The organism is Lysobacter oryzae DSM 21044 (assembly GCF_059568595.1).
This window is the reverse complement of sequence record NZ_JCANTQ010000012.1, coordinates 225,422-336,472: the sequence shown is the minus strand read 5'-3', so window position 1 is coordinate 336,472 and position 111,051 is coordinate 225,422. Positions and strand designations below refer to the sequence as shown.

The 111,051-nt window shown below is 70.8% G+C and carries 108 protein-coding genes (1 of these 108 running past the window's edge); 39 read left to right on the top strand and 69 right to left on the bottom strand.

The window, feature by feature from the left end:
- From BP05_RS12035 to BP05_RS12005, 7 genes are all read right to left on the bottom strand, one after another.
- Window positions 1-1,040: the 5' portion of a YaiO family outer membrane beta-barrel protein gene (locus BP05_RS12035; RefSeq protein WP_496363742.1), read on the bottom strand. 253 nt of this gene lie to the left of the window's left edge; 1,040 of the gene's 1,293 nt are visible here — the first part of the coding sequence; the start codon lies at window positions 1,038-1,040; its stop codon lies off the left edge, out of view.
- A 38-nt stretch (window positions 1,041-1,078) separates the two neighbouring features.
- Window positions 1,079-2,593 carry a glycosyltransferase family 2 protein gene (locus tag BP05_RS12030; RefSeq protein ID WP_496363740.1) on the bottom strand — a complete coding sequence of 505 codons (1,515 nt, stop codon included), beginning with the start codon at window positions 2,591-2,593 and terminating at the stop codon, window positions 1,079-1,081.
- An 8-nt stretch (window positions 2,594-2,601) separates the two neighbouring features.
- Window positions 2,602-3,666: a HEAT repeat domain-containing protein gene (locus BP05_RS12025; RefSeq protein WP_496363738.1), complete on the bottom strand. Its 1,065-nt coding sequence runs from the start codon at window positions 3,664-3,666 to the stop codon at window positions 2,602-2,604.
- 49 nt (window positions 3,667-3,715) lie between these two features.
- Window positions 3,716-4,720: a tetratricopeptide repeat protein gene (locus BP05_RS12020; protein WP_496363736.1), complete on the bottom strand. Its 1,005-nt coding sequence runs from the start codon at window positions 4,718-4,720 to the stop codon at window positions 3,716-3,718.
- Between the two features lie 287 nt (window positions 4,721-5,007).
- Window positions 5,008-5,613, bottom strand: coding sequence for a lysophospholipid acyltransferase family protein (locus BP05_RS12015; protein WP_496363734.1), 606 nt, complete (start codon window positions 5,611-5,613; stop codon window positions 5,008-5,010).
- Window positions 5,614-5,650: 37 nt separating this feature from the next.
- On the bottom strand, window positions 5,651-6,070 hold the full coding sequence (arfB, locus tag BP05_RS12010; protein WP_496363732.1) for an alternative ribosome rescue aminoacyl-tRNA hydrolase ArfB: 420 nt from the start codon (window positions 6,068-6,070) through the stop codon (window positions 5,651-5,653).
- A 63-nt stretch (window positions 6,071-6,133) separates the two neighbouring features.
- Complete coding sequence (locus BP05_RS12005) at window positions 6,134-6,856, bottom strand: pseudouridine synthase (RefSeq protein ID WP_496363730.1); 723 nt, start codon at window positions 6,854-6,856, stop codon at window positions 6,134-6,136.
- Window positions 6,857-6,933: 77 nt separating this feature from the next.
- On the opposite strand from BP05_RS12005, the gene BP05_RS12000 reads away from it, so the two are divergent.
- Complete coding sequence (locus tag BP05_RS12000; protein WP_496363728.1) at window positions 6,934-9,765, top strand: M16 family metallopeptidase; 2,832 nt, start codon at window positions 6,934-6,936, stop codon at window positions 9,763-9,765.
- 19 nt (window positions 9,766-9,784) lie between these two features.
- On the opposite strand, the gene BP05_RS11995 is transcribed toward BP05_RS12000, so the two are convergent.
- The 7 genes from BP05_RS11995 to oleC form a co-directional block, all read right to left on the bottom strand.
- Complete coding sequence (locus BP05_RS11995) at window positions 9,785-11,182, bottom strand: diguanylate cyclase domain-containing protein (RefSeq protein WP_496363726.1); 1,398 nt, start codon at window positions 11,180-11,182, stop codon at window positions 9,785-9,787.
- Between the two features lie 100 nt (window positions 11,183-11,282).
- Entirely contained in the window at window positions 11,283-12,959 is a 1,677-nt protein-coding gene (ubiB, locus tag BP05_RS11990) for a ubiquinone biosynthesis regulatory protein kinase UbiB (RefSeq protein WP_496363724.1), read from the bottom strand.
- Window positions 12,956-13,603 (bottom strand): ubiquinone biosynthesis accessory factor UbiJ, encoded by a 648-nt coding sequence (locus BP05_RS11985; protein ID WP_496363722.1) that lies wholly within the window; start codon window positions 13,601-13,603, stop codon window positions 12,956-12,958. Before BP05_RS11985 ends, ubiB begins: the two co-directional genes overlap by 4 nt.
- A gap of 69 nt (window positions 13,604-13,672) precedes the next feature.
- Window positions 13,673-13,831 carry a DUF1328 domain-containing protein gene (locus tag BP05_RS11980; protein WP_496363720.1) on the bottom strand — a complete coding sequence of 53 codons (159 nt, stop codon included), beginning with the start codon at window positions 13,829-13,831 and terminating at the stop codon, window positions 13,673-13,675.
- A gap of 131 nt (window positions 13,832-13,962) precedes the next feature.
- Window positions 13,963-14,145, bottom strand: coding sequence for a hypothetical protein (locus BP05_RS11975; RefSeq protein WP_496363718.1), 183 nt, complete (start codon window positions 14,143-14,145; stop codon window positions 13,963-13,965).
- A 304-nt stretch (window positions 14,146-14,449) separates the two neighbouring features.
- Complete coding sequence (oleD, locus tag BP05_RS11970) at window positions 14,450-15,442, bottom strand: 2-alkyl-3-oxoalkanoate reductase (protein ID WP_496363716.1); 993 nt, start codon at window positions 15,440-15,442, stop codon at window positions 14,450-14,452.
- On the bottom strand, window positions 15,439-17,112 hold the full coding sequence (oleC, locus tag BP05_RS11965; RefSeq protein ID WP_496363714.1) for an olefin beta-lactone synthetase: 1,674 nt from the start codon (window positions 17,110-17,112) through the stop codon (window positions 15,439-15,441). Before oleC ends, oleD begins: the two co-directional genes overlap by 4 nt.
- Window positions 17,113-17,193: 81 nt before the next feature.
- Between oleC and BP05_RS11960 the strand changes: the two genes are divergently transcribed.
- Window positions 17,194-17,577, top strand: a complete 384-nt coding sequence (locus BP05_RS11960; RefSeq protein WP_496363712.1) for a YkgJ family cysteine cluster protein — start codon at window positions 17,194-17,196, stop codon at window positions 17,575-17,577.
- 22 nt (window positions 17,578-17,599) lie between these two features.
- Here BP05_RS11960 and BP05_RS11955 read toward each other — a convergent pair whose 3' ends face one another.
- Window positions 17,600-18,508, bottom strand: coding sequence for an alpha/beta fold hydrolase (locus BP05_RS11955; protein WP_496363710.1), 909 nt, complete (start codon window positions 18,506-18,508; stop codon window positions 17,600-17,602).
- 268 nt (window positions 18,509-18,776) lie between these two features.
- Between BP05_RS11955 and BP05_RS11950 the strand changes: the two genes are divergently transcribed.
- The gene (locus BP05_RS11950; RefSeq protein WP_496363708.1) at window positions 18,777-19,583 is read left to right on the top strand and encodes a DUF3050 domain-containing protein; all 807 of its coding nucleotides are present in this window, start codon (window positions 18,777-18,779) and stop codon (window positions 19,581-19,583) included.
- A gap of 68 nt (window positions 19,584-19,651) precedes the next feature.
- On the opposite strand, the gene BP05_RS11945 is transcribed toward BP05_RS11950, so the two are convergent.
- The 3 genes from BP05_RS11945 to BP05_RS11935 all read right to left on the bottom strand — a co-directional run bounded on the left by BP05_RS11945 (window position 19,652) and on the right by BP05_RS11935 (window position 24,214).
- Window positions 19,652-20,674 (bottom strand): 3-oxoacyl-ACP synthase III, encoded by a 1,023-nt coding sequence (locus BP05_RS11945; RefSeq protein ID WP_496363706.1) that lies wholly within the window; start codon window positions 20,672-20,674, stop codon window positions 19,652-19,654.
- Between the two features lie 194 nt (window positions 20,675-20,868).
- A complete protein-coding gene (locus BP05_RS11940; protein WP_496363704.1) occupies window positions 20,869-21,198 on the bottom strand; it encodes a DUF4156 domain-containing protein in 330 nt (109 codons plus the stop codon).
- 124 nt (window positions 21,199-21,322) lie between these two features.
- Complete coding sequence (locus tag BP05_RS11935; RefSeq protein WP_496363702.1) at window positions 21,323-24,214, bottom strand: M16 family metallopeptidase; 2,892 nt, start codon at window positions 24,212-24,214, stop codon at window positions 21,323-21,325.
- Between the two features lie 332 nt (window positions 24,215-24,546).
- Between BP05_RS11935 and BP05_RS11930 the strand changes: the two genes are divergently transcribed.
- From BP05_RS11930 to BP05_RS11905, 6 genes are all read left to right on the top strand, one after another.
- Entirely contained in the window at window positions 24,547-25,251 is a 705-nt protein-coding gene (locus tag BP05_RS11930; protein ID WP_496363700.1) for an SDR family oxidoreductase, read from the top strand.
- A gap of 55 nt (window positions 25,252-25,306) precedes the next feature.
- The gene (locus tag BP05_RS11925) at window positions 25,307-25,786 is read left to right on the top strand and encodes a tRNA (cytidine(34)-2'-O)-methyltransferase (protein WP_496363698.1); all 480 of its coding nucleotides are present in this window, start codon (window positions 25,307-25,309) and stop codon (window positions 25,784-25,786) included.
- Window positions 25,787-25,861: 75 nt separating this feature from the next.
- The gene (locus BP05_RS11920) at window positions 25,862-26,758 is read left to right on the top strand and encodes a helix-turn-helix domain-containing protein (RefSeq protein ID WP_496363696.1); all 897 of its coding nucleotides are present in this window, start codon (window positions 25,862-25,864) and stop codon (window positions 26,756-26,758) included.
- Window positions 26,759-26,824: 66 nt separating this feature from the next.
- Window positions 26,825-27,184 (top strand): VOC family protein, encoded by a 360-nt coding sequence (locus tag BP05_RS11915; protein WP_496363694.1) that lies wholly within the window; start codon window positions 26,825-26,827, stop codon window positions 27,182-27,184.
- 172 nt (window positions 27,185-27,356) lie between these two features.
- On the top strand, window positions 27,357-27,755 hold the full coding sequence (locus BP05_RS11910) for an ArsR/SmtB family transcription factor (protein ID WP_496363692.1): 399 nt from the start codon (window positions 27,357-27,359) through the stop codon (window positions 27,753-27,755).
- The gene (locus tag BP05_RS11905) at window positions 27,752-28,297 is read left to right on the top strand and encodes an SRPBCC family protein (RefSeq protein WP_496363690.1); all 546 of its coding nucleotides are present in this window, start codon (window positions 27,752-27,754) and stop codon (window positions 28,295-28,297) included. Before BP05_RS11910 ends, BP05_RS11905 begins: the two co-directional genes overlap by 4 nt.
- A gap of 122 nt (window positions 28,298-28,419) precedes the next feature.
- On the opposite strand, the gene BP05_RS11900 is transcribed toward BP05_RS11905, so the two are convergent.
- Entirely contained in the window at window positions 28,420-29,085 is a 666-nt protein-coding gene (locus BP05_RS11900; RefSeq protein ID WP_496363688.1) for a DUF4142 domain-containing protein, read from the bottom strand.
- A 209-nt stretch (window positions 29,086-29,294) separates the two neighbouring features.
- Between BP05_RS11900 and BP05_RS11895 the strand changes: the two genes are divergently transcribed.
- The 3 genes from BP05_RS11895 (at window position 29,295) to BP05_RS11885 (ending at window position 33,595) form a co-directional block, all read left to right on the top strand.
- A complete protein-coding gene (locus BP05_RS11895; RefSeq protein ID WP_496363686.1) occupies window positions 29,295-31,385 on the top strand; it encodes a TonB-dependent receptor family protein in 2,091 nt (696 codons plus the stop codon).
- A 96-nt stretch (window positions 31,386-31,481) separates the two neighbouring features.
- Window positions 31,482-32,810: a PQQ-dependent sugar dehydrogenase gene (locus BP05_RS11890; RefSeq protein WP_496363684.1), complete on the top strand. Its 1,329-nt coding sequence runs from the start codon at window positions 31,482-31,484 to the stop codon at window positions 32,808-32,810.
- Window positions 32,811-33,061: 251 nt separating this feature from the next.
- On the top strand, window positions 33,062-33,595 hold the full coding sequence (locus BP05_RS11885) for an outer membrane beta-barrel protein (protein ID WP_496363682.1): 534 nt from the start codon (window positions 33,062-33,064) through the stop codon (window positions 33,593-33,595).
- Between the two features lie 54 nt (window positions 33,596-33,649).
- Here the strand turns inward: BP05_RS11885 and BP05_RS11880 are convergent, their stop codons facing one another.
- Window positions 33,650-34,591 (bottom strand): rhodanese-like domain-containing protein, encoded by a 942-nt coding sequence (locus BP05_RS11880; RefSeq protein WP_496363680.1) that lies wholly within the window; start codon window positions 34,589-34,591, stop codon window positions 33,650-33,652.
- Between the two features lie 248 nt (window positions 34,592-34,839).
- Here BP05_RS11880 and BP05_RS11875 point away from each other — a divergent pair, with 248 nt between their 5' ends.
- Complete coding sequence (locus BP05_RS11875; RefSeq protein ID WP_496363678.1) at window positions 34,840-35,418, top strand: outer membrane beta-barrel protein; 579 nt, start codon at window positions 34,840-34,842, stop codon at window positions 35,416-35,418.
- A 386-nt stretch (window positions 35,419-35,804) separates the two neighbouring features.
- On the opposite strand, the gene BP05_RS11870 is transcribed toward BP05_RS11875, so the two are convergent.
- From BP05_RS11870 to BP05_RS11855, 4 genes are all read right to left on the bottom strand, one after another.
- Window positions 35,805-36,842, bottom strand: coding sequence for an NAD(P)H-dependent glycerol-3-phosphate dehydrogenase (locus BP05_RS11870; RefSeq protein ID WP_496363676.1), 1,038 nt, complete (start codon window positions 36,840-36,842; stop codon window positions 35,805-35,807).
- Between the two features lie 31 nt (window positions 36,843-36,873).
- Entirely contained in the window at window positions 36,874-37,386 is a 513-nt protein-coding gene (gene secB, locus BP05_RS11865) for a protein-export chaperone SecB (protein ID WP_496363674.1), read from the bottom strand.
- A gap of 176 nt (window positions 37,387-37,562) precedes the next feature.
- The gene (locus tag BP05_RS11860) at window positions 37,563-38,000 is read right to left on the bottom strand and encodes a rhodanese-like domain-containing protein (RefSeq protein ID WP_496363672.1); all 438 of its coding nucleotides are present in this window, start codon (window positions 37,998-38,000) and stop codon (window positions 37,563-37,565) included.
- 79 nt (window positions 38,001-38,079) lie between these two features.
- Window positions 38,080-39,939 carry a 3-hydroxybutyrate oligomer hydrolase family protein gene (locus tag BP05_RS11855; protein WP_496363670.1) on the bottom strand — a complete coding sequence of 620 codons (1,860 nt, stop codon included), beginning with the start codon at window positions 39,937-39,939 and terminating at the stop codon, window positions 38,080-38,082.
- Between the two features lie 110 nt (window positions 39,940-40,049).
- Between BP05_RS11855 and BP05_RS11850 the strand changes: the two genes are divergently transcribed.
- Window positions 40,050-40,814 carry a 3-hydroxybutyrate dehydrogenase gene (locus tag BP05_RS11850; protein ID WP_496363668.1) on the top strand — a complete coding sequence of 255 codons (765 nt, stop codon included), beginning with the start codon at window positions 40,050-40,052 and terminating at the stop codon, window positions 40,812-40,814.
- Between the two features lie 24 nt (window positions 40,815-40,838).
- The gene (locus BP05_RS11845) at window positions 40,839-41,504 is read left to right on the top strand and encodes a response regulator transcription factor (RefSeq protein WP_496363666.1); all 666 of its coding nucleotides are present in this window, start codon (window positions 40,839-40,841) and stop codon (window positions 41,502-41,504) included.
- Between the two features lie 13 nt (window positions 41,505-41,517).
- Here the strand turns inward: BP05_RS11845 and BP05_RS11840 are convergent, their stop codons facing one another.
- From BP05_RS11840 to BP05_RS11830, 3 genes are all read right to left on the bottom strand, one after another.
- Entirely contained in the window at window positions 41,518-44,445 is a 2,928-nt protein-coding gene (locus BP05_RS11840) for a putative bifunctional diguanylate cyclase/phosphodiesterase (RefSeq protein ID WP_496363664.1), read from the bottom strand.
- Window positions 44,446-44,654: 209 nt separating this feature from the next.
- The gene (locus tag BP05_RS11835; protein ID WP_496363662.1) at window positions 44,655-48,023 is read right to left on the bottom strand and encodes a hybrid sensor histidine kinase/response regulator; all 3,369 of its coding nucleotides are present in this window, start codon (window positions 48,021-48,023) and stop codon (window positions 44,655-44,657) included.
- Window positions 48,024-48,178: 155 nt separating this feature from the next.
- Entirely contained in the window at window positions 48,179-50,452 is a 2,274-nt protein-coding gene (locus BP05_RS11830) for a TonB-dependent receptor (protein WP_496363660.1), read from the bottom strand.
- A gap of 178 nt (window positions 50,453-50,630) precedes the next feature.
- On the opposite strand from BP05_RS11830, the gene BP05_RS11825 reads away from it, so the two are divergent.
- Entirely contained in the window at window positions 50,631-52,028 is a 1,398-nt protein-coding gene (locus BP05_RS11825; RefSeq protein WP_496363658.1) for a GntP family permease, read from the top strand.
- Here BP05_RS11825 and BP05_RS11820 read toward each other — a convergent pair.
- The 3 genes from BP05_RS11820 to BP05_RS11810 form a co-directional block, all read right to left on the bottom strand.
- Window positions 52,013-52,174: a hypothetical protein gene (locus BP05_RS11820; protein WP_496363656.1), complete on the bottom strand. Its 162-nt coding sequence runs from the start codon at window positions 52,172-52,174 to the stop codon at window positions 52,013-52,015. The two genes, BP05_RS11825 and BP05_RS11820, sit on opposite strands and share 16 nt — an antisense overlap.
- 31 nt (window positions 52,175-52,205) lie before the next feature.
- The gene (locus tag BP05_RS11815) at window positions 52,206-52,649 is read right to left on the bottom strand and encodes a hypothetical protein (RefSeq protein ID WP_496363654.1); all 444 of its coding nucleotides are present in this window, start codon (window positions 52,647-52,649) and stop codon (window positions 52,206-52,208) included.
- A gap of 140 nt (window positions 52,650-52,789) precedes the next feature.
- Complete coding sequence (locus BP05_RS11810) at window positions 52,790-53,248, bottom strand: YiiD C-terminal domain-containing protein (protein WP_496363652.1); 459 nt, start codon at window positions 53,246-53,248, stop codon at window positions 52,790-52,792.
- A 32-nt stretch (window positions 53,249-53,280) separates the two neighbouring features.
- Here BP05_RS11810 and BP05_RS11805 point away from each other — a divergent pair, with 32 nt between their 5' ends.
- The 3 genes from BP05_RS11805 to BP05_RS11795 are packed head-to-tail and all read left to right on the top strand — an operon-like array spanning window position 53,281 to window position 56,344.
- Window positions 53,281-54,045, top strand: a complete 765-nt coding sequence (locus tag BP05_RS11805; RefSeq protein WP_496363650.1) for a uroporphyrinogen-III synthase — start codon at window positions 53,281-53,283, stop codon at window positions 54,043-54,045.
- A gap of 19 nt (window positions 54,046-54,064) precedes the next feature.
- On the top strand, window positions 54,065-55,024 hold the full coding sequence (locus BP05_RS11800) for a uroporphyrinogen-III C-methyltransferase (protein WP_496363648.1): 960 nt from the start codon (window positions 54,065-54,067) through the stop codon (window positions 55,022-55,024).
- A gap of 57 nt (window positions 55,025-55,081) precedes the next feature.
- A complete protein-coding gene (locus BP05_RS11795; protein ID WP_496363646.1) occupies window positions 55,082-56,344 on the top strand; it encodes a heme biosynthesis HemY N-terminal domain-containing protein in 1,263 nt (420 codons plus the stop codon).
- A 61-nt stretch (window positions 56,345-56,405) separates the two neighbouring features.
- On the opposite strand, the gene BP05_RS11790 is transcribed toward BP05_RS11795, so the two are convergent.
- On the bottom strand, window positions 56,406-57,683 hold the full coding sequence (locus BP05_RS11790) for an acetyl-CoA C-acetyltransferase (RefSeq protein WP_496363644.1): 1,278 nt from the start codon (window positions 57,681-57,683) through the stop codon (window positions 56,406-56,408).
- 191 nt (window positions 57,684-57,874) lie between these two features.
- Here BP05_RS11790 and BP05_RS11785 point away from each other — a divergent pair, with 191 nt between their 5' ends.
- Window positions 57,875-58,819, top strand: a complete 945-nt coding sequence (locus tag BP05_RS11785) for a hypothetical protein (protein ID WP_496363642.1) — start codon at window positions 57,875-57,877, stop codon at window positions 58,817-58,819.
- Between the two features lie 28 nt (window positions 58,820-58,847).
- Here the strand turns inward: BP05_RS11785 and BP05_RS11780 are convergent, their stop codons facing one another.
- The 7 genes from BP05_RS11780 to glnA form a co-directional block, all read right to left on the bottom strand.
- Window positions 58,848-59,438, bottom strand: a complete 591-nt coding sequence (locus tag BP05_RS11780) for a superoxide dismutase family protein (RefSeq protein WP_496363640.1) — start codon at window positions 59,436-59,438, stop codon at window positions 58,848-58,850.
- 78 nt (window positions 59,439-59,516) lie between these two features.
- A complete protein-coding gene (ntrC, locus tag BP05_RS11775) occupies window positions 59,517-60,959 on the bottom strand; it encodes a nitrogen regulation protein NR(I) (protein ID WP_496363638.1) in 1,443 nt (480 codons plus the stop codon).
- A complete protein-coding gene (locus tag BP05_RS11770; protein ID WP_496363636.1) occupies window positions 60,949-62,022 on the bottom strand; it encodes a two-component system sensor histidine kinase NtrB in 1,074 nt (357 codons plus the stop codon). Before BP05_RS11770 ends, ntrC begins: the two co-directional genes overlap by 11 nt.
- A 117-nt stretch (window positions 62,023-62,139) precedes the next feature.
- Window positions 62,140-63,594: an ammonium transporter gene (locus BP05_RS11765; protein ID WP_496363634.1), complete on the bottom strand. Its 1,455-nt coding sequence runs from the start codon at window positions 63,592-63,594 to the stop codon at window positions 62,140-62,142.
- Window positions 63,595-63,610: 16 nt separating this feature from the next.
- Window positions 63,611-63,949: a P-II family nitrogen regulator gene (locus BP05_RS11760; RefSeq protein ID WP_496363632.1), complete on the bottom strand. Its 339-nt coding sequence runs from the start codon at window positions 63,947-63,949 to the stop codon at window positions 63,611-63,613.
- 57 nt (window positions 63,950-64,006) lie between these two features.
- Window positions 64,007-64,774 carry a TorF family putative porin gene (locus tag BP05_RS11755; protein ID WP_496363630.1) on the bottom strand — a complete coding sequence of 256 codons (768 nt, stop codon included), beginning with the start codon at window positions 64,772-64,774 and terminating at the stop codon, window positions 64,007-64,009.
- A gap of 422 nt (window positions 64,775-65,196) precedes the next feature.
- Entirely contained in the window at window positions 65,197-66,606 is a 1,410-nt protein-coding gene (glnA, locus tag BP05_RS11750; RefSeq protein WP_496363628.1) for a type I glutamate--ammonia ligase, read from the bottom strand.
- Window positions 66,607-66,874: 268 nt separating this feature from the next.
- Here glnA and BP05_RS11745 point away from each other — a divergent pair, with 268 nt between their 5' ends.
- Window positions 66,875-67,684, top strand: coding sequence for an undecaprenyl-diphosphate phosphatase (locus BP05_RS11745; protein ID WP_496363626.1), 810 nt, complete (start codon window positions 66,875-66,877; stop codon window positions 67,682-67,684).
- Between the two features lie 35 nt (window positions 67,685-67,719).
- On the opposite strand, the gene BP05_RS11740 is transcribed toward BP05_RS11745, so the two are convergent.
- From BP05_RS11740 to BP05_RS11705, 8 genes are all read right to left on the bottom strand, one after another.
- Window positions 67,720-68,331, bottom strand: coding sequence for a YbhB/YbcL family Raf kinase inhibitor-like protein (locus tag BP05_RS11740; RefSeq protein WP_496363624.1), 612 nt, complete (start codon window positions 68,329-68,331; stop codon window positions 67,720-67,722).
- A gap of 83 nt (window positions 68,332-68,414) precedes the next feature.
- Window positions 68,415-70,481: a tetratricopeptide repeat protein gene (locus BP05_RS11735; RefSeq protein ID WP_496363622.1), complete on the bottom strand. Its 2,067-nt coding sequence runs from the start codon at window positions 70,479-70,481 to the stop codon at window positions 68,415-68,417.
- Between the two features lie 83 nt (window positions 70,482-70,564).
- Window positions 70,565-71,575, bottom strand: coding sequence for a YheT family hydrolase (locus BP05_RS11730; RefSeq protein ID WP_496363620.1), 1,011 nt, complete (start codon window positions 71,573-71,575; stop codon window positions 70,565-70,567).
- Between the two features lie 55 nt (window positions 71,576-71,630).
- A complete protein-coding gene (locus BP05_RS11725) occupies window positions 71,631-72,473 on the bottom strand; it encodes a lysophospholipid acyltransferase family protein (protein WP_496363618.1) in 843 nt (280 codons plus the stop codon).
- A gap of 104 nt (window positions 72,474-72,577) precedes the next feature.
- A complete protein-coding gene (locus tag BP05_RS11720; protein WP_496363832.1) occupies window positions 72,578-72,937 on the bottom strand; it encodes a hotdog fold thioesterase in 360 nt (119 codons plus the stop codon).
- A 267-nt stretch (window positions 72,938-73,204) separates the two neighbouring features.
- Complete coding sequence (locus BP05_RS11715; RefSeq protein WP_496363616.1) at window positions 73,205-73,414, bottom strand: hypothetical protein; 210 nt, start codon at window positions 73,412-73,414, stop codon at window positions 73,205-73,207.
- A gap of 53 nt (window positions 73,415-73,467) precedes the next feature.
- The gene (locus BP05_RS11710) at window positions 73,468-73,656 is read right to left on the bottom strand and encodes a hypothetical protein (protein WP_496363614.1); all 189 of its coding nucleotides are present in this window, start codon (window positions 73,654-73,656) and stop codon (window positions 73,468-73,470) included.
- 220 nt (window positions 73,657-73,876) lie between these two features.
- Window positions 73,877-74,545 (bottom strand): glutathione S-transferase family protein, encoded by a 669-nt coding sequence (locus BP05_RS11705; RefSeq protein WP_496363612.1) that lies wholly within the window; start codon window positions 74,543-74,545, stop codon window positions 73,877-73,879.
- A gap of 103 nt (window positions 74,546-74,648) precedes the next feature.
- Here BP05_RS11705 and queF point away from each other — a divergent pair, with 103 nt between their 5' ends.
- The 3 genes from queF (at window position 74,649) to BP05_RS11690 (ending at window position 76,443) form a co-directional block, all read left to right on the top strand.
- Window positions 74,649-75,473 carry an NADPH-dependent 7-cyano-7-deazaguanine reductase QueF gene (queF, locus tag BP05_RS11700; protein ID WP_496363610.1) on the top strand — a complete coding sequence of 275 codons (825 nt, stop codon included), beginning with the start codon at window positions 74,649-74,651 and terminating at the stop codon, window positions 75,471-75,473.
- Window positions 75,474-75,572: 99 nt separating this feature from the next.
- Entirely contained in the window at window positions 75,573-75,896 is a 324-nt protein-coding gene (locus tag BP05_RS11695; protein ID WP_496363608.1) for a LysM peptidoglycan-binding domain-containing protein, read from the top strand.
- 46 nt (window positions 75,897-75,942) lie between these two features.
- Entirely contained in the window at window positions 75,943-76,443 is a 501-nt protein-coding gene (locus BP05_RS11690; RefSeq protein ID WP_496363606.1) for a hypothetical protein, read from the top strand.
- A gap of 91 nt (window positions 76,444-76,534) precedes the next feature.
- Here BP05_RS11690 and BP05_RS11685 read toward each other — a convergent pair whose 3' ends face one another.
- Window positions 76,535-76,933: a YchJ family protein gene (locus BP05_RS11685; protein WP_496363605.1), complete on the bottom strand. Its 399-nt coding sequence runs from the start codon at window positions 76,931-76,933 to the stop codon at window positions 76,535-76,537.
- Window positions 76,934-76,964: 31 nt separating this feature from the next.
- Window positions 76,965-77,504, bottom strand: coding sequence for a hypothetical protein (locus BP05_RS11680; RefSeq protein ID WP_496363603.1), 540 nt, complete (start codon window positions 77,502-77,504; stop codon window positions 76,965-76,967).
- Between the two features lie 142 nt (window positions 77,505-77,646).
- On the opposite strand from BP05_RS11680, the gene BP05_RS11675 reads away from it, so the two are divergent.
- Window positions 77,647-78,369 (top strand): UPF0149 family protein, encoded by a 723-nt coding sequence (locus BP05_RS11675; RefSeq protein WP_496363601.1) that lies wholly within the window; start codon window positions 77,647-77,649, stop codon window positions 78,367-78,369.
- A gap of 78 nt (window positions 78,370-78,447) precedes the next feature.
- Here BP05_RS11675 and BP05_RS11670 read toward each other — a convergent pair whose 3' ends face one another.
- Entirely contained in the window at window positions 78,448-79,551 is a 1,104-nt protein-coding gene (locus tag BP05_RS11670) for a COG3904 family protein (protein WP_496363599.1), read from the bottom strand.
- A gap of 369 nt (window positions 79,552-79,920) precedes the next feature.
- Between BP05_RS11670 and BP05_RS11665 the strand changes: the two genes are divergently transcribed.
- Together BP05_RS11665 and BP05_RS11660 are read left to right on the top strand one after the other, a co-directional pair.
- Window positions 79,921-82,158: an NADP-dependent isocitrate dehydrogenase gene (locus tag BP05_RS11665; protein WP_496363597.1), complete on the top strand. Its 2,238-nt coding sequence runs from the start codon at window positions 79,921-79,923 to the stop codon at window positions 82,156-82,158.
- Between the two features lie 179 nt (window positions 82,159-82,337).
- Window positions 82,338-83,855, top strand: coding sequence for a hypothetical protein (locus BP05_RS11660; RefSeq protein WP_496363595.1), 1,518 nt, complete (start codon window positions 82,338-82,340; stop codon window positions 83,853-83,855).
- 28 nt (window positions 83,856-83,883) lie between these two features.
- Here the strand turns inward: BP05_RS11660 and BP05_RS11655 are convergent, their stop codons facing one another.
- From BP05_RS11655 to BP05_RS11635, 5 genes are all read right to left on the bottom strand, one after another.
- The gene (locus tag BP05_RS11655) at window positions 83,884-84,381 is read right to left on the bottom strand and encodes a hypothetical protein (protein WP_496363593.1); all 498 of its coding nucleotides are present in this window, start codon (window positions 84,379-84,381) and stop codon (window positions 83,884-83,886) included.
- Window positions 84,371-85,405: a DUF4344 domain-containing metallopeptidase gene (locus BP05_RS11650; RefSeq protein WP_496363591.1), complete on the bottom strand. Its 1,035-nt coding sequence runs from the start codon at window positions 85,403-85,405 to the stop codon at window positions 84,371-84,373. The genes BP05_RS11655 and BP05_RS11650 overlap by 11 nt, the downstream gene beginning before the upstream one ends.
- Before the next feature lie 229 nt (window positions 85,406-85,634).
- Complete coding sequence (locus tag BP05_RS11645; protein WP_496363589.1) at window positions 85,635-85,847, bottom strand: hypothetical protein; 213 nt, start codon at window positions 85,845-85,847, stop codon at window positions 85,635-85,637.
- 125 nt (window positions 85,848-85,972) lie between these two features.
- Window positions 85,973-86,182 (bottom strand): hypothetical protein, encoded by a 210-nt coding sequence (locus BP05_RS11640; RefSeq protein ID WP_496363587.1) that lies wholly within the window; start codon window positions 86,180-86,182, stop codon window positions 85,973-85,975.
- A 24-nt stretch (window positions 86,183-86,206) separates the two neighbouring features.
- The gene (locus BP05_RS11635) at window positions 86,207-86,380 is read right to left on the bottom strand and encodes a hypothetical protein (RefSeq protein ID WP_496363585.1); all 174 of its coding nucleotides are present in this window, start codon (window positions 86,378-86,380) and stop codon (window positions 86,207-86,209) included.
- A 110-nt stretch (window positions 86,381-86,490) separates the two neighbouring features.
- Between BP05_RS11635 and BP05_RS11630 the strand changes: the two genes are divergently transcribed.
- The 4 genes from BP05_RS11630 to BP05_RS11615 all read left to right on the top strand — a co-directional run bounded on the left by BP05_RS11630 (window position 86,491) and on the right by BP05_RS11615 (window position 90,280).
- Window positions 86,491-87,459, top strand: coding sequence for a LysR substrate-binding domain-containing protein (locus BP05_RS11630; RefSeq protein ID WP_496363830.1), 969 nt, complete (start codon window positions 86,491-86,493; stop codon window positions 87,457-87,459).
- A gap of 91 nt (window positions 87,460-87,550) precedes the next feature.
- Window positions 87,551-88,426 (top strand): class I SAM-dependent methyltransferase, encoded by an 876-nt coding sequence (locus BP05_RS11625; RefSeq protein WP_496363583.1) that lies wholly within the window; start codon window positions 87,551-87,553, stop codon window positions 88,424-88,426.
- A 69-nt stretch (window positions 88,427-88,495) separates the two neighbouring features.
- Complete coding sequence (locus tag BP05_RS11620; RefSeq protein ID WP_496363581.1) at window positions 88,496-89,029, top strand: pseudouridine synthase; 534 nt, start codon at window positions 88,496-88,498, stop codon at window positions 89,027-89,029.
- A gap of 138 nt (window positions 89,030-89,167) precedes the next feature.
- On the top strand, window positions 89,168-90,280 hold the full coding sequence (locus tag BP05_RS11615) for a hybrid sensor histidine kinase/response regulator (RefSeq protein WP_496363579.1): 1,113 nt from the start codon (window positions 89,168-89,170) through the stop codon (window positions 90,278-90,280).
- A gap of 42 nt (window positions 90,281-90,322) precedes the next feature.
- Here the strand turns inward: BP05_RS11615 and BP05_RS11610 are convergent, their stop codons facing one another.
- Entirely contained in the window at window positions 90,323-90,697 is a 375-nt protein-coding gene (locus BP05_RS11610; RefSeq protein WP_496363577.1) for a hypothetical protein, read from the bottom strand.
- Window positions 90,698-90,823: 126 nt separating this feature from the next.
- Between BP05_RS11610 and BP05_RS11605 the strand changes: the two genes are divergently transcribed.
- Window positions 90,824-91,495, top strand: coding sequence for a Fe2+-dependent dioxygenase (locus BP05_RS11605; RefSeq protein WP_496363575.1), 672 nt, complete (start codon window positions 90,824-90,826; stop codon window positions 91,493-91,495).
- A 7-nt stretch (window positions 91,496-91,502) separates the two neighbouring features.
- Here the strand turns inward: BP05_RS11605 and BP05_RS11600 are convergent, their stop codons facing one another.
- A complete protein-coding gene (locus BP05_RS11600; protein WP_496363573.1) occupies window positions 91,503-92,516 on the bottom strand; it encodes a sulfotransferase in 1,014 nt (337 codons plus the stop codon).
- 142 nt (window positions 92,517-92,658) lie between these two features.
- The gene (gene hrpB / locus BP05_RS11595) at window positions 92,659-95,193 is read right to left on the bottom strand and encodes an ATP-dependent helicase HrpB (protein WP_496363571.1); all 2,535 of its coding nucleotides are present in this window, start codon (window positions 95,191-95,193) and stop codon (window positions 92,659-92,661) included.
- 208 nt (window positions 95,194-95,401) lie between these two features.
- Between hrpB and BP05_RS11590 the strand changes: the two genes are divergently transcribed.
- Window positions 95,402-96,211: a TatD family hydrolase gene (locus BP05_RS11590; protein WP_496363569.1), complete on the top strand. Its 810-nt coding sequence runs from the start codon at window positions 95,402-95,404 to the stop codon at window positions 96,209-96,211.
- On the opposite strand, the gene BP05_RS11585 is transcribed toward BP05_RS11590, so the two are convergent.
- From BP05_RS11585 to BP05_RS11555, 7 genes are all read right to left on the bottom strand, one after another.
- A complete protein-coding gene (locus BP05_RS11585; RefSeq protein WP_496363567.1) occupies window positions 96,197-96,544 on the bottom strand; it encodes a hypothetical protein in 348 nt (115 codons plus the stop codon). The genes BP05_RS11590 and BP05_RS11585 overlap by 15 nt on opposite strands.
- A 99-nt stretch (window positions 96,545-96,643) precedes the next feature.
- Window positions 96,644-96,964, bottom strand: a complete 321-nt coding sequence (locus BP05_RS11580; RefSeq protein ID WP_496363565.1) for a hypothetical protein — start codon at window positions 96,962-96,964, stop codon at window positions 96,644-96,646.
- A gap of 78 nt (window positions 96,965-97,042) precedes the next feature.
- A complete protein-coding gene (locus tag BP05_RS11575) occupies window positions 97,043-97,330 on the bottom strand; it encodes a hypothetical protein (RefSeq protein WP_496363563.1) in 288 nt (95 codons plus the stop codon).
- Window positions 97,331-97,432: 102 nt separating this feature from the next.
- The gene (locus BP05_RS11570; RefSeq protein ID WP_496363561.1) at window positions 97,433-98,341 is read right to left on the bottom strand and encodes a DUF2167 domain-containing protein; all 909 of its coding nucleotides are present in this window, start codon (window positions 98,339-98,341) and stop codon (window positions 97,433-97,435) included.
- Between the two features lie 88 nt (window positions 98,342-98,429).
- On the bottom strand, window positions 98,430-98,555 hold the full coding sequence (locus BP05_RS11565; RefSeq protein ID WP_496363559.1) for a hypothetical protein: 126 nt from the start codon (window positions 98,553-98,555) through the stop codon (window positions 98,430-98,432).
- An 8-nt stretch (window positions 98,556-98,563) separates the two neighbouring features.
- Window positions 98,564-99,367, bottom strand: a complete 804-nt coding sequence (locus tag BP05_RS11560) for an ABC transporter permease (protein ID WP_496363557.1) — start codon at window positions 99,365-99,367, stop codon at window positions 98,564-98,566.
- On the bottom strand, window positions 99,364-100,359 hold the full coding sequence (locus tag BP05_RS11555) for an ABC transporter ATP-binding protein (protein ID WP_496363555.1): 996 nt from the start codon (window positions 100,357-100,359) through the stop codon (window positions 99,364-99,366). Before BP05_RS11555 ends, BP05_RS11560 begins: the two co-directional genes overlap by 4 nt.
- Window positions 100,360-100,510: 151 nt before the next feature.
- Here BP05_RS11555 and BP05_RS11550 point away from each other — a divergent pair, with 151 nt between their 5' ends.
- The 6 genes from BP05_RS11550 (at window position 100,511) to BP05_RS11525 (ending at window position 105,818) form a co-directional block, all read left to right on the top strand.
- A complete protein-coding gene (locus BP05_RS11550) occupies window positions 100,511-101,278 on the top strand; it encodes a ferredoxin--NADP reductase (RefSeq protein ID WP_496363553.1) in 768 nt (255 codons plus the stop codon).
- Window positions 101,279-101,444: 166 nt separating this feature from the next.
- Window positions 101,445-102,032, top strand: coding sequence for a hypothetical protein (locus BP05_RS11545; protein WP_496363551.1), 588 nt, complete (start codon window positions 101,445-101,447; stop codon window positions 102,030-102,032).
- Window positions 102,029-102,226, top strand: a complete 198-nt coding sequence (locus BP05_RS11540; RefSeq protein ID WP_496363549.1) for a helix-turn-helix transcriptional regulator — start codon at window positions 102,029-102,031, stop codon at window positions 102,224-102,226. The genes BP05_RS11545 and BP05_RS11540 overlap by 4 nt, the downstream gene beginning before the upstream one ends.
- Before the next feature lie 52 nt (window positions 102,227-102,278).
- Window positions 102,279-103,844: an alpha/beta hydrolase gene (locus tag BP05_RS11535; protein WP_496363547.1), complete on the top strand. Its 1,566-nt coding sequence runs from the start codon at window positions 102,279-102,281 to the stop codon at window positions 103,842-103,844.
- A 28-nt stretch (window positions 103,845-103,872) separates the two neighbouring features.
- Window positions 103,873-104,619, top strand: coding sequence for an ABC transporter ATP-binding protein (locus BP05_RS11530; RefSeq protein WP_496363545.1), 747 nt, complete (start codon window positions 103,873-103,875; stop codon window positions 104,617-104,619).
- Window positions 104,616-105,818, top strand: coding sequence for an ABC transporter permease (locus BP05_RS11525; RefSeq protein ID WP_496363543.1), 1,203 nt, complete (start codon window positions 104,616-104,618; stop codon window positions 105,816-105,818). The genes BP05_RS11530 and BP05_RS11525 overlap by 4 nt, the downstream gene beginning before the upstream one ends.
- Before the next feature lie 218 nt (window positions 105,819-106,036).
- On the opposite strand, the gene BP05_RS11520 is transcribed toward BP05_RS11525, so the two are convergent.
- The 5 genes from BP05_RS11520 to rpmH form a co-directional block, all read right to left on the bottom strand.
- On the bottom strand, window positions 106,037-107,065 hold the full coding sequence (locus tag BP05_RS11520) for an energy transducer TonB (RefSeq protein WP_496363541.1): 1,029 nt from the start codon (window positions 107,063-107,065) through the stop codon (window positions 106,037-106,039).
- A 135-nt stretch (window positions 107,066-107,200) separates the two neighbouring features.
- Window positions 107,201-108,544 carry a tRNA uridine-5-carboxymethylaminomethyl(34) synthesis GTPase MnmE gene (gene mnmE / locus BP05_RS11515; RefSeq protein ID WP_496363539.1) on the bottom strand — a complete coding sequence of 448 codons (1,344 nt, stop codon included), beginning with the start codon at window positions 108,542-108,544 and terminating at the stop codon, window positions 107,201-107,203.
- Window positions 108,545-108,627: 83 nt separating this feature from the next.
- The gene (gene yidC, locus BP05_RS11510) at window positions 108,628-110,313 is read right to left on the bottom strand and encodes a membrane protein insertase YidC (protein ID WP_496363537.1); all 1,686 of its coding nucleotides are present in this window, start codon (window positions 110,311-110,313) and stop codon (window positions 108,628-108,630) included.
- 40 nt (window positions 110,314-110,353) lie between these two features.
- Window positions 110,354-110,806, bottom strand: coding sequence for a ribonuclease P protein component (gene rnpA / locus BP05_RS11505; RefSeq protein ID WP_496363535.1), 453 nt, complete (start codon window positions 110,804-110,806; stop codon window positions 110,354-110,356).
- A gap of 75 nt (window positions 110,807-110,881) precedes the next feature.
- Complete coding sequence (rpmH, locus tag BP05_RS11500) at window positions 110,882-111,022, bottom strand: 50S ribosomal protein L34 (protein WP_031374044.1); 141 nt, start codon at window positions 111,020-111,022, stop codon at window positions 110,882-110,884.
- Between the last annotated feature and the right edge of the window lie 29 nt (window positions 111,023-111,051).

The window sequence follows — 111,051 nt, the reverse complement described above, 5'->3', positions numbered from 1 at the left end:
CGGTGGTCGAGGCTGCCCGAGCCCACGCCCGGCACGTGCAGCAGGCGGTAGCGCGCGTAGAAGTTGCCGAAGTAGCGTCCGACGCCCACGCCGTACATGTCGGTGTCGGCGCCGCCGAATTCGAGGTGGTCGTAGCTGCCCGACAGCTCCCAGCCCTGGCCGACGCCCTGGAACAGCTCCATGCGCCACGCGTTGTCCGGAAACAGGCCGCCGTCGGGGCCGCGCTGGTAGCGCACGTTGGCGTAGGCGCGCTGCCACAGCGACGCGTAGCCATCCAGCGCCCAGGCGGTGTCATGCTCGCCGAAGCGCTGCGCGCGCAGCATCTCCAGCGCGAGCGAACCGCGGTCGAACTTGCGCCGCAGCGCGACTTCGTACTCGTTCCAGCTCTCGCGCGCGGACGGATCGAAGCTCGTGTGCGTACCACCGACGCGCAGCGCCCACCGGTAGCCGGCCGGCAGCACGGCGTCCGGTTCGACGATGCGCGGCTGCAGCGAGGCCAGGTAGTCGTCGACCTGCGCCGCGTCGGCGCCGCGCGTGCGTGCGGCTTCGAAGTCGCGCTGTGCCGCGGCCGCATCGCCCGCGGCGCGATGCGCGCGCCCCATGGCGATCGCCGCAGCCGGATCGGCGGGGCTCAGCTGCGACCAGCGCGCGTAGGCGTCGGCCGCCTGCTGCGGGCGATCGCTCCACAGGTACATGTCACCCAGCGCGGACCAGGCGTCGGCGTAATCCGGCGTCGCCGCGGTGACCGCGCGCAGGTCGGCCTCGGCTTGCGGCCAACGCTGCATCCACGCGTTGGTGCGGCCGCGCGCCAGCAGCACGTCGGCATTGCCCGGCGACTGCGCCAGCATCGCGGTGTAGAGCGCGATGGCTTCCTCACGCTGGCCGTTGCTGGCCAGGTCGCGCGCCCGCGCGAACTGCTGGTCGTAGCTCTCCGCACCGGTTGCGGCGCCGGCCTGCTGCGCGAACGCCGCCGGCGCCAGCGCGAGCGCGCAGGCCAGCACCAGGGCCGTGACGGTCAGGGGGGTGCGGCCACGACGCATGTTGCTCTCCATGGTTGATCAGGAAATCCGTTGCAGGTTCATCGGCTGCGGTCGGGCGAACCGGGCGGCCAGCTTCCGCCGGAGATGCCGGCGACGTGCGGCGCCGGCACGCTCTCCTCCGCCTCGCCCTCGTGCTGCCAGGACGGGTTGCGGTGCACGCGGCCCCAGCGCGAGCGTCCACGCAGGCGCATCAGCCAGCGCGCCAGCCCCATCAGGCGCCACACCGAGGTCAGCTGGCGGTAGCCGAAGTTCTCGAAGATGGCGACCAGGAACAGCTTGCCCTGCTGGCCCGGTCGCGGGTACAGGTGGAACGAGAGTTCCTCCAGCACCAGCGCGTTGGTCGACAGCAGCACGCCCAATCCGACCGAGGCGAACAGGAACACGAAGAACGCTTCCGGCGACAGCACCCCGGCCAAGCCGAGCACGATGATCGAGACGTAGCCGAGCACTTCGATCACCGGCCCGAGGCATTCGAAGAACAGCATGAACGGGAACGCGATCCAGCCGACCGCGCCACCGTTGCGCCGGAACATCAGGCGCCAGTTCGCGAACAGGCTTTCGGCCAGGCCCTGCTGCCAGCGCATGCGCTGGCGCCGCAGCGAGCCCAGGTCCTCCGGCGCCTCCGTCCAGCAGATCGGATCGGGCACGAAGGTGATGCGGTAATCGCGCTTCTCCTCGCGCAGCTGCTTGTGCAGGCGCACCACCAGTTCCATGTCCTCGCCGACGGTATCGCCGTGGTAGCCGCCGGCGGCGATCACCCGTTCCTTGTAGAACACGCCGAACGCGCCGGAGATGATCAGCAGCGCGTTCATCGGCGACCAGCCCAGGCGGCCGAACAGGAACGCGCGCAGGTATTCCACCGTCTGCACCAGCGGCAGCATCTTGCGCGGCAGGTCGACCTTGGTGAGGAAGCCGTCCTTCACCTGGCAGCCGTTGACCACGCGGATCACGCCGCCCGCCGCCACCGTGGTGGAATCCTCGAGGAACGGCTGCACCACGCGCGCCAGGCTGTCCTGCTGCAGGATGCAGTCGGCATCGACCACGCAGAACAGCGGATAGCGTGCGCAGTTGATGCCGGCGTTGAGCGCATCGGCCTTGCCACCGTTGACCTTGTCGACCAGGCGCACGTTCGGGTACGCCGGCGAAGCGAAGACGCGGTGGACGTCCCGGGTCTTGATGCGTTTGCGGTAGGCCTCGGGGAACTCGACCAGCGAGAACGCCTTGACCACCTCGGCCAGGGTGTTGTCGGTGGAACCGTCGTTGACCACCACGATCTCGAAGTTCGGGTAGCCCAGGCGCAGCAGCGAGCGCACCGAGGAGACGATGGTGCGCTCCTCGTTGAAGGCCGGAACCACGATGCTCACCGGCGGCTGGTAGGCGCGGAAGTTGTTCCACATGAACTTCGTGCCGTGCTCGTGCATGTGCCGCACGATGCCGAACATGGAGATGTAGTTGAGCGCCAGGTAAGTCACGTTGATGACGATGAAGTAGGCGAAGAACACCCACTGCAGCCATTCCAGCGCGCTCACCGCCCCCGGCGGCAGGGTCGTCACGGCGGCATTCATTGGTCCACCCCCATGTGGCGTTCTGCCATCACCTGGTCGAGCACGTCGCAGGCGAAGCGGTCGGTCTGGCCGGCGCGCAGGCGCAGCATCTCCTCGGCCTCGACGCCGGGCAGGCGGCTGATCGCCTGGGCGGCGCGGTAGCGCACCCACCATTGCGAGTCCGCCAGCAAGGGCAGCAGGGACCGCACGTCCTCCGCCCCGCCCAGCCGGCCCAGCGCGGAGGCGGCATGCATGCGCACGTGCCAGCGCTCGTGGGTGAGCAGCGAGCGGATCAGTTCGATGTCGCCGGCATCGCTCATCACCTGCAGGCAGGTGGAGATCAGGTGGTCGTCGGGATGCGAGGCGAGCACATTGCGGATCACCGGCGCGGCGGCGCTCGGACTCACGTCGGCCAGGAAGCGGACCAGCCGCGGCGCCACGTCCGCGTTGGCGCGCAGCGCGACCTCGCTCAGTTCCTTCGACACCAGCGACGGACTGGCGTCGTGCAGGATCTGGGCAACCCCGCCCTGCGGCCAGTCATGGCGCTCGACGATGTGCGGGACCAGCATCGTCACCGCGCGCGCGGGATCGATGTGCATCAGCGCACGCGCGGCGCTCAACGAGATGATCGTGCTGCGGTCGTCCAGGTAGCGGGCCAGCTTCTCGAACTGGTTGCGGCTGCGCAGGTAGCCCAGGGCGACGATCGACATCACGCGGTTGTGGAAACTGCCGTGGTCGATGGCGACGCTGAGGTGCTGCTCGAGCCCGATCTCGCGCGCCACGCGCTGCAGCCCGGAGTCGTCGTGTCCGCCCAGCGACTGGTGCACGTGGTTCCAGGCATCGACGAACCCCGGCACGTCGCCGCGCGGCAGCGACGGCGGCGAGGTCGCCAGCCCCTGCGCGGAGTCCAGCAGGATCTGGTGCCAGTGCGTCGCCGCGCGGATGCGGTTGCGCTCGCGGCGCATCACCACCTGGCGCATCACCAGGATGACCGCGAGCATCAGCAGCGCCATCGCGATGACGACGACGCCCAGCCAGAAGGCGAATACGACGCGCGGGTGGGCGGAGATCAGGAAGTCCACGACTGCACCTTCTTTTTCTTCAGGACAACGGCAACTGCAAACGCATTGGTCACGGTTTTGCGGACAACCTCGCGGACGCAGACGCAGACGCGGCCGCCCCGCTGCGCAGGCGCGCCAGCATCTGCTGCGTTTCCACGTTGGCGGGATTCAGTGCGGCGGCGCGCTCGAACAGCGTCCGCGCCTCGTCGGGCCGCGCCTGGCGATAGCGCACGTGGCCCAGGCCCTCGAGCGCGGCGACGTCGCCAGGCGTGGCGCTGAGGATCTGGGTGAAGGCGAGTTCGGCCTCGTCGAGGCGGTTCTCGGCCAGGCTGCTGTAGGCGAGGCCGGCGAGCGAATCCAGGTCGTCCGGGTACTCGTCGAGCACGCGCCGGAAGCGTGCGCGCGCCTCGCCGATGCGCAGCAGCCGGTAGTAGTTCCAGGCCTCCAGGCGCGCGGCGCGCAGGCCCTTGTGCTGGATCCTGGCCAGCGCGGCAAGGCTGCCCTGGTAGTCGAGGCGGTCGAACGCGGCCTGCGCCGCGTGCTCGTTGTCGAGGTCGGCCGCACTCGCGCTGGCGTTGGTGCCGGCGTAGTTGCTGGTGCGCACCTGCATGGCCAGGTAACCCTGCACGTTACGGGCGCGGTGCAGGCCCAGATAGCAGTGGATGTAGGCGAGGCCGTCGGCGTCGAGCGCGGCCTGCGCGGCGGCCTTGGAGTTGCGTACGTAATCGTCGCCGAACTTCTGCCCGAGGATGCTGCCCATCGGGAAGTTCTTCACGGTCATGCCGTAGCGCGCGGCGCGTTCGCGCTCCTGATCGAGCAGCACCTTCTCGTACGGGACGCTGGGTTCGAGCAGGCTGATGATGGTGGTGACGCCGCGCTGCCTGAGCGCGACGAAGTCGGCCTCGACCGGATACGGACCGAGCAGCACGTCGTCCACCGGGCTTGCGGTGCGCTGTGCGCGCCAGGGCTGCACGAAAATGCTGGCCGGGTGCAGGAGCACCCAGACGCCGAGCGCGCCCAGCAGCGCGCACAGTCCGAATCCGATCGCGAGGACCCGCCGGCTGGGCCTGTACATTCCCTTCCCCATTCCGTCCGGCGCCGCGCGGCGCAGAAGGCGTGCGAGCGGCGCGTTGACTGTCACGGCTGCCGGCCGCGGGCGCTGCGCCCGGATGCCGACTTCCGCCCCTGTCGGTCCCCCCGGAAGCCCTGCGGACCGTGCCGTATGTGACGCATAACTCGTGCCAGACCGGCCAAGGACGCCCGTGCGCGTCTCCCGCCGACGGAATCGCTGACCCATCGGGTCGCGCACGTGCGCAACGCGTCACATTTCGACGTCGCGCCCGCGGCGCCGCGCGGGCCCGCTCAAACGTCGTGCAACTTGCCCTTGGACACGCTGCGGTACCAGGCGCGGATGCGTTCGATGTCGGCGGCCATGTCCTCGCCCGGCTCGAACAGCGGGCCGATGCCGATCACCTTGTCGCCGTAGTGGAAGTACGCCGGCAGGATCGGCACCTCGGCGGCCTTGGCGATCTTCCAGAAGCCGGTCTTCCAGCGTTCGACCGGCTTGCGCGTGCCCTCGGGCGCCAGGCCGTACCAGAACCGCGCGGCGCGCCGGATCATCGCCGCCGACTGCGCGACCACCCCATGCGCCGCGCTGCGGTCCACCGGGATCACGCCCAGGCGGCGCAGCACGAAGCCCATCACCGGCACCTTGAAGAGCGAATCCTTGCCCAGGATCTTGATGTCCAGGCCCAGGGCGAGCTTGGCGGCCAGGCCCCAGATGCCGTCCCAGTTGGAGGAATGCGGGGCGCCGATCAGCACCAGCTTGGGGATGTCGGGAAACTCGCCGGCCATGCGCCAGCCCCCCAGCCGCAGCAGGGTGAGCCCGAGCCAGCGGCTCAGCGCGCCGCCCTTCATCCGCGGCGCATTCGGCGGCAGCGGCAACACCGTTGGCTTGTCGTCGCTCATCCGACTTCCGGTTTCCCCGCGCGACCGCGCCGCTGGGTCAATCCCAGTTCCGGCCGGTGCGCTGCTTCTTGATCGTACTGCGTTCGCGCTTGGCGTCGAGCCGGCGCTGCTTGGCGGCGCGGCTCGGCCTCGTCGCGATTCTAGGGGTCGGCGCGTGCAGGCCGGAAGCGACGAACGCCGCCAGGCGCTCGCGTGCGTCCTCGCGATTGCGCTCCTGGGTGCGGAACCGCTGCGCGTTGAGCACGAGCACGCCGGCATCGGTGACGCGCCGGTCGCGCTTGGCGAGCAGGCGCGCGCGCACCGCCTCGGGCAGCGAGGGCGAGTTGGCGATGTCGAAGCGCAACTCGACCGCGGTGGCGACCTTGTTGACGTTCTGTCCGCCGGGACCGGAGGAACGCACGAAGCGCTCGACCAGTTCCTCGTCGGGGATCGCCAGGTGTTCGGAGACCGGCAGCATTCGCGCATTGTATGGCGCGCGCCGCGATCAACAACGCGCCACGACCGAGTCGGCGCGAGGCCGTTACGCCTCGAACCCGAACAACGCCAGCGCCTTGGCGAACTCCGCGTCCACCGGCGCCTCCACCTCGATGCGTTCGCCGCTGCGTGGGTGCGCGAATGCGAGCCGGCGCGCGTGCAGGAGCATGCGATGCACCCCCAGCATGCGGAAGTTGCGGTTGTGGCGGCCGTCGCCGTGGCTGGTGTCGCCGACCAGGTGGTGGAACGCATGCTTGAGGTGGCGGCGGATCTGGCGGAAGCGGCCGGTCTCCGGCCGTGCCAGCAGCAGCGCGTAGCGCGAAGTGGCGAAATCCTGCGAGGGCATCGCCAGTTCGCACGTCGCCAGGCGGGTGAAGCGCGTCACGGCCGGCTTCTTCTGCGGCTTGCCGGGGCCGCCGTCGAGCGGATGGTCGATGACGAAATGCTCCGCCGGCCAGCCGCGGCAGACCGCCCAGTAATCCTTCTCGACCTCGCGCGACATCAGCACCCGGCCCAGCTGCGAGGCGGTGTCGCGATCGAATGCGAGCAGCAGGCAGCCGCTGGTGGCGCGATCGAGGCGGTGCACCAGGAAGATCGGCCGCCCCAGCTGTTCGCGCAGGCGATCGGCGAGGAAGTCGAGTTCGCCGCCGGCGAGCTTGCTGTCGTGGACCATCAGCCCGGCTGGCTTGTTCACGATCGCGAGCACGTCGTCGCAGTACAGCAGCGGCACCGTGGCGTCCGCGGTCGGCGTGGGTGGTGACTCGATCATGGAAATAACGGGCGGTGGCTACAATCCATTGTCGCCCACGCGACCCATCGCCACACGCGTCAGCAAGGAAGGCTTGCATGCCCCACCGTTTCCGCCCGCGCGCGTTCGCGCTGGCTTGCACCCTGGCGTTCGTCGCCGCGCATGCGCACGGCGCGGCGTCGATGGCGGCGCCGCCCACGAGTGCCGCCAACAGCGTGGCCGCGCTGCCGCGCAACGTGCGCGCCGGGCCCTGCCTGGAAGGGATCTGCGAATACACCCTGGGCAACGGCCTGCGCGTGTTGCTGTTCCCGGATGCGACCACGCCGACGGTGACGGTGAACCTCGCCTACGGCGTGGGCTCGGTGCACGAGAACTACGGCGAGACCGGCATGGCCCACCTGCTCGAGCACCTGCTGTTCAAGGGCACGCCGACGCACGCCGACATCGCCGCCGAACTGAAGAAGCGCGGCATCGCGGCCAACGCCACCACCTCGTTCGACCGCACCAACTATTACGGGTCGTTCCCGGCCAACGACGCCACCCTGGCCTGGCTGCTCGGGCTCGAAGCCGATCGCATGGTGCATTCGTTCGTCGCGCAGAAGGACCTCGACAGCGAGATGACCGTGGTGCGCAACGAGATGGAGCGCAACGAGAACAGTCCGGTTGGCGTGCTGATGCAGCGCGTGCGCTCCACCGCCTACCTCTGGCACAACTACGGCAACCCCACCATCGGGGCGCGCTCGGACGTGGAAGGCGTGCCGATCGCCAACCTGCAGGCGTTCTACCGCACTTGGTACCGGCCCGATAACGCCACCCTGGTGGTCGCCGGCCGCATCGATCCGGCCAGGACCCTGGCGCTGGCCAATGCCGCGTTCGCCCGGGTGCGGAAGCCGGCCACGCCGTTGCCCGTGGCCCACACCGTGGAGCCGAGCCAGGACGGCGAGCGCGAGGTCACCGTGCGCCGCAGCGGCGACATGCGCGTGCTGGTGGCGGCCTACCACGTGCCGTCGGTGAACCATGCCGACGGTCCGGCGCTGGCGGTGCTGGGCAACGTGCTCAGCGACATCCCCTCCGGGCGCCTGCACAAGGCGCTGGTGGAGACCAAGCTGGCCGCCGCGGCCAGCGCCGGCAGCGACAACCTGCGCGACGCCGGCCTGCTCAACCTCATCGCCGTGGTGCCGCCGGACGGCGACGTGGCGAAGGCGCAGGCCGAACTGCTGCGCCAGGTCGAAGGCATCGCCGCCCAGCCGGTCACCGCCGAGGAAGTCGCGCAGGCCCGGCAGCGCATCGCCAACGCCTGGGAACGCAACCTCACCGACGTCAATGCGGTCGCGATGGGGCTGACCAGCGCGGTCGCCGCCGGCGACTGGCGCCTGTATTTCCTCCGCCGCGACCAGATCGACCAGGTCACCGCCGCCGACGTCAACCGGGTCGCGCGTGCCTACGCCAAGCCGAGCAACCGCACGCTGGGACGCTTCATTCCGACCGACGCCGCCGACCGCGCGGAAATTCCCGCCGCGCCAGCGGTCGCGACGCAGCTGGCGGGCTACGCCGGCAAGGCCGCGGTGGCGGCCGGCGAGACCTTCGACCCGACCCCGGCCAACCTCGATGCGCGCACGCAGCGCTTCGTCCTCGGCGGTGGCCTCAAGGTCGCGCTGCTGCCCAAGGACACGCGCGGCGACACGGTCCAGGTCAGCGCCAATTTCCGCTTCGCCGATGTCGCCGCCCTCAAGCGCCATCCCGCGCCCGCCGCCAGCGTCGCCGGCGCGATGCTGATGCGGGGTTCGACGACGTTGAGCCGCGAGCAGATCGCGCAGCGGCTGGAGGCGCTCAAGACCACCGGCACTGTCGGCGGCGGCCTGCAGGGCGCCTACATCGGCTTCGACAGCCGCCGCGACACCCTGGCCGACGCCCTGGCGCTGGCCGCCGACCTGCTGCGGCACCCGGCGTTTCCGCCAGCCGAATTCGAGCAATTGCGGCTGCAGGCGATCACCGGCCTGGAAGCGGCGCGCAAGGAGCCCGGCACGGTGGTGTCGCAGGCCCTGGGCGCGCATTTCGACCCGTGGCCGGCCGACCATCCGCTCGCGTTCCGCTCGCTCGACCAGCAGCTCGCGCAGTGGAAGGCGCTCAAGCTCGCCGACGTGGCCGCATTCCATCGCGACTTCTACGGCACCGCGCAGGGCGAGATCGCGATCGTCGGCGACTTCGATCCGGTGGCGGTGAAGGCGCAGTTGCAGGCGCTGTTCGCCAACTGGAAATCGCCTGCGCCGTACGTCGCCATCGACACCCGCTACACCGAAGTCGCGCCCGAATCGCGGCGGATGGAAACGCCGGACAAGGCCAATGCGGTGGTGGCCGCGCGCGCCAACCTGGCGCTCAACGACACCGACCCCGATTACCCGGCGCTGATGGTGGCCAACCACGTACTCGGCAGCAGTACGCTGGCCTCGCGCCTGGGCACGCGCCTGCGCGAGCGCGAGGGCCTGACCTACGGCGTCTCCAGCAGCCTCAGTGCCGATGCCAGTCCGGATGGCAGGGACGACGCCGGCAGCCTCGACATCCAGGCGATCGCCGCACCGGAAAACGTCGAACGCCTGGTCGCAGGCATGCGCGAAGAACTGGCGAGGCTGGTCCGCGACGGCGTCACCGCCGGCGAGCTGCAGGACGCGGTCAGCGAGATGCTGACCCAGCGCGCGCAGGCGCGCGCGGACGACGACGTGGTTGCCGGCGTGCTGTCGCGCTACCTCTACCTGGGCCGCACCATGGCCTGGTCGGCGGACATCGATGCGCGACTGCGGGCACTGACCGTCGCGCAGGTCAACGCGGCGATCCGCCGCCACTTCAAACCGGAGACCGTGAGCGTGTACGCCGCGGGCGATTTCGCCAAGGCGGCGAAAGGACAAACGGCCGACAAGCGCGAGGGCCGCTAGCGCCGCGCGCGCGACCGGCTCAGCGCAGCGATTCCAGCGCGTCCGCCGCGCCGTTGGCGTTCTGGGTCTTGCAGCGGTAGAGCGCGCGATCGGCGCGGTCGAACACTTCGCTGCCGCGCTCGGGCGCATCCCCGGAGGGAAACACCGCCACGCCGGTGGACGCGCCCACGCTCACGCTGTGCCGGTCGGGCAGCACCACCGGCTGGCGGATCAGTTCGACCGCGCGTTCGACCTGGTGGAACAGCTCGCGGGTATGGCGCTTGCCCTGCAGCAGCATCGCGAACTCGTCCCCGCCCAGCCGATACACGGTGTCGTCGCCGTGCGTGACCTGCTGCAGCCGCTCGGCGACCTGCTGCAGGACCAGGTCGCCGGCGCGGTGGCCGTAGTTGTCGTTGACCGGCTTGAAACGGTCGAGGTCGATCAGCACCAGCGCGCAGCTGCGCGGTTCGGTCCGCTGCATCGCCTCGTCGAGCTGGAGGTCGAACGACTTGCGGTTGAGCAGGCCGGTAAGCGCGTCGTGGCCCGCGAGCATGCGGTCGCGGCCCTGGCTGGCCAGCATGCGGTAGGTCAGCCACCCCAGCAGCAGCGCCAGCAGGTGCAGCAGCACCCGGACCCACGCCGGCACGCGCACCGATGCCCAGCCTTCGGCCGGCACCGCGGCCAGCTCCCAGCGGCCGCCGCCGGGCAGCGGGTAGGACATGGTGACCGGCTCGGTGTTGAACACCGCCGGGTCGCCGAAGAACGTGGCCTCGCCCACCCCGGCGGCATCCGGGTGGCGCACCGCGATGGCGAGGTTGTTGCGTTCGGCGATGCGGCGGATGTCGACGAACAGCGGATCGACGTTGACCGCCAGCGAGACCAGGCCCCAGTAGCGGGTGTCGCGCCCGCCGGGGCCGCGCAGGAACACCGGCGTGCGGCTGACCAGGCCGGTGCCGCCCTGGATCAGCCGGATCGGGCCGGAGATCACCGTGCGCCGCGAGCGGATCGCCAGCTGCACCGCCTCGTACTGGGCGGGGACATCGACGTAACGCAGGCCGAGCACCGCTTCGTTGCCGCGCCGGGGATGGATCGCGGTGATCACTCCGCCCGGCGCCAGCGCGACGTTGCGGATCGACGGGTTCGCGCGCACCAGGCGCGAGGCGACGGCCTCGAAGGTGGCCTTGTCGATGCGCTCCTCCGCGGCGATCACCGCCGCCAGGGTCTCGGGCACGGCGAGTGCGGTTTCCAGGCGCCGGTCGATCTCGTCGCGCGCCTCGCCCAGCGCGCTGCGCACGCTGCCGGCCGCTTCCAGCCGCGCCTTGGCATCGACGTAATACAGCAGCAGGGTGACCAGCCCGGCCGCCGCCACCCACGCGAGCAGGCCTGCCAGGATCGGCAGGCGGGTGTTGCCGCGGGTTTGCGCGCGTCTGGTTGCCAAACGGATCGTCCCCAAGCGTTGCTCGCTCGGCCTGACCGGGGCCACTGATCCGATATTGGCACGGCCGTGTTTGCCGGCGCGAGTGCGTCCGGCAGGAGCGTCAGGAGCGCCGTGGCCACGCCGCGCGCACGGCCCACAGTCCGCCGATCGCCGCGATCCAGGCGAACGCCGGCACGCCGAGCAGGCGCGGGCCACCGGCCTCCAGCGCGTACAGCAACGCCGCCACCACCAGCAGCCCGGTGCCGAAGATGGCGGCGATGGTGCGGCGCTGCGCGCTCTGCAGCGCGCGGGTCAGCGCGCGCAGGTCGGACGACTGCATGCTCAGCGCGTGCTTGCCCTCGACCTGCTGCTGCAGCCACAGGTGCAGCAGGCGCGGCATTTCCGGCGCGTGGGTGACGAACTCCGGCAGGCGCTTGCGGAACTCGCTGGCCAGGCGCTGCGGGCTGTAGCGCTCGACCAGGATCTTCGACAGCACCGGCTGCGCGACCGCCCAGATGTCCAGCTTCGGATCGAGCAGGCGGCCGACGCCCTCGATGTTGAGCAGGGTCTTCTGCAGCAGGATCAGTTGCGGCTGCAGGGTCAGCTCGTAGCGCTGCGCGGTGCGGAACAGCTTGACCAGCACTTCGGCCAGCGAGATTTCCGAGAGCGGGCGGGTGAAGTACGGCTCGCACACCGCGCGCGCCGCGGCTTCCAGTTCGTCGATGCGGATGTGCGCGGGCATCCAGCCGGCCTGCACGTGCAGTTCGGCGATGCGGCGGTAGTCGCGGTTGAAGATCGCCATGAAGTTCTCGGCGAGGTAGTACTGATCCTCGTCGGAGAGCTGGCCCATGATGCCGAAGTCGAGCGCGATGAAGCGCGGGTTGGCCTTGCGCGCCGGGTCGCTGTCCACCCAGATGTTGCCGGCGTGCGCATCGGCGTGGAAGAAGTTGTCGCGGAACACCTGGGTGTAGAACACGCGCACGCCCTTGGCGGCGAGTGCATGGCGGTCGATGCCGGCGGCGTCGAGCGCGGCGATGTCGTCCGACGGGATGCCGCGCACGCGCTCGAGCGTGAGCACGCGCTCGGCGGTGTGCGACCAGATCACCTCCGGCACGTACAGGTCGTCGCTGTTCTGCCAGAAGCGGCGCAGCACGCTGGCGTTGCCGCCCTCGCGCTGCAGGTCCAGTTCGGCGGCCAGGGTGTTCTCGATCTCGGCGACGATCTCGCGCGGGCGGATCTTGTCGGCGGCCGGGTGGGTGCGTTCGACCACGCCGGCGACGGCCTTGAGCAGGGCGATATCGGCGGCGATCTTGCGCTCGATGTCCGGGCGCAGCACCTTGACCACGACCTCGCGCGGCGTCGCACCCGTGTCCGCATGCAGGGTTGCCGCGTGCACCTGCGCGATGGACGCCGAAGCCAGCGGCGTAGTGTCGAAGCTGGCGAAGGCCGCGTCGATGCGGCGCCCCAGCGCGGCTTCCACGATCGCGCGCGCGGCCTCGCCGTCGAACGGCGCGACCCGGTCCTGCAGCAGCGCGAGTTCCGCGGCGATGTCGGCGGGCACGAGGTCGCGGCGGGTCGACAGGATCTGCCCGAACTTGACGAAGATCGGACCGAGCTCCTGCAGCGCCAGGCGCAGGCGCGCGCCGGGCGATTGCGACGCGACTTCCGCCGGGGCGCGCGGCACGAACGGGCGCGCCAGCCGCAGCCAGCGCTCCGCGGGCGTGTCGTCGAGCAGTGCATCCAGGCGATAGCGCAGCAGTACGCGACCGATGCGCCAGGCGCGGAACACCGGCGTCATGCGCGCACGCCCCCGCCTGCGCGCAGGCGCGCCACCCGCACCGCGACGCGTTCGACGTCGTCGCGCAGGGTATCGACATCGTCGAAGAACGCATTCAACTCGTCGCGGCCGACGACGTCGCGCGACTCCTCGGTGACGTATTCGGCCGCATTCGCGGCGAAGGCGCCGCCCGCGTCGCGGGCGTGGCGCAACGCGGCGCGCACGGCGTTGGCGATCTGCACCCCGAGCACGTCGCCGAACACGGTGGCGAAGGGCTGCTGCCAGTCGGGATCGAAGCGTTCGGCCAGGCGCTGCAGGCGGCGCGCGAGGTCGGCGTCGCCCTCGATGCGCAGCTTGCCCACCGGCGGGGCATGGTCGTTGCGGAAGAACGGCAATTGCGCGATCAGTCCGCCCAGGGTGCTGCGCACGGACAGGTCCGGCTCGCTGGCCGCGGCCACCGGGCCGATCTGCAGGCGGTCGCCGGCGACGGTGACCTGCAGCGCGAGATTGGGCGAGGCGACGTGCAGGGCGACGCTGCGGCCGTCGAGCGCGCGCAGGCCGTCGCGGGTATCGGGATCAAGCGCCAGGGCGCGGTTGAGCGCCGCCTCGAGCGTGCGGCCGGCCAGGGGCTTGAGCGAATCGAAGGGCATGGCGCGTTCGGTCATGCCCGCATTGTAGCCCCCGCGCTTGCATCAGCCGCGGGGGCCCGGCGTGTCCGCTCGGACGCAGCGTTGTCAGACGCGGCGGCCGCGCAGCAGCGAAATCACACCCAGCACGAGGAAGATGACGAACAGGATCCACGCGATGTTGCTGGCGGCACCGGCGATGCCGGTGAAGCCGAGCACGGCGGCGATGACCGCGATGACGAAGAAGACAACGGCGTAGTGCAGCATGCGAGCCTCCAGAACGATGCGCCGACTGGCGCACGAACATGCTCGCCGCGCCGCAGTCGTCGGCCGGTGACGACCGCGGCGTTCGTCTAGGACGCCTTCAGCCGGATGACGCCGGTGTCAACGCCGCGCGCCTAGTGGCGGTGATGGTGGTCGTGGTGGTCGCCGTGCCAGCGCCACAGCGCCGACAGCGACAGGCCGAAGAAGACCGCGCACCAGAACCACGCGAGCGTGCCCGCGACGGAGGGCAGGCCACTGAGGCCGAAGGCCGCCGCGATCAGGGCGAGAGCGAGGAAGATGGCCGAGCCGTACAACATGGGAGCCTCCCGGCGGCGCGACCGCGCGGGTGTGGGTCGATGCTCGCCGATCGGGCCTTATCGATCGGTGACGACGCGCCGCGCCGGGAGCGCACCGCATGCGATGCCGTCGAGCGCGCCGCAGCGCACGGGAAGATGCGGACGCAGGCTGTTGCTGCAATTCCGGCCGCGCCATCGGTGCGATGCCGCGGACGGTCATCCACACCCGATGCCGTCGAGCGGGCCGCAACGCGCGGGGAGTGGCGGATGCGGGCGGTTGCGGCACTCACTGCCGGGCAGCCAGCATCGGCGCCCGGCCGTTCACTCAAGCACGCAGGGCCGCCGCCAACCGCGCCAGTCCCTCGTCGATCGTCACGCGCGGCACGTAACCGAAGTCCGCCCGCGCCGGTCCCATGTCGTACCAGTGCGTCGTGCTCAGCTGCTCGGCCAGGAAGCGCGTCATCGGCGGCTCGCCCTTGAGCGGCAGCACGTGCCACAGGCCTTCGCACACCGCGCCGACTGCGTAGGCCACGCCGAACGGAATGGTCTTGTCGACCGGCGGCGCGCCCGCGGCGAGCAGCAGGCCGTTGACGATCTCGCGCACGCTGCGCGGCTCGCCGTTGCTGATGAAGTAGGCGCGGCCGGCGCAGCGCGCGCCGGTGGCGAGATGGTCGAAGGCATCGAAGTGCGCCTGCGCGGCGTTGTCGACGTAGGTCGTGTCGATGCGGTTGTGGCCATCGCCGACGAAGCGCAGGCGCCCGGCCCTGGCGCGTTCGACCAGGCGCGGCAGCAGCTGGTTGTCGCCGACGCCCCAGATCAGGCGCGGCCGCAGCGCCACGGTCGCGAGCGCGTTGTCGTTGGCGGCCAGCACCAGCCGTTCGGCGATCAGCTTGGTCGCGGCGTACGGCGCCTTGAGATGCTCGCCGTACGGCACGGTGTCGGCGGTGCCGCCCTCGACCGGGTGGGTGGCGCGATGGGTGACGCTGGGCGTGGAGGTGTAGACGAGCTTGCCGATGCGGTGGATGCGGCAGGCTTCGATCACGTTCTGCGTGCCAGTCACGTTCGCGTCGAAGTAGCTGCGATAGCTGCCCCAGGCGCCGGCCTTGGCCGCGTTGTGGAACACCGCGTCGCAGCCCTGCGCGGCCGCGATCACCGCATCGCGCAGGGCGAGGTCGCCCTGCACCTGCTGCACGCCGATCGCGGCGAGGGCGGGATAGCGGCCGCGGTTGAAGCTGACCACCTCGTGCCCGCGCGCGCGCAGGCCGCGGCACAGCGCCTGGCCGAGGAAGCCGCCGCCGCCGGTGACGAGGATCTTCATGCGCTGGCTCCCTGCTGCTGCGCCCACGCCGCGAGCTTCTCGCGGCCGATCTTGGCGTTGTGGCGGATGTCGACCGGAAATTTGGGATGGCGCAGGAAGCGGCCGATGCGCGCGGTGTGCGGCCGGGCCTGGCCGAGCACGTGCAGTTCGCGCGCGATCCGCGGCCACTCGCCGCGGGCCACGCCGCCGGCCAGTTCCACGCAGAGCACCGGTTCCTGCGCCCCGTTCGCGCCGATCCCGACCAGCGCGGTGCGGCGCACGTCGGGGTGGGTGTTGAACACCGGTTCGACCTGCTCGGTGTACAGCGGGCCGCCGGCGGCTTCGACGCGGTGCGACTTGCGCCCGCAGAACCACAGGCGGCCTTCGCCGTCGACGTAGCCCACGTCGCCCATGCGATGGACGATGCGCTCGCTGCCGTCGGCCAGGGTCTCGCGGATCTTCGCCAGCCGCGTCTGCGCATCACGGTTGAAGTAGCTGTCGGTCGCGGTCGGGCCGGCGACGGTGATCTCGCCCACCTGGCCGGCGGACAGCACGTCCACCTCGGACCACGCGGCGATCGCGTCGTCGCGGATGCGGATGATGCGCACCTCGTTGGGCGCGACCGCGTGGCCGACGCAGGTGCCCGCGCCGGCTTCGGTCGCCGCGCGCGTGGCCTGCAGCTCGCGGCCTTCGATCACCGCGACCGGCAGGCATTCGGTCGCGCCGTACGGCGTCCAGAACTGCGCGTGCTCCGGCAGCAGCTCGCGCATGCGCGCGACCACGTCGGCCGGCACCGGCGCGCCCGCGGACGTGACCCGCTGCAGCGTCGGCAGCGGTTCGTCGTGGCGGGCGAGCACGCCCATCAATGCGGGCGAGCCGAACAGCTGGTCGACGCCGTAGCGCGCGATCGCGTCGTGCAGCCGGCGCGGATCGGCCTGCGCCGGCCTGGTCGGGTCCATGTCGGGAATGACCGAGGTCAGCCCCAGCGCCGGATCGAACAGGGCGAACGGCGGGAACGTCGGCAGGTCGACGCCACCCGCCGCGATGCCGAACGCGTCGCGCAGCAACGCGATCTGCGCGACGAAGTGGCGGTGCCGGTAGACCACCCCCTTGGGCACGCCGGTGGAGCCGCTGGTGAACAGGATTGCGGCGACCTCGTCCGGTTGCGTGTCGGCCAACTGCGGACCGGCTTGGGCGCCGTCGCGTTCGACCTGCGCCAGGGTGGCATCGGCGAACAGCGCGCGCCGGCCGGTGGTGATGCGGGTACGCGCCGACTTCGCCCAGCCCAGCAGCACGCGCGCGACCTGCGCCAGCGGAATGCCGATGAAGGCCTCCGGCTGCGCTTCGTCGAGGCACTGCTTCAAGGCGCGCTTGTCGATCCCCGGATCGACCAGCACCGGCACGGCGCCGGCCTTGAACAACGCGAACATCAGCAGGAAGAACTCCGGCGTCGGCCGCACCATCACCACGGCGCGGGTGCCGCGCACGACGCCGTGCTTCGCCAGGCCCGCGGCGATCGCGTCGCTGCGCGCATCGAGTTCGCGGTAGCTCAGCGTGGTGTCGTAGCGCGCCAGGCCGTCCGGCCCGCGCGCGCCCGGGCAACGCATGGCGATGCGATCGGGGAACTGCGCGGCCAGGCGCGGCAGCGAGGCGGCGATGTTGCAAGCGTCGGCACGGACGTCGGTAGGCATGCGGCTATTGTCGCCTGAAGCGGCGGAATCGCCGCCACGCCCCGGGTAAAATGCGGGCCCGGCTCGACCCGTGCAGTTCCCGTGACCCACCCCTGCCTCACCTGCGGCGCGTGCTGCGCCTACTTCCGCGTCAGCTTCCACTGGTCGGAGACCGACCCGGCGCTGGGCGGGCACGTGCCGTCGGAGCTGACCGAGCCGCTGCGCGCGCACGAACGCGCCATGCGCGGCACGTCGCAGGCGAACCCGCGCTGCATCGCGCTCGATGCCGACATCGGCCGCTACAGCCGCTGCAGCATCCACGACCGCCGGCCCTCGGTCTGCGCGCTGGTGCCGGCGTCGTACGAATTCGGCCAAGCCAGCGCGCAGTGCGACAAGGCGCGGCTCGCGCACGGCTTGCCGCTGCTGACGCCGCAGGATTGGGTCGGCGTCAGCGACGCCGAGCGCAACCCGTTGCCGGATTGCTGACGCCCGTTGCGCCCGCGCGCGATCAGGCGAGCGGGTGCGTGTCGAGGAAGCGGCGGATCGCCGGCACCAGCACGTCGGCCTTGTCTTCCAGCACGTAGTGGTTGGCGTCCGCGAACGCGTGCACTTCCGCGTCCGGCAGCGCGGCGCGGAAACCGTCGAGGAAGTGCCGGTCGAAGACGAAGTCCTTCAGGCCCCAGCCGATGAACGCCGGGCGGTCGGCGAATTCGGGCAGGCGCTGGCCGGCCTGCTCCAGCAACGGCCACGCCTGGTCGCCGGGGCCGAGCGGGATGTCCTGCATGAAGCGCACGGTGCTGATGCGGTTGGCCCAGGAGTCGTACGGCGCGACATAGGCGCGGCGCACGGCGGCCGGCATCTTCCTTTCCACGCCGATGTACGACGCGCCCGACGAGAACGCGTTGAACGCGCGGATCACCAGCGCGCCGACCTTCCAGTCGCGGCCGAACGCGATCTGCCAGGGCATCGGCTTGGCCGCCGGCAGCGGGAACGCGGCGGTGTTGGTGATCACCAGCCGCTTGACCTGCGCCGCGTGCGCGAGCGCCCAGCCAAAACCGATCATTCCACCCCAGTCGTGCACCGCCAGGGTCACCGGGCCGGTGATGCCCAGCTTCGCCAGCAGGGTTTCGACATCGTCGACGCGCGACTGCAGGGTGTAGGCGTAGCGATCGTCGCCGGGCTTGTCCGACAGGCCCATGCCGACGTGGTCGGGGACGATGCAGCGGTAGCGATCGCGCAGGCCCAGCACCAGCTTGCGCCAGTAGTAACTCCACGACGGGTTGCCGTGCAGCATCACCACGACCTCGCCGTCGCGCGGGCCTTCGTCGAGGTACGACATCGCGATGCCGGGGCGGATCTCGATCCGCTGCGGCGAAAACGGATAGTCGGGAAGGGAAGCCGGGAACGACGAAGCCATGCGGGTCTGCCAGGGAATCTGCCGAGGTGCGGGGCAGGACGGCCCAGCGAACAGGGGCGCCATTATGCCGTCCTAACCCCAGTCGCTGCCCGCGCCGATCCCCGGCGCCCGCCCGGTTTGCCGCGGGCGCGGCGGCGGTAAGAAACCGTGACGCAGGCACGCCAGGCCGTAACCGGAAACCTCCACTCTGGAAATGGACGCGGACGCGTCCTGGACACGCCTGCCCGGCCCGGCAGGCGCTTTTTTCGCCTATCCAAGGAGAACGGTAATGGCAGCAGTAATGGATCTGCATCAAACCGATCGCGCGGCCGCCGACGCGGCGACCCTCGCCGATCTGCACACCCGGCTCGAACTGCATCCGGTGTTCGCGGCGCTCGCCGACCTCGGCGACCTGCGCCAGTTCATGCGCGCGCACGTGTTCGCCGTGTGGGACTTCATGAGCCTGCTCAAGCGGCTGCAGCGCGACCTCACCTGCACGCAGGTGCCGTGGGTACCGCCGCGCGACCGGGTCGCCTCGCACCTGATCAACGAGATCGTGCTCGGCGAGGAGAGCGACCTGCGTCCCGATGGCGAACCGGCCAGCCACCTCGACATCTACCTCGACGCGATGCGCGAAGTGGGCGCCGACACGGCGCAGTTCGCACGCTTCCTGGAGCTGCTCGACGGCGGGATGGAACCGCTGGATGCGCTGCACACGGTCGGTGCGCCCGACCACGTGCGCGCCTTCGTCGGCCACACCCTGCGCGTGGCGCGCGAGGACAGCACGCTCGCGGTGATGACCAACTTCTTCCACGGCCGCGAGAGCGTGATCCCGCAGATGTTCGGCGCGCTGCTGGCGCGCTGGCACGTCGACGAGGGCGCGGCGCCGATGTTCGTGTTCTACCTCAAGCGCCACATCGAGGTGGACGGCGAATCGCATGGGCCGATGGCGCAGCAGATCATCGAACGCGCGATCGGCGACGATCCGGCGCGCAGGGCGCAGGTGCTGGAGGCGGCGGTGGACGCCGTGCGTGCGCGCATCGCGCTGTGGGACGGCGTGCTGGCGGCACTGCAGGCACAGCCGCAGGCCGCGTAGGCCGGCGCAAAACGACCGCGGGGTGCCAGTGGCACCCCGCGGTACTTCGCAAACGGTCTAGCCGCGGCTTACCAGACGACTTCGGCCATCGAGCAGTTCAGGCCCGAGCCGATGCCGAGCAGGGCAACGCGCGTGCCCTTCTTCAGCCGGCCCATCTCGCGCAGCTTGCTCAGCACGATCGGCACCGAGGCCGGACCGATGTTGCCGTGCTCGCCGAAGATGGTCATGACCTTCTTCGGATTGATACCGAAGGCCTTGAGGAAGGCCTGGGTGTGCGCCTTGCTGACCTGGTGGATCACGAACTCGTCGAGCTCGTCGACCACCCAGCCCAGCGCCTGGCGCGCGGCGGTGAAGGTCTTCTGGCCGAGCTTGACGCCCTCGATCATCAGCATGCGGCCGTCGGCGACCATGCGGTCGTGGTTGACGTCGCCGCGGCACAGGTGGTTCCACTCGGTGGCCGAGCGGGTGACGCTGCCGCGGTAACGCGGCGCGCCCGGCACCAGTTCGGCGCGCGCCAGCACCATCGCCGCGGCGCCGGAACCCAGCGTCAGCGTGGCCATCTCGTCGCGGAACTGTTCGGCGGTGACGCCGTCCTTGCTCAGCCGCTCCATGGTCTTCTCGTAGGCGAGGTTGGCGGTCTCGCCGTCGACCACCAGGGCGTAGTCGATCTCGCCGCGCTCGATCATGCGCCCGGCGATGTCCATGCCGTTGAGGAAGGCAAGACAGGCGTTGGCGATGTCGAAGTTCTGGCAGTTCTCGCCCAGGCGCAGGTTGCCGGACACGATCGAGGCCGTCGACGGCTCGAGGTAGTCGCGGCTCACCGAGGTGTTGACCAGCAGGCCGATGCGGTCGGCATCGATGCCGGCATCGGCCAGCGCCTTGACGCCGGCGAGCGTGGCCGCGTCGGAAGGCAGCATGTCGCCATCCCACAGGCGGCGCTCGTTCACGCCGGCGACGTCCTGCAGCACGTTGGTCTTGATGCCAAGACGGTCCATCGTCGGCTTGAGGCGGGCGTGGATCTCGTCGGAGGTCAGTCGACGCGGGGCGTCGATATGCGCCAGACCGGCAATGGCAACGTGTTGGAACAGCATGGGGAGGCAACCTGGCGAAAAAAGCGCGTCAGATTAACGCTTTGTCGACATGGTTGCACCGGCCGCAGGTCGCAAGTCCCTGGGGCGCCGGCGAAACTGCACGGTTCAGGCCGATTCCAGCGGGTCGCGCCAGGTCCGGGCGGTGGTGATGCCGTCCGGATACGGAATGGGCCCGGTTGGTACGGAGCGCCGGCTCAGCGCCGGCAGCGGTAGGCGGCGAAGCGCTGCTCGCCGTCGCGGGGCTCGGACAGCGGCTGCAGGGTGTCGGCCTGCAGGCCCGGGCCTTCGTTGCGGGCCAGGGTCTCCAGCTCCTCGCGCACGCGCAGCGGGTTGCGCTCGTAGAAGCCGATCTTGCCCTTCACCGACACGGCGATCTCGCCGCGCTGCTCGCAACCGGAAGGGGCGGCGCCGGCGGGCACCACGCGCACCGCGGAGGCGCCGGGGGCCATGTGCACCCAGGTGCAGCCGCCGACGGCGAGGACACTGGCGGCCAGTGCGAGGGCGAGGACGACGGTGGGACGCATGCGACATCTCCGGGGAGCGATGCGCGTCATTGTTGCCGCGATGGGTGAATCAGGCAAAAACCTGCGTCACGTCCGCATGAAAAAGGCCCGCCGAAGCGGGCCTCTTTCCGGCGCGGCCGGCGGCTTACTTCGCCGGCTTGCCCGTGCCGACCGGCTTGCCGTCGGCGTCGAGGATGGTGATCTCGCCGAAGTTCAGCGCGCGCACCTTGGCTTCCATCTGCTTGAGGTCGCCCACGACCACCCAGGTCAACGCGTTCGGATCGATCGCCTTGGCCGCGGTGTTGACCTGCGCCGCGTCCATGCCCTCGATCTCGGCCTTGCGCTTGAACACGTAGTCGTCCGGGCGCTGGTAGCGGACGATGCCGCCGATCGTGCCCATCACCGAGCCGGCGGTCTCGTACGCACCCGGCAGGCTGCGGATCTTGATCGCCTGGATGCGCGCGACTTCCGCCGGCGTGGCCGGCTTGCTGCCGTCGGTGTACTCGACGATCTCGCGGCGCATCTCGGCCATCGCGTCGGCGGCCTTGTCGATCTGCACCGGCGCCACCGCCAGCCACGGGCGCTGGCCGAGCGCATCGCGCAGCGACGAACGCGCGCCGTACGACCAGTGCTTGTCCTCGCGCAGGTTCATGTTGAGGCGCGCGGTGAAGTCGCCGCCGATCACGGTGTTGGCGATGTCGAGCTTGATCGCGCCCGGATCCTTGGTCGACGGCATCAGCTCGCCGGCGTAGATGTTGGCCTGCACCGAACCGGGCTGGTCGATCAGGAACACGCGCGGCTTGGTCGGACGCGCGACCGTCGGGATCTGCAGCGGCGCCGGCTTGGCGCCCTGCGCCTTCCAGTTGCCGAAGTGCTTCTCCAGCGCCGGCACGATGTCCTTCAGGGTGGTGTCGCCGACGACCACCAGGGTGGCGCCGTCCGGGCGCACCCACGCGCGGTGGTAGGCGAGCAGGTCGTCGCGGGTGAGCGCCTTGATCGTGGCCTCGGTGCCGGTGCCGCTGAGCGGCATCGCGTACGGGTGGCCCTCGCCGAACAGCAGCGGCGGCAGCACGCGCGTGGCCGCGCCGTTGGGTTCGGCCTTCTCCTGCGCGATCGACGCCAGCCACATGCCGCGCAGGCGCTCGATGTCCTTCGGGTCGAAGCGCGGGCGCTGCAGCATGTCGGCGAACAGCGCCAGCGACGGGTCGAGGTTTTCCTTCAGCGCCGACAGGTAGGCGTTGCCGCCGTCGAGCGAGGCGCCGGCGCCCAGGCTCGCGCCCAGCGATTCGGCGCGGTCGCCGAAGGCCAGCGCGTCATAGCTGCCCGCGCCTTCATCGAGCATGCCCAGGGTGAAGTTCGCGGTGCCCAGCTTCTGGCCCGCATCGGTGGCGTAACCGCCGTCGAACAGGTAGCTGAACTGCACCACCGGCACGTCGTGGCGTTCGGCCAGGATCACCTGGGTGCCGTTGCTCAGCGTGGCGCGCTGCAGCGCCGGGAACTTGAGCTCCGGGAAGTCCTTGGGCACCTGCACGCCGGCCTTGCGGTCGACGTCGACCTTGACCGTCCTGTACTTGCCATCGGCCTTGGGCAGCGTCAGCGGGCTCGGCGTCGCCGCCGGCTCTTCCGGCAGCGCGGTGCGCGCGCCGGGCTCGATCACCAGGGTGTGGTCGCCCTTGCCCAGCCACTTGCGGCCGGTGGCCTGCACGTCGGCGACCGAGGCGGTCTCGATCGTCTTCAGGCTGTCGCGGTAGCAGTCCGGCTTGCCGGTGTAGACCGCGCACTCGGCCAGCGTGTCGGCCTTGCCGCCGAAGCCGCCGATGCGCTCGACGCCGCGCACGAAGCCGGCTTTGAACACGGTGCGGGCCTGCGCCAGCTCGGCCGCGCCCGGGCCGTCGGCGAGCAGCTTCTTCAGCTCCTCGTCGATCACCGCTTCCACCTTCTTCGCGTCCACGCCCTGCTTGACGTCGGCGGTGATGAGGAAGGTGGAGCCCAGCTGCGACGCGTACGCGCCGGCCGAGACGTGGTCGACCAGCTTGTCCTGGTGCAGCAGGCGCTTGTCCAGGCGCGAGCTGCGGCTGCCGCCGAGCACCTGGGCGAACAGCTGCAGGCGGTCGAGGTCGGGCGCGCCGTACTCGGCGACATTCCAGGCGCGGTAGATGCGCGTCTGCGGCACCTTGTCCTGCATCACCGAACGCGTCGATTCGGCGCGCGGCGCGGGATCGACCTTCGGCTGCGCCATGCTCGGCGTCGCCGGGATGTCGCCGAAATACCTGGCGACCTTTTCCTTCGCGGTCTTCGCGTCGATGTCGCCGGCCAGCACCAGCACCGCGTTGTTCGGGCCGTACCAGGTGCGGAACCAGTTCTTCACGTCCTCCAGCGAGGCCGCGTTGAGGTCGTTCATCGAGCCGATGACGGTGTGGTGGTACGGATGGCCGGCCGGGTACATGACCTCGGTCAGCACGTCGAAGGCCTGGCCGTAGGGTTCGTTCTCGCCCTCGCGCTTCTCGTTCTGGACCACGCCGCGCTGCTCGTCGAGCGTCTTCTGGTCGATCGCGCCGAGCAGGTGGCCCATGCGGTCCGACTCCATCCACAGTGCCATGTCGAGCGCGGTGGTCGGCACGTTCTCGAAGTAGTTGGTGCGGTCGGTGTTGGTGGTGCCGTTCTGGTCGGTCACGCCGACCTGCTTGAAGGGCACGAAGTACTCGCCCGGGTGGTTCTCCGAGCCGTTGAACATCAGGTGCTCGAACAGGTGCGCAAAGCCGCTGCGGCCGAGCGGCTCGTCCTTGCTGCCCACGTGGTACCAGATGTTCACCGCGACGATCGGCGCCTTGCGGTCGGTGTGCACGATCACGCGCAGGCCGTTGGGCAGGGTGAACTCCTCGTAGGGGATGGCGACCTCGGCGGCGGGCGCCTTGGCGTAGGCGGCCTGCGGGGCGAAGGTCGCGCCGCCGACGGCAGTGGCCAGGGCGACGGCGAGGACGGCAGCGCGCGGGCCGTGATTGGCGAAGGCAGCGCGCTTGAGCGAAGCGAAGGACATGCGAACTCCTGTTCGGGAATAGGTCGGATCTGCGCCGGGGTGGCCCAACCACCGGACCGGCGGATGGTACGGCGCGGTCCGGCGCGCGGCATGGGTCACAAGTCCCGCCCCGCCCGCGAGCGCACCACTTGCGGTTCGCTCCGCGCGCGCGCGCGGGCGGGCTGGGGCATCCAGTTGCGAGTTTTGGGCGCCACGCGCGGAAACCCGACCGCGGCAATGCTGAACGCGCCGCAGCGCGCCACCTCCCGCGCGTGCCGCCGGTGCGCCGGCGGCGCTCCCCACGGCGCTCACCCCGTTTGGTCGATACTCGCGTCCTCTCCGGGAGCCCACCCATGCCCCAGTCACCCCGCCGCAGCCTCGTCACCGGCGCCAACCGCGGCCTCGGCCTGGAATTCGTGCGCCAGCTGCTGGCCCGCGGCGACCGCGTCGTCGCCGCCTGCCGCCAGCCCGGCCGGGCGACCGAGCTCAACCACCTCGCCGGCGAGCATCCCGGCCGCCTGCACGTGCTGCCGCTGGACGTGGCCGACGAGAAGTCGCGCACGGCCTTCGCCCACGAGCTGCCGCTGGTCGCCGACGGCATCGACCTGCTGATCAACAACGCCGGCGTGCTGCATTCGGGCGAACGCTGGGGCAGCGTGAGCGCGGCGACGCTCGAGGACAGCCTGCGCACCAACGCGGTCGGGCCGTTCCTGCTGACCCAGGCGCTGGCGTCGCAGCTCGTCGATGGCGCCACCGTCGCCAACCTGTCCTCGATGATGTCCTCGCTCGGCGACGACCCCGATTTCCACTCGCCCAGCTACCGCATCAGCAAGACCGCGCTGAACATGGCGACGAAGATGCTGGCCAAGGCGCTGGAGCCGCGCGGCATCAGCGTGATCGCGCTGTGCCCGGGCTGGGTGCTGACCGACATGGGCGGCAGCGGCGCACAGATCAGCGCGACCGATTCGGTCGCGGCGCTGCTGCGGACGATCGCGGCGGCGACGCCGGAGCGCAGCGGCGGGTTCTACGACCGCTTCGGCAAGGCGATGGCCTGGTAGTGGGCATGCCGGTGTAGGCGATACTCGCGCGCCGCGCGCCGCCCCTTTCGACACCATGTTCCACGTCATCCTGTTCCAGCCCGAGATCCCGCCCAACACCGGCAACGTGATCCGCCTGTGCGCCAACACCGGCGCGCGCCTGCACCTGGTGCGGCCGCTGGGCTTCACGCTGGAGGATGCGCAGCTGCGCCGCGCCGGGCTCGATTACCACGAGTACGCGACCCTGCAGGTGCACGACTCCCTGGCCGCGGCGCTCGCCGCGATCGAAGGCGAGACCGGAACGCCGCCGCGGGTGTTCGCATTGAGCACGCGCGGCACGGTGCGCTTCGACGGCGTCGCGTACCGGCCGGGCGACGCCTTCCTGTTCGGCCCGGAGACGCGCGGGCTGCCCGCCGACGTGCTCGACGGCGTGCCGGCGGCGCAGCGGCTGCGCCTGCCGATGCGCCCGGACAACCGCAGCCTCAATCTATCCAACACCGTGGCGGTGGTCGTGTTCGAGGCCTGGCGCCAGCACGGCTTCGACGGCGGCGCCTGATACGCGACGGCGCCGGAACGCACTCGCGCCAAGACTGCTAACGCGCACCGCCGACGCCAGGCGTAGGCTGGCGCCATGGCCGAGCCCACCTCACCACCCACGGCTTCGGAAGGCGCAATGCAGGTCGCGCACCTGCATCGCGGCGCGCTGTCGGTGCTCGATTTCCGCTGCCAGGCCGGTCCGCAGACGCCGGTCGCAATCGAACGCCACGACCTGACCTCGGTGTCGTACGTGCGCCGCGGCAGCTTCGGCTATCGCGCGCGCGGCGAGGACTTCGAGCTGGTCGCCGGCTCGGTGCTGGTCGGCCATTGCGGCGACGAGTTCGTCTGCACCCACGACCATCACCACGGCGGCGACGAATGCCTGTCGTTCAAGCTCGCCGCGGAACTGGTCGACGAGTTCGGCGCGAGTCCACGGCACTGGCGCACCGGCGGCCTGCCGCCGCTGCCGGAGCTGATGGTGCTGGGCGAACTCGCCCAGGCCGCTGTCGCCGGCGACAGCGATTTCGGCGTGGACGAAGCCGGCCTGCTGCTGGTCGGTCGCTACCTGGCGCTCGCCGGGCAGCGCCGGCGCCCGGCCCTGGCGGCGAGCACGCGCGACCGGCGCCGCGCCGTGGAAACCGCGCTGTGGCTGGACGAGCACGCCCACGAGGACGTCGACCTGCAGGCCACCGCGGCGCAGGCCGGCTTGAGCGCCTGGCACTTCCTGCGCCTGTTCGCGCGCGTGGTCGGGGTGACGCCGCACCAATACCTGTTGCGCGCGCGGCTGCGGCGGGCCGCGCAGCTGCTGGCCGGCGACGCGCGCCCGGTCACCGAAGTCGCGCTCGATGCCGGCTTCGCCGACCTGTCGAATTTCGTGCGCAGCTTCCATCGCGCCGCGGGCCTGCCGCCACGGCACTTCCGCCATGCCGCGCGCGGCGACCGCGAGCGCATCGCGGCGTTGGCACGACGCCTCGACCGCCGGCGCCACTAGCGCAATTTTCTCCAAGTACGCGCCCGCGGATCGCGCGACCCTGGCCGCCCCTCACGGAGAGCCGCCATGTACGACCACCTCGGATTGAAAGTGAAGAACCTCGACGCCAGCGTGCGCTTCTACGAGGCCGTGCTCGCGCCGCTGGGCCATGTGCTCGACTCGCGCTACGAAGGCGGCGCCGGTCTCGGCCCCAAGGACGCGGCGGTGCTGTGGCTGTACGAGGCCGCGAAGGCGGCTGGCGGCACCCACGTCGCGTTCACGGCGCCGGATCGCGCGGCGGTGGATGCGTTCCACGCGGCGGGCCTGGCCAACGGCGGGCGCGACAACGGCGCGCCCGGGCTGCGCCTGGATTACGCGCCGACGTATTACGCCGCGTTCCTGATCGATCCGGACGGAAACAACGTCGAGGCCGTCTGCATGACGTGAGTGCGCTGCGCCGCTTCCCACCTTCACCGGGTGCGGGAGACAGAGCCGACGCCTCCGCCGCTTGCTGGAGCCGGGCCTCGCCCGCTTGCAGGGCGAGGCCTCTTCGCGGTGCAAAAGAACATAGCTCAACCAAACGGTTGACAATGGAATCGGGCGGCGTATATTCAACCTTATGGTTGATAAATCCTCCACCCGCCTCGACGCCGTCTTCCGCGCCCTCGCCGACCCCACGCGCCGCGCCATGCTGCGCGATCTCGCCAAGGCGCCGCGCAGCATCGGCGAGCTCGCCGCGCCGTTCGAGATCTCGCTGGCCGGCGCGTCCAAGCACATCCAGATGCTGGAACGCGCGGGCCTGATCCAGCGCGAGGTGCAGGGGCGCGTCCACACCTGCCGGCTCGATGCGCGGCCGCTGCACGCCGGTGCCGAATGGATCCGCCATTACGAACGCTTCTGGAACCACAAGCTCGACGCCCTCGAAGCCCTGCTCAAGGCCGAGGACGCCGCCAAGCCCGCGCCGAAAGCGACTTCCAGGCGCACCCCCGCCCGCCGCTCCCCCAGGAGGAAACCATGAACCTCGCCCTGCCCGACGCCGACTACGGCGTCCGCACCGCTGCCGACACCGTGCGCGTGGAGCGCCTGCTGCCCGGGCCGATCGATCGCGTGTGGCAATACCTCACCGACGGCGCATTGCGCGCGCAGTGGCTGGCCGGTGGCGACATGGAGGCGCGCGCCGGCGGCCACGTCGAGCTGCAGTTCCACAATTCCGCGCTCACCGACAACGACGATCCGCCGCCGGCCAAGTACGCGAAGTACGACGACGCGCGCATGGGCGGCACGATCACCGAGTACGACCCGCCGCGACTGCTCGCCTACACCTGGGGCGAGGACGACGGCGCTTCGCATGTGCGCTTCGAGTTGAGCGCCCGCGGCGACCAGGTCGCGCTGGTGGTCACCCACAGCCGCCTGGCATCGCGCGACGGCATGCTCAGCGTCGCGGCCGGCTGGCACGCGCACCTCGACATCCTCCGCGACCGCTTGGACGGGCGCACGCCCGAGGGCCTGTGGCGCGCGCACACGCGCCTGGAAGCCGAGTACGCGCAACGGCTGCCCTGACGCACGGCTAGCGGACAGGCGGGAGGCGCCGCGGCTGGCGGCGCCTCCCGCTCGCGCCGGTGAGCGATCCGGCGCGTTGACACCCAACTCTGGCGCGGCGCCGCCGCTACTTCATCGTGGCCTTACTTCATCGTGGCCTGGAGTTCCTTGGCCTTGTCCAGGTGGCGCGCAACCGTGGCGCGCGTGGTGGTGAAGTGCTGGCGCACGTTGGCATCGGTAGCGGCCGGCAGCAGGGTGCTGTCGAACATCGCCAGCACGTCGGTGTGCCCGCGCACCATCGCGTCGACGTAGGCCTTCTCGTAGGCGGCACCGGCGTTGGCGTCGAGCGCGCGCAGGTCGGCCTCACCCTTCTGCTTCAGCGCCGTCACTGCCGCCGCGGTGGACGTGGCGGCGCCGAGCCGGGTGGTGTCGGTGAGATTCTTGCCGTGGTCGGTCTTCATCATCTGCGCGTAGTCGCGCACCTTGCCGGTGACGCTCTTGGCCAGGGCCTGGTCGGCGGCGGCGATCTCGTGCTCGTCCGCGGCGACCAGCCAGGCCAGGGCATCGGCCTGGGTGAGGGCGTTCGCCGCCGGGGCCGGCGTTGCGGTGTCGGCGGGTTCCGGCGTGACGGTCGCGACCGGGGCACTGGCCGCGCGATCGGCCTCGGCCGGCGTCGCCGTCGCGGCTGGCGTGCCCGGCTCCGCGGTGGACTGGCGGTCGTCCTCGACCGTGCGGCGGTCGCAACCGGACAACAGCAGCGGCAGCAGCAGCGCGATCGCAAGCGCTGCGCGGGATGTAATCGGTGTCATGTAGGTCTCCTCCGGCGCGGCCAGCGGCGCCTGCTTCGCGCGCAACGTAGGCCCGGCGCCGTGTAGGACGCGTGGCAGCGACCGTGCGCCTTCACTGCGTGCATACGCGGCCGCCGCGCGCCGTCGCCGGCGGCCGTTGTACGCTGCGGGCGGCTACGGACGAGGTGTACGTGCGGCTAACGGATCATCGTCGGATCGGATCGATCGCGTTGCTCATCGTTGCGCCGCTGCCCGCCGCGCGCGCGCAGGAGCACGTGCCCACGCTGCCGCGTGTGCAGGTTACGGCCACGCGAATCCCGCAGGCCGTGGACGCGGTCCCCGCGGCAGTCAGCGTGGTGCCGTTGCGGGCGGACCGCCGCGATGCGCTCGGCGCCGCCGTCGCCGAACGCCTGGTGGGCGTCCCCGGCGTGCTCGCGCGCTCGCGCCAGAACTTCGCCCAGGACGAGCAGCTGTCGATCCGCGGTTTCGGCACGCGCGCGAGCTTCGGCATCCGCGGCGTACGCCTGTATGTCGACGGCATTCCCGCCACCACGCCGGACGGCCAGGGCCAGCTCTCGCACTTCCCGCTGCTCGACGGCGCGCGCATCGAAGTGCTGCGTGGGCCGTTCTCGGCGCTGTACGGCAACGCCGCCGGCGGCGTGCTGCAACTGTTCACGGTCGATGGCGTGACACCGATGGAACTGGGATTGGAGAGCGCCGCCGGCAGCGACGGCGCGCGCCGCCTCGGCGTCGAACTGCGTGACCGGCGCGGCGACGTCGGCTACGTCGTCGGCCTCAACCGCTTCACGACGGACGGCTACCGCGACCACAGCCGCGCCGGGCGCACGCTGTTCAACGCCAAGCTCGGCGCCGCGCGCGGCGATTCCACCCTGACCCTGGTCGCCAATGGCCTGGCGGCGCCGGAAGCACTCGATCCGCTCGGCCTCGATCGTGCGTCGTTCGAAGCGAATCCGCGCCAGGCCGTCGATGCCGCGCACCGATTCAACACGCGCAAGTCGGTGGCGCAACGCCAGCTCGGCCTCACCTTCGCGCACGACGTCAGCGCCGGTGCGCAGCTGCGCCTGCTCGCCTACGCCGGCGAACGCGACATCACCCAGTACCTCGCCGTGCCCGTGGCGGCGCAGGCCAGCCCGCTCAGCGGCGGCGGCGTGATCGACCTGTCGTCGCCGTACGCGGGCATCGATGCTCGCTGGACCCGGACGACGACGCTGGCCGCTGCGCCGCTCGAACTGGTCGCGGGCGTGAGCCTGGATCGCCAGCAGCAGGACCGCCACGGTTACGAGAATTTCGTCGGCGCGCGCCTGGGCGTGCGTGGCGCTTTGCGCCTGTCGCAGGACGACGACGTGCGCGCGTTCGACCAGTACGCGCAAGCCACGTGGCATCCGGCGCCGGCGTGGACACTGATGGCGGGCATGCGCCACAGCGACCTGCGCTTCCGGTCGCACGACCGCTATGTCCGCACCGGCAATCCCGACGACAGCGGCACGGTGCGCTACCGCGCGACCTCGCCGGTGGCCGGCATCGGCTGGAAGCCGTCGCCCCATTGGCAGTGGTTCGCGGCGTGGGGGCGCGGTTTCGAGACACCCACCTTCAACGAGTTGGCCTACCGCAGCGACGGCGGCAGCGGTCCCAACTTCGGCCTGCGGCCGGCGCGCACGCGCAGCATGGAGGCCGGGATGAAATTCGCGCGCGGCGCCGCATCGGGCGAACTCGTGCTGTTCCGCGCCGATACCCGCGACGAACTCGCCGTCGCCACCAGCAGCGGCGGCCGCACCACGTTCCAGAACGCGGGCATGGCGCGGCGGCAGGGCATTGAATGGTCGGCGCAGGTGCCGTTGGGCACGCGCTGGCGTGGCGAGTTCGCTTTGACCTGGCTCGACGCGACGTTCCGCGACGGCTTCCTCGCCTGCGCAAGCACGCCCTGTCCCGTGGTCGCCACGCCGGTCGCCGCCGGCACGCGCATTCCCGGCACGCCGCGTGTAAATGCCTATGCCGCGCTGCAGTGGGGCGGCGACCAAGGTTGGCATTTGCGCGTGGATGCGCAGCATGTGGGCGCGGTGCCGGTGAATCCGTTCGACGACGAACGCGCTCCGGCCTATACCGTGCTCGGCGCCAGCGGCGGCTACGGCTTCGCTGCGCACGATGGCGAGGGCCGCGCGTTCCTCGCGGTGGGCAATCTTCTGGATCGTCGCTACGCCGGTTCGGTGATCGTCAACGAAGGCAACCGCCGCTATTACGAACCCGCGCCGGGCCGCACCATTACGGTGGGCCTGGAGTGGCGCTGGCACGCCGCGCGCTGACGCGCCTCCTTGGTCTCACACCGACTTCATAGCGCCGGGACCACGCTGCGTCCGCAGACGAGGCGCGCACTCGCCGCCTCGTGAAAGGAGGCCGCCATGCTTGGGATTCATCGGCTCGCGCGTTCGCTCGCGTTGTCCGTGTCCTTGCTCGGGATCGGTGCCTGCGGCGGTTCCGCCCGGCTCGCGGCGAAGGCCGACACCGGTCCGCACCCGGTATTGCCGGCGCCGGACAAGGCGCTCATCCCGACGGTGAAGGTGGCCCAGGCGATCGGCTGGCCCGCCGGCGTAACGCCGACCCCGGCCACGGGGCTGGCGGTGAATGCCTTCGCGAGCGGACTCGAGCACCCGCGCTGGCTGTACGTGCTGCCCAACGGCGACGTGCTCGTCGCCGAGACCAATCGTCCGCCCACGGAAGATCCGCCGTCGAATCCGATCCGCGGCGCCTTCATGAAACGGGCGTTCGCCAAGGCCGGCGCGGCGGTGCCGAGCCCGAACCGCATCACCCTGCTGCGCGACGGCGACGGCGATGGCGTGGCCGAGACGCGCAGCGTGTTCCTGCGAGGCCTGATGTCGCCGTTCGGAATGGCCCTGGTCGGCGACGACTTCTACGTCGCCAATGCCGATGCCGTGGTGCGGGTGCCGTACCAGCGCGGCGACATGCACATCGACGCGGCGCCGGTGAAGGTCGCGGACCTGCCGGGCGCGCCACGCAACCATCACTGGACCAAGAGCCTGCTCGCCAGCCGCGACGGCAGCAGGCTGTACGTCGGCGTGGGTTCCAACAGCAACGTCGCCGAGCACGGCATGGCGATAGAAGCCGGACGCGCTGCTATCCAGGAAATCGACCTGCGCAGCGGCAGCAGCCGCGTGTTCGCCAGCGGCCTGCGCAATCCGGTCGGCCTGGCCTGGCAACCGCAGACCGGCGTGTTGTGGACGGTGGTGAACGAACGCGACGAGCTCGGCAGCGACCTGGTGCCCGACTACCTCACCTCGGTGCGCGAGGGCGCGTTCTACGGCTGGCCGTACAGCTACTACGGCGCGCACGTCGACAGCCGCGTGCAGCCGCAGGATCCGGCGCTGGTCGCGCGCGCGATCGCGCCCGACTACGCGCTCGGCGCGCACGTGGCGTCGCTGGGCCTGGCGTTCTACGACGGCACGCTGCTGCCGGCGCGTTATGCCAACGGTGCGTTCATCGGCCTGCACGGCTCGTGGAATCGCCGGCCGCCCAGCGGCTACCGCGTGGTGTTCGTGCCGTTCGCCGACGGGCGACCGGCGGGGCCGATCGAGGACGTGCTGACCGGTTTCCTCGACGCGCAGGGCCGCGCGCGCGGGCGTCCGGTCGGCGTCGCCGTCGATGGGCGCGGCGCGCTGCTGGTGGCCGACGACGTCGGCAACACCGTCTGGCGCGTGGTGCCGGCGAAGTGAGTCGCACCAATTTGCGTCGCACCAACTTGAATCGCACCGACTTCAATCGCACCGTTTGATTCGCGGGGCGCGCGCGATCGTGCGCACGTTCGATCGTCCCAATACCGGGAAGCAGAATCCACGATTGGCGCGATTGTTCCGCGCGGGGCGGCCCATACAACGGTTCCGCTGCGATGGCAGCCCAGGCATCGGGCCGGGGCCCACGCGCCGGCGCGACGCGTGTCGTTGCCGGATCCAAGGAACCAAGAACCATGCGCAAGACCAAACTGCTTTCCACCCTGCTGCTGTCCGCCACCCTCGGCGCCGCCGCGTTCGGCGCCAGCGCGCAGGAGCACGGCTTCTACGCGGGCGCCGGCGTCGGCCAGGCGTTCGTCGACGAAGGCGCCTACGACGACGAGGACACCGCGTTCTCGGTGTTCGGCGGCTACCAGTTCAACAAGTACTTCGGCCTGGAAGCCGGTTATGCCGACTTCGGCAAGATCGAGCCGGACGGCGCCGGCCCGGCGCTGGAAGGCGACAGCGCCTACTTCACCGCGGTGGGCACGCTGCCGATCACCGAGCGCCTGTCCGCGTATGCCAAGGCCGGCCTGCATCGCTGGAACGTCGACACCTCGCTGCCCGGCCTGACCGGCAACGACGACGACAGCGGCACCGATCCGACCTACGGCGTGGGTGCGCAATACCGCTTCACCGACCGCGTCGCGTTGCGCGGCGAATACAGCCGCTTCGAAGTCGAGGACCTCGACGCCGACCTGGCGCAGCTGCAGGTCCGCTTCGATTTCTGATCGGCGGGAGGTCGCAAGGAAAAGCCGCCGGGCATACCGGCGGCTTTTTTTGTGTCAGGCCGCCGGCAGCTCGTCGCCGAAGTGCCGGCTGACCAACCGGCCCGATGCCCGCCACGCTTGGAAGCCGCCGGCCAGCGGGCGCACGCGACGGAAGCCGCGCTGCTGCAGTTCGCGCGCGAGCACCGCCGCCGACACTTCGTTGGGGCAATCGCAATAGACGACCACTTCGTCGCGCACCGGCAGCTCGTCATCGCCGGGGGCGAAGGCGAACACCGCGCCGGGGATCCAGCCGCTGGCCGCGCGCTGGTCGGGCGCACGCACGTCGACCACCAGTGGCGGCATCCCGCTCTCCATGAGTTGGTGCAGCTCGTCGACGGAGATGCGCGCCATCCTCAACTGCTGCAGGAAGTGGCGCCGGCGCAGCCATTTCCACGCCACGAACGCGGCCACCAGCGCGAGCAGCGCGGGGATCGCGTAATGCCCCAGCTGTTCGAGTTGGGCGAGCACGCGATCCACCGCGCGGTGGAACACCACGCCGAGTGCGACGGCGACGCCGGACCACAACAGCGCGCCGATGCCGTCGAACAGCAGGAAGCGCCGCGTGCTCGTGCCGGTCTCGCCGGCGAGTGTGGTCGCCACCGCGGCGAAGCCGGGCACGAACTTGGCCACCGCCAGCGAACCCACGCCCCAGCGCGCGTAGATGCCGCGCGTCGTGCGCACGCACGAGTCCGGCGATAGCGACAGCCGGCACATCAGCCGCACCAGCCGAGCGCCCAGGCGCCGGCCGCCGAGGAACCACACCCAGTCCGCCAGCACCGCCGCCAGCGTCGCCACCAGCAGCACCGGCCACCAGCTTTCGCCGGCATCCACGCTGATCGCGGTCGTCACGATGATCGGCGGATACGCGGGAAGCGGGATCCCGCCTTGGTCGAGCAGCACGCTGACGAAAACGACCAGCAGCCCGTACGTGGCGATGAGTTGCAGGAGCGTGTCCATGAAGCGGCAGGCGAGGCGGGAGCGGCGCCCATCTTAGGCAGCGGGCACGCGCGCGGCGTCGCCACCGGCAGCCCGCAGCGTTGCCGGGCGGACCACAACCAAGCTGGATGGTTCCTGTACTTAAAGGTTCGTTATTAAGGCGGGATTCGATCCCGGCTCGGATACTGGCCCACACCGGATCTGGCCCGTCCATGCGACAGATTCCCCAGTCAGCTCCGGCCCCAACAACACTGAAAGGCTGAGACCTTATGAAGAAGTCCTTGCTTGCCCTGACCCTGCTGGCCGCCCTCCCGTTCGCTGCTTCGGCGGCCGAGGGCCTGTCCTACAACTACGTCGAAGGCGGCTACGTCGCCACCAACGCCGACGGCGCCGATGCCGACGGCTGGGGCATCAATGGTTCCGGCGCCCTGACCGACAACTTCCATGTCTTCGGCGGCTACACCTTCCAGAAGACCGACGATGAAACCATCGGCGGCGTGCGCTTCGACGGCGTCGACGTCGACCAGTGGCGCGTCGGCCTCGGCTACAACCACCCGATCGCCACCAACACCGACCTGCTCGCCCGCGTCGCTTACGAGAACTACAAGGTCGAAGGCTTCGACCGCCTCGATGGCTACAGCGCCGAAGTCGGCGTGCGCAGCGCGCTGATGCCGAACCTGGAAGGTTACGCGCTGGCCGGCTACGAGGATGGCGACCAGTTCGACGGCGACTTCTACGGTCGCGTCGGCGCGCAGGTGAAGTTCAACCAGAACTGGGGCGTCACTGGCGACGTGAAGTTCGCCGATGGCGACACCCAGTACTTCGTCGGCCCGCGCCTCACGTTCTAAGGCACCGGCAACGGGCCGGTATTCCCCGACCGGCCCGTTCTCACCAGTGCTAGACGCGACACTTCTCTCTCTCCCCCGAAACTGTCGCGGATTGAAGCCCGGTCCTTCCGGGCTTCTTTTTGCCTGCGCGTCGCGATCCACCGACGCGCCGCCGGTCACCCCCGACCCGGCTCGCATGTGTCCGCCGCGGTGCGGCCTCGCCGTTGGCATGGACAGGGGGTGGAGCAATGGATCGCAGGGAATTCAGGACGTCGCGGATGCGCAACTGGCTCGCGTTGTTGCTGATGGCGGTCGCGGCGATGGCCGCGGGACATTCACGCGCGATGACCACGCCTTCCACGATCGCCGCGGTTCACGCCGCGGAGTGACGTCACAGGCGCGCCGGGTCAGCCGAACAGGCCGACCGGGTATTCGGGTTTCTGCTCGCGCGCGAGCAGCTGCCGCAGCGCGTCGGCCGGAGTCAGCTCTCCGTGCAGCACGCGCTGCACGCCGCTGGAGATCGGCAGTTCGATGCCGTGCTTGTCCGCCTGGCGCATCACTTCGTCGGCGGTCTGCACCGACTCGACCACCTGGCCGATCTCGCGCACCGCGTCGGCGATCGACTGGCCGCGACCCAGCGCGAGGCCGAGGCGGCGATTGCGCGAGAGGTCGCCGGTGCAGGTCAGCACCAGGTCGCCGAGGCCGGCCAGGCCCATCAGCGTTTCCGCCTTGCCGCCGATCGCCTGGTTGAGGCGCAGCATCTCGTTGAGGCCGCGCGTGATCAGGCCGGCGCGCGCATTGAGGCCGAGCTGCATGCCGTCGGCGACGCCGGTGGCCACCGCCAGCACGTTCTTCATCGCTCCGCCGAGTTCGGCGCCGAGCATGTCGTCGCCGGTGTAGGCGCGGAACGCCGGTCCGTGCAGCACGTCGGCGACCGCCTGCGCGAACGCGGCGGTGTCCGAATGCACGGTCAGCGCGGTGGGCAGGCCGATCGCGACTTCCTTGGCGAAGGAGGGTCCGGTCACCACCGCCAACGGCACGTCGTCGCCGCGCCCGCGGTTGCCCAGGATGTCCGCGGCGACTTCATGCAGGAAGCGGCCGCTGCCCGGCTCGAAACCCTTGGTCGCCCAGGCCACGCCCGCGTGCGCCGGCCGGTGCGGCGTGAGCGCGCGCAGGGTCTCGGCGAAGGCATGCGAGGGCACCACTACCAGCACCAGGTCGGCGGCGCCGACGCAGGTGGCGAGATCGGTGGTGGCGGTCAGGCTGTCCGGCAGCGCGATCCCCGGCAGGTAGCGCGGGTTCTCGTGGCGGGCGTTGATGGCCGCGATGCACGCGGCATCGCGGCCCCACAGCACGGTCTGGCAACCGTGCCGGGCGATCAGGGCCGCAAGCGCGGTGCCCCAGGAGCCGGCACCGACGACCGCGACGCTTGCAGGCGCTTGCACTGTCACGCGGAAGCCGGTGCGGCCGGGTCGATCAGGCGTTGCCGGCGGTTTCGGCGCCGGCGAGGTCCGCACCGTCGGCCGCCTGCTGGGCGGCGCGCTGGCGCAGGCCTTCGGCGTACAGCGCTTCGAAATTGATCGGCTGCAGGAAGAACGGCGGGAAGCCGCCGGCCTGGATCAGGTCGCTGATCAGCTGGCGGGCGTACGGATACAGCACGGTCGGGCAGTGCACGCCGAGCATGCCATCGAGGGTGGCGGCGTCGAAGCCGGCCAAGCCGAACACGCCGGCCTGCTTCACTTCGGCGACGTAGATGGCCTTGTCGCCGACGGCGCAGGTCAGGTTGATGCCGAGGACGACCTCGTAGGCGTTCTCGTTGAGGCGCTGCACGGCCTGCTGCAGGTTCATCTGCAGCTGCGGCTGGGTCTGCTCGTTGAACACGGCGGGCGCGCCCGGGACTTCGAACGACACGTCCTTGGCGTAGATCTTCTCGACCGAGAACACCGGTCCGGTGGCTTCGGTGGTGCCGTTGGCGATTTCTTCGGACATCGGTGCTACTCCAGCAGGAATTTCGGAAAAGACGGCGATTATGGCATGGCCGGTTGGGGCGGCCGGGCCGGCAAACTGGCGGCCCGCAAGGCAACGGCTAGCGGGTGACGCCCGCCGGATGTCGCGGCTCCGCTACCCGACGTGGGGCGGCCGCGGACGCTTCGCAAGGCCAGCGGTCAGTGCCGGCCCTTGACCAGCGGGAGGTCGGCCTGCTGCCAGGCGGCGATGCCGCCGTCGAGCCAATGGACGTGCTCGAAGCCGGCCTTCTTCAGCCGCTTGGCGGCGTCGGCCGAGGCCTGGCCGGTGCGGCATACGACCACCACCGGCAGGGACTTCGCGCCGGCGAGCAGCTTGTTCTCGGGATCGAACTGGCTGGGTTGCACCGACTTGCTCCCGGCGATATGGCCCTTCTCGAAATCGTTGCTCGCCGACAGGTCGACCACCAGCGCGTTGTCGCGATTGATCAGGGCGGTGAGTTCGGCCGGACGCAGGGCCCTGAAGCCGCGGAACAGGCGCGCGACCTCGGTGTAGACCAGCGCCACGGTGAGTGCCACCAAGCCGAGCGAGAGCAGCGAATGGCGTTCGGCGAAGGCGAGCAGTGCTTGGAAGTCCACGGATACGGCAGCCGGGTGTAAGGGGCGGCGATTGTCGCCCACGCCGTGCGGGGGCGCAAAAGCGCCCCGGCTCAGGGCGCTAGCGCGGGATCGCCAGCTGCGCGGCGGTGAGCGGTGCGGCGGCCGGCGCGGTTTCGATCACGGCATCGGCCGGCAGCGGCCGCGCGGGATCGTCCAGGTGCGCGGTGACCCGGTCCAGCGCCGCATACACGTACGGCAGCAGCGGGACGTAGCGCGCGCGGTAATCCGGCAACGCCAGGAACGCGTCGAAGTGCTGGGCATGCCGCACCTGCCAGTAGCGCACGGCGCTACCCGCGGCCTGCGCCTGGGCCACCCACGGCCGGCTGCTGAAGGCGACCGGGACCAGGCCGTCGTCGCTGCCATGGATCACCACCGTGGGCAGGTCCTTGCGCGGTACGCCGGCGCGCAGTTCCGCGACGCCCTGCCGCACGCGCGCGGCGTCCGCGCCGTCGCCGGTCCACAACCCGCGCAGGCAGTTCACGCCGGCATAGGTGAAATCGGGCGCGGCGAGCTTCGCATCGACGATGCCCACGCCCGCGCCCGGCGGGATGCCGCTACCGTCGGCCCACCACGCGGCGCGTTCGTTGTCCGTCGCCGCGCGCGCGCTGAAATCGGCGTTCTGCGCGGCGAAGCCGTAGCCGCAGGGGTGCGCGCCCGGCACGAAGCGGCCGTAGGCGGAGGCATAGGTCACGGCGACCGCGCGCCAGAGGTCGAAGTCGACCGACAGCGCGCCCGCGCGCAGCGCCTCCTCGCTCCAGCCGGAGGTGCGCAGGGCGTCGTAGGCGGCCCGCGCCTGCGCCTTCACCTCGCCATTGGGCAGCACGCCGGCCGCGGCCAGCGACGCGCAGCGCGCCGGCGCGAGCGCGCGGGCCTGCGCCGACAACGGCGACGCCGGCACGCCCTCCACCGCGAGCAATGCGCACGGCATCAGCAGCGCGGCTTCGGTGGTGTAGTCATAGAGCGGACGCGCGCCGGCGACGCTGACGTTGGGTTCGCCGGCGACGACCGCGTCGAGCCAGCCGTCGTGGTCGAGTTCGGCCGCGCGCAGCACCGCGCCGCCGCCGTTGGAGATGCCGACCGCGATCACCCGCGTGTTGGCGAAGGTGAAGCCACGGCGCGGATACGCCTCGTTGAGCGCGAGCAGGGCGAACTGGGCCGCCTGCTGCACGTGACGGCCCCAGTCGGCCTCGGGGTTGTCCTGCGAGTGCGCGTGCTTGACCGCGATCCCGCGCGCGCCGTTCGCGCTCGGCTTGAACGCCAGCGTCGCCCCGGCATCGGCGACGGTGCCATCAGGCGCCACCCCGCGGCCCGCGTCGAGGTCGAAGTAGTCGGTGCCCGCGCCCTTGTCGGTGTACGCAACCGCGCAGCCCTTCGGCAGCGCCCAGGCGCCGGCCACGGCAATCGCGCCGTAGACGCCGCGCGAGCCCGACGACGCGGCGACCACCACGCACGGGCGCTCGGCATCGAACGCATCGGGCAGCTGCAGCAACACGCGGTGCGGCTGCGTCGCGCCCGGCACGGTGGCGAGCGCGGCGAATTCGCGCCCCGGCACCGCCGCCGTGCTGCCGTACCACTCGCCGTAACCGCCGCCGGGGGCGAGGTCGGCAATGCCGCGCCAGTTGGCCCAGATCACGCGCCGGCGCAATTCTTCCGGGGTCGGATGCGCGGCGTCGGCGAACGCGGGCGGCGCGAGCGCGCGCAGGCCGGCGAGGCCCAGGCCCGCGGTGAGCAGGTCGTCGCTACCACGATGCTCGCTCACGCGCAGCGGGGAACTCAGGGTCGCGGTGGTCAGCATGGGGGCGGAGTCCCGATGGTCCGGTGCGGAAGCGCAGCCGGCCAGCAGCGCACCGATGGCCAGGCCGGAAACGAGGGCGCGCGTCGACGAACGCGCAGGCGACGCGGAGGGCAGTTTGTCCATGCCGCGACCCTAGCAAGCCGCACCCGCGCCGGCATCGTACTTTCGTACCAAGTGGCGGCAATGCGTGCCTGCTAGGCTGGAGTCCTCCCAAGCTGCGCGCACCAACACCCATGGCTTCCCGCTGCATCCTCATCACCGGTGCCGGCAGCGGCATCGGCGCCGGCATCGCCGCCGAACTGGCCAGCGCCGGCCACCACCTGGTCGTGACCGACGTCAATCGCGACGCCGCCGAATCCGTCGCGCAGTCGCTGCGCGATGCCGGGGGCTCGGCCGAAGCGCTCGCGCTCGACGTCACCTCCGACCACAGCATCGAAGCCGCGCTGGCGGCGGTGTCACGCCCGGTCGAGGTGCTCGTCAACAACGCCGGCCTGCAGCACGTGGCGCCGCTGGAGGAATTCCCGATGCAGAAGTGGGAGTTCCTGGTCGACGTGATGCTGGTCGGCGTCGCCCGCCTCACCCGCGCGTTGCTGCCGGGCATGCGCGCGCGCGGCTTCGGCCGCATCGTCAACATCGGCTCGATCCACTCGCTGGTCGCCTCGCCGTACAAGAGCGCCTACGTCGCCGCCAAGCACGGCCTGCTCGGCTTCTCCAAGGTGATCGCGCTGGAGACGGCCGACAACGACATCACCATCAACACCATCTGCCCGACCTACGTGAAGACCCCGCTGGTCGACAAGCAGATCGCCGACCAGGCGCGCACGCGCGGCATCCCCGAATCGCAGGTGGTGAGCGAGGTGATGCTCAAGCCGATGCCGAAGGGGGTGTTCATCAGCTTCGAGGAACTCGGCGGGATCACCGCGTTCCTGATGTCCGCGCACGCGCGCAACATCACGGGCCACACCATCGACGTGGACGGCGGCTGGACGGTGCAGTAACCGCCGCGCGCACGCCCACACGCCATGCCGTCCCTGCTCGTCGCCGACGACCACCCGCTGTTCCGCGCCGCGTTGCGCGGGGCCGCCGCGGAGGCGGTCGCCGACCTGCGCGTGCGCGAGGCCGATTCGCTCGACGGCGTGCTCGCCGCGCTGGAGGCCGAACCCGACATCGACCTGGTCCTGCTCGACCTGCACATGCCGGGCAACCACGGCCTGGCCGGGCTGGCGGCGATCCGCGCGCAGCACCCGGGCGTGGCGGTGGTGGTGGTGTCGGCGAACGACGACCCGCGGGTGATCCGCCGCGCGCTCGACCACGGCGCCGCCGGCTACCTGCCCAAGAGTTCCGGCCTGGACGAACTGCGCGAGGCGATCCGCAGCGTGCTCGCCTGCGAGCAGTGGCTGCCGAGCGCGCTGCGCGCGCCGGTCTCGCGTGCACGCTCGTCCGCGCACGACGCCGACCTCGCCGCGCGCCTGGCTAGTCTGTCGCCGCAGCAGTTCCGCGTGCTGGTGCTGGTCGCGCAGGGCCTGCTCAACAAGCAGATCGCCGACCGCCTCGACGTGCAGGAACGCACGGTGAAGGCGCACCTCACCGCGATCTTCGACCGCCTCGGCGTGCGCAACCGCACCCAGGCGGGCGTGGTCCTGCGCGAACTGGAACTGAGCGACCCGGCGCGCCAGCTCGAAGGCTGACGCGCACCCGGGGTTACGCGGGCAGGCGCGCCGCGCCGTCGCGCCGCGCCAGCCAATGCCGCGCCGGCTCCGGCCGCGCGAACAGGAAGCCCTGGCCGTACACGCAGCCCATCCCCTGCAGCACGTCGCGCTGGTACTGCGTCTCGATGCCCTCGGCGACGATCTCCGCGCCGAGCGCGTTGCCCAAGGCGAGGATCGCCTCGATCACCGCGGAACTGCGCGGGGCGACGCCCGCCGCGAACGGGGTGATGAAGCTGCGGTCGATCTTGATCATCTTCAGCGGGAAGTGATGGACGTGGCCGAGCGAGGAGTAGCCCGTGCCGAAATCGTCCAGCGCGGATTCGATGTTGGCGTCGCGCAGGCGCTGCAGCATCGCCGCGACCGCCTCGGGATCGCCCAGCAGCGTGCCTTCGGTGACTTCCAGGCGCAGGCGCCGGCCGTCGAAGCCGACCTCGTGGATCAGCGCCAGCAGCTTGCGGTCGAAGTCGTTGTGCTGGAACAGCCGCGGCGAGACGTTGAGGGTGATGAAGCTGCCGTCGCGCACCAGCTCGCGGCCGGCCTCGAGGGCGAGCCGGAACAGGCACCAGTCGATGTCCTCGATCAGGCCGCTGTCCTCGGCCACCTTGAGGAACTGCGCGGGCGCGAGCACCCCGCGCAGCGGGTGGTGCCAGCGCAGCAGCGCCTCGTAGCCGACGATGCGCTCGTCGTCCAGGCGCACCAGCGGCTGGAAGTACGGTTCGAACTCGCGGCATGCGAGCGCGCGCCGCAGCGCCTGTTCCATGTCGAGCACGACCATGGCGGTCTCGTGCATGGCGTCGTCGAACAGGACGAAGCGGTTGCGGCCCATGCTCTTGGCGCGGTACAGCGCCGAGTCCGCGTCGTGCAGGATGCGGTCGGCCGATTCGCAGCCGGCGTCGGCCAGGGCGATGCCGATGCTCGCCGACACGCGCAGTTCGCGGCCGGCTACCTGCATCGGCGCCTGCAGCGCCTCCAGCACACGCTGGGCGACCTTGCACGCCATCTCCGGCTGCAGCACGTGCTCGAGCAGCAGCACGAACTCGTCGCCGGCCAGGCGCGCGACCGTGTCGGGTTCGCGCACGCAGTAGGCGAGGCGGCGCGCGACTTCGCGCAGCATCTCGTCGCCGGCGGCGTGGCCGAGGCTGTCGTTGACGACCTTGAAGCGGTCGACGTCGATGTAGAGCACGCCGAAGCCGTCGCCGGTGCGGCGCACGCGTGCGATCGCGCGATCGATGCGGTCGCGCAGGTACACGCGGTTCGGCAGCCGGGTCAGCGCGTCGTGCATCACCTGGTGCTGCAGCTGCGCCTCGATCTGCTCGCGCACCGTGATCTGTTCGCGCAGCTCGAGCGTGCGCGCCTCGACCCGCTGCTCGAGCTCGGCGTTGGCCTGCTGCAGCAGTTCGGCCGCATGCCGGCGCTGCAGGCTGTTGGCGATCTGGTAGGACACGAAGGTGAGCAGTTCGGCGTCGCGCTCGTCGTAGGCGCTGGCGCCCTCGTAGCTCTGCACCGCCACCACGCCGATCACCCCTTCCACGCCGAGCAGCGGCGCGCCCAGCCACACCAGGGTCGGGCCATCCAGCATGGCGGGATCGATCTCGCCGGCGTCGGCCAGCGCCTGCGCGCGTTCGCGGTCGACCAGCTGCGGGCGGCCGGTGCGCAGCACGTATTCGGTCAGCCCGCGGCCGGAACTGCGCGGCGACCACTCGCGTTCGTACTGGTCGGCGGCATACGGGAACGACACGCTGGCGCCGTCGGCCGAGCGCAGCGCGATGTAGAAATTGCGCGCATCGATCAGCTCGCCGACGATCGCGTGCACGTGGCGGTAGAACGAGGCGCTGCTCTCGTCGAAGCTGGCCAGGGCCGCGATGCGGTACAGCGCGGCCTGCAGGCGTTCGCCGCGTTCGCGCTCGCCGACCTCGCGACGCAGCTCGTGGTTGGCGGTCTCCAGCTGCTGGGTGCGTTCGACCACGCGCTGCTCGAGTTCGGCGCGGCCGCGCTTGCGCTCCAGCGCGGTGAGGATGTGCTCGGCGACGAACGCCAGCAGCGACATCTCCGCGGTGGTGTAGTGGCGCTTTCCGGTGTAGCTCTGCACCACGACCACGCCCTGCACCGCACCTTCGCGCATCATCGGCACGCCCAGCCAGTCGCTGCTGTCGGCGCCATGCAGGCGCATCTGCCCGGACACCTGCAGGCGCAGCTCGTTGGTGCTGCCCATCAGCGGGCGCTTGTCGCGCACGAGGTACCAGGTCAGGCCGCGCTCGATGCGTGCGAGCGGGATCTCGTTGGCTTCCACCAGCGGCTGCGGATCCTCGACGTCCTCGAAGTACAGGAAGCGCAGGCTGTCGCGCTCGCGGTCGTACAGCGCGATGTAGAAATTGTCGGCGTACATCAGGTCGGCGACGATCCGATGCAGGCCGCGCAGCATGTCCGGCATGTCCAGGTCGGAACCGGCCATGTCGGCGATGGCGTACAGCGAGCGCTGGAGCTTTTCGGCTTCCTCCAGCCGCACCACGCTTTCCTGCATGCGCTGGATGCGCAGCAGTTCGCCCATGCGGATGCGGGCGGTCTCGGCCACGTCCGGGCAATCCGGCGGGCAGTGCAGGACGGCCACGCTGCAATCGCCGTCGTCGTGGAGCATGCGCATCGAGCCGAAGCTGCCGCCGGCGCGGGTCTCGTGCAGGAAATCGGTGGCGCGGGCGGCGAGCACGCCGGTGTCGCGGCGCTCCGGATGGCTGGCGATGTTGTACGGCCAGCGCGTCGACCACTGCACGCAGACGTCGCGCTGGTGCGCCCAGGGCAGTTCGTCGCAGATGATCGCGGCCAGTTCGGCGGGCGTGCCGGCACCCAGCAGCCGGGCGGTCAGGTCCGCTTGGTGCTGGCTGTCGTCGCTGCTGCGGATGTTGCCGACCCGTCCCGCGGGCATCGTGTAGTCCCCTGTGGTTGCCGGGCCGGCGACCATGCCGTTCCGGCACGCTTTACCGCAGCGATCTCCACGCTGGCGCGGCCCCGGCGCAAAGGGTAGGAACGCCGGGAAAACGGTTTCGTGACAGGTGTCACCCTCCCACAGCGGCGTGATGCCCAGCTTCTGAACCGTTTACGGATGTATATGCGGCGAGCGCCGCGGCGCCCCATTCAGTGCACGCGTCGCGCGGCCAGCAAGCGATCGAGCACCGACTTCAGCGCCAGCGGCTTGAGCGGCTTGAGCAGCAGCGGCAGCCCGGCGTCCTGCACCGCGCGGCGCACGCCTTCGCCCGGATCGGCGGTGAGGATCACCGCGGGGCGCGCGCCGAAGTCGCGGGCGAGGCGGCCGTGCAGGGCCACCCCGGTGTCGTCGTCGAGGTGGAAATCGAACAGCCACGCATCGGCGGGATCGGTCGCGATCGCGGCCTGCGCGCCGGGGCCGTGGCCGGCCACGCTCACCCGGCAGCCCCAGCCTTCCAGCACCTGGCGCAACGCGTTGCCGGCGAGCGGCTCGTTGTCGACCACCAGCACGTGCAGCCCGGGCAATTGCGGATGTCCGACCGGCGGCGGCAGCGGTTCGCGCGCCTGCGCCGGTGCACCCGCGACGGTGACGCCGAAGACGGTGCCGCGCCCGCGTTCGCTGCGCAGCGTGAGCGGCGCGTGCAGCAGGCCGGCGATGCGGTCCGCGATCGCCAGGCCCAGGCCGAGGCCCTGCCCCGGCGCATCGCCGCCGCGACGGAACTCCTCGAAAATCATGCGCTGGTGTTCGCGCGCGATCCCCGGTCCGGTGTCGTGCACCTCGATGCGCACGCCGCCGCCGACGCGGCGCACGCCGAGCAATACGCTGCCGCGGGTGGTGTAGCGCACCGCATTGGCGAGGAAGTTCTGCAGCACGCGGCGCAGCAGCTGCGGATCGGTGTCGACCCAGCGCGCGCTGGGCACGTAGCGGAAGCCCAGGCCGCGCTCCGCCGCGAGCGCGCGGAACTCGGACACCAGCGGCTCGAGCACTTCCGCCAGCGGCATCGCGCGCGGCTCCGGCACCAGTCCGCCGGCCTCCAGCCGCGACATGTCGAGCAAGCCGGTGAGCAGGCCCGTGGTGGAGTCCAGCGCGCCGCGCACCTGCGCGAGCGTGTCATGGGCGAGCGTGTCGGGGGCGCGCGCGTCGTGGGCACGCGCGTCGAGCTGCTGCGCCAGCGCGTCGGTGAACAGGTGCGCGGCGTGCAGCGGCTGCAGCAGGTCGTGGCCGATCGCGGCGAGGAAGCGGCTCTTGGCGTCGTTGGCGGTTTCGGCTTCGCGCTTGGCCTGCTCGAGCAGGGTGGTGCGCTCGCCCACGCGCTGCTCCAGGGTCTCGTTGGCCTGCAGCAGCTCGGTTTCGGCGCGACGGAACGCGGTGACGTCGGTGAAGGTGGCGACGAAGCCGCCACCGGGCATGGGATTGCCGCGGATCTCGACGATGCTGCCATCGGGGAACACGCGTTCGGACAGGTGCGCCGAGCCCGCGCGCATGAACGCCAGGCGCCGCGCCAGCGCCTGCGCCGGCGAACCCTTGTGCGGCATGCGCTGCAGCGTCCACGCCGACAGTTCCGCGATCGGCGTGCCCACGCGCAGCAGCGACGCGGGGAAGCCGAACAGTTCGGCGTAGCGCCGGTTCCAGGCGACCAGGCGCAGTTGCGAGTCGACCACGCTGATGCCCTGGCTCATGTTGTGCAGCGCGGCCTCGAGCACGCGCTGGTTGAAGCGCAGGTCCTGCGCCGCGGTGTCGACGATCGCGGCGACGGTGTCGAGGTCGTGGCCGTTGCCGCCCTCGCGGCGCGCGGCGTCGAGCAGCACGCGCGCCGACGCCGAGCCCAGCACCGCGGCGAGTTCGTGCTCCATCGCCGCTTCGACTTCGTGCGGCACCGGGCCGGCCGCGGGCGCCGCCGCCAGCAGTTCGGCGACCCGCTCGCGCGGCAGGAAACGGCGGCCCGCGCTGCGCAGCGTCGCCGCGCCGAGGCCACGCGATTCGCGCCGCGCCGGCGCGCTGCGCCAGACCGCGACCAGCGCCGTGGTCGCGGTGCCGACGAACAGGCTCGCCCCGACCGCGCGGCCGAGCCGGCTCCAGCCGGTCAAGCCGAACAGCGCATCGGGCGCCAGCCACTGCACGCCGAACGGGCCGCTGCCGATCCATTCCGGCGCCACCCCATGCGAACTGGCCAGCACCGGCAACAGCAGGCACCAGGCCCAAGTCGCGAAGCCGGCCGCGATCCCCGCGATCGCCGCGCGCGGCGGCGTGTGCGGGCGCCACACCGCGAACGCGAGCGCCGGCGCCAGCGTCGCCAGCGCCGAGAAACTCACCGCGCCGACGTCGGCCAGCGCCGCGCTGCCGGCGACGGCGCGTCCGTACATCCACGCCAGCAGCATGATCGCGACGATGCCGACGCGGCGCTGCAGCCGCACCGCGCCGCGCAGGTCGCCGCTGCCGTCGGGCGTCCACGTGCGGCGCAGCAGCCCGGGCGCGAGCCAGTGGTTGCCGATCATCAGGCTCAGCGTGAGCGTGCTGACCACGACCATGCCGGTGGCCGCGCTGAGGCCGCCGAGGAACGCGAACAGCCCGAGCCCGGCATGGCCCTGCGACAACGGCAGGGCGAGCACGTACATGTCGGACGACACCCCGCTGCCGCCCAGCAGCGCCTGCCCGGCGCGCGCCAGCGGTAGCACCGGCAGTGCGATCAGCACCAGGTACAGCGGGAACAGCCAGCGCGCGGTGCGCACGTCCTGCTCGTCGCGGCATTCCACCACCGCGATGTGGAACTGGTGCGGCAGAATGAACATCGCGAACGCGCCCAGCAGCACCAGCGGCACGAAGCCGCCGTCGGCCGCCACCACCGGCGGCGGTGGCGCGGCCGGCAACTCGCCCAGCCCCCACCACACGAACGCGCCCAGCGCGAGCATCGCCGCCAGCTTCAGCAGCGACTCGAACGCCATCGCCAGCACCAGCCCGCGGTTGTGCTCGGCCGCGCTGACCCGGCGCGTGCCGAACAGCATCGCGAACAGCGCCATCGCCAGGGCCACGTACAACGCGACGTCCTGCCATGGCGGCACCGCCGCGCCGTTGCCGCCGCGGCCACTGAGCACGGCGAAGCTCATCGCCATCGCCTTGAGCTGCAGCGCGATGTATGGCACCAGGCCGAGCGCGGCGACCAGCGTCACCGTCGCCGCCAGCCAGGTGTCCTTCCCCAGGCGGGTCGCGATCAGGTCGGCGATCGAGGTGGCGTTGGTCTCGCGCGCCAGCCGCACCAGCCGCAGCATCACCGCGGCGGCGAGCAGGTAGAGCAGGATCGCGCCGAGGAAGGTCGGCGGCAGCGGCCAGCCGTAGCGCGCCGCCTGGGTCACGGTGCCGTAGAACGTCCACGAGGTGCAGTGGACCGCGAGCGACAGCGCGTAGACGTGCTGCCAGCGCGCGGCGAAGGCCTGCGGATGGCGTTCGCCGTAGATGCCGGCCGCGAACAGCAGGCCCAGCCACAGCAGCGCGGCGCAGACGATCAGGCCGGGATGGAGCATGGCGGGGCGCGGGTCGGGTCGGCGGGCAGTGGGGTCACGTCACGAGCATAGCGGTCCGCCGCGGCCGCGGCGCCGGGTGGACCGAAGCGGCAAAGAAAAGCGCGGCGTGGATTCGCATCCAGCGCCGCGCAGCCCACCGCAGAGAGGTCGATCGGTCAGAAGTCGAAACGCGCGGTCAGCGAGTACTGGCGCGGCGCGCCGTAGAACCCGGTGTACACGCCCAGCGCCTGGTTGAGGTTGTAGCCGGTGGTGCGGTACTCCTCGTCGGCGAGGTTGCTGCCGTTGAGCGAGAACGACCAGGCATCGTTCATGCGCCAGGTCACGCCGGCGTTGATCAGCCCGTAGCCGTCCTGGGTGATCGGCGGGCGCCCGAACGGGGCGATCGGCGGGGTGACGGTGCGGATGATCTCGGTGGTCGCGGTCACCTCGCTCTGGTAGCTGTAGCTGATGCGCGCGGACAGCTCGCCGCCGCTGGCCAGGCCGGTGCGCCATTCCAGGTTCAACGCGCCGGAGAACTCGGGGGCGTTGGTGAATTCCTGTTCGTCCGCGATGTCGATGGTGCTCGCGGTCAGCGGGTTGAAGAACTTGAACTCGTCGTACTTGGCGTCCAGCCAGGCCAGGTTGCCGCTGATGCGCCAGTGGTCGCCCGGCAGCCACTGGTATTCGAGCTCGACGCCGTTGACGGTGCCTTCGCCGGCGTTGGTGAAGTCGCCGAAGAAGCCGCCGGTCGGCAGCGCGGTGAATACCGACAGCTGGATGTCCTTGTACTTGTTGTGGAACGCGGCCAGGTTGAGGAACAGCGTGCTGTCGAGGAAGGCCATCTTGCTGCCGACCTCGAAGCTGTCCACCTGCTCGTCGTCGAACGGCTCGGCCGAACGCGGCACCGTCGTCGCCTGCGCGCGGATGTTGTAGCCGCCGGACTTGAAGCCGCGCGAGGCCAGCCCGTAGACCATGATGTCCGGGGTAACCTGGTAGTCGAGCGAGATCTTCGGCGAGAGGTTCTTGAAGTTGATGCTCTTGTCGAAGTTCGCCGCCGCCGGGTCGTCGGACGGGTTGGCCGGCGTGCAGTCGCGCTGGGTGGCGAAGGTGGCGCTGGTGTAGCAGCGGTTGAGCACCGTCGCGCGCTTGTCCTCGTCGGTGTAACGCGCGCCGACGTCGAGCTTGAGCTTCTCGGTCAGGTCGAAGGTCCAGTCGGCGTAGAAGGCGACGCTTTCGGTGCGGACGATGCCCTGGGTATCGCCGAAGGACAGGTTGAAGAAGTTGTTCAGCACCTGGCCGCCGGCGTCGCCGGTGAAGGCGTAGATGCCCATCACGCCGCGCGCGCGGCCGCCGGCATCGTAGTTCGCCTGCACTTCATGGCTGACCTGCTGGTCGCTGTAGAACGCCTTGACGTCGGCGATCTTGGCCTGGGTGGTGTCGAAGTCGATGTTGGTCTCGGTGTCCGACTCGCGCTTGGCGAGCACGTACTTGAACGACCAGTCGTCGCTGGCGCGCCAGTTCGCCGTCAGCGACGCCCCCTTCATGGTGGTGTCGTTGACGTTGGGCATGCCGTTGCGCACGTCGTAGCGCGAGTCCATCGGCAGCACGCCGGGGACGAAGCGGTTGGCCTCCAGCATCTGCGCGCCGCGCACGCCGGACTGGTCGTCCATCCAGTCGAACGCGAACTGCACGTCGAAGTTGTCGCCGGCGTACGCGCCGAGCTGGCCGCGCAGGGCGAGGATTTCCTTGTCGCTGACGTCCTGGTGGGTGACCGTGTTCTCGCCGAAGCCGTCGCGGTTGAGGCTGGCCACGGCGATGCGGCCGCGCAGGCCGCTGTCGGCGCCGCCGATCGGGCCGCCGACGGCGGCCTTCACGTCGAGCTGGTTGTAGTTGCCCACGGTGATCGAGGCGTTGCCGTCGAACTGCCGCGGCAGGCCGCGCGAGATGTACTTGATCGCGCCGCCGATGGTGTTCTTGCCGTACAGCGTGCCCTGCGGGCCGCGCAGCACCTCGACCCGGTCGACGTCGAACACGTCGAGCAGCGCGCCCTGCGGTCGGGCGATGTACACGTCGTCCATGTAGATGCCCACGCCCGGATCCACGCCCCACAGCGGATCGGACTGGCCGACGCCGCGGATGTAGGCGGTGACCGTGCTGCTGGAACCGCGCGCGGCGTAGATGGTCAGGTTGGGCACCTGCGCATCCAGGTCGGAAATGTCCTCGACGTTGAGCTTGTCCAGCGCGTCGGCGGTGAAGGCGGTGACGGCGACCGGCACTTCCTGCAGCGTCTCCTCGCGCTTGCGCGCGGTCACGGTGACGGCGCCCAGGTTGGTCGCCTTCGCCTGCGGCGTGGTGTCCGCGGGCGCGGCGTCCTGCGCCCATGCCACCGGTGCGGCCAATGCCGATACCAGCACCGAACCGATCGCCAGACTCAAAACCTTGCGCTTCATCGCGTCCCCTCCTGCGGGTCGTGCGTATGCATACGGCGGACCCCTGCCACCGTTTGCGCAAGGCTAGGGCCGGCCCCGCAGGGGCGGCATCGTACCTTCGGACAATGGGCCGTCCACGGCCGCGCCGGGACACTCGCGGCCAGTAGGCGCACCGGTCGCGGCGCGCATGGAGTCGTGGATGTCCTTTCTGATCGTGCTGGCCGCGCTGTGCTTCCTGATGTACGTGGCCTACCGCGGCCACAGCGTCATCCTGTTCGCGCCGGTCGCGGCGCTGGGCGCGGTGCTGCTGACCGATCCCACGCTGGTCGCGCCGATGTTCACCGGCCTGTTCATGGACAAGATGGTCGGCTTCCTCAAGCTGTACTTCCCGGTGTTCGTGCTCGGCGCGCTGTTCGGCAAGCTGATCGAACTGTCGGGTTTCTCGCGCTCGATCGTGAGTGCGACCATCCGGGTGTTCGGCGCCGGCCGCGCGATGCTCTCGATCGTGGCGGTGTGCGCGCTGCTGACCTACGGCGGGGTGTCGCTGTTCGTGGTGGTGTTCGCGGTGTATCCGTTCGCCGCAGAACTATTTCGCCAGGGCGACATCCCCAAGCGCCTGATCCCCGGCACGATCGCGCTGGGCGCGTTCACCTTCACCATGGACGCGCTGCCGGGCACGCCGCAGATCCAGAACATCATCCCGACCTCGTTCTTCGGCACCGATTCGTGGGCCGCGCCGCTGCTGGGCATCACCGGCTCGGTGTTCATCCTCGGCGCCGGCCTGTCGTACCTGGAATGGCGCCGCCGCGCCGCGCTGAAGCGCGGCGAGGGCTACGGCGATGCGGCCACGCTGGTGAACGAGCCGGCGGCGTTCGGCGGCGCCGCGCTCGCGCATCCGCTGGTCGCGATCCTGCCGCTGGTGCTGGTCGGCGTGAGCAACAAGCTGTTCACCGTGCTGATCCCGCGCGCGTATGGCGCCAGCCACGAGTTCGTGCCGGCGGTGATGGGCAAGGCCGCGCCGGTGGTGCAGGAAGTCTCCAAGGTCGCCGCGATCTGGGCGGTGGAAGGCGCGCTGCTGGTCGGCATCGCGACCGTGCTGGTGTTTGCGTGGAAGCCGGTGCGCGAGCGTTTCGCCGAAGGCAGCAAGCACGCAATCGGCGGCGCGCTGCTGGCCTCGATGAACACCGCCTCCGAGTACGGCTTCGGCGCGGTGATCGCCGCCCTGCCCGGCTTCCTCGTCGTCGCCAACGCGCTGGCCGCGATCCCCAACCCGCTGGTCAACGAGGCCGTGACCGTGACCGCGCTCGCCGGCATCACCGGCTCGGCCTCCGGCGGCATGAGCATCGCGCTGGCGGCGATGGCCGACAGCTTCATCGCCAACGCGCAGGCCGCGGGCATCCCGATGGAGGTGCTGCACCGGATCGCGGCGATGGCCTCGGGCGGCATGGACACGTTGCCGCACAACGGCGCGGTGATCACCCTGCTCGCGGTCACCGGACTCAGCCATCGCCAGTCCTACAAGGACATCTTCGCGATCACCGTGATCAAGACCCTGGCGGTGTTCGTCGCGATCGCGACGTACTACGCGCTGGCGTAGGGCGCTACGCGGCTTTCCGGGTGCAGGCGCTGCAATGCCGCGGGACGGATCGTCGCCGGCAGCGCGCGCCCAGCGAACGCGACGCCGCCGGTGTGCAGGTGCGCGAGCGGGGCGCCGTCGACGTCGTACAGCGCGAGGTCGGTCATGCGCAGCGGCGTACCTGGCCGCGTCGCGGCGTCATTGCCCGTCCCAGAAATCCGGCAGTGCGCTGGTGATCCACCACGCCTTGGCGTCGGCGTCCCAGCGCCAGGTCTCGCGGTAGCGCACGGTGCGCTCGGCCATGGTGTGGCGGTTGATCACACCGATCTCGATGTCGCGCACGGCGGTGCCGGCGTCGAGGTTGGAGTCCGCGCCCATGTCGCGATACCCCGAGATCTGCACCTGCTTGTAGCGCTCCAGCTGCAGCGGGGTGAGTTCCAGCTTCTCGCGCACCTTGGGATCGATCAGGTTCACCGCGCCTTCGAAGTCGCCCCAGCGGATCGCGGCCGACCAGGCGTACTGCGCCTGCTCCAGCTTGGTGCCTTGCGTGCCGCTGGAGGCGCACGCGGTGAGCAGGGCGAATGCGAATGCGCCCAGCAGGGCGAAGGCCGGCGTGCGAAGGGCTTTGTACAGACGCGTCATGCGGGCAGTCCCGTGATCGGATGCGGCATCCTAGCGCGGCGCGGGCGGCTTCGACTGCGTTGCCGCCCGGCAAATGCAAGAGCCCGGGGATGCGTTGCCCCGGCGCGCCGCGGCAGGTTCATCCACTTCTCGCCCAACGATCAGGCCCGCGCGATCGCCACGTACCGCGCGGTGAAATCGGTGGCCAGGCCGCCGTCGGGCAGGCGCGTGCGCGCGACCAGGCCGATGCGGGCGCGGCCGCGCGTGCGCAGGGTGTCGATGAAGTCCGCGGGATCGGCGTCGTGCGCGGGCTCGGCGATGACGTCGAGGTCGGCGAACAGCGGCGCGAGGTAGCGGATCTGGCTGTCGGCGACGTAGATGTCCGCGTGCAGGCCGGCGCGTTCGACCAGCAGCGCCACCACGCCCCACGAGGCCAGCGTCATCATCGAGGCGAGGCTGCCGCCGAACGCGCAGCCCTTGTCGTTGACATGCACCGCCAGCGGCGCATGCAGTTGCAGGCGGTGGCCGTCGTAGCCGGCGATGCTCAGCTGCATCAGCGCGACCGGCGGCATCGATTGGTAGTGGGCGTTGAGGCGCTCGAGGTCGGCGGCGTGGGGCATCGCTGCGGCAAGGTCCTTGTAAGCTGCGCGCCATGAACCGGCGCGGCACCCCGTCATGGTATGTGATCTCGCTGCGGCCCCGCGGCGAGCACGCCGCGATGCGGCGCGCGGCGGCGCGCCACGGTGCCGGATTGATCGCACTGTCGCCGTGGCGGCTGGTCGCGCACGACGACAGCCGCACGCGCACCGACCTCGACGCCGCACTGGCGGCGCCGCGCGTCGTGTTCACCAGCCCCGCCGCGGTGCGCGCCGCCCGCCGCCTGCAGCCGTTCGCGCCGGCGCGCGGCCAGCACTGGTGCGCGGTGGGCGCGGGCACGGCCGCGGCCCTGCGTCGCGCCGGCGTGCACGAGGTGCAGGCGCCCGCGCGCATGGACAGCGAAGGCCTGCTGGCGCTGCCGGCGCTGCAGGACATCGCCGGCCTAGACGTCGGCCTGGTCACCGCGCCCGGCGGCCGCGGCGAGATCGCACCGGCCCTGCAGGCGCGCGGCGCGCGCATCCGCCGTGCCGACGTGTACGGGCGCGACCCGGTGCCGCTGCAGCCACGCGGCCTGACGCAACTGCGCGAGGCGCGCGCGCCGCTGGTGCTGGCGCTGAGCAGCGGCGAAGCGCTGCAACGCGTGCTCGCCGCACTGCCGCCGGAACTCGCCGCGACCCTGCGCCGCGCGCGCGTGGTCGCCGCGAGCGAACGCCTGCGCACGCTGGCGCGCGCGCACGGCTTCGACGAGGTCGCCGTGGCCGCGGGCCCGCGCCCCGCCGACCTGGTGGCCGCGGCGGCATCCGGTAGCATGAGACCCTGATCACATTCCGGGTCGCGCCGTGTCCACTCCTCCCGACGACACACCTGCCCCGCGCCCCCCGCGCCGCTGGCCGTGGCTGGTGCTGCTGGCCCTGCTCGCGGTCGGCGCCTACGCCGGCTGGCGCCAGTGGCGGACGCACGAGCGCGACGACGTGGCCGTGCTGCAACAGCAGGTCGACGCGTTGTCCGCGCGCCTCAACGCGATGCGCACCGAGCAGCGCGCGCACGCCCGCCGCCTGCAGCAGGCCGATTCGCTCAACCGCGTCCTGCGCGACGAGCTCGACGGCATCACCCAGCGCGCGGGCCTGCTCGAAGCCAGCGTGGAGAAGCTCGCCGATCCCGATCGCCATGGCGCGCAGGCGCTGCGCCTGGACGAGGCCGAGATGCTGCTCACGCTCGGCAGCCAGCGCCTGCAGATCGCCGGCGACCTCGATGGCGCGCGGCGCGCCTACGCGCTCGCCGCCGGCGTGCTCGAGGGCATCGACGATCCGGCCTACCTGAGCCTGCGCCAGACCCTGCTACAGGAACGCAGCGCGCTGGATGCACTGGGCGTGGATCCGCGGGTGCGCGCTGTCGCGCAGCTCGAGGCGTTCGCGCAGAACGTGACCGCGCCGGTGCAGCGCGCGGTGGACGCCCGCGAAGCACTCAAGCCGTGGTGGCAGCGCGCGTTCGGCAACCTGATCCAGGTGCAGCCCACCGATCGCGCGGTTGCCGTGCAGGCGGCCGACCGCGCGGCCGCCCTGGCCGGGTTGCAGCTGGAAGTCTCGCTGGCGCGCGCCGCGGCCGAACGCCGAGATGCCGCCGGCTACCGCGATGCGCTGCGCCGCGCCGACAGCTGGCTACAGCGGCTGGCGCCGGACTCGGCCGCGCTCACCCGGCAGCGCGCCAAATTGCAGGCGCTGTCGGCCTTGCCCCTTTCACTCGCCGTTCCCACGCTCGGCAGCACGCTGCAGCAGCTGCGGCAGTTGCGCGCCCGCTAGCGCAGCGACGCCGTTCCTTCCCTCGACGTCGTTCCTTTCCCCGACGAGCGCACGGCCATGAACCTGTTCCGCAACCTGCTGTTCTGGATCGCCCTCGCCCTGCTCGGCGCGCTGCTGGCGCAGCTGTTCGTGCAGGATCCGGGCTACGTGCTGATCCGCTACGGCGGGCAGCAGGTGGAGATGAAGCTGGTCGGCGCGCTGCTGGCGCTGCTGGCGACGGTGGTCGTGCTGTGGCTGGCGTGGAAGGTGCTGAGCCTGCCCTTCGTCGCCTTCCGCCGCCATCGCAAGAAGCAGGCGCGCGCGCGCCTCACCGACGGCCTGCTGGCCGCGGAACAGGGCCACTGGTCGCGCGCGGAGAAATCGCTGGTGCAGGCCGCGCAGAGCGAGGACGTCGCCGCCATCGCGCAGCTCGCCGCCGCGCGCGCGGCGCAACGCCGCGGCGATCTCGCCCAGGCGCGGCAGTACGTCGAGCCGCTCGCCGCCACGCAGCCGGCCGCGCATGCAGTCGCCATGGCCAGGCTGGCGCGGGCCGAGGGCCGCGATGCCGACGCCCTGGCCTTGCTCGATGCGCCGGCCGCGCAGCCGCTGCCGCCCATCGGCGTGCTGCTGCGCGCGGAAACCCTGGCCGCCCTCGGTCGCGGCGGCGAGGCCTACGGGTTGCTGGGTGCGCTGCGCCAGCAGCAGGTGCTTTCCGCCGAACGCCTTGGCGCGCTGGAAGCGCAGTGGGCCGAAGCCGGCCTGCGCGAGGCGGCCGACGCCAACGTCCTCGCCGACCGCTGGGAGGCCCTGCCCAAGCCGCTGAAATGCGACGCGCGCACCGTCGCTGCCTACGCCGAGCGCGCCGCGGCGCTGCGCTGGGACGATGCGGCCGCGAACAGCATCGAGTCCGCGCTGGAGGCGCGGTGGGACGAGTCATTGGCCGCGTTGTACGGCCGCCTGCCGGTGCCGCAGGACCGCGCGCGCCTGGACGCGCGCCGCGCCCACGCCGAACGCTGGCTGCAGGCGCGCCCGATGAGTCCGGCGCTGCTGGTGACGCTGGCGCGCATCGCACTGGCGCAGGGCCAGTGGCCGCAGGCCGAGGGCTACCTGCATCGGGCCCTCGCCCAAGGCGCGGGGTCGGATGCGTGGGAGGAACTCGGCCACGGCTTCGCCGCGAGCGGCGACGAACCGCGCGCGCGCCAGAGTTACGTCAACGCGTTGCGCGCCACCCGTGGCGAGGCGGTGGAAGAACTGCCTGGCCGCGACCTGCGGCAGAAAATCTTCGACCAGGCCGCCGTCGAGGAACGCGACGAGCACGGCGTGCCACGGCTGCGCGAGTAACCCCGCCACGAACGCAGAAGGGCGCCGCGCGGCGCCCTTCTCGCTTTCGGCCCGGAAGCGCTCAGCGTTCGAGGATCGCGACCACGCCCATGCCGCCGGCGGTGCAGATCGACACCAGCGCGCGGCCGCCGCCGCGTTCCTTGAGCTGCTTGGCGGCGGTGGCGACGATGCGCGCGCCGGTCGCGGCGAACGGATGGCCGGCCGCGAGCGAGGAGCCGACCGGGTTGATCCGGGCCGGATCGATGCGGCCCAGCGGCGCGTCCAGGCCGAGGCGGTTGCGGCAGTAGTCCTCGCTCTCCCACGCACGCAGCGTGCACAGCACCTGCGCGGCGAAGGCCTCGTGGATCTCGTAGATGTCGAAGTCCTGCAGGGTCAGGCCGTTGCGCCGGAGCATTTCCGGCACCGCGATGGTCGGCGCCATCAGCAGCCCTTCGCCATGGACGAAGTCGACCGCGGCGACGTGCGCGTCACGCAGGTGGCACAGCACTTCATGACCGTGCGCGGCGGCCCACTCTTCCGAGGCGAGCAGGCATGCGGCGGCGCCGTCGGTGAGCGGGGTCGAGTTGGCGGCGGTGAGCGTGCCGCGGCCGGAGGTCTTGTCGAACGCCGGCTTCAGCGAGGCCAGCTTCTCCAGGGTCGAATCGGCGCGCAGGATGTTGTCGCGCGAGACGCCGCGGAAGCTCACCACCAGGTCGTCGAAGAAGCCGCGCTCGTAGGCGGCCGCGAGTTTCTTGTGCGAGGACAGCGCCCACTCGTCCTGCGAGTCGCGCGAGATGTTCCACTCCTTGGCCATGTCCTCGCAGTGGTCGCCCATCGACTTGCCGGTGCGCGGCTCGGCGACGCCGGGGAAATCCGGCTTGAGTTCGCGGAAGCTGAAACCCTTGAACGCGCGCAGCTTGTCGCCGTTGGTCTTGCCCATCGCCGCGTCGAGCAGGCGCCGGCGCAGCTGCTTGCCGTACACGATCGGCACGTCGGAAGTGGTGTCGGAGCCGCCGCCGACGCCGACCTCGATCTGGCCGGTGGCGATCTTGTTGGCGATGGCGACGATGGTGTCGAGCGAGGTGCCGCAGGCGCGCTGCATGGTGATGCCCGGCGTCAGCGGCGACAGCCCCGAGGACAGCGTGGCTTCGCGGCCGAGGTTCCAGTCGCTGCTGTGCTTGATCACCGCGCCCAGCGCGACCTCGCCCAGCTGCTGCCCGTGGAGGCCGAACTTCTCGACCAGCGCGCCCAGGGTGCGCACCGACATGCCCAGGTTGCCGACGTCCGCGTAGGCGGTGTTCTGGCGGCAGAACGGGATACGGACGCCGCCGAGCACGGCAACGGGACGGATGGGTCGCATCGGGCACCTTCGATGTTGGGGACGCCGCCGCGCAGGCGGCGTGAGCCTGAACTGGCGTCGTCGGGACGTGCACCGTCCGCCATACTCTTGCGGACGGTGATAATGGCCGCGAGTGTAGCGCCGCCTTAGGGCGCGACCAACCGCAGGCGCCGGCTTTCACGACCGCCTGCCGATATCGAGAACGTTCCCGCATGCCCCCTGCCGCCGACGACGCCTCCCGCCGCCACGATTCCGCGCCGCCGCTGCACGTGCTCGGCGCGCTGGCGCTGGAGTTGCGCGGCGACGCGCCAGTGGCGCGCACGACGCTGGCCCAGGCCGAAGCCGGTGAGCTCGGCGCGCACATGGCCCGCGACCTCGCCACGTTCGCGCCCGACGCCGCGCAACTGCAGCTGGTGACGGTGGGCGCGCACTACGACCCGGTGGAACTGCTGCGCCCGGGCTGGGCGCTGCACCGCGAGCTCGACCAGTTGTCGGCGCGCGCCCCGGGCGACGCGAGCGGCCGCATCATCGCCTTCGGCGCGCCCCCCAAGGGGACTTCCTCCGGCGCGCACGACGGGCAGTTGCCCGGCGCGTTGGCGCCGTCGCCGGACCATCTCGGCGGTCCCTTCCGGCTGGTGCCGTTCGTGCTCGGCGGCGACGCCGCGATCGTGGCGCGGGTCGGCGACCGCTTCGAGCGCGAACTGATCGAGCGCGGCATGGCCGGCGCCGCCACCGCGCTCGCCGCGCAGGCGGCCTTCGGCATCGAGATCGAGCACGCGCGCTACCTCACCGCGCACGACCTCGCCGCGATGACCGCGCTGCAGTACGAGCACGCCGGCCTCGCGCCGTTGTGGCCGGTGCTGGAAACCGCCTTGCTCGATCCCGATGGCGAAGCCTGGCTGGATGCGCCGCCGGAACCGCTGCTGCATTACGCCGGTGGCGAGGCGCGCATCGCGTTGTTCGAACCGCGGGCGTGGAAGCAGCGCTACGCCACCGACGCGCCCTGCGACACCACCGAAGGCCGGGCCCGGCTGGAGCGCCAGCACGAGCATTTCCTCGCCCGGCAGCGGCAGATCGCCGCGGTGCTGGGCGCGCACGGCGTGCCGGTCAACTTCGTGCATTGCACCGAAGGCGACGACGTCGGCGTGCTGGACTGAGCCGGCACGGGCCGCCGCCCCGCGGCGGTCATGGCAACAGCGTGATCACCCCGCAGGCGACCCGCGCGCCGGCATTGCCCGCCGGTTGCGTTGCGTAGTCGTCGGGCGCCGCGTGCACGACCACGGCGCGGCCGCCGATGTCGGTCGCGCCGCCACCGAGGCTGACCCCGAGTGCCCGCACGTCGACGTGGGCGACGCCGCTGCTGTCGGCGACGATGTTGTCCATGTCGCCGCCGTGGTGCGGGCCGCTGCCGGCGCGGCCGTGCGGCTGCTGCGCCGGATTGAAGTGGCCACCCGCACTGGTCGCGTCGGCCGCGCTGCAATCGCCCTTCTCGTGGATGTGGATCGCGTGCGTGCTGCCGCGCGCCAGGCCGCCGATCTCGCCGGTGATGCGCACGCCGCCGGCGATCGGCGCGGCGACGAGCTTGCCGCTGACCAGGCTGCCCGAAGCGGGCGTGAGCATGATGGTGGCCCCGCGCGCGGTCGAAACCGCGGGCGGTGCGGTGCGCGCGGCGCGCGCTCCCGACGGCGTCGTCGGCGTTGTCGGCGTGGTGCTGCATGCGGCCAGGACCACCGCGGTGGCGGCGGCGAGGGTGCAGCGCAGGAATGCGGTGGGCATCGGGCTCCTCCCGGGACACAGGAGCCCCGAATCTAGCCCAAGCCCGCGTTGCCGCGCGTGTGCGCCCGCGGCGCGGTGTCAGCGCCGCTTGCGCCCGGCGCCGAGCTTGCGCGTCAGGGTGTTGCGCCCCAGCCCCAGCCGGGCCGCGGCCTCGGCGCGACGGCCGCCGGTGTGTTCGAGCGCGGCTTCGAGCAGGGCGCGATCGAAGCGTTCGCGCGCCTGGGCGTGGATGTCGTCGCGGCCCGCGGCCAGCTGCGCGCGCGCCCACTGCGCCAGCGCGGCATCCCAGTCGGCATGGTTCGCGGTCGTCGCCGCGACCGTCACGGGCAATGCGGCTTCGACCTCGGCCACGCCGATGCTCTCGCCCGGCGCGAGCGCGGCCAGGCGCCAGCACAGGTTTTCCAGTTCGCGCACGTTGCCGGGCCAGTCGTAGGCGAGCAGGCGTTCGAGCGCCGGCTTGCCCAACCGCTTGGGCGGCGTGTCGAAGCGGCGCGCGGCCGCGGCGAGGAAGCGCGTGGCCAGCAGCGCGATGTCGTCGCGGCGCTCGCGCAGCGGCGGCAGGCGCAGGCGCACGACGTCGAGGCGATGCAGCAGGTCGGCGCGGAATTTTCCGTCGCTGACGAGCCGCTCCAGGTCCTGGTGGGTAGCCGCGATCACGCGCACGTCGACACGGATCAGCTCGCGGCCGCCGACGCGGAAGAACTCGCCTTCGGCCAGCACGCGCAGCAACCGCGTCTGCAGGGGCAGTGGCATGTCGCCGATTTCGTCGAGGAACAGGGTGCCGCCGTTGGCCTGCTCGAAGCGGCCGGGATGGCGGCGCGTCGCGCCGGTGAAGGCGCCGGCCTCGTGCCCGAACAATTCGCTTTCCAGCAACTCGGCCGGGATGGCCGCGGTGTTGAGGGCGACGAAGGGTTTGTTGGCGCGTGGCGATTCGCGATGCAGGGCGCGGGCGACGAGTTCCTTGCCGGTGCCGGTTTCGCCGGTGATCAGCACCGACAGCGGCGCCTGGGCGAGGCGGCCGATGGCGCGGAATAGCGCGCGCATCGCCGGCGTGGTGCCGACCAGTTGCGATTCGGTGGCGTGCGGGTCCGGGCTGGCGGCGCCGTCGGATCCCATGCCCGCACTTCCGTGTGCAGGCAACGGATCAATACGCAATGGCAAGGCGCGACCGGCCAACGCGACTGCGTCGTCGAGATCGAATGGCTTGGACAGGAACTCGTGCGCGCCGCCGCGGAATGCGCCCGCGGTGCTGGCGACATCGGTGTACGCACTCATGACGATCACCGGCAGGGCGGGATGCGCGGCCTTGAGCTTGTCCAGCAGCACCAGGCCGTCGTCGCCGGGCATGCGCACGTCGGTGAAGAGCAGGTCCGGCGCCGCGCGCGTGCGCAACGCCGCCAGCGCATCGGCCGCATTCTCGAAGCCGTCGACCTCGTAGCCTTCGTCGCGCAGCGCCGTGGCGAGGACAAAGCGCACGCTGCGGTCGTCGTCGACGATCCAGATGCGGGCCTCACGCGCCATGGTGGTTTGCCTCGGGGTCGATGGTCATCGGCAGCAGCAGGGTGAACACGGTGTGCCCCGGCCGCGAGCGGTACACCAGCGAGCCGCGGTGTTCGCGCGCCACCTGCTGCGCCAGGGCCAGGCCGAGTCCGGTGCCTTCGGCGCGTCCGGTCACCAGCGGCAGGAACAGGCGCTCGGCCAGTTCCTCCGGCACGCCGCGGCCGTCGTCGCTGATTTCCAGGCGCAGGGCCAGTGCATGCGGTTCGTCGCCGATGCGCGCGCCGTGTTCGGCGCGGGTGCGCAGGGTGACGTTGGCGGCGCCGGCCTCGATCGCGTTGCGCACCAGGTTCCATACCGCCTGGGTCAGGCGGTCGGCGTCGCCGGTGAGTTCGGGCAGGCTCGGGTCGTAGTCGCGGGCGAGCTTCACCGCCCAGCCGGCGTCGGCTTCGGCCAGGCGCAGCACGCGTTCGAGCACGGCGTGGATGTTGAGCGGTTCGTGCGCTCGCGCGGGCGTGGGCGCGAGCAGGCGGTCGAGCAGCGCGGTTAGGCGCGCCACCTCGGCCTCGATCAGCGCGACCAGTTCGCGCGAGTCGCGGTCGTCCTCGCTGCTGCTGGCGATGCGCCGGGCGAGCAGTTGTGCCGCGCCCTTCAGCCCGGCGAGCGGGTTGCGCAGTTCGTGCGCGAGTCCCTTCAGCGCCGCGGACAATGCGGAAGGCAGGGCGAGCGCGGGATCCTCGCCGGGAAACTCCTCGACCGGATGCGCTTCGAACAGCCAACCGCCCTCGGTGCGCGACAGGCTGACATCGGCGAAGCGCGTGTCGTCGTGGCCGGGAAACGCGAACGCCAGGCGCCGCAGGCGGGCGAAGTCGCGCGGCGTGGCCGCGGCCGTGGCCGCATCGGCCAGTACCCGCGCCAGCGTCTCGCCGTCGACTTCCAGCGCCGGCAGGGGCACGCCCGGCAGGCGGCGGCCGCTGACGCCGAGCCAGCGCGCCATCGCCACGTTGCCGCCGAGCAGCGTCCCGGCGGCATCGGTCCAGGCGACCGGCGTGGCGAGGTGGTCGAGTTCGGGAGCGGGCTGGGACATTGCACCAATATAGTGCAGGGCAGCGGCGTCCGGGACCCGCCCTGGCTGATGCGCGCCCCCCGGCGTGTTGTGGGCCTGGAACGCGTGAGGACCGGCCACTGGCCCTCCCGCTGCCGTTCAATGCTCGTACGCGGTTTCGCCGTGCGAGCTGATGTCGAGGCCTTCGCGCTCGGCCTCCTCGGGCACGCGCAGGCCGACGGTGTACTTCACGACCAGGAAGCTGACCAGCGCGACCCCGCCCGAGAGCGCTACCGTCACCCCGACGCCCTGCAGCTGGATCCACACCTGCGCCGCGATGTCGTAGTCCGGCAACGCGGTTTCGGTGACGTAATCCCAGATGCCCGCGCCGCCCAGCGACGGCGCCGCGAATACGCCGGTCAGCAGCGCGCCGAGGATGCCGCCGATGCCGTGCACGCCGAACACGTCGAGCGCATCGTCGGCGCCGAGCAGGCGCTTCAGCCCGCTCACGCCCCACAGGCACACCACGCCCGCCGCGGCGCCGATGATCAGTGCGCCGCACAGGCCGACGAAGCCCGCCGCCGGCGTGATCGCCACCAGCCCGGCGACCGCGCCCGAGGCCGCGCCGAGCATCGACGGCTTGCCCTTGCCGATCCATTCCACCGTGGTCCAGCCCAGCACCGCCGCGGCGGTGGCGAGGAAGGTGTTGGCGAAGGCCTGCGCGGCCACGGCATTGGCTTCCAGCGCGGAACCGGCGTTGAAGCCGAACCAGCCCACCCACAGGATCGAGGCGCCGACCATGGTCTGGGTGAGGTTGTGCGGCTTGATCGCCTCGCGCCCGTAGCCGATGCGCTTGCCGGTGAGGTACGCGCCGACCAGGCCCGCCACGGCGGCGTTGATGTGCACCACCGTGCCGCCGGCGAAATCCAGCGCGCCCCGGGCGAACAGGAAGCCCGAGCGCGCGAGCACATCCGGCACAGCCTCGTTGCTGGTGAAGGCATCCGGTCCGGGGAAGAACCACACCATGTGCGCCATCGGCGTGTAGGCGAAGGTGAACCACAGCACGGTGAACACCATGACGCCGGCAAACTTCACCCGTTCGGCGAACGCGCCGACGATCAGCGCGCAGGTGATGCAGGCGAACGCGCCCTGGAACACGAAGAACACCAGCTCCGGGATGACCACGCCCTTGCTGAAGGTCGCCGCCATCGCGCTGGCGGTAAGGCCGCTGGCGAACAGCCTGTCGCCGCCGCCGATGAAGGCATTGCCGCCGGTGAACGCGAGCGAATAGCCGTACAGCACCCACAGCACCGCCACCAATGAGAACACCAGCAGGCACTGCATCAGTACCGACAGCACGTTCTTGCTGCGCACCAGGCCACCGTAGAACAGGGCGAGGCCCGGCAGGGTCATGAAGATCACCAGCGCCGAGCACAGCAGCAGCCAGGCGATGTCGCCCTTGTTGGCCACCGGCGCTGCCGCCTGCGCCGCCGCGGCGGCGTCCTGGGCGAACGCGGCCGGTGTCGCCGCCAGCACCAGCAGCGCGGGCAGTGCGACCTGGCCGCTCCGCCGTGCCCATCCCGTCATGCGGGGTTCGATCGTTGCAGTGTTCATATCGGCCTCGCGTGGATTAAAGGGCGTCGTCGTCGAGCTCGCCGGTGCGGATGCGCACCGTGCGTTCGAGCGCCTGTACGAAGATCTTGCCGTCGCCGACCTTGCCGGTCCGCGCGGCGTTGGCGAGCGCTTCCAGCGCCGCTTCCAGCACGTCTTCAGAGACCGCGCATTCCACCTTCAGCTTGGGCAGGAAATCGACGACGTACTCGGCGCCGCGGTACAGCTCGGTATGGCCCTTCTGCCGTCCGAAGCCTTTCACTTCGGTGACGGTGATGCCCGATACGCCGACTTCGGTAAGCGCTTCGCGCACCTCGTCGAGCTTGAACGGGCGGATGATCGCGGTGATCAGTTTCATCGCTCGGCTCCCATGGTTTGCCTGCAACGTGCATTGGCTGGTGGTGTTTGCCTGGACTCAGAACGCCCTGGCCACGGTCAGCACCACCGTGTCCTCGCCGAGGAAGCGGCCGTGGGCGTTGGTGTAGAACGCCTCGTCGGCATCGGTGTCCGAGTACGCGAGCGCGGCGGAAAAACCGTTGGGGAAGGCCTTGGTCACGCCGAGTTTCCAGTCGGCGTATTCGGCGATGGCGTTGTGCTCGACCCATTGCTTGCCGCCGCGGGCGTTGAGCGTCCAGCCCGGCACGAATTCCCAGTTCGCGCAGAGCTCGAGGTAACCGCTGCCGTCCGAATCGGCGTAGCCGAACAGGTCGGTGACGGCGTACGAGTATTTCGCACCGAACGTGGTGCCGGCCACGGCCGCGACGGTGATGCCGGCATAGAGTTCGCCGGTGTCGGGACGGTTGAAGCCGGACGGATAGTCGCCGGGATACCGGTAATACAGCGCGCCGAGATCAAAGCTCAGCTTGTCGCCGAGCTTGCCGCGATGGCCGCCGTACACGTCGAGTTCGAGGCTGCTCGACACCGGCACGCCGGCGGCGCCGAGATCGGACAACCAGCTGATGTTGCTGCCCCAGCTGCCGGCGTAGAAGCCACGCGCCGACGCGTATTCCAGCCCGGCCTGCAGCGCGGGGTCCTGGCCGTTCTGCGAGATGCCGCGGAACACGTAGTCGCTGGTGAGCGCGATGGAACCGCTGGTGCCCGCGCGCGCGTCGCCCGCCGGCGCGAGGACGAGGAGCACGGCGGCAGCGGTGATTGCGGCAACGGCGTTGAAACGATGCGTCATGACACTCGGCCCCTCATGGGATTGGCCCCTCCCCGGTCAGGTGCTTCGTCGTACGTGGTACGTGGTGCGTGCGAGGCGATGTGCGCGTGCGCGGCTCTCGCCAATCGCGGGCACGCAAGGCCCGCGCCGTCTTCGCGGCGTGTCGATCGATGGCGGAGGCATTGCGAACGCGACGGCGTGGCCGTCGTGGTACCCGCAGGGCGTGCCGCGGAAACCGTGGGATGCGCTCGCAGGGTCGAGCCGCGAGGCGGTGTGGCGCTCGCGATCGACGCGAGGCGGATGCTGACCGGCGCGCGGGGAAGGCCGCGGGCCGGCGTCAGGACACGTTGCGCAGGGAGGGCCGCGTCAACGCGGTTGCTGCAGGGAATCCCTTCGGCGGAACAGCCCCTCTCCGTGCGGAGAGGGGCTTTGAAGCTGCGTGCTTAGATCGTGTAGTACATCTGGTACTCGAGCGGATGCGTCGCCGCGCGGAAGCGGGTGACTTCCTGCATCTTCAGCGCGATGTAGCTGTCGATGAAGTCGTCGGTGAACACGCCGCCGGCCTTGAGGAACTCGCGGTCCTTGTCCAGCGCTTCCAGCGCCTGGTCGAGCGAGTGGCACACGGTCGGGATGTTCTTCTCTTCTTCCGGCGGCAGGTCGTACAGGTCCTTGTCGCTCGGCGCGCCCGGGTCGATCTGGTTCTTGATGCCGTCCAGGCCGGCCATCATCAGCGCGGCGAAGATCAGGTAGCCGGAGTTCATCGGATCGGGGAAGCGGATCTCGATGCGGCGCGCCTTCGGGTTGGCCACGTACGGAATGCGGCACGACGCCGAGCGGTTGCGCGCCGAGTAGGCCAGCATCACCGGCGCCTCGAAGCCCGGGACCAGGCGCTTGTACGAGTTGGTGGTCGAGTTGGCGAACGCGTTGATCGCGCGCGCGTGCTTGAAGATGCCGCCGATGTACCACAGCGCCATCTGCGACAGGCCGCCGTAGCCGTCGCCGGAGAACAGGTTCTTGCCGTCCTTCGCCAGCGACTGGTGCACGTGCATGCCGCTGCCGTTGTCGCCGACGATCGGCTTGGGCATGAAGGTCGCGGTCTTGCCGTTGCGGTGGGCGACGTTCTTGATGACGTACTTCATCGTCAGCAGTTCGTCGGCCTTCTTCACCAGCGAGTTGAACTTGGTGCCGATCTCGCACTGGCCGGCGTTGGCTACTTCGTGGTGGTGCACTTCGACTTCGATGCCGACCTGTTCCAGCGTCTTGCACATCTCGGCGCGGATGTCGTGCAGCGAGTCGAGCGGAGCGACCGGGAAGTAACCGCCCTTCACCATCGGCCGGTAGCCGGTGTTGCCGCCTTCGTATTCGCGGCCCGAGTTCCAGTGCGCTTCTTCCGAATCGATGTGGAAGAAGGTGTGGCCCATTTCATTGGCGAAACGGACGCTGTCGAAGATGAAGAATTCCGGCTCCGGGCCGAAGAACGCCTGGTCGGCGACGCCGCTGGACTTGAGGTAGGCCTCGGCGCGCTTGGCGATGCCACGCGGGTCGCGCGAGTACGCCTGCATGGTCGCCGGGTCGAGGATGTCGCAGGTCAGCACCAGGGTCGGATCGGCGGTGAACGGATCCAGGAACGCGGTGGACGCGTCGGGGAGCAGGACCATGTCCGATTCCTGGATGCCCTTCCAGCCCGAGATCGAGGAACCGTCGAACATCTTGCCGTCCTCGAACAGCGAAGGTTCGACGATCGACTTGGGGAAGGTCACGTGGTGCTGCACGCCGCGCATGTCGGCGAAGCGCAGGTCGACGAATTCGACCTTGTGATCCTTGATGAGTTTTTCGACGTGTTCGAGGGACATGACGGCTCCGGGACGGGGTTCTGGGACGGGCCGATGCCCGCTGCGGTTATCCGAAGCAAGCGCCGTGCCAATGTCGTGGCGCACGCTAACCCGTTGATCGGAAAGAGGACGGTCCCGTGTCGCCGGAGCCGTCGCACCACGAAGGTGCGGGGAATTGTGATTCGCACCAACTTGGTTCCAAGCGCGCCTGGGCTATGCTGCGCCACTGTTTGGCGGCCCGGCCCCGAACCCCAGCCACCGTCCACCCCCGCCGCAGTTCCGCCCGCCCATGACCGATCTTCTCGCCGCGCTGCTGCTCGGCATCATCGAAGGCATCACCGAATTCCTGCCGATCTCCAGCACCGGCCATCTGCTGATCGCCGAGCGCTGGCTCGGCCATCGCAGCGACCTGTTCAACGTCGCGATCCAGGCCGGGGCCATCCTCGCCGTCGTGCTGATCTACCGGCAGCGGCTGTGGCAGCTGGCCACGCAGTTCTTCACCGGGCACGAGAGCCGCGCCTACGCCGGCAAGCTCGCGACCGCTTTCGGCGTGACCGCGGTGCTGGGCCTGCTGCTGAAGAAGCTGGGCTACCAGCTGCCGGCGACGGTCACCCCGATCGCGGCCGCGCTGGTGGTCGGCGCGCTGTGGATGATGGCCGCCGAGCATTTCGCGGCGAAGCGTGCCGCCGCGCTGGGCGAGCGCACGGCGATCACCTGGACGGTGGCGATCCTGGTCGGCCTGGCGCAGGTCGTCGCCGGTGCCTTTCCGGGGACCTCGCGCTCGGCGGCGACGATCTTCGTCGCCCTCCTCGCCGGCACCACCAGCCGGGCCGCGGCCACGGAGTTCGCGTTCCTGCTGGGCATCCCGACCATGTTCGCCGCCACCGGCTACGAACTGCTCGAGGTGGTCGGCAGCGGCCAGGCCGCGCACGAGGACTGGTCGGCCCTGGGCGTGGCCTTCGTCGCCTCGGCGCTGACCGCCTTCGTCGCGGTGAAGTGGCTGCTGCACTACATCCAGAACCACCGTTTCACGGTGTTCGCGCTGTATCGCGTGGCGCTGGGCATCGCCTTGCTGCTGCTGGTGCCCGCGGGGCAGTGAGTCGGCGCAGGTGCGGGCGTTGCGCCCGCGCGCACTCAGTCCTTGACGCTGGGATTCAGCGAATAGGTGCCGTAGATCGACGCCTCGCCGAGCACGTGGCCCTGCATCGCCTGCAGCACGTCGCCGGCGGTGAAGCGGTCGGGCAGGTCCAGCTTCGCCACGTCGAGGGCGAACACCCGGAAGAAATAGCGGTGCAGGCGCAGGTCGTGCGGCGGCGGGAACGGGCCGTCGTAGCCGCGCCAGTCGCCACGCATGGCGGGATCGTTGGCGAACCAGCCGGTGTAGTCGTTGAGGCCCTGGCGGCTGCCGGGCGGTCCGTCCGGCTCGGCCTTGCCGTGCGCGACCACGCCCTCGCTGCAACTGCCGGCCGCGATTTCCTGCACCTCCGCCGGGATGTCGACCAGCGCCCAGTGGGTGAAGTCGGTACGCGGCTGCTCGACCGGAATCTGCGCCGGGCTCGCATCGGTGGGCACGTCCGGGTCGATGCACAGCAGCGCGAACGAGCGCGTGCCTGCGGGCGCGTCGCCCCAGGCCAGGTGGGGATTGCGGTTCGGCGCGAAGCCATAACCGTCCGCGGCCGGCTGGCCCGCGGCGAATTCGGCCGGGATGCGCTGGCGGTGGGCGAAGCTGTCGCTGTGGATCTTCATGGTGCGCGCTCCCTGGTCCTTGCAGACGAAGGCCGCCCCGCGTTGCGTGCGGCGGGACGGCCTGGTGGCGGCATGGCGCCGCCTCAGTTCTCCGGATAACCCAACCGTACCGCGACCGGCGTGAGCGCCGCGAACGCCTCGGCCAGCGGCTGCGCATACGCGCGCCAATGGCCCGGGGCGAAGTGGCGGATGCCCAGGCTCGGCAGCGGCTGCAGCGTGATCTCCAGCGCGTCGCCCACCGCCGCGGCCAGGGCCGCGGGGTCGTAGGCGATGTCGTCGAGCTTGAGCAGGCGGTGCGGGAACAGGTCGCGCTCGTGCAGGTCGGCCACCTGCGCCAGCGAGGCCGCCAGCCATTGCGCGGCATGGGTCGGCGACGGCAGCGAGAAGCGCTGCGGGGCATCGAACGCGAGCCACTCCAGCAGCATGTCGCGCGGATCGCGCACGGCGATCATCGCCATCGCTTCGGGCAGGTGCGGGCGCAACGCATGCAGCAGCGCGTTGTCCCACCACAGCAGCCAGTCGAAGACCTGGCCGTCCTGGATCCCGCGCGCGGGCAGGGCGGCACGCCACTGGCTGACGAGGAAGTTGCCGTCCAGGCGTCCGGTCAGCAGCTCCTGCGGCGTGCGATAGCGCTGCAGCGGATCGGCCGGCGGCTGCGGTCCGAAGCGGTCGACCCGGACCGGCGCGCCGGCGTAATCGAAGTTCAGGGCGATGCGGTCGACGAGCGAGCCAGGCGCGCCCCACAGCAGCAGCACGCCCGGCGCCGGATCGGGCAGCGGCGCGAGCGGCGGCAGTTCGCCAAGGTCGCTCGTGACCTCGGGCAGCGGCAGGCGCTGTTCGACGACTTCCGCGTGCAGCGCGGCCCACTCGGCTGCGGCCTGCGCGGTATCGCCGGCGACGTCGAGGCAGCGGCCGAGCAGCTGGCGCAGCATGCGCGTGGCTTCCGGCACCTGCGCGCGTTCGAGCAGGCCGCGCACGCGGGCGACGGCGGCATTGGGATCGTTCTGCAGGAGGCGGTCGACGATGCGCAGTTCGGCCTGGGTGTGGCCGGGCTCGATCGCGACGATCTGGTAGGCGATCGCGTCGGCCGCTTCGGTTTCGCCGAAGTGGTCGTGGATCACCGCGCGCGCCTGCAGCGCGGGGATGTAGTCCGGCGCCGTGTCCATCCAGCGTTCCACGACCGCGAGCGCTTCCGGTCCGGCGAACGGTTCCACCAGCAGGCGCGCGCGCCACAGGTTGTCTTCCTGCGGGTGCGCGGCGAGCGCCTGCTCGAGGGTGTCGCGGGCGTCGGCGATGTCGCCGGTGCGGCGCCACGCTTCGAGCAGCGCTTCCAGGGTGCGGCGGTCGCGCGGCATCGCGGCAAACGCGGCCTTCAGCGGCGCCAGCGCGCGTTCGGTGCGGCCCGCCTGCAGTTCCAGTTCGCCTGCCACGCGCTGCAGCCCCGGCGAGGCGTTGCCGTCCTGGAGCAGCGCGGCGGCTTCGTCGGCCGCTTCGGCGACGCGGCCCTGGCGGCGCACCAGGTCGGCGATCAGCGCGCGCAGCGGGGTCGAGTCGGGCTGGGCTTCCAGCTGCTTGCGGAAGCACTGCTCGGCGAAGGCGAAATGGCCCTTGGCGATGTATGCGAAGCCGAGCGCATTGCGCAGGGTCGGCTCGTCCGCGCCACGCTGCGACGCCTGCGACAGGATCGCCAGCGCGCGATCGGCATCGCCGCGGCGCAGCGCCACCATGCCTTCGATCGCCGCCACCTGCGGATGCTCGGGGGCGATGCGTCCGGCGAGCTTGGCCAGGCGCTCGGCCTCGTCGAGGTCGGCGCGCGTCAGCGCCAGCTGGCCCTGGATGATGTAGGCCGGGAACTGGTTCGGATCGAGGCCGACCGCCTTCGCCAGCGCCACCTGGGCGTCGTCGAGCTGGCGCGCGCGCAGCAGCAGTCCGGCGCGTTCCACGTGCAGGCCGGCGTCGTCGGGGGTCAGCGCGAGCGCGGCATCCACGGCGTCCAGGGCCGCGGCGGCATCGCCGTCCAGGTGCAGGGCGGCGCCGAGCAGGCGGTGGGCGGTCGCGTCCTGCGGGTTGGCGGCGACCGCGTCGCGCGCGGCGGACAGCGCTTCGGCGGCGGCGCCGCGGCGCAGCGCGTCGAGAATGGGCTCGTACATGGAAGGTTTCGTCGGAATTGCAGGAAGTCGGCGATTGTAAGCCGCCCTGCGGGCCTAACGCCGCTGGTCGCGGCCGCTGCGGCTCAGGCCGGCTCGGCCAGCGGGCGGGACACCCCGAGCGCCAGCTGCTGCGCCACCCAGCGTTCGGCGAACCCGCCCAAGCGGGCATTCTCGAGGAAGCCGCAGTGGCCGCCCCACGGGGCGATCTCCAGCCGCGCGTCGCCGGGGAGCTGGAGGTGGCGGAAATCGTCGACCGGAATGACCGGATCGTCCGCGGCCATGAGGATGCTCGCGGGCACGCGCAGGCCGGCCAGGCGCGCGCCGGCGATCGAATAGCCGTCGAAATAGCGGTCGAGGGTGCCGAATTCGGTGTGCCGCTCGACCAGCCACTGGGTCAGCGGGCGCATGCGCAGGCTCAACACCTGGTTGTCGAACGCGTGCAGCTCCGGGAACAGCGCGCGTTTGCGCGCCAGCGAGCCGCGCCATTTGCGTTCGAAGTACCACATGTACACGGGCAGGCCATGTTCCATCGATTCCATGGTCCGCGCCGGATCGAGCACCGGACACACCGCCGCCACGTGGGCGACGTCCAGCCCCGCCGCGGGTGCGCGCAGGGCCAGCCGCAGGGCGAAGTTGCCGCCGAGCGAATACCCGGCCAGCACCAGCGGCCGGCACGGGAAGCGGCTGGCGACGTCGCGCGCCGCATGCACCACTTCGTCGATGCGGTTGGAGTGGAACAGGCCTTCGTTGAGGTGGTGGGTGTTGCCGTGGTCGCGGAAGTTGAGCCGGAACACCTCGAACCCGCGCTGCAGCAGCTGCGCCGCGGTCAGGCGCATGTAGCTGGAATCGACGCTGCCTTCCCAGCCGTGCAGCAGCAGCGCGAGCCCGCGCGCGGGGGCGCCCGGGACCACGCTGTGCAGGCCGTGCAGGCGCACGCCGTCGCCGCCGTCGATCAGGTGTTCGGTGGTGATCGCGCCGCAGTCGCGCAGCGCGCGCTCGCCATGCCAGCGCCGCAACGCGCTCGTGCCGAGCAGCGACTGCATGTGCGCGTTGCGCAGCCAGCGCGGCGGACGGTAGTCGGCGGCGGTGAGCATGGGCTGACGATAATCCGCCGGATTCGAGTCGGCACTCGACCGCGGCAGGCCCACGTCAGCCGCCCGTCATCGCATCGACGATGCGGCTGCGCGCCAGGTCGGCGATGCGGCGGCGGCCATCGGTCTCGCCCGGCGCGATCGGCGCCAGGAAGTGCACCTCCGCCACGCGCGGCGGTTCGCCGAGCAGGCGCAGGAAATTGGCGAAGAAGCTCTCGCGCGGCTGGAAGGCGACCACGCGCTGGGCGCTGCCACCCTCGCCGTAGCGCAGTGCCACCGGTTGCACGGGCACCCCGGCTTCGACCGCGGCGAGGAAGATGCGCGCATGGAACGGGCCGATCTCGCGGCCGCCGCGCGTGCCGCCTTCCGGGAACACGCCGACGCTGCGGCCTTCGCGCAGGCGCGAGAGCATTTCGTGCAGGACGCCGCCGAGCGATTCGGTGCTGCCGCGCGCGTGGAAGATGGTTTCGCCGCGCTGCGCGAGCCAGCCGACCACCGGCCAGCTCTGGATCTCGCGCTTGGCGACGAAGCCCATCATGCGCTGGCTGTGCAGGGTCTCGATGTCGATCCAGCTGACGTGGTTGGCGACGAACATGGTCGCGCCGGGCAGCGGCGCGCCGAAGCGGCGCAGGCGGAAGCCGAAGATGCGCATCAAACCCGCCGACCAGGCGCGGATCACGCGGTGCTCGAGCGATTCCTCGCCCCAGCGCAGGCGCTCGGTGAGCGGCGTGGTCATCAGCATCGCCAGCGGCAGATGCACCAGGATGTGCCACAGCAGCAGCGGGACGCGATACAGGTAACGCAAGGCGCGCGCCACACGCGCTTCGGGCGCGTCGGCGCCGATGATGGGGGACGGCGCGGTCATGGGCGGCACGATACCGGCCCGCGACCACATTTGCATGCGATTGCATGCGTGCCGCGCTTGCGGCGTTCGCAATGCGATGCCTCCGCGCAGCAGTGGACTGCACACCGCACGACGGCGTACGGACGCTCCGTCCCGCCGGTTCAAGCGCGACTGATCACCGCGAGCGTCAGGCGCGAGATGCACACCAGGCGCCCGGCGTCGTCCTCGATGCGGATTTCCCACACCTGCGTGCTCGCGCCGACGTGCAGCGGGCGCGCGGTGCCGGTGACATTGCCGTCGCGCACGCCGCGCAGGTGGTTGGCGTTGATTTCGATGCCGACCACGCCCTTGTCCGCCGGCACGCACAGGCCGGCGGCGGTGCTGCCCAGGGTTTCGGCGAGCAGTACCGAGGCGCCGCCGTGCAGCAACCCGTACGGCTGCTTGGTGCGCGCATCCACCGGCATGGTGCCGCGCACGTAGTCGGGACCGATTTCGGTGAAGTGGATGCCCAGCGGGACCATGGCCGTGCCGGTGGACAGTGCGTTGAGGTCGGCGAGCGTGGTGTCGCCGCGGAACAGCGCGCGCGGCGCGCGCGCGGCGGGGGCGGAGTCGGTCATCGCGCGACGATACACGCGTCGCCTGGCCCGCGAGGCATGGCTGCCCGGTTCAGGCGTGACCGGCCAGCGCGCAGGGAGAGGGAGGAGAACCTGCGCGCCGGCCGGGGCCGCACCCACGGGGAAGGGAGAGGTGCCGTCGCGTCGGGTGGGGTGCGGCGGCAGCGAATCGGGTCAGGCGCAACGGAACAGCGGGGCGAATCCGTTGCTGGTGTAGCGGCGCTCGCGGCCATAGCCGCTGCTGTTGCCATAGCCGACGCCGAAATCGCGCTCGCGGTGCTGATGGCGGGTGGGAGTGGCCTGCGCGGCGCCGAGGGCTGCCACGGCGACGGGGGCCTGATTGGTGGGGGCGTTGGTGCGGACTTCGGCAAGACGGGCGTTCATGACGGTCTCCTCGGGGCTGCCTGGGGGCGTACAGCCACCGGAGCGGGTGCGCGTTACGCGCAGCGGAACAGGGGCTGGAAGCCGCTGCTGGAATAGCGGCGGTTGCTGGCGTAGCCGCTGCTGTTGCCGTAGCCGACGCCGAAATCGCGCTCGCGATGCAGGTGGCGGACCGGGGCAGGCTGGGGGACCGGGGCGGACTTGGGGGTGTCCTGGCGGCGGGCTTCGAAGGTGCGGACGTTCATGGCGGATTCCTCGGGGGCGGGTGGGGTGTGGCTTGGTGTGTTGGTAAAGTACAACACCACTCCGATCGATCACCTGTGCCGGAAGTCACCCCACCGACGGACTATTTCGGGCGGTGGCGGCCCAAGTGACGGAACTCCCTGATTCAGATGCCTTTTCACCCCAACCCGTTGCCATGACTGATGACCTAGGGCCGCCCCGCTCCCCCATCCGGGGGAGGTTTCAGGCCGGTTGCGGTGCCGGCGCAGCCCCACCCAGCTCCCGGCTGGAGTGCGGGTCGATCGAATACGGGTGCATTTCGGCGAGGAACCCCGGCTGCGCGCGCACCCGGGCGATCCACGCCCGCAGGCGCGGGTACCGCGCGAGCTCGAATCCGGCCTCGTCGGCCCGGCTGGTGTAGGCGAACAGGGCGATGTCGGCGATCCCGTAGCGGTCGCCGGCGATGAAGTCGCGGGTGGCCAGTTCGCGTTCGAGGATCGCCAGCGCGCTACTGCCGGCGCTGCGCTTGAGCTCGACCAGCACCGCGGGCCGGCGCGCCAGCTTGCCGGTCAGGGTCCAGTGCCGCAGCGCGCCGATTTGGCTCTCGATGCGTTCCTGCTCGAAGCACAGCCATTGCCACACCTTCGCCTGTGCGAACGCATCGTCCGGCAGGTACGGCGTGTCCTTGGCGAGGAACATCAGGATCGCGTTGGATTCGGCCAGGGCGCGCCCGTCCTCGAGCACGATCGCGGGGACCGTGCCGGTCGGGCTGATCGCGCGGTACGCCTCGGTGCCGCCCGCGCCTTCGAAGATGCTGACCAGCCGCGTGCGATGCGGCTGTTGCAGGTGGGCGAGCAGCTGGCGCACCTTCCAGGCGTTCTGCGAGGGCAGGTAGTCGTAGAGCGTGAGCATGGGCGGAGTTCCGTGCAGGAGGGGAGCCGGCAGTGTCCGCGGCTCGCGCACGCGGCGATATCCGATTCCTGCGGGTCGTGCATGCGCCCGCTAAAATCGCCGCATGACTCCGCAAGACCTGCCGCTCGGCCGCCACGTCGACTACCCGCGCGAATACGACGCCGCGCTCCTGTTCCCGATCCCGCGCGCGCTCGGCCGCAGCCATATCGGCATCGACGACGGCGCCCTGCCCTTCATCGGCGTGGATCGCTGGCATGCGTACGAACTGAGCTGGCTCGACGCGCAGGGCAAGCCGCGCGTGGCGACGGCCACGTTCGAGGTGCCGGCGCAGTCGCCGCACCTGGTCGAATCCAAGTCGCTCAAGCTCTACCTCAACTCCTTCAACGCCACCCGTTTCGCCGACGACGAGGCCATGCGTGCGCGCATTGCCGACGACCTGTCGCGCGCCGCCGGCGCCGCGGTCACGGTGCGCTTCGGCCTGCCGCCGATCGACGCGCGCGACCACGCGCATGCCGGCGGCGAATCGATCGATGCATTGCCGGTGGCGATCGATCGCTACGGCCCGCCCGACGCCAGCCTGCTCGCCGCGGATGCCGACAACGTCGTCGAGGAAACGCTGAGCAGCGCGCTGCTCAAGTCCAACTGCCCGGTCACCGGCCAGCCCGACTGGGCGCGCATCCTCATCGCCTACCGCGGCCCGCGCCTGGATCGCGCGGCGCTGCTGCGCTACCTGGTGTCGTTCCGCGACCACGCGGAGTTCCACGAGCAGTGCGTCGAACGCATCTTCGGCGACCTTCTCGCGCACGCCCGTCCGCAGGCGCTCTCGGTGGAAGCGCGCTACACCCGCCGCGGCGGCCTCGACATCAATCCCTGGCGCGCCACGCCAGGCACGCCGCGCCCCTCGCCGGGCCGCGACGAACGGCAGTGAGAGCCCGGCCCGGGTTTCCCTGAACCCGCGATATTTCCTTAACAACCCGCGTGCCACCGTGGCTTGCGTCGAACCCGACGCCGGGGAGGAGACCCTGCAATGAGCAACGACAAGAAGCCGGATTTTTCCAACGTGCAAAGCGGCTCGAGCAGCACCGAGTCGGGCCGTCCTGATTTCTCCAACGTGCGTTCGGGCGCAACGTCGACCGAACAGATCACCGGCGGCAGTGGCGGCACCGGAGGCGCCGGCGAAACCACCTACACCGTGGTCAAGGGTGACACCCTCTCGCACATCGCCAAGGAGCACTACGGCAAGGCGAGCAAGTGGCAGATGATCTTCGAGGCCAATCGCGACCAGCTCGATGACCCGGACAAGATCTTTCCCGGCCAGGTGCTGAAGATTCCCGCGCTCGACGGCGAGTGATCCGCCGCGCTCCCGCTACCAATCCCAAAGACAAGGAAACACACGCATGAATCGCCATCGCATTCCGTATGCCGTGCTGGTCGCGCTGCTCGGTGCCGTCGCCCTGGTCGGCTGCAAGAAGAAGGAAGAACCCGCGCCGGTCGCCAGCACGCCGCCGCCGGCCAGCATGCCGGCGCCGTCAACCGCACCGGCGCCGATGCCCGCCACGGCCTCGGTCACCAGCGTCGACCTCGGCAATGCCATCGGCACCGACATGAAGGTCACCACACCGGCGACCACCTTCGCGCCGAAGGACACCATCTATGCCGCCATCGGCACCGCCACCAGTGATCCGGCCGCGAGCGTGCCGGGCAAGCTGGGGGTGAAGTGGACCCACGTCGACAGCAACCAGACCGTCAACGAGGAAACCCGCGACGTGAACCTCACCGGCGCCGGCACCACCGAGTTCCACATCGCCAAGCCCGATGGCTGGCCGAAGGGCAAGTACAAGCTCGAGGTCTCGCTCAATGGCAACGTGGTGCAGTCGCGCGACTTCGAGGTCAAGTAACCGTCTCTCTCCGCCCCGCTTCTTGGCGGGGTTGGGCAAGCCCGGGCGTGATGCGAATCACGCCCTTTTTTTGTCCGCGCATCGCGGGTACTCAGCGCGGCGGAAACGCGCCGTCGAGGTAATACCAGCGTCCGTCCTCGCGCACGAAGCGGCTGATCTCGTGCAGGCGCACCGCCGGCGCGCCGCCGACCCGGTAACGCGCCACGAATTCGACGACGGCGTGGTCGGCGTCCGGCTGCTGGTGGCGCTTGACCTCCAGGCCGAGCCAGCGCGTGGCGGCGGCCTCGGCGAACTCCAGCGCCGGCGGCCGCGTCGATGCGTGCCAGGTCGCCAGCAGGTACTCGGCATCGGCGCGCACGTAAGCGCAGTAGCGCGAACGCATCAGCGCCTCGGCGCTCCCGGCCGGCGCCTCGCCGCGGTGCAAGGGCGCGCAGCACTGGGCGTAGGCGCGGCCGGACTGGCAGGGGCAGAGGGTGTCGGTCCTCGTCATCGCCATATTGTCGGCGATGGCGCAGCGCGAGCTACGGCACCGCCGCACCGCGGCGGCGATAGTGGCCGCGAAAACTTGTCTGCCAGGTCGCACCGGCGTCGTCGGATGTTTCCCAGTGCTGGATCACGCCGCCATCGGGCGTGGGCGTCCAGCTGATGCGCTGCAGCTGCGTGCCGCCCTTCGCGGCGGGAAGTTCGCCGCGCAACACCATCGCCGCGCCCTCGCGTCCGCCCGTCAGGCGCAGGACCACGCCATCGCCGCCGACCCAGAACTGCCGCCAGACGCGGTGCTGGGCATCCCAGGCATTGGTGCTGGTGCCGTCGTTGCCGCTCGCACCGTGCCAGCGTTCGACCAGCCAGCAGCCGTTCTCGCTGCGCTCGATGCGGTTGCTGCCGACCAGCCGGTCGCCCTGCGGCCCACCGTAGACGTCCCATTCGCCCAGCCAGAAATCGAACTGGCGATGCTCGGCGCCCTCGCAGCGCAGCGCCGTTGGTGGCGGCGCTGCCACGGCGCCCATGCTGGCGAGGCCGCCCAGCCCGGCCACAAGCGCCCGCAGGTACTGACGACGCATGCTGCGCTCCGTGGTCCGCGGCGTTGCGCACACGGTAGCCGTTGCGGGCGCGCGCCGGCGCCGGTGCGCGCATCGAGCCAACAAATGCCATGCGCGGCGCGAACGACTACCCTGTGCACCCCACGTCCGTCCCGCTGCCGCCATGAAAGCCCCCAACTACCTCGACGACGCGCAGATCGAGCGTCTCTCCGACCTCCTCGACCAGCGTGCGGTGCCGTTCAAGGGCTTCAACCTGGAAGCACTCGACGGCTACCTGTCCGCGCTGGCCGTGGCGCCCGAAGAGGTGCCCGCCGGGGAATGGCAGCCGCCGGTGTGGGGCAAGCCGCCGCGCTGGGCCGACGAGGCCGAACGCGCTGAAGTCGAGGCGCTGCTGCAGGGCCACTGGAACATGGCCAGCCAGCGCGTCCGCTTCGACGACGACGACCTGCCCGAACACCTCGCGCCGCTACTGTGGTTGCCGGAAGAGGCCGAAGCCGAGCATCCCGACGAACTCGACGTCGGCCGCGACTGGGCCTTCGGCTTCTTCCGCGGCGTCGAATTGCGCGAAGCGGCGTGGGAAAAGTGGCTCGACGCGAACGACTGGATGGACGACATCTTCGCGCGCCTGGACCAGCTGGCCAGCGGCGAGGTCCTGGGCGAGGACCCGGAAGCGCCCGGCACGCCGATCGGCTACCGCGAGCGCCTGGAGATCATCGCCTCGCTGCCCGGCATGCTCGCCGACCTGCACCATCACCGCATCGATGCGTTGACCCCGCGCGAGCCGATCCGCAAGGCGGCGACGCCCGACCGCAACGCGCCCTGCCCGTGCGGCAGCGGCAAGAAGTACAAGAAGTGCTGCGGTGGTGCCGCGGCGGACGCCGGATAACGCTGGCCCCGCGCGCCGTCGCGCGGCAACGGCGGCCCGCGATCTACGCAGGTCACCTACGCAGGCGACCCGCGCGCGTTACTTCTTCGCCACGTCGCCCGAGGTCTTGCCGGACTCGAGCTTGAGCGGCGGCAGCAGCTGGGCCCGCGCCGCGGCGCCCGTGGGCAGGCCACGACGGTCGGCGGTCGGGTTGTCGGACGGACACTTCGCATCGGGGAACCCGAAGCGCGGTTCCAGCGCGCGCCCGCACTGGTCCAGCGTCTCGAACGCCTTGCCCGGCTCCAGGCATTCGTTCTCGAACGCGCGCAGCCACGAATCGCGGCGGCGGGCGAAGTCCTCGCCGCAGCGGCGGGTCAGGCGGATGCGGTCGAGGTCGTCCTGCACCGCATTGCTGCCCGACAGCCCGTACTCGTGCAGCTCCGCTTCGCTGAGCAGGCGCAGGCGGCGGTTGGCGACGGTCATCATCAGGTCGGCGATGCGCACGTCGGCGCCGTTGCGCATCAGGTAATCGCGCACCTGCCCGCTCACGTCCTTGAGCTCGGCGCTGAGTTCCGCGCGCGAGGTGGCCTTGGACTGGTCGCGGAACAGGCGGTGGATGCCGACATCGCCGGCGATCGAGCGGGTGTCGCCACCGGCCAGGATCAGCACGCACGAGCTGTGGCAGTACGAGCCTTCGCGGACCCAGATCGCCCAGCGCTGCTCGGCCATGCTGTCGCCGGCGCGGATGGCTTCCTCGACGTGGCCGCCGGAGGAGTTGATGTCGAGGATGCGCACGGGGATTTCCATGCGGTCGGCGACCGCGGCCACGCGCTGCACCAGCGCGGTGAAGCCGGCATTGATCTTGCCGTCGTAGCGCAGGCGCACGACGCCCTGCGGCTGGCACGGCGTGAGCGCGTCGACCACGGCGAAGAAGGTCAGCGCGTCGAGCTGCTCGCCGTCGCCGTCCTGGAGGTAGTCGTAGCCGCAGCTGATGTAGGCATCGCCGGAATCGAGTTCGGCGTTCGGCCAGTACGTGGTCTTCAGGTAATCGCCCGGCGCCATCGCCGGCAGCGGCTGCGACACCACCGGCCGGCTCGGTCCGCTGCTGGCATCGTCGCCCAGCGTGACCGGCGCCTGCGTGGGCGCCTTGGGCTGGCACGCGGCCAGCAGCAACAACGACGACAGCAACCAGTTCTTCAGCATGACCGTACCACCGGAACGCGCGGTGCCCACCCTGCTACCGCCAGGCCAGTACAGCGCGCTCCCAGCGCCGCGGCAAGGCATTTGTTGAACATTTGTGAAAGCGGTATCCATGAACGCGCCTTCGAGTGTCGCGGCCCACGCATGAATGCGCTTTGACCTTCCGCGCCATCCCCCTGTTCAAGCAAACGCAGGCGCACAGCCGACGCGGACGGGCTCTCCGCGTACGCGCCCGTGCGGTCGCCGCGGCTTTGCCCCCGCCGAGCTGAACCGCGACAATGGCGGGTCTCCTGCCCGCGGCCCGCGCCGCCGGCGCGCGGCCCCGATGCCGCCCCCTTCTTCCGTATACCGACGAGCCAGCGAGCCCCACTCATGTCCGACACCGCGAACCGCGCCCCGAAGATCCTCTACACCCTGACCGACGAGGCGCCGTTCCTGGCCACCGCGTCGCTGCTGCCGATCATCGAGGCCTACACCGGCACCGCCGGGGTCGCCGTGGAAACCCGCGACATCTCGCTCGCCGGGCGGATCCTGTCGCAGTTCCCCGAGTTCCTGCGCGACGAGCAGAAGATCGCCGACGACCTCGCCGAACTCGGCCAGCTGGCGACCACGCCGGACGCCAACATCATCAAGCTGCCCAACATCAGCGCCTCGGTGCCGCAGCTGCTGGCGGCGATCAAGGAACTGCAGGCGCAGGGCTACGCGCTGCCGGATTACCCGGAAGAACCGCGCGGCGAGCGCGACAACGAGATCAAGGCCCGCTACGACCGGATCAAGGGCAGCGCGGTGAACCCGGTGCTGCGCGAAGGCAACTCCGACCGCCGCGCGCCGGCGTCGGTGAAGGCGTACGCGCGCAAGCATCCGCACAAGATGGGCGCGTGGCGCAGCGATTCGAAGTCGCATGTCGCGCACATGGCCGACGGCGACTTCTATGGCAGCGAACAGTCCGCGGTGATCGGTGACGCGACCACGCTGAAGATCGAGTTCGTCGGCAGCGACGGCCGCAGCCAGATGCTCAAGACCGGGCTGAAGGTGAAGGCCGGCGAAGTGGTCGACGCCGCGGTGATGAGCACCACGGCGCTGGGCGAGTTCGTCGACGCGCAGATCGCCGACGCGCAGGCGCGCGGCGTGCTGTTCTCGCTGCACCTGAAGGCGACGATGATGAAGGTCTCCGACCCGATCATGTTCGGCGTGGCGGTCAGGCGCTTCTACGCACCGGTGCTGGACAAGCATGCCCGCGCGCTGGAACAGGTCGGCTTCGACGCCAACAACGGCATCGGCGATCTGTACGCGCGCCTGCCCTCGCTGCCGGAAGCCGAACGCGCGGCGATCGAGGCCGACATCGCCGCGCTGTACGCGCAGCGCCCGGGCGTGGCGATGGTCAATTCCGACAAGGGCATCACCAACCTGCACGTGCCCAGCGACGTGATCGTCGACGCCTCGATGCCGGCGATGCTGCGCGACTCGGGCTGCATGTGGAACGCGCAGGGCAAGCTGCAGGACACCAAGGCGGTCATCCCCGACCGCTGCTACGCCGGCATCTACCAGGCGGTGATCGAGGACTGCAAGGCCAACGGCGCGTTCGATCCGGCGACGATGGGCTCGGTGCCCAACGTCGGCCTGATGGCGCAGAAGGCCGAGGAATACGGCAGCCACGACAAGACCTTCCAGCTGGAGGTCGACGGCGTGGTCCGGGTCAGCGACGACGCCGGCCAGGTGCTGATGGAACACAAGGTCGCCGCCGGCGACATCTGGCGCATGTGCCAGACCAAGGACGCGCCGATCCAGGACTGGGTCAAGCTGGCGGTGAACCGCGCGCGCCTGTCGCACACGCCGGCGGTGTTCTGGCTCGATGGCGCGCGCGCCCACGACCGCAACGTGATCGCCAAGGTCCAGCGCTACCTCAAGGACCACGACACCAGCGGCCTGGAAATCCACATCATGTCGCCGGTGGACGCGATGAAGTTCTCGCTGCAGCGCATCCGCGCCGGCCAGGACACGATCTCGTGCACCGGCAACGTGCTGCGCGACTACCTCACCGACCTGTTCCCGATCATGGAGCTGGGCACCAGCGCCAAGATGCTGTCGATCGTGCCGCTGATGGCCGGCGGCGGCCTGTTCGAGACCGGCGCCGGCGGCAGCGCGCCCAAGCACGTGCAGCAGTTCGTGCAGGAGGACTACCTGCGCTGGGATTCGCTCGGCGAGTTCCTCGCGCTGGCCGCCTCGCTCGAGCACCTGGCCAACCACACCGGCAACCCGCGCGCGCAGGTGCTCGCCGACGCACTCGACGCGGCCAACGCCAAGTTCCTCGACAACGACAAGTCGCCGGGCCGCAAGCTCGGAACGATCGACAACCGCGGCAGCCACTTCTACCTGGCGATGTACTGGGCGCAGGCGCTGGCGGAACAAACGGCCGACGCCGAACTGCAGGCGAAGTTCGCGCCGCTGGCGCAGGCGCTGACGCAGAACGAAGCGAAGATCGTCGAGGAACTGATCGCGGTGCAGGGCAAGCCGGTCGAGATCGGCGGCTACTACAAGCCGGACATGGGCAAGCTGGCCACGGCGATGCGGCCCAGCGCGACGTTCAACGCGGCGCTCGCGGCGCTGTAACGCGAACCGGTTGGAACGGAAGGCCCGGCGCATGCCGGGCCTTCTTGTTGGCGCATGGTCGTGCTGCTTGCACTTCGCTGGCGGTAAGGGGCGTGACGTAGGTCCCCCTGTCGTAGGTCACATGCCCGCGGGCGTGGCTTCGCGCATCGTGCGCGCTCCCCCGCCGTGCCATTGCCTCCATGCGCCAGCTTCCCGTCTTCCTGCTCCTGGGTGGATTCACCGTCGGCGTGCTCGCGCAGGACGCTTCGCTCGCAACACGATTGAAGTCGGGGCTGGGCGGGGCCGCGGTGGATGCGGTGCAACGCTTCGAATACCGGTTGCAGGTGGTCGATCGCGCCGGGCGGACGCAGCGCGCGGCCGACTACGTGTTGTTGCCGAAACTGCGCCAGCTGTACATGCGCGACGCGGCGCCGGCGGCGCCGTCCGAAACCTGGTCCGGTCCCGATGGGACGTGGCGGCGCAGTGCCGGGCAGTGGGAATTCCTCGGCGACGCACTGGCCGCGCCAGCGCGCCAACACGTCGCCTACAACTTCCTTGCCCTGCTGCAGGATCGCGGCACCACCTACTCGGATGCCGGCGCGGGCCGCATCCGTATCGCGCCGACGGACGCGGCGGCCTTCGAAGTCGAGCTCGACCCGGCGACCGAACGCATCGTCGAGAACCGTTTCGACGGCGGGCTGCGGGCGCGCGAGTTCGACTATCGCGATGTCGGCGGCGTGCAGTGGCCGATGGCGTTCGAGGTGGTCGGAGCCGAGAAGATGGTGCGCGGCGGCCGCTTCAGCCAGGTGCGCGCCGGCGCGGACGCGACTCTGCCGGCGATGGAGGTCGCCACCGACGCACCGCGGCTGCCCGCGGCCGCCGCTGGGGTCGCGCGCCTCGCGGGTGCCGGCTGGCTGTCCGGCGATCGCAACGATTACAACCTGAGCCTCGACGCGCGCGAAACGCGGCTGGTGTTTGCGCGCTCGCAACCGGAGTTCAAGCAGGCGCAGATCTGGACGGCGCGGCGCGATGGCGAACGCTGGAGCGCGCCGCAACCGGTGCCGTTCTCGGATCCGCGCTACAGCGACTCCGATCCCTGGCTCACCCCGGACGGCACGACGCTGTACTTCGTCTCCAACCGCCCGCTGCAGGGCGGGGCGCCACGCGGCGACCTCGACGTGTGGCGCGTGGCGGTGACGGCGCATGGCTTCGGCGCACCCGAGCATCTTTCCGCCGTCGCCAGCGCCGGCCAGGAACTGGGCCCGGAAGTGCACGACGGCTGGCTGTATTTCAACAGCACCCGGCCGGGCGGGCCGGCGCGGCTGTCGATCTATCGCGCGCGCGTGGACGGCGCGGGTTTCGCGGCGCCGCAGCCGTTGGGTGCCCCGTTCAACGACGGCCAGGCGCAGGGCGACCTCACTTTGTCGCCGGACGGCCGCGTGGCCTTGTTCTGGAGCATCCGCGGCGACAGCAAGGACGGCGACCTGTTCGCGGCCGTGCGCGAAGGCGCCGGCTGGTCCGCCGCCATGCGCCTGCCCTCGCCGCTCAACTCCAACGCCTTCGACTTCACGCCGTCGTTCTCGGCCGACGGCCGCACCCTGCGCTTTGCCAGCATGCGCAAGCCGGGATGGCTGGGCGAAGCTGCGCCGGTGTTCAACGGACAGTCGAATGTCTACGTGGCACCGGCGGCGATGATCGGGCCGCCGGCCTCGCGATGAGGCGCGTCGGGCGGCCGCCCGCCGCGGGTTACTCGCCCTCGAACAGCTGCGGGTAGTGCTCGATCGCCTGTTGCGTCAACCGCTCCTGGTCTTCGAATGCCGCCATCAGGCGGTAGCTTCCCGTGTCGTGGGAAACGCCGAATCGCCAGCGCCCGATGTTGCTCACGGCGCCGGCACGGACCGAGAACAACGGCGCTCGGCAGTACTGCAGCGGTTCGCTGAAGGCGAGCGCCACCGAGGGCAGGCAGTACGTGCCCGCGGGCAACCGAAGCAGCGCGGGATGGTGGTCGGAGGACGGCGGGCTCGCGTACTTCCGCCCGGTCTGCATGTTCTTCACCCGGAACTCGAGGTAACCCGCGGCGTAGCCGGTCGGGTTGCCACGATTGTTGAGTTGCGACACGTCGACGTCGACCAGGACGATGCCTTCCCCGGCACTCGCCGCGCGCACCACCGGTGGCAACGTCGCGAATGCCGCCGCGAGCGCGAAGGCCACGAGCCGCGCGCGCCTGGCCGGCTCAGCGCACATACGGGACTTCCGCGTTGCGGTTGCGCTCGCGTTCGCGCTGCTCGAACAGGCGGTTGGCCTTTTCCTCGGTCATCTCGTACTTGGGCGCCACGTGCGGCAGCAGCAGGCGCAGCCACGACTTGTTGACGCGGCGCGCCTCGGCCGGACAGGTCTTGGCGCGGGCCTCGGGCAGGTCGCCTTCGGTGACGATGCCGACGTAGCGCGCCGGGTTGCTGCCGTACACCAGGCACTGCAGGTTGAAGTAGCGCTGCTCGCCCAGCGCGTGCTCGTCGGCGTAGGCGTCGAGGTTGTACTGGCCGGTGCTGCGGGCGAGGAACCAGTTCGAGGCCATGCGCAGGTTGTCGCTGACCTGGCGCGAGGATTCGTTCATGCCGGCGAAGCGCTGCATCAGCGTGGTGGCGAGCTGGTCGACCGCGTCCTCCTCGCGCCCGGTGATCGGGATCTCCAGCATGTCGATCAGGGCGTGGCCGGTCTCGTGCAGCAGGATGAAGCGCAGGTTGGCGGCGAGGTACTGCTGCGGGTAGTCGTCGCCGAGGTCCTGCTCCTTCGCGAGCTTCTGGCCGCGCTCGAGCAGCACCTGCATGGTCTCGTAGCACATCACCACTTCGCTGCGCTCGGGCATGTAGAAGGCGTTGGGTTCGCGGCATTCGGCCATCACGAACTTGATCGGCCGCGGCAGCATCAGCAGGCCGTCGATGGCCTGGATCTCGGGCAGGTGGTGCAGCAGATCGCCTTCGTGGGCGAGCTTGTAGAACGGTTCGAGCTCGGGGTTCTTCGGCTTGACGTATTCGTAGCCGAAGTGGACGCCGTCGGGCTTGCTCTCGGCGTTGGCGACCCGCGTGAGCACGACCGGCTTGAGCGCGGCCAGTTCGTCGGCCATCGCCTTCTCGGCATCGGCCCGGCCCTGCGCGCGCGCGGCCACGAGTTCCTTCTGGTGCTGTTTCACCGACAGCAGCGAATACAGGAAGGCACCGCTGACCAGGCCCAAGGCCACCGACAGCAGGACGATCAACCTCAGCTTCATTGCGCTTCCCCGGCACGCAGACGCGGCGTTTTCCGCCACGCCGCGATCGTAACGACTCCGCGTGAACGGCGGAACATCGCGCGGCTTGGCGGCGCGGGAAGGCGGACCGGTGGAGTGGGGCGCGGGCCGCCGCACGAAGGCAGGTGGACGGCGCCGCGATTGGGGAAACCGCTCGCCTTCCGCGGCGCGCCGCGATCCCGGGCTGGCGGTCGCGCCGCGCCGCGAGCGCTTACGCCGCGCGGCCGTAATCGTGCGGGGAGCGCGGCGCGCGGATGCGCACGATCAGGGCCGGGAGCAGCTGCAGCGCGGACGGCTCGGCGCGGTCCGCGCGCCGGCGACCGTAGCGCATGGCGAACAGGGGCTCGCGGTAGCCGCGCGACGGGCGCGGCCGGTCGTGCTGCAGCATCGCGCCGCTGAACAACTCACTGGTGAACAGGTTCATCGCTGGGGCTCCGTGGGGAATCGCTGGTCCGCGTCGCCATCCCTGGCGCGGACTGTGCGGCGCAGCGTCGCCGGGTTTGATGACGCCGCCGTGCCAGCGGTCTTGCAGTTGCGTGAAGCGCGGGCTCAGCGGCTGCCGCCGGCGGCGCGCCGCGGCGCCTCGCCGACGCCTTCCACGCGGGCGCCGAAGCGGCGCTGCGAGGCGGCGCGGTTGCCGAGCTCGCCCGCGAACTCGTTGGCGGCGGTGGCGGCGCCGTAGTGCGGCGCCTCGATCAGCACCGGCGACGCCGGCTGGTCGTTCTCGATCAGGTACAGCAGGCCCTTGAACAGGTTCATGGTCGTCTCCCGGAAAGCGTAGGGTCAGAGCGCGCGCTCCGGCGCGCATTGGAAGGTGTTGGCCGCCGTTGGCTCGCGCGTGGCGGCGCAGGCGTCGGCGCGGGGGGCGGCGGCGACGTGGTCATCGGCCAGTTCGCGGGCCAGCGCCACGTCGGTGACGGCCCCGTCCAGGAACAGCAATCCGGTCCAGATGTTCATTTCCCACTCCTCGGCCAGATCGGCCCTGCTTTGAGTGAAATGAAATCTAGACCCTTGAAAGACCCTGAAAAAGCGACCATTCTGCAAGCCATCGTTGAATGGGATTCAAGATGAGCCGGCCGCCGTTGCACGCCCTGCAGGGTTTTGTCGCGGCCGCGCGCATGGGCAACCTGTCGCGCGCCGCCGAGTCGCTACACCTGACGGTGAGCGCGCTCAGCCACCAGATCCGCGGCTTGGAGGAGCGCCTGGGCCAGCGCCTGTTCGTGCGGGTGGCGCGCGGAGTCGAGCTCACGGCGGACGGGCAATCGCTGTTCGAGCGGGTGGCGCCGCACTTCGACGCGATCGAGCACGCGCTGCAGCCGTACCGCGCGCGCCGCGACGACGTCCTGACGATCACGCTGATGCCCTCGTTCGCCTCCAGCTGGCTGGTGCCGCGCCTGCCGCGCTTCCTCGCGGCGCACCCGCAGATCGAGATCAACCTGCAGTCGACGGTGAACAAGGTCGACTTCGAGCGCCAGACCGACATCGACGCCGGCCTGCGCTACGGGCCGGGCGAATGGCCGGGCCTGCACGCGGTGCACCTGTTCGACGACTGGGTGGCGCCCACGGTCAGCCCGGAGCTGGTCGCGCGCCTGGGCCTGCCGTGCCTGGAAACCCTCGGCGAGTTCCCGCTGCTGGGTGCGCCGGGCGGGCGCTGGAGCGACTGGTTCGCGCAGTTCGGTGGCACGCCGCCCAAGCGCTTCGTCGCCAACTTCGACGATTCCGAAACGCTGCATCGCGCCGCGGTGGAAGGCCTGGGCATCGCCCTGGGCCGGCTCACGCTGACGCGGCCGATGGTCGAGGCCGGGCGCCTGGTGACGTTGTTCGACGAGCGGCTGAAGGCGGAGTTCGCGCACTACCTGGTGTTTCCCGAGCGTTCCGCGCGCCATCGCGGCCTGCTCGCGTTCCGCGCGTGGCTGCTGCAGGAAGCGCACGACTACGCCGCATCGGCCGAGTGCGTGCGCGCGCACGCCACCGGCAAGACGCCCGCCGCGCCCGCGGACGGCAAGTCCATGACGCGCCGACGCGCGGGGCGCTAGCCGCGCCGGCGCAACGCTGCGGACAATGCCTGCGATGGCAGCTCCCAGCGCCGGCGGGTAGGCTGCGCGCATTCCCCGCATGGAGCTCCGCATGAACCGCCTGCCGCTTGCCGCCCTGCTTGCCGCCGTCCTCGCCGCCTGCGCCGCCGCGCCGGCACGCGCTCCTGCAACCGCCGGCGAAAACGCAGACGCAGGCGCCGCGACGGCCGATGCCACGGACGCGCAACTGCAGGGCGCGGTGCAGGCCTCGTCGCGCGATCCGAAGAACGTCGCGCGCGACGTGTACCGGCATCCGCTCGAAACCCTGCGCTTCTTCGGCGTTCGCCCGGAGCAGACGCTGATCGAGATCACCCCGGGCGCGGGCTGGTACACGGAAATCCTGGCGCCGCTGCTCGGCGCCAACGGCCAGTACGTGGCCGCCATCCCCGATGACGCGATTCCCAACCAGCCCGCGTATCGCTATCGCCTCAACAAGGAGTTGCGGGCCAAGCTGGCCGCTGCGCCGGGCACCTACCGCGACCCGGCGTTGCGCGCGTTCGATCCGATGGCGCCGCAGTTTGGTCCGGCGGGTTCGGCCGATGTCGTGCTGACCTTCCGTAACGCCCACAACTGGGTCGCCGACGCCACCGCCGATGCGTACTTCAAGGCGTTCTTCGACGTGCTCAAGCCGGGTGGCACGCTCGGCGTGGTCGACCATCGCGCCAAGCCCGGCACCGACCTGGAGACGATGAAGAAGTCCGGTTATCTCACCGAGGCGCTGGTGATCGACTACGCGACCCGCGCCGGCTTCGTGCTCGAGGCCAGGAGCGAGATCAACGCCAACCCGAAGGACAGCACCGACCATCCCAACGGCGTGTGGACGCTGCCGCCGAGCAACAACCATGACCCGGCCGACGATGCCAAGTACAAGGCGATCGGCGAGAGCGACCGCATGACCCTGCGCTTCCGCAAGCCGCGCCGCGACTGACGGCGGCCCGGCGCGCACCGCCGCGGCGGCCGATGTTGCCGAGCCCCGGCCGGGTCGCACCTGCATCCGATGCTCATCGCCTTCAACAAACCCTACGGCGTGCTGTGCCAGTTCACCGACCGCAGCACGCCGGCGCGGCCCACGCTGGCCGGGTTCGGCCTCCCGCCCGGCGTGTATGCGGCGGGCCGGCTCGATTACGACAGCGAAGGACTGCTGCTGCTCACCGACGACGGCGGCCTCGCCCACCGCCTCACCGACCCGCGGCACAAGCAGCCCAAGACCTATTGGGTACAGGTCGAAGGCGATCCCGACGCGGCGCAGCTGGCCGCCCTGCGGGCCGGGGTCGAGCTCAACGATGGCCGCACCCGTCCCGCGCAGGTCCGCCGCATCGAGGCGCCGGCGCTGTGGCCGCGCGATCCGCCGGTGCGCTTCCGTAAGAGCGTGCCCGATGGGTGGCTGGAACTGACGATCGGCGAGGGCCGCAACCGCCAGGTCCGGCGCATGACCGCGGCGGTCGGCCTGCCGACCCTGCGGCTCGTGCGGGTGGCGGTGGGCCCGCATGGCCTCGCCGGGCTGGCTCCGGGGCAGTGGCGGGCGCTGTAGCTCACGCTGGTTTCACGTCGCTGATCAGAGAAAGCTGACTAGTTCAGGTTTGGAAACGGCGCGCTCCGCGCGCCTCCGGCATTCTGCTACGGTGCATTCCCGACCGGCGTCCAGGAGGATTCGGCTTCACGCCACCCGATGAGTTACGTCGCCCCAAACGGTCGCATCCTTGTCGTCGACGACCAGCCGGTGAACCTGCGCGTGGTCAGCAGCCTGCTGTCGCGCCAGGGCTATGAAGTGGTGGTCGCCAACAATGGCGAGGAAGCCCTGGCCCGCTATCGCGAAACCGCGCCGGACCTGATCCTGCTCGACATGATCATGCCGGGCATGGACGGCTTCGACGTGCTCAAGGCGCTGCAGGCGCTGCCGCCGCCGGTGGCGCCGGTGGTGTTCGTCACCGCCGCGCAGGACCGCGACATGCTGTTGCGCGCGTTCGAAGCGGGCGTGGTCGATTACGTCACCAAGCCCTTCCTGCCCGAGGAACTGCTCGCGCGGGTCAACGCGCACATCGGCCTCAAGCTCGCCCGCGACCGCCTCGAACGCGTCGCCCGCGAACGCGAGGAACTCGTCAACCTGGTCGCCCACGACCTGAAGAATCCGCTCAGCAGCGTGCTGTTCGCCAGCGACCTGCTGACCGCCGAGGGCTGCCGCCCCGAGCGCATTCCGCACTACCTCGCGGTAATCCATGAAAGCGCGCAGGACGCGCTGGGTTACATCCGCGAATACCTCGAGACCAGCATGGGCGCGGCGACCGCGCCCGCCGACCTGCGCGCCGGCCTCGCCGACACCCTCGATTGGCTGCTGCGCCGCTACGGGATGCAGCTGGAAGCGCGCGGCATCCGCGTGGTCACCGCGCCGCCGCCGGTGGAGGTGCACGTGCGCATCGACGAGCGCGTGCTGCGCCAGGTCGCGGAGAACCTGGTGTCCAACGCGCTCAAGTACGCCCCCGACAGCGAGCTGACGCTTGCCGTGCGCAGCGGTGCGCCCGGTTACTGGCAACTGATCGTCGCCGACCGCGGCCCGGGGATCTCGCCTTCGCAGCAGCGGCTGCTGTTCAAGCCGTTCACACGCCTGCAGGAGCGCAGCGACGGCCTTTCCCATGGCCTGGGCCTGTCGCTGGCCAAGCAGATCATCACCAAGGCCGGTGGCGAACTCTGGTACGAAGCGCGCGAGGGTGGCGGCGCGCAGTTCGTGATCGAACTGCCCGAGGCCGCGATGGCGGCGCACCCGCAGGCCGTGCCGGCGCGCTGATCAAAGCGGCGATGCAAGCCGCCCGTTGTTGCTGCGATGGGTTCAGTGCGACGCGGTGGGCGCGCTGCCCCGCGTGCTCTTGCGCGGCGCGCGCGCGCGCCGGGCGCCATTGCCGCGCTTCGCCTCGACCCGGCGAGCACTGCCTTCGATGGTGCCGCGCTCCTCGCCCTGCTCCGCGCGCTTGGCGCGGCGGTGCGCGGCGTACCAGAGCAGGCCCGCGCCGGCGAGCGCGGCTGCGATCATCGCCGGATTGCGGCGCGCGAACTTGCCGGCGACGCGCGCGCCGGTCTTGAGCACGCCCAGCTTGGCGCCCGCGTCGAGCAGCTGGCCCGCCTTGGGCAACGCGTGGCGCACGTTGTCGCCCATCGTGCTGGCCAGCTCCAATGCGCGTCCGGAAATCGCTTCGATCCTGTTCATCGCCGCCCTCACTGCATCTGCAAACCGGGGGCCAGTCTCCCCCGCGATTCGTTGACTTGGCGTGAGCGGTTGCCGCGGGCGCGGCCAGCGCCGATCATCGGTGCCATTCCATCGCCTGCCGACGCCATGATCCGTCTCCTGCCCCAAGTCCTGAACGCCGCGGAACTGCAGACGGTGCGCGAGTGGCTGCCGCAGGTCTCGTTCGCCGACGGGCGCATGACCAACCAGGCCTCGGGCGTCAAACGCAACCTGCAGGCGTCGCAGGAAGACCCGGTCAATGCGCGCATCGCGCAGCTGGCGCGCGACGCGCTGGCCCGGCACCCCGACCTGCGCATGTACGCGATGCCGCGCACCGTCGCCCGTTCCACGGTCGTGCGCTACGAGCCGGGCATGACCTACGGCTGGCACGTGGACGAGGCGCTGTTTCCGTCGACGCCGCCGATGCGCAGCGACCTGTCGTGCACGATCTTCCTCAACAATCCCGCCGACTACGACGGCGGCGAGCTGGTGATCCAGCTCGGCGCGCAGGAACTCGCCTACAAGCTCAACGCCGGCGACGCGATCCTGTATCCGTCCACCACCATCCACCAGGTCGCGCCGGTCACGCGCGGCGTGCGCTTCGCCGCGATCACCTGGCTGCACAGCTGGATCGCCGATGCCAGCCAGCGCGAATTGCTGGTGCAGCTGGACGAAGCGCGCGCGATCGCCGCGCGCGGCGCGGCCCCCGGCGATCCGCGCCTGCAGGTCCTGCTGGAATCGCTGAAGACCAATCTCTTCCGGATGTGGGCGGATACCTGAGCCGCCGTCACCGCAGCGCCTGCAACCGCGGATAGCGCCGCAGCTGCGCATCCACCCACGCCTCGCCCGCGTCGATCTCATCGGCATGGCGCCGCAGCGCCAGGGCCAGGTCGTGCGCACGATCTTCGCGGCCGTAGCCGTGGTCCTGCGCCTTGGCGTAACGCCCCCAGGCCGGCGCCTGCATGGCCGCCGCCACGCCGGCGGGATCGAGTGCCAGGTGCGTGGCGATCTGGCCGAGCACGCTCTCCGGTTGCGCCAGCAGGCGCTCGAAATCCACGCGCAGGCTGCGGTCCGGGTGCGCCTGCGCGAGCCCATGAAAGCGCGAGCGCTCGGCCAGCCAACCCATCGCGCATTGTTGCGGCAGCGACAGCGCGTGCAGCGCGGTGTCCTCGGCGAAGCCGCATGCGCGCAGGTGGCGCAGGCGTTCGCCGGCCGCCGCCGCCGCATCGCGCACCGAATCGGGCGACTTCAGCAGCGTGGCCAGGTACGGCCGCAACGGCATGTCCAGCAGCAGCGCGCGCACGCCGGGCAGCTGCGCGAACAGTGGCGCGATCAGGCCATTGCAGCTGCTGGTCGCCTTGATCACCGTGCGGGCATGCCCGGCCAAGGGTCGCGACCACGCCGTCCACAGGCACTGCAGCAATCGCGGCGCCTCCTCGGGCGACAGGCGCGAATCCACGGCGGCCAGGTGCGGCCACGCTTCGGCCAGCGTACGCAGCGGCAGCGGCTCGCGCAGGCCCTGCACGCCGGGCCAGCTGTCGAGCAGCCGGCTGAGCAAGGTCGAGCCGCAATGGCCGATGTGGAAGATCGCGTCGGCCGCCGCTCCGGTGGCCGGTGGCTGGGACAGCAGCGCATCCCATCCGACCCAGCCGCCATCGGCGTGGGCCGGCAGCGCACGCTCGTCGAGGAACGCCGCCGCGCGCCGTTGTTCCGCATCCAACCGGACCAGCAGCACGCGGCGTGCGACCGGATCGAGCTTGAACGGCAGGAACTCGGCGGAAGGCAGCGGCGATGGAGTCATCCGGCGAGTGTAGCGGCGCCGCGCGCCGCATCGTGCCGCGCGGCTTCGGCCGATGCGTGGCGGTTCCGCTCCACCGAGCGCGCGGTCGCGCCGCCGCAACCCCGTGAGCGCGACGCGTTACAACGCCGCTGCGGGCAGAGCATCAGGTGCCGCGCGGTTTCGCCCGATGGGTCGCGGTCGCGCTCCACGGGTCATCCGGCCACGGATGCTTCGGATAGCGCCCCTTCATCTCCTTCTTCACTTCCGGATAGGTGCGATCCCAGAAGCTGCGCAGGTCGCGGGTGATCTGCAGTGGCTTGCCGCCGGGCGAGAGCAGGTGCAGGGTCAGGGGCACGCGGCCGTCGGCGATGCGCGGCGTGTCGGCCAGGCCGAACAACTCCTGCAACTTCACCGCGAGCACGGGCGCGGCGGGTGCGCCTTCGCCGTCGTTGGCGCCGGCATCGAAGCCGTACTCGATCCGCCGCTCCATGCCCGAGGGCACGACGATCCGCGTCGGCGCCAGCGCGTCGATCGTCTGCCGCTGCGACCAGCCGACCTGCGACTTCAGCGCTTCGCCCAGCGCCTGTTCGTCCAGCGCATCCAGCCGGGTCTTGCCGGACAGCGCCGGCTTCAACCAGGTGTCGAGCGTCGCCAGCAACGCCGTGTCGGACAGGTCCGGCAGCGCCTCCAGCTCCGGCATCCACGCGCGCAGGCAGCGCACGCGCGTGCGCCACTGCGTTAGCGCGTCGGTCCACGGCAACGCCGCGAGGCCCAGCTGTCGCACCGCATCGACCAGGGCGTCGGCGTAACGCGACGGATCCGGCTTCGCCAACGGTTTGCTTTCCAGCACGATGCGGTCGTAGCGGCGCTCGCGCACGGCGGCGATGCCGCGGGTGTTGGCGTCCCACACCACGCGATCCTCGCTGACGAAGCGCTGCGGGAATTCGCGCTGCAGGCGCGCCTCGTCCAGCGGCGCGCCGCGCAGGATGCGGGCGTCGCGCGCCTCGTCGCGCAGTTCGCTGATCACCAGCCACGGCTCGCCGTACAGCGCGCTGTCGTCGAACAGTTTCGCGCTGCGGCCGTTGGCGAGCTGGTAGCGGTAGGGGTCCGCGGGATGCTGGCGCGCGATGCGATCCGGATACGCGTGCAGGAGCACGTCGCCCAGCGCGTGCGCCGGCAGGTCGGACGACGGCGGCGCATCGACGCGCAGGCGGCGGCGCCATTGCCGCGCCGCCTGGTCGAGCGCGGCGAGCGCCGAGCGCGAAGCGTCGGCGGGCACGCGGCCGCTGCGGAACGCCGCCAAGGCCTGCCAGCGTTCGGCCACGGCGTCGGAGCGCGACTTGCCCGGTGACGGCCGCAATGGATCGCGCGCCTCGATCAGTGCGGCCAGGTCGCAGGCCAGCGCGCGCTCGTCCGTGCTCGTCGGCGCCAGCAGCATCGCCGCCAGGCGCGGATGCGTGCCCAGCGCGAGCATGCGCTTGCCCAGCGGCGTGATCGCGCCGCCATCGAGCGCGCCCAGGCGCTGCAGCAGTTCGCGCGCGGCCGCCAGCGGTCCGCTTGGCGGCGCGTCGACGAAGCGCAGGTTGGCGTCGCCCCACGCCGCCAGTTCCAGCGCCAGCCCGGCCAGTTCGACCTGGGCGATTTCGGCGCGGCGCTGCGGCTCCAGGCGTTGCGATTCCGGCCACAACCGGTAGGCCCAGCCTTCGGCGACGCGACCGGCGCGGCCGGCGCGCTGGTCGGCGGAAGCCTGCGCGATGTTGACCACGTCGAGGCGGGCGAAGCCGCTGTTGGGGTCGTAGCGCGGCTCGCGCGCGAGGCCGCTGTCGATCACCACGCGCACGCCGGGCAGGGTCACGCTCGACTCGGCGACGTTGGTCGCCAACACCACGCGACGATGCCCGTCCGGATCGGGCTGCAGCACGCGCGATTGCTGCTCGACCGGCAGGTCGCCGTGCAACTGCAGCACATCGGCTTGGCGCGCCGCCGCGCTGGCGGCGAGCGCGGCGTCGGTGTGCGCGATCTCGCGCTGGCCGGGCAGGAACACCAGCACGTCGCCCGGATGCTGCGCGAGCGCGTGTTCGACCGCGCGTCGGGTGTGGTGTTCGAGCGCTTCCTCGCGCTTGCCGGGGAAGTGCGCGACCGTCACCGGGTAGCTGCGCCCGGCGCTGCTCAGGCGCGGTGCGTCGAGGAAGGCGGCGAGACGTTCGCCGTCGAGCGTCGCCGACATCACCACGATGCGCAGGTCCTCGCGCAGCGAGGCCTGCACGTCGAGCGCGAGCGCCAGGCCGAGGTCGGCGGACAGGTGGCGCTCGTGGAATTCGTCGAACAGCAAAGCGCCGACGTGCTCCAGGGTGGGATCGTCCTGGATCATGCGGGTGAGGATGCCTTCGGTGACGACTTCGATCCGGGTCGCGGCCGACACCTTGTTCTCGAAGCGGATGCGGTAGCCGACGGTGCCGCCGGGTTCCTCGCCGCGCTGCCGGGCCATGAAGGTGGCGGCGGCGCGTGCGGCGACACGACGCGGCTCCAGCATCACTATCTTCCTGCCTGCCAGCCAAGGCGCGTCGAGCAGCGCCGGCGGTACCTGGGTGGTCTTGCCCGCGCCGGGCGGCGCTTCCAGCACCAGGCGCGGATGGTTCGCCAGCGATGCGAGCACGCGCGGCAGCAGGTCGTCGATGGGAAAGGCGGGGCGATTCACCGGGAAAGGATAAGGCGCCTGCGGCGCGTCCAGTGCCTGACCTGCTTGCGTTGCGCGCGGGGCAGATCCAAACCGCCGATCAACCAGTTGCGCGCAGCCCGCTGTGCGCGGACCACTGTCGCGCCTGTCCTCACCCTGCGCTGCTGCCCGGTCGCCAACGCGCCCGCCGCGCGCCAAGGCACTTGCGCTGGATCGCTACAATTGGCCGATGCAACTGATCGATATCGGCGCCAACCTCACCCACGACTCCTTCGACCACGACCGCGATGCGGTGCTGCAGCGCGCACGCGACGCCGGCGTGGTGCAGATGATCTTGACCGGCGCCTCGCGCGAGCACTCGCCGCTGGCGCTGAAGCTGGCCAAGCAGCACCCGGGCGAACTGTTCGCCACCGCCGGCGTGCATCCGCACCACGCCAGCGAATACACCAACGAGTGCGACGCCGAGATGCGCGCGCTGCACACGCATGCCGAAGTCGTGGCGGTGGGCGAGTGCGGCCTGGATTACTTCCGCGACTTCTCGCCGCGGCCGGCACAGCGGCGCGCGTTCGAGCTGCAACTGCAGATCGCCGCGGATGTCACGGTGGGCGGCCGGAAGAAGCCGCTGTTCCTGCACCAGCGCGACGCGCACGCCGATTTCATGGCGATGATGCGCAACTTCGAGGGCCGTATCGGTCCGGCGGTGGTGCACTGCTTCACCGGCACGCGCGCGGAGTTGTTCGATTACCTCGACCGCGACTGGCACATCGGCATCACCGGCTGGCTGTGCGACGAGCGCCGCGGCCAACACCTGCGCGACCTGGTGAAACATATTCCGGCCGAGCGCCTGATGATCGAAACCGATGCGCCCTACCTGCTGCCGCGCACGGTCAAGCCGGCGCCGTCGCACCGGCGCAACGAGCCCTTCTACCTGGCGCACATCGTCGAGGAACTCGCGCGCGACCGCGGCGAGTCCGTGGCGACGGCGGCGGCCAACAGCACCGCTACCGCGCGCGCGTTCTTCGGCTTACCGCAGCGCTAGCGCCACGAACTCCGGGCGCCGTGGCGCGACCTGGACCAGTTCCACGGCGCTGTAGCCGCGCTGGCATTCGTGCTGGGTCTGCATCATCGCCTTGGCGCGCGCCGCGTAGGCCTGGCTGAAGTTGTCGATGCCGGCGAGTTGCGCAAAAGCCTGCTGCTTGGGCAAGGCCGGGCGCGCGCAATTGATCACGATGCGGACACCGGCGACCTGCACCGGCTCGGTCTGGGTGCGCGGTGTCTGCGCCTGCGCCGACCACGCCAGCAGGGCCACGCATGCGGATGCGACGGCCACGACGCGCCTGGCGCCACGGGAAAACGGGGTGTGGGCGTTCATGGTCGCCTCCGATGGGCGGAAATACCCGTGGACGCCGCGGGCGCGGCGTCCTATTGATCGATTCGGGGAATCCCGGCGGAAATTACAGCGCGTCCGGCGTCACGGCCGGTACTGCACGGCGACCTCGCGGTCGCCGCGGCCGCGGTAGAACTCGACGAGGACGTGGGTGGCGCCCGCATCGCAGGCCTGCCGTCCCTGCTTCACGATGTCGCGCCGCATCGGCGCGGTGGCCGCCGGGTCGTCGTGGCCGAGGTAGCGCGCCACTTGGCGCAGCGTCGGCCACTCGGCGTAGCGGCAGTTGACCTGCACGCTCGCGTCCGGCGCCATCGCGTGGACGTCGGAGAGCGTGGGCGTGCGCGGGGGCGCGGCGGCCGCGGCCAGCGGCAGCACGGCGGCGAGGATCAGGACCTGGACTCGCATGGGATTCTCCGTTTGCGTCGGGCACGACGCGTTGCACGGGACAACCCGCCCGGCTGGACGGGTCGCGGCACGGCCGCTTTAGCGCGCGTCGGCCTGGGCGATGCGCGGGTTACGCGCCGCATCGAATACGAGCACGATGTCGTCGGCGCCATGCCGGCAGGCGCGCAGGCCCGCGAGGATGGCGCGCTTGCGCACGCGCGGCACCGGATCCAGTGCGGTCACGCCGACTTCCTGGGCCACGCGCTTGAGTGTCGGCCAGTCGTGCTGCTGGCAACTCACCACGATGGGCGCCGGTTGCGGCGGCGCCGCGGCCGCGCCGGGCGCCAGCGCCGCAAGCAGCAGGCAGGGAAGAACGCGGATGTTCATGGCAGCGATCCGTGCGGATGGCGCCGGGCCGTTCCCGGCACCCTTGCCTTGGAATACGGGAATCGCGCGCCGGCATTACGAAGGTCGCGCCGTAGGGGTGGGTCAGCTCACGACGCCGGTGGCGCCCTTCTTGCGGGAGAAGAGCCCGGCGATCTTCTTGAAGAACGCGCCGGCCAGCACGACCAGCGGCAGCAACAGCTTCTTCAGGCCCAGCAGCAGCGCGCCGAGCTTGGCGAACAGGCCCGCCTTGGCGGCGATGCCGCCGCCGATCAGTGCCGCCAACCCGTACGCGGCCACCTTGTCAGTGCCCTTGTCGTAGTCGGCGTAGCGCGAGCCGGCGTCGAACTCGACCATCGGCAGCAGCTGCTGCATCCCGCTCTTCACCTCGGCCAGTTCGTCCATCCGGGCCACGGCGTTGAGGCTGAGGTAGCCGCGGCGGCCGAGCACGCGGATGTCGTAATTGACCGCGTTGTGGTCGGAGCCTTCGCTGCGCAGCTCCTTGGCCCAGTACAACTTTTTGTTCGCCGCGTCGTAGTGCGGCGGTTCGGCCCAGCCGACCAGTTCCAGCGCGGGATAGCCGGCTTCCTTGCGCGCCTGGTTGTTGTCCTTGTCGGCTTCCTGCATGTCCTTGAGCATGGCGGCGTAGTCGATCTTGGCCGCGTCCTCGTCGGACACGTAGCCTTCGTCGGAGTACGTCACCACCACCGCCCAGCCGCTGTCGTCGAGCACGCCGCGGCCCTTGGGCACGACCATGCCGAGCACGCTGTCGTCGGGAGGATTGCCCCACAGGTCCTCGAGCACCTTGCGGGCATCGGCCGCGCCCAGGTAGCGGAAGTTGTCGTTGAGCTGGAACCGCGCCTTGGCCTCGGCGACCGCGACCTGCCCGTCGCGCCACTGGAAGCCGGCGACGATCGCGCGCGCGGCCTGTTCCTGCGCCTGCGGCGACGCGTCCTGCGCATGCGCGCCCATTGCCACGGCCAGCAGGCCGAGCAGCATCCACTTCAGCTTCATCGTGATCCCTGGGATTGGGCGTCCCCACGCCCTCGCCACCAGTCTCGCAAGCCGGCGACGAGGCTCGCAAGCGGGCCCGCGACCGGGATCAGCCTTGGCGCGGTTTGCGCGCGCCGGGATTGGCGCCGTCGGCGTTGCCGCGGTAGCCGACCAGCACGTGGGTCGAGCCGCGCGCGCACGCGGCGCGGCCCGAAGCGACGATGTGGCGGCGCAAGGCCCGGATCAGCTGCGCAGGCCGACGCCGCGCTTGAGCAGCCACAGCGCGAGCGCGCTCAGGCCGACGATGAAGGCCAGCATCAGCGCGAACGCCGTCCACATCGACACGTCGCTGATGCCGAGCAGGCCGTAGCGGAACGCGTTGACCATGTAGAACACGGGATTGAGGTGCGTGGCCGCCTCGGCCCACGCCGGCAGCAGCTTCACCGAATAGAACACGCCGCCCAGGTAGGTGAGCGGGGTGAGGATGAAGGTCGGCACGATGGCGATGTCGTCGAACTTCTTCGCGTACACCGCGTTGACGAAGCCGGCCAGCGAGAAGATCGTCGCACCCAGCAGCACGGTGACGAGCGTGATCAGCGGGTGCGGCATGCTCACGCGGGTGAACAGCATGCCGATCGCCAGCACGATCGTGCCGACCATCAGCCCGCGCAGCACCGCGCCGGTGACGTAGCCGCCGAGGATCACCCAGTTGGGCATCGGGCTGACCAGCAGCTCCTCCACGTGGCGGCCGAACTTGGCGCCGAAGAAGCTCGAGGAGATGTTGCCGTAGCTGTTCTGGATCACGCTCATCATCACCAGCCCGGGGACGATGAAGTCCATGTAGCGGATCCCGTCCATCGCCTGGATCTGGCGGCCGATCAGGCCGCCGAAGATCAGGAAGTACAGGGTCATGGTGATCGCCGGCGGCACCAGGGTCTGGCCCCAGATGCGCAGGATGCGCGTCACCTCGCGGCGCACGATGGTGCCGTAGGCGGTGAGGTTGCGCTGGCCCGCGGTCGCCTCGGTGGTCAGGTCGGTGGCGCTCATGCGGACTGCTCCGGCTGTACCTGCACGCCGTTGACCGGCGGGCTCTTGTCCAGGTTCTCGCTGGTCAGGCGCACGAACAGTTCCTCCAGGCGGTTGCTCTTGGTGCGCATCGAGCGCACGCGGATGCCGGCGTCGTTGAGCGTGGCGAACACGCGGTTGAGATCCATCGCCCGCGGCATCTCCACGTCGAGGGTGTGGTCATCGGTGGCGTGGATGGTGGTGCCGGCGATCTCGGGCAGCGACGATGGCAGCGTGCCGTCGATGTCGAACAGGAAGCCTTCGACGTCGAGCTTGGCCAGCAGCGCCTTCATCGGCCCCTGCTCGACGATCCGGCCCTTGTCGATGATGGCGAGGTTGCGGCACAGGCTCTCGGCTTCCTCGAGGTAATGCGTGGTGAGGATGATCGTGGTGCCGGCGGCGTTGATTTCCTTCAGCGTCTTCCACATGCCGCGGCGGATCTCGATGTCGACGCCGGCGGTGGGCTCGTCGAGGATCAGCAGCTTCGGCCGGGTCATCATCGCGCGCGCGATCATCAACCGGCGCTTCATGCCGCCCGACAGGGTGCGGCTCATCATCTGCGCCTTCTCCCACAGGTGGGCGCGGCGCAGTTCCTCCTCGGCGCGCTGCAGCGCGAGCTCGCGCGGGACGCCGAAGAAGCCGGCGTAGTTCACCAGGATGTCGAGCGGCTTCTCGAACATGTTGAAGTTCAGCTCCTGCGGCACCAGCCCGATCATGCGCATGGCTTCGTCGCGGTGCCGGAGCAGGTCGGTACCGAAGATCGAGACGCTGCCGCCGCTCAGGTTCACCAGCGAGCTGACAATGCCGATCAGGGTCGACTTGCCGGCGCCGTTGGGGCCGAGCAGGGCGAAGAAGTCGCCGGGCTTCACGTCGAGCGACACGCCCTTGAGCGCCTCGACCTTGTTGTCGTAGGTCTTGCGCAGGTCGCGGACGGACAGCGCGGGAGCGGCCGGGGCCGCGGAATGTTCAGTCATTGGAAGGCCCGTTTCGTGCCTTGCGCCGCGCGTGGCGCGGCTGCGGCGTGATGGGGCGGGCGCCTCCGGCGCTCGCTGCCGGTAGTATAGGCGGCCCGGTGGCGAGGCCTTCGCCACGCAGTGTTCCATCCGACCGGTAGAACGTCCGCACGTGGCCATCCAGCACTTTCCGCTCAAGCTCGTTTCGCGCCGCATGCTGGCGCCGACCGTCGGCCACTACACCTTCGTGCGCGGGGATGGGCAGCCACTGGACTTCATCCCCGGCCAGTTCATCCAGGTCCACTTCAACTACGCCGATGGCACCGCCACCAAGCGCTCGTATTCGCTGGCGACCATCCACGACCATGCATTGGGTCCGGGCGAGGGCGTGGAGATCGCGGTGAGCTACGTGGCCGGCGGCGCCGCGACGGCGCTGTTCGAGGGCCTCAAGGACGGCGAAGTCGTCGACGCCAGCGGGCCGTTCGGGCGCTTCTGCCTGATGCCGGCGGACAGCAACCGGCGCTACCTGCTGATCGGCACCGGCACCGGCGTGACGCCCTACCGCTCGATGCTGCCGCAGCTGGAAGCCCAGATCCGCGAGCGCGGCGTGCAGGCAGTGCTGCTGTTTGGCGCGCGCACGCCCGCCGAGCTGCTCTACGGCGACGAGTTCCGCGCGTTCGCCGACAAGCACCCCGGACACTTCCGCTTCGTGCCGTGCCTGTCGCGCGAACTGCCCGCGGCGGATTCGCCGCACGCGCACGCCGACGTGCGCCACGGCTACGTGCAGCAGTTCCTCGCCGAGTTCGCCCCGGATGCGACGGCCGACATCGCCTACCTGTGCGGCAACCCGAACATGGTCGACGCCTGCTTCGAGACGCTGAAGGGCTACGGCCTGCCGGTGCCGCAGATCCGCCGCGAGAAGTACGTCAGCAGCAAGTAGCGGCTGTCCGGCAGGCACGGTGTAAAGGACGCTTGACACCGCGGATGCGCCGGCCTACCGTGCCTGTCAAGCAACCTTGACAGACGCCGATGCCGCACGCCCGCCTTCGCCCCGCTACTCCGCCATTGCGCGCCTGCGGCCCCGCCCGCGCCAGGACTCGCGCGTCGTGAGCCAGTGCCGGCGCGTCGCCATCGCGATCCTGGCCGCCTGCGTGGTGGCGTGGGTCGCCGCCGCGGGCACGGCGTGGCTGCACTGGCCGCTTCCGGCCGCTCCGGTCCGGGTCGGCGCGCACCTGACCATGGCCGGCGTGTTCATCGCCGGGTTGCTCTGGTTCATGCCCGGCGGCTTCGGTGACGTCGCCACGCCGGCGCTGACCCGGCGCTACTACCGCGAATTCGCCCCGCCGATGATCGCGTACGCGCTGGTCATGTTCGCGTGGAAGCCGCTGCTGCGCAGCCTCGAGCTGCCGTGGCTGCGGGTCGCGATCGCCCTGCTGCCGTCGTTGCTGGTGTTCCTGGCGATCCGCGCCATCGGCCGCTACGTGCGCGATTCCGACGAACTCCAGCGGCGCATCGAGCTGGAATCGGTGGGCCTGGCCGCAGGCATGGTCAGCACCGTCTACATGACCGCCGGCTTCCTGCAGAGCGCGAAGATGCTCGCGATCGGCGCGGCCACGGCGATGCTGTGGGTGTTCCCGGCGCTGTGCCTGTTCTACGGCATCGCCCGGATCGCCATCGCGCGGCGCTACGCATGAACAACCGCCTGCGCGACCTGCGCGAACGCAAAGGCTGGTCGCAGGGCGAACTGGCCGAGCAGCTCGAGGTATCGCGCCAGACCATCAACGCGCTGGAGACCGGCAAGTACGACCCGAGCCTGCCGTTGGCGTTCCGGATCGCGCGCCTGTTCGGCAAGCCGATCGAGTCCATCTTCCAGCCGGACGAGCCCTAGTCCGCTTGCCCGCATCCATCCACGCACATCGCACTGAGAGGGAACCCGCACGATGTCCCGCACCAAGTTTCGAATCGCCCTGGCCGTGAGCGCGCTGGCCGTGCTGGGCTACCGCCAGTTGCACGCCTCGCGCGACGACGCCGCGCCTGCCAAGCCAGCCAGCCACGCGGCCAGCGCCGCCACCCCGTTGCGCCAGTTCGGCCGCATCGCCTTCAAGCCGTGCGTGCTGACCAGCGAGCAGGGCTTCGCCCCGCTCGAGGCGCAGTGCGCCACCTTCCCGGTGCCGGAAGACCGCGCCCATCCAAAGGCGCGCACCATCGCGCTCAACATCGCGTGGCTGCCGGCCGAGGGCAAGAACGGCGGCACCCCCGATCCGATCTTCTTCCTCGCCGGTGGCCCGGGCCAGGCCGCGACCGAGGTCGCCGCCGCGGTCGACCAGGGCCTGGGCCAGGCGCGCAAGCAACGCGACATCGTGCTGATCGACCAGCGCGGGACCGGCCGCTCCAATCCGCTCGACTGCCGCGATCCGGACGGCCGCCCGCTGAAGTTCGACGAGACCGCCGAACTCGACGAAGCCCGGCTCGACGCCTACGTCGCGCAGTGCCTGAAATCGCTGCAGGGCCGCGCCGATCCGCGCTTCTACACCACCGGCGACGCCATCGCCGACCTCGACGCGGTACGCGCGGCGCTCGGCAGCGACAAGATCAACGTGATCGGCGGCTCGTACGGCACGCGGGTAGCGCAGCAGTACGCGATGCACTATCCGCAGCACGTGCGCAGCGTGGTCCTCGATGGCGTGGCGCCCAACCGGATGGTCGTCGGCGGCGAGTTCGCGCGCCAGCTGGAAGCGGCGCTGCGCAAGCAGGACGCGCAATGCGCGAAGGTGCCGGCGTGCAAGGCGCGCTTCGCCGGCGACGGCCACGACCTGCTCGCCCGCCTCAACACCCTGAAGGCGCGCCTGGCCGCCGCACCAGTGGCGGTGAGCTACCGCGACCCCGACACCCACGAGCTCAAGCAGGACACCTTGAACGCGGACACCCTGGTCGGCCTGACCCACGGCGTGTCGTACGTGCCGCAACTGTCGTCGCTGCTGCCACTGGTGGTGAGCGAGGCCGAACAAGGCCGCTACGAGTCGCTGATGGCGATCGCGAAATTCTGGAGCAACCAGGTCAGCGACCAGCTCAACCGCGGCATGCAGTGGTCGGTGATCTGCGCCGAGGACGCGCCGCGCTACCAGCCCGATCCGGCCGATGCCGGTACGGTGCTCGGCGCCGACATGGCGCGGATGTTCTTCGCCGCGTGCAAGCAGTGGCCGCGCGGCGCGATAGCGGCCGACTTCACCCAGCCGCTGAAGACCGCGCTGCCGGTGCTGGTGATTTCCGGCGAACTCGATCCGGTGACGCCGCCGGTGTACGGCGACGAAGTGGCGAAGACCCTGCCGAACGGACGCCACCTGGTGCTGCGCGGCCAGGGCCACGGCGGCATGAGCCTGGGCTGCATGCCCAAGCTGCTCGGCCGCTTCTTCGAGACTGCGGACGCGAAGGCGCTCGATGCCAAGTGCCTCGACAGCCTCAACTACGTGCCGCCCTTCACTTCCTTCAACGGCTGGGAGCCGTGAGCCGCGCGCTCACCCGGGAACTGCACACATGATCAACGCAACCGACTTGCACAAGACTTTCAAGACCCGCTCCGGCGTGGTGAAGGCCGTGGACGGCGTCAGCTTCAGCGCCCGCGACGGCGAAATCACCGGCCTGCTCGGCCCCAACGGCGCCGGCAAGACCACCACGCTGCGCATGCTCTACACCCTGATGCAGCCCGAGCAGGGCCGCATCGATGTGGACGGCATCGACGCGGCGCGCGACCCGGAAGCCGTGCGCCGCGCGCTCGGCGTGCTGCCCGACGCGCGCGGCGTGTACAAGCGCCTGACCGCGCGCGAGAACATCGCCTACTTCGGCGAGCTGCACGGCATGGGCAAGGCGGACATCGCCCGCCGCACCGAGGTACTGTCGAAGGCGCTGGACATGGGCGACATCCTCGACCGCCAGACCGAAGGCTTCTCGCAGGGCCAGCGCACCAAGACCGCGATCGCGCGCGCGCTGGTGCACGACCCGAAGAACGTGATCCTCGACGAGCCGACCAACGGCCTCGACGTGATGACCACGCGCGCGATGCGCGGCTTCCTGCAGCAGCTCAAGGCCGAAGGCCGCTGCGTGATCTTCTCCAGCCACATCATGCAGGAGGTGGCCGCGCTGTGTGACCGCATCGTGATCATCGCCAAGGGCCACGTCGTCGCGGCCGGCACCGCCGACGAGCTGCGGGCGAAGTTCGGCGAATCCAACCTGGAAGACGCCTTCGTCAAGGCCATCGGCTCGGAGGAGGGCCTGCACGCATGACCACGACCGCAATGAAGACCGGCTTCCTGCCCACGCTGTTCGCGGTGATGCGCAAGGAGCTGCGCGACATCTCGCGCGATCGCCGCACGATGGCGCTGGCGCTGCTGCTCGGCCCGCTGCTGTATCCGGTGCTGATGCTCGGCGTCGGCAAGCTCGGCGAGAACCGCGCCAAGACCGAACTGGAGAAGGTGCTGGAAGTGCCGGTGATCGGCGCCGCGCGCGCGCCGAACCTGGTGGCGTTCCTGGCCACGCGCGGGATCAAGGCGGTGGCGCCGCCGCAGGACCTGGATGCGGCGATCGCGCGCCAGGACGTCGACGTCGCGCTCAGCATCGATGCCGAGTACGGCAAGCACTGGCGCGGCGGCGACGCGGCCAAGCTCGAGATCGTCGCCGACAGCACGCGCAAGGCCGCGGACATCCCGGTGGCGCGCCTGCGCAGCGCGCTGGAAGCCTATCGCGACCAGGTCGGCACCCTGCGCCTGCTCGCGCGCGGCATCGATCCGGGCATCACCCGGCCGTTGAGCATCGGCAACCGCGACCTGGCGTCGGCGGAAGCCAAGCGCGGTGCGCTGGCGGCGGCGTTGCTGCCTTACCTGCTGATCCTGACTTCGTTCCTCGGCGGCGCGTACCTGATCATGGATGCCACCGCCGGTGAGCGCGAACGCCAGTCGCTGGAGCCGCTGCTGGCGACGCCGTCGGCCCGCAGTTCCATCGTCAGCGGCAAGATCGCCGCCGCGTGCGCGATGGGCGTGGCCTCGCTGCTGCTGACCCTGCTGGCGTTCAAGCTGACCGCGCAGTTCTCCGGCAGTGCCGGCCTCGCCGTCGATGTCAGCTTCATGGCGATGGGCAAGATGCTGCTGGTGCTGGTGCCGATGCTGTTCATCGGCACCTCGCTGCTCACCTACCTGTCGGCGGCGGCGAAGAGCATGAAGGAAGCGCAGAGCCACATGATGTGGCTGATGCTGCTGCCGATGGTGCCCTCGATCATGCTGATGGTGAACCCGCTGAAGGAGCAGCCGTGGCAGTACGCGGTGCCGTTCCTGGCGCAGAACCAGCTGCTGCTGAAGGTGATCCGCGCCGAATTCATCCCGATGCAGGTGTGGGGCATCTACCTCGCCGCCGGCTTCGCGGTGGCCGCGGTGCTGTGGTTCGCGGCGGTGCGCCGCTACCACCAGGAACGCCTGGCGATCTCGGGGTGATCACGCGCAGCGTGGAGGAGTTCGCTGCTCCTTCCCGCTGCTCCGCATGCAATCCGGCCCGTGCAGTTGCGGCCGCATGGGCCGATGCACACGCCGGATGCAACGATGCTGGTCGAAAGCGGCGCCCCGTCCCGGCTGCGCCCGGGATCTTCTTCATCGACTCCTCAAAAAGCACGAAGCCCGCCAATGGCGGGCTTCGTCTTGTTGCGGGGTCGCGCTTACCCCTGCGGGTTGAAGCTGATCTCGCGGCGCGTGGTGACCGGCGCGGACACCGGCTGGAAGCGCCACCTGCGCACCGCGTTGACCGCTTCGCGGTCGAACACGCGCGCCGGGTTGGAACGCACGACGCGGGCCGCGGTGACGGTGCCGTCGGTGCCGACGGTGTATTCGACCAGCACCGAGCCCGACTGGCCCGCGCGCAACGCTTCCGGCGGGAACTTCGGTGCCGGCATCGAGATCGGACGCAGCTCCGCCGCGCTCGGTCCCGAGGTCGCGGCGGCGGTGCGCTGTTCGGCGGCGCGGCGGTCGGCGGCGGCCTTGTCCGCGGCCGCCTTGTCGGCGGCGACCTTGTCGGCAGCGGCCTTGTCCGCGGCGGCGGCCTTGTCGGCGGCGGCCTTGTCCGAAGCCGCCTGCTGCGAGGCCAGCTTCTTGGCGGCGTCTTCCTGCTGCTTCTTCTGGTCGGCCAGGCGCTGGGTTTCCAGGGCCTTCTGCCGCTTGGCCTCCTCTTCCGCGGTCAGCGCCTGCGCGCGCTGGGCGGCGGTGGCTTCCTGGGCGGCGATGCTGGCCTTCAGGCGGGCCAGGGCCGGGTGCTGCGCGTCGGCCTTCTCGAGCAGCGCGGCCAGGCGCTTGGCTTCGCTGAAGTCGTCGCGGTTGACGCTCTGCTCGATGGCGATGACGGTCATCGGCAGCAGGTCGGTGAGCGCGCTGGCGACGGCGGCGTCGCCCTGGGTCTTGTCGCGCAGGGCCAGGTAGTACTCGACCGCGTTGTCGCCGGCGGGGGCGTACAGGCGGTTTTCCGAATAGGCCTTGCTGGCGGCATCGCGCAGCTGCTCGGGCGTCATCGACGCGACCTGCGAGGACACGGCGGTCGCGGGCGTCGGAGCCGGCGCGGTGGTGGTGGCAGTGGTGGCCTGCGCGGCGGGCTTGTCCTCGCCGCACGCGGCGAGCACGAGGCCGAGGGTCAGCACGGCGATGAACTGAAGCGTGGCGGGCCGGCGCACGGACCGGACGGAGTGGTTCGAAATCATGGTTTTAAGGTCCCCTGGAGTGCGTCGATCGAGTGCGCACAACGCAAGTGAGACCCGTGCCGGACCCTTTGTCAAGCGTGCGCCGGGTTCATCTTTTGCGGGATCGCGGACCCCGCCGAGATTTGCGACGCCGTGTCACTTTCCTATGCAAAAGCTGGAAAAAATGTGACCTAAAAGGTCATCCGCGCGGACCTGTCCGGTGATCTCGCCGAGCGCGTCGTGCGCGTGGCGCAGCGATTCTGCGGCGAGCTCGAGCGCCTCCACGTCGAGCTGTTCGCGGGCCTGGCCGAGCTCGGCCTGGGCCACCCGCAGCGCGTCGACGTGGCGCGCGCGGGCGGTGAAGGTCCCGGCCCCCGCCTCGCCGGCGCCCTGTGCGAGGGCGCGCAGGCGCGCGTGCAGCGCGTCCAGCCCCGCGCCGGTCAGCGCGGACACGTGCAGGTGCTCCTCGCCGGCGCGCACGGGCGCTGCCGGCAACAGGTCGCTCTTGTTGTGCAGCCACAGCCGTTGCGGTACCTGTTCGATCGCGCTGGCAACCGCGGCGCGGCCCGCGTCGGCATCGCGCGCGTCCAGCACGACGATGGCGAGGTCGGCGCGCCCGAGTTCGTCGCGCGCGCGGCGCATGCCCTCGCGCTCGATCGCATCGCCGCCCTCGCGCAGGCCGGCGGTGTCGACCAGGGTGAGTTCGATCCCGTCGATGCGCACGACTTCCTGCAGCAGGTCGCGGGTGGTGCCGGCGATGTCGGTGACGATCGCGCGATCGCTGCCCGCCAGCGCGTTGAGCAGCGAGCTCTTGCCGGCGTTGGGCGGCCCGACGATGACCGCGTGCAGGCCGTCGCGCAGGCGGCGGCCGCGCTCGGCCGCACGCAGCAGCTCGGCGAGCGCTTGGCTCGTGGCGGCGAAGCGGGCGCGCAGTTGCGCGCCACCGAGGGTGTCGATCGGCTCGTCGGCGAAATCGATCGCGGCCTCCACGTGCACGCGGATCGCCAGCACGTCGGCGGCGAGCGCTTCCACGCGGCGCGAGAATTCGCCTTCCAACGCACGCCGCGCCGCGCGCGCGGCATTGGCGTCGGCGGCGGCGATGAGGTCGGCGACGGCTTCGGCCTGGGCCAGGTCGAGCTTGCCGTTGAGGAAGGCGCGCTCGCTGAACTCGCCGGCGCGCGCGCGCCGCACGCCGAGTTCGACGCAGCGCTGCACCAGTTGTTCGAGCACCACCGGGCTGCCGTGCGCCTGCAGTTCGACCACGTCTTCGCCGGTGTAGCTCGCCGGGGCCTGGAACCAGAGGACGATCCCGTCATCGATGGTCTCGCCGTCGACGCCGGCGAATCGCGCGTAATGCGCGCGGCGCGGGTGCAGGCGCGAACCGGCGATGGCCTCGGCGATCGCGCGCGCACGCGTGCCGGAGAGGCGCACGATGCCGACGCCGCCCGCGCCCGGCGCGGTGGCGATCGCGGCGATGGTGTCGCGCTGGGGGGTGGCCATGCGGCTATCGTCGCAGATGCGCGCGAGCCGCAAAACAGAAGCCCGCCAGGCGGCGGGCTTCGTGCGCGAGCTTCGCTCCGGGATCAGGCCGTGGCGACCTTGGCCGGTTCCTCGGCATAGCGCTTGGTCATCCACCACTGCTGTAGCAGGCCCAGGCTGCCGTTGGTGATCCAGTACAGCACCAGGCCGGCGGGCATGAAGGCGAACAGCACGCCGAACACCAGCGGCATGAACTGCATCATCTTCTGCTGCATCGGGTCCATGCCCGGCGCGGGCGGCGTCATCTTCTGGGTCAGCCACATCACGCCGAGGTTGATTGCCGGCAGGATGAAGTACGGATCGCGCGCGGTCAGGTCGGTGATCCAGCCGATCCACGGCGCGTGGCGCAGTTCAACCGACTCCGACAGCATCCAGTACAGGCACAGGAACACCGGCATCTGCAGCAGGATCGGCAGGCAACCGCCAACGGGGTTGATCTTCTCCTTCTTGTACAGCTCCATCATCGCCATCTGCAGCTTCTGCTTGTCGTCGCCGTAGCGCTCCTGCAGTTGCTTGATGCGCGGCTGGAACTTGCGCATCTTCGCCATCGATTTGTACTGCGCGGCCGACAGCGGGAACATCAGCGTCTTGAGCAGCACCACCAGGCCGACGATCGACCAGCCCCAGTTGCCGAGCAGGCCATGCAGCTTGTCGAGCACCCAGAAAAGCCAGCCGGCGAGCGTGGCGGCCCAGCCGTAGGAGGAGAAATCGACCGCGCGATCGAGTCCCTTCACCTGCTGCGTCTCGATCTGCTTCACCAGCTTGGGGCCGACCCACAACCGTGCGCTGGTTTCGACCTGGCCGCCGGCCGGAACGTTGAACGAGGGGCCGCGCGCCTCGATTGAGTAGCGACCGTTCTGTTCGTGCAGGGTGTACAGCGCGGGCTGGTCCTTCTGCGGGATCCACGACGCGAAGAAGTGGTGCTGGAGCATGCCGACCCAGCCGCCGGTCACCTGCTTGTCGAGCGGGCCGTCGGCGAACTTGTCGTACTTGCGCTTGTTGTATTCGCCGTCGAACCACGCGGCGCCCTGGAAGCTGTACTTCTCCGCGCTCATCGGTCCGCTGCTGGCGATCGCATGCGGCACGCGGCTCAGGCCGCGGTAGACATAGGCCGTCCACGGCGCGGCGCCGGCGTTGCTGACCTGGTCGCGTACCTGCACCACGTAGCTGCCGCGCTGGAACACGTAGCTGCGATGGATGGTCACGCCGTTGGCGCCGGTCCATACGAACGGCACGACCAGTTCCTTGTTGCCGTCGGCGAGGACGTACTCATGCGCGGCGGAAGCAGGGCGGAAGCCGCCGTGGTCCGGGGCGCCGGTGGCGCTGTTCCAACCGCTCTGGGCGACGAAGTAGTTGGCGCGGTCGTTGGACAGCAGGCGCACCGGCTGGCTGTTGGCGGCGGCGAGCGACGGGTACTTGAGCAGATCGGCCTGGCGCAGTTCGCCGCCGTCGAGCACGACATGCAGGACGTCGGTGGTGACCGTTACCGTCTCGGCCCCAGGTGATGCCGCCGTCGTCGCGCCGGGGGCCGGCTCGGCAGTTGCGCTCGGCACGCCACCGCTGCTGGCCGAGGGAATCGCGGCCGACGGGACCTCGCTGTTGCCGGCAACGGTTTCGATGGCCGCTGAAGCTGGGGTCGCCGGCGCCGCCTTCTCCTTGCCCCATTCCATCCACAGCAGGGTCGCCACCATCAGCCAGGCGAAGATCAGGAAAAGGCGGGTCTGGTTCATGGGAGCAGGCAGGCTCGGCCGACGCGAAGGGTCGGCACAGTCAGAGGGAGGTGGGGTCGGGCCCGGTCGACGCAAGCCCGTCGCCGGGTGCAAGCGCGTCCGGCACGGGCGGCATTGTGCCGGGCACCGTTGTCAGCGGCAACGCGGCCGCGGGCAGCGCGCCGAGGCGTCGCAGCAGGTCCAGGAAGTGGCGCTCGAGTTGTTCGCGCGTGGCATCGCGCGCAGCGGGACGGGCAACGATGACGTAGTCACCCGGCGCGAGCTGGACTCGGAGATGGCGGAAGACATCGCGCAGCGCACGCTTGATGCGATTGCGTCCAACGGCGCGCGGATCGACCTTGCGCGACACCGCCAATCCCAGGCGCGCGGGTGTCGCCGTGGCATGCCAATGCACGGCCAGCCGAGGCGTGGCCTGGCGACGGCCGTGCTGGAAGATGCGATCGAAATCCGCCCGTGCGCGAACCCGCGCGGTGCGCGGGAAGCTGGGGGTCATCGGGATCATGGGGCCGCCGGTATGGCGAAGGCGGCCGTAGACGTGCTTACTGGAAGCAGGCGCAGCGGTTCGCGCTTAGGCGCAAAGACGCTTGCGGCCCTTGGCGCGACGGCGGGCGAGGATCTTGCGGCCATCGGCGGTCGCCATGCGGGCACGGAAGCCGTGGTCGCGCTTGCGCTTGAGGTTGCTGGGCTGGTAGGTGCGCTTGGTTGCCATGGTCGGCTCGGCGTAAACGACGGAAAAGA

Excerpts from the sequence above, each read along its gene's own strand:
- BP05_RS11885 (WP_496363682.1), top strand. The coding sequence starts at position 33,062 with ATGCGCAAGACCAAACTGCTTTCCACCCTGCTGCTGTCCGCCACCCTC.
- BP05_RS11790 (WP_496363644.1), bottom strand. The coding sequence starts at position 57,683 with ATGCGACCCATCCGTCCCGTTGCCGTGCTCGGCGGCGTCCGTATCCCG.
- BP05_RS11520 (WP_496363541.1), bottom strand. The coding sequence starts at position 107,065 with ATGATTTCGAACCACTCCGTCCGGTCCGTGCGCCGGCCCGCCACGCTT.
- BP05_RS11670 (WP_496363599.1), bottom strand. The coding sequence starts at position 79,551 with ATGCTGAAGAACTGGTTGCTGTCGTCGTTGTTGCTGCTGGCCGCGTGC.
- BP05_RS11630 (WP_496363830.1), top strand. The coding sequence starts at position 86,491 with ATGAGCCGGCCGCCGTTGCACGCCCTGCAGGGTTTTGTCGCGGCCGCG.
- BP05_RS11980 (WP_496363720.1), bottom strand. The coding sequence starts at position 13,831 with ATGCTGCACTACGCCGTTGTCTTCTTCGTCATCGCGGTCATCGCCGCC.
- BP05_RS11745 (WP_496363626.1), top strand. The coding sequence starts at position 66,875 with ATGACCGATCTTCTCGCCGCGCTGCTGCTCGGCATCATCGAAGGCATC.
- BP05_RS11660 (WP_496363595.1), top strand. The coding sequence starts at position 82,338 with ATGCGCCAGCTTCCCGTCTTCCTGCTCCTGGGTGGATTCACCGTCGGC.
- BP05_RS11555 (WP_496363555.1), bottom strand. The coding sequence starts at position 100,359 with ATGACTGAACATTCCGCGGCCCCGGCCGCTCCCGCGCTGTCCGTCCGC.
- BP05_RS11805 (WP_496363650.1), top strand. The coding sequence starts at position 53,281 with ATGAACCGGCGCGGCACCCCGTCATGGTATGTGATCTCGCTGCGGCCC.
- BP05_RS12015 (WP_496363734.1), bottom strand. The coding sequence starts at position 5,613 with ATGAGCGACGACAAGCCAACGGTGTTGCCGCTGCCGCCGAATGCGCCG.
- BP05_RS11835 (WP_496363662.1), bottom strand. The coding sequence starts at position 48,023 with ATGCTCCATCCCGGCCTGATCGTCTGCGCCGCGCTGCTGTGGCTGGGC.
- BP05_RS11635 (WP_496363585.1), bottom strand. The coding sequence starts at position 86,380 with ATGAACATCTGGACCGGATTGCTGTTCCTGGACGGGGCCGTCACCGAC.
- BP05_RS11590 (WP_496363569.1), top strand. The coding sequence starts at position 95,402 with ATGCAACTGATCGATATCGGCGCCAACCTCACCCACGACTCCTTCGAC.
- BP05_RS12005 (WP_496363730.1), bottom strand. The coding sequence starts at position 6,856 with ATGATCGAGTCACCACCCACGCCGACCGCGGACGCCACGGTGCCGCTG.
- BP05_RS11650 (WP_496363591.1), bottom strand. The coding sequence starts at position 85,405 with ATGAAGCTGAGGTTGATCGTCCTGCTGTCGGTGGCCTTGGGCCTGGTC.
- arfB (WP_496363732.1), bottom strand. The coding sequence starts at position 6,070 with ATGCTGCCGGTCTCCGAACACCTGGCGATCCCCGACGAGGAACTGGTC.
- BP05_RS11620 (WP_496363581.1), top strand. The coding sequence starts at position 88,496 with ATGCTCATCGCCTTCAACAAACCCTACGGCGTGCTGTGCCAGTTCACC.
- BP05_RS11930 (WP_496363700.1), top strand. The coding sequence starts at position 24,547 with ATGCCCCAGTCACCCCGCCGCAGCCTCGTCACCGGCGCCAACCGCGGC.
- BP05_RS11880 (WP_496363680.1), bottom strand. The coding sequence starts at position 34,591 with ATGGACACGCTCCTGCAACTCATCGCCACGTACGGGCTGCTGGTCGTT.
- BP05_RS11875 (WP_496363678.1), top strand. The coding sequence starts at position 34,840 with ATGAAGAAGTCCTTGCTTGCCCTGACCCTGCTGGCCGCCCTCCCGTTC.
- rnpA (WP_496363535.1), bottom strand. The coding sequence starts at position 110,806 with ATGACCCCCAGCTTCCCGCGCACCGCGCGGGTTCGCGCACGGGCGGAT.
- BP05_RS11580 (WP_496363565.1), bottom strand. The coding sequence starts at position 96,964 with ATGCGAGTCCAGGTCCTGATCCTCGCCGCCGTGCTGCCGCTGGCCGCG.
- BP05_RS11735 (WP_496363622.1), bottom strand. The coding sequence starts at position 70,481 with ATGTACGAGCCCATTCTCGACGCGCTGCGCCGCGGCGCCGCCGCCGAA.
- BP05_RS11840 (WP_496363664.1), bottom strand. The coding sequence starts at position 44,445 with ATGCCCGCGGGACGGGTCGGCAACATCCGCAGCAGCGACGACAGCCAG.
- BP05_RS11985 (WP_496363722.1), bottom strand. The coding sequence starts at position 13,603 with ATGACCGAACGCGCCATGCCCTTCGATTCGCTCAAGCCCCTGGCCGGC.
- yidC (WP_496363537.1), bottom strand. The coding sequence starts at position 110,313 with ATGAACCAGACCCGCCTTTTCCTGATCTTCGCCTGGCTGATGGTGGCG.
- BP05_RS11575 (WP_496363563.1), bottom strand. The coding sequence starts at position 97,330 with ATGAACATCCGCGTTCTTCCCTGCCTGCTGCTTGCGGCGCTGGCGCCC.
- oleD (WP_496363716.1), bottom strand. The coding sequence starts at position 15,442 with ATGAAGATCCTCGTCACCGGCGGCGGCGGCTTCCTCGGCCAGGCGCTG.
- BP05_RS11780 (WP_496363640.1), bottom strand. The coding sequence starts at position 59,438 with ATGCCCACCGCATTCCTGCGCTGCACCCTCGCCGCCGCCACCGCGGTG.
- BP05_RS11665 (WP_496363597.1), top strand. The coding sequence starts at position 79,921 with ATGTCCGACACCGCGAACCGCGCCCCGAAGATCCTCTACACCCTGACC.
- BP05_RS11755 (WP_496363630.1), bottom strand. The coding sequence starts at position 64,774 with ATGACGCATCGTTTCAACGCCGTTGCCGCAATCACCGCTGCCGCCGTG.
- BP05_RS11935 (WP_496363702.1), bottom strand. The coding sequence starts at position 24,214 with ATGTCCTTCGCTTCGCTCAAGCGCGCTGCCTTCGCCAATCACGGCCCG.
- BP05_RS11640 (WP_496363587.1), bottom strand. The coding sequence starts at position 86,182 with ATGAACCTGTTCAAGGGCCTGCTGTACCTGATCGAGAACGACCAGCCG.
- BP05_RS11925 (WP_496363698.1), top strand. The coding sequence starts at position 25,307 with ATGTTCCACGTCATCCTGTTCCAGCCCGAGATCCCGCCCAACACCGGC.
- BP05_RS12020 (WP_496363736.1), bottom strand. The coding sequence starts at position 4,720 with ATGTACAGGCCCAGCCGGCGGGTCCTCGCGATCGGATTCGGACTGTGC.
- BP05_RS11815 (WP_496363654.1), bottom strand. The coding sequence starts at position 52,649 with ATGACGCGTCTGTACAAAGCCCTTCGCACGCCGGCCTTCGCCCTGCTG.
- BP05_RS11905 (WP_496363690.1), top strand. The coding sequence starts at position 27,752 with ATGAACCTCGCCCTGCCCGACGCCGACTACGGCGTCCGCACCGCTGCC.
- BP05_RS11615 (WP_496363579.1), top strand. The coding sequence starts at position 89,168 with ATGAGTTACGTCGCCCCAAACGGTCGCATCCTTGTCGTCGACGACCAG.
- BP05_RS11585 (WP_496363567.1), bottom strand. The coding sequence starts at position 96,544 with ATGAACGCCCACACCCCGTTTTCCCGTGGCGCCAGGCGCGTCGTGGCC.
- ubiB (WP_496363724.1), bottom strand. The coding sequence starts at position 12,959 with ATGACGCCGGTGTTCCGCGCCTGGCGCATCGGTCGCGTACTGCTGCGC.
- BP05_RS11675 (WP_496363601.1), top strand. The coding sequence starts at position 77,647 with ATGAAAGCCCCCAACTACCTCGACGACGCGCAGATCGAGCGTCTCTCC.
- BP05_RS11910 (WP_496363692.1), top strand. The coding sequence starts at position 27,357 with ATGGTTGATAAATCCTCCACCCGCCTCGACGCCGTCTTCCGCGCCCTC.
- BP05_RS11715 (WP_496363616.1), bottom strand. The coding sequence starts at position 73,414 with ATGAACGCCCGTCTTGCCGAAGTCCGCACCAACGCCCCCACCAATCAG.
- secB (WP_496363674.1), bottom strand. The coding sequence starts at position 37,386 with ATGTCCGAAGAAATCGCCAACGGCACCACCGAAGCCACCGGACCGGTG.
- BP05_RS11525 (WP_496363543.1), top strand. The coding sequence starts at position 104,616 with ATGACCACGACCGCAATGAAGACCGGCTTCCTGCCCACGCTGTTCGCG.
- BP05_RS11530 (WP_496363545.1), top strand. The coding sequence starts at position 103,873 with ATGATCAACGCAACCGACTTGCACAAGACTTTCAAGACCCGCTCCGGC.
- BP05_RS11695 (WP_496363608.1), top strand. The coding sequence starts at position 75,573 with ATGAGCAACGACAAGAAGCCGGATTTTTCCAACGTGCAAAGCGGCTCG.
- BP05_RS11570 (WP_496363561.1), bottom strand. The coding sequence starts at position 98,341 with ATGAAGCTGAAGTGGATGCTGCTCGGCCTGCTGGCCGTGGCAATGGGC.
- BP05_RS11785 (WP_496363642.1), top strand. The coding sequence starts at position 57,875 with ATGCCCCCTGCCGCCGACGACGCCTCCCGCCGCCACGATTCCGCGCCG.
- BP05_RS11535 (WP_496363547.1), top strand. The coding sequence starts at position 102,279 with ATGTCCCGCACCAAGTTTCGAATCGCCCTGGCCGTGAGCGCGCTGGCC.
- BP05_RS11685 (WP_496363605.1), bottom strand. The coding sequence starts at position 76,933 with ATGACGAGGACCGACACCCTCTGCCCCTGCCAGTCCGGCCGCGCCTAC.
- rpmH (WP_031374044.1), bottom strand. The coding sequence starts at position 111,022 with ATGGCAACCAAGCGCACCTACCAGCCCAGCAACCTCAAGCGCAAGCGC.
- glnA (WP_496363628.1), bottom strand. The coding sequence starts at position 66,606 with ATGTCCCTCGAACACGTCGAAAAACTCATCAAGGATCACAAGGTCGAA.
- mnmE (WP_496363539.1), bottom strand. The coding sequence starts at position 108,544 with ATGGCCACCCCCCAGCGCGACACCATCGCCGCGATCGCCACCGCGCCG.
- BP05_RS11820 (WP_496363656.1), bottom strand. The coding sequence starts at position 52,174 with ATGACCGACCTCGCGCTGTACGACGTCGACGGCGCCCCGCTCGCGCAC.
- BP05_RS11610 (WP_496363577.1), bottom strand. The coding sequence starts at position 90,697 with ATGAACAGGATCGAAGCGATTTCCGGACGCGCATTGGAGCTGGCCAGC.
- BP05_RS11655 (WP_496363593.1), bottom strand. The coding sequence starts at position 84,381 with ATGTGCGCTGAGCCGGCCAGGCGCGCGCGGCTCGTGGCCTTCGCGCTC.
- BP05_RS11605 (WP_496363575.1), top strand. The coding sequence starts at position 90,824 with ATGATCCGTCTCCTGCCCCAAGTCCTGAACGCCGCGGAACTGCAGACG.
- BP05_RS11710 (WP_496363614.1), bottom strand. The coding sequence starts at position 73,656 with ATGAACGTCCGCACCTTCGAAGCCCGCCGCCAGGACACCCCCAAGTCC.
- BP05_RS11680 (WP_496363603.1), bottom strand. The coding sequence starts at position 77,504 with ATGCGTCGTCAGTACCTGCGGGCGCTTGTGGCCGGGCTGGGCGGCCTC.
- BP05_RS11845 (WP_496363666.1), top strand. The coding sequence starts at position 40,839 with ATGCCGTCCCTGCTCGTCGCCGACGACCACCCGCTGTTCCGCGCCGCG.
- BP05_RS11765 (WP_496363634.1), bottom strand. The coding sequence starts at position 63,594 with ATGAACACTGCAACGATCGAACCCCGCATGACGGGATGGGCACGGCGG.
- BP05_RS11900 (WP_496363688.1), bottom strand. The coding sequence starts at position 29,085 with ATGACACCGATTACATCCCGCGCAGCGCTTGCGATCGCGCTGCTGCTG.
- BP05_RS11645 (WP_496363589.1), bottom strand. The coding sequence starts at position 85,847 with ATGAACCTGTTCACCAGTGAGTTGTTCAGCGGCGCGATGCTGCAGCAC.
- BP05_RS11625 (WP_496363583.1), top strand. The coding sequence starts at position 87,551 with ATGAACCGCCTGCCGCTTGCCGCCCTGCTTGCCGCCGTCCTCGCCGCC.
- BP05_RS11825 (WP_496363658.1), top strand. The coding sequence starts at position 50,631 with ATGTCCTTTCTGATCGTGCTGGCCGCGCTGTGCTTCCTGATGTACGTG.
- BP05_RS11730 (WP_496363620.1), bottom strand. The coding sequence starts at position 71,575 with ATGCTCACCGCCGCCGACTACCGTCCGCCGCGCTGGCTGCGCAACGCG.
- BP05_RS11945 (WP_496363706.1), bottom strand. The coding sequence starts at position 20,674 with ATGCTGTTCCAACACGTTGCCATTGCCGGTCTGGCGCATATCGACGCC.
- ntrC (WP_496363638.1), bottom strand. The coding sequence starts at position 60,959 with ATGGCGCGTGAGGCCCGCATCTGGATCGTCGACGACGACCGCAGCGTG.
- BP05_RS11955 (WP_496363710.1), bottom strand. The coding sequence starts at position 18,508 with ATGGCTTCGTCGTTCCCGGCTTCCCTTCCCGACTATCCGTTTTCGCCG.
- BP05_RS11690 (WP_496363606.1), top strand. The coding sequence starts at position 75,943 with ATGAATCGCCATCGCATTCCGTATGCCGTGCTGGTCGCGCTGCTCGGT.
- BP05_RS11760 (WP_496363632.1), bottom strand. The coding sequence starts at position 63,949 with ATGAAACTGATCACCGCGATCATCCGCCCGTTCAAGCTCGACGAGGTG.
- BP05_RS11795 (WP_496363646.1), top strand. The coding sequence starts at position 55,082 with ATGAACCTGTTCCGCAACCTGCTGTTCTGGATCGCCCTCGCCCTGCTC.
- BP05_RS11855 (WP_496363670.1), bottom strand. The coding sequence starts at position 39,939 with ATGGACAAACTGCCCTCCGCGTCGCCTGCGCGTTCGTCGACGCGCGCC.
- BP05_RS12000 (WP_496363728.1), top strand. The coding sequence starts at position 6,934 with ATGCCCCACCGTTTCCGCCCGCGCGCGTTCGCGCTGGCTTGCACCCTG.
- BP05_RS11975 (WP_496363718.1), bottom strand. The coding sequence starts at position 14,145 with ATGTTGTACGGCTCGGCCATCTTCCTCGCTCTCGCCCTGATCGCGGCG.
- BP05_RS11770 (WP_496363636.1), bottom strand. The coding sequence starts at position 62,022 with ATGTCCCAGCCCGCTCCCGAACTCGACCACCTCGCCACGCCGGTCGCC.
- queF (WP_496363610.1), top strand. The coding sequence starts at position 74,649 with ATGACTCCGCAAGACCTGCCGCTCGGCCGCCACGTCGACTACCCGCGC.
- oleC (WP_496363714.1), bottom strand. The coding sequence starts at position 17,112 with ATGCCTACCGACGTCCGTGCCGACGCTTGCAACATCGCCGCCTCGCTG.
- BP05_RS11600 (WP_496363573.1), bottom strand. The coding sequence starts at position 92,516 with ATGACTCCATCGCCGCTGCCTTCCGCCGAGTTCCTGCCGTTCAAGCTC.
- BP05_RS11850 (WP_496363668.1), top strand. The coding sequence starts at position 40,050 with ATGGCTTCCCGCTGCATCCTCATCACCGGTGCCGGCAGCGGCATCGGC.
- BP05_RS11830 (WP_496363660.1), bottom strand. The coding sequence starts at position 50,452 with ATGAAGCGCAAGGTTTTGAGTCTGGCGATCGGTTCGGTGCTGGTATCG.
- BP05_RS11940 (WP_496363704.1), bottom strand. The coding sequence starts at position 21,198 with ATGCGTCCCACCGTCGTCCTCGCCCTCGCACTGGCCGCCAGTGTCCTC.
- BP05_RS11915 (WP_496363694.1), top strand. The coding sequence starts at position 26,825 with ATGTACGACCACCTCGGATTGAAAGTGAAGAACCTCGACGCCAGCGTG.
- BP05_RS11920 (WP_496363696.1), top strand. The coding sequence starts at position 25,862 with ATGGCCGAGCCCACCTCACCACCCACGGCTTCGGAAGGCGCAATGCAG.
- BP05_RS11890 (WP_496363684.1), top strand. The coding sequence starts at position 31,482 with ATGCTTGGGATTCATCGGCTCGCGCGTTCGCTCGCGTTGTCCGTGTCC.
- BP05_RS11705 (WP_496363612.1), bottom strand. The coding sequence starts at position 74,545 with ATGCTCACGCTCTACGACTACCTGCCCTCGCAGAACGCCTGGAAGGTG.
- BP05_RS11950 (WP_496363708.1), top strand. The coding sequence starts at position 18,777 with ATGGCAGCAGTAATGGATCTGCATCAAACCGATCGCGCGGCCGCCGAC.
- BP05_RS11560 (WP_496363557.1), bottom strand. The coding sequence starts at position 99,367 with ATGAGCGCCACCGACCTGACCACCGAGGCGACCGCGGGCCAGCGCAAC.
- BP05_RS11725 (WP_496363618.1), bottom strand. The coding sequence starts at position 72,473 with ATGCAAATGTGGTCGCGGGCCGGTATCGTGCCGCCCATGACCGCGCCG.
- BP05_RS11540 (WP_496363549.1), top strand. The coding sequence starts at position 102,029 with ATGAACAACCGCCTGCGCGACCTGCGCGAACGCAAAGGCTGGTCGCAG.
- BP05_RS11810 (WP_496363652.1), bottom strand. The coding sequence starts at position 53,248 with ATGCCCCACGCCGCCGACCTCGAGCGCCTCAACGCCCACTACCAATCG.
- BP05_RS11740 (WP_496363624.1), bottom strand. The coding sequence starts at position 68,331 with ATGAAGATCCACAGCGACAGCTTCGCCCACCGCCAGCGCATCCCGGCC.
- BP05_RS11720 (WP_496363832.1), bottom strand. The coding sequence starts at position 72,937 with ATGGTCCCGCTGGGCATCCACTTCACCGAAATCGGTCCCGACTACGTG.